69 protein-coding genes, 6 tRNA genes and 1 riboswitch (1 of these 76 cut by a window edge) are annotated in these 91,693 nt (G+C 59.7%); of the genes, 30 read left to right on the forward strand and 45 right to left on the reverse strand.

Annotated features, from left to right (window positions below):
• The 9 genes from DSM100238_RS02295 to DSM100238_RS02335 form a co-directional block, all read right to left on the reverse strand.
• Positions 1–1,048, reverse strand: the 5' portion of a protein-coding gene (locus DSM100238_RS02295; RefSeq protein ID WP_152355119.1) for a sodium/proline symporter. 581 nt of this gene lie to the left of the window's left edge; only the first 1,048 of its 1,629 coding nucleotides appear in the window; its start codon is at positions 1,046–1,048; its stop codon lies off the left edge, out of view.
• 198 nt (positions 1,049–1,246) lie between these two features.
• Positions 1,247–2,794: an IMP dehydrogenase gene (gene guaB, locus DSM100238_RS02300; RefSeq protein ID WP_152355120.1), complete on the reverse strand. Its 1,548-nt coding sequence runs from the start codon at positions 2,792–2,794 to the stop codon at positions 1,247–1,249.
• A 112-nt stretch (positions 2,795–2,906) separates the two neighbouring features.
• Positions 2,907–4,187: an MraY family glycosyltransferase gene (locus tag DSM100238_RS02305; protein WP_240812295.1), complete on the reverse strand. Its 1,281-nt coding sequence runs from the start codon at positions 4,185–4,187 to the stop codon at positions 2,907–2,909.
• Positions 4,184–4,843, reverse strand: a complete 660-nt coding sequence (locus DSM100238_RS02310; protein ID WP_152355121.1) for an L-threonylcarbamoyladenylate synthase — start codon at positions 4,841–4,843, stop codon at positions 4,184–4,186. The genes DSM100238_RS02305 and DSM100238_RS02310 overlap by 4 nt, the downstream gene beginning before the upstream one ends.
• Before the next feature lie 82 nt (positions 4,844–4,925).
• The gene (gene prmC / locus DSM100238_RS02315) at positions 4,926–5,822 is read right to left on the reverse strand and encodes a peptide chain release factor N(5)-glutamine methyltransferase (RefSeq protein ID WP_240812296.1); all 897 of its coding nucleotides are present in this window, start codon (positions 5,820–5,822) and stop codon (positions 4,926–4,928) included.
• Positions 5,823–5,985: 163 nt separating this feature from the next.
• Positions 5,986–7,104 carry a peptide chain release factor 1 gene (gene prfA / locus DSM100238_RS02320; RefSeq protein ID WP_152355122.1) on the reverse strand — a complete coding sequence of 373 codons (1,119 nt, stop codon included), beginning with the start codon at positions 7,102–7,104 and terminating at the stop codon, positions 5,986–5,988.
• Between the two features lie 435 nt (positions 7,105–7,539).
• Positions 7,540–7,752 (reverse strand): 50S ribosomal protein L31, encoded by a 213-nt coding sequence (gene rpmE, locus DSM100238_RS02325; RefSeq protein ID WP_015450823.1) that lies wholly within the window; start codon positions 7,750–7,752, stop codon positions 7,540–7,542.
• A gap of 161 nt (positions 7,753–7,913) precedes the next feature.
• Positions 7,914–7,987, reverse strand: a tRNA-Ile gene (locus tag DSM100238_RS02330).
• Between the two features lie 185 nt (positions 7,988–8,172).
• Positions 8,173–8,856: an ECF transporter S component gene (locus DSM100238_RS02335; protein WP_015450824.1), complete on the reverse strand. Its 684-nt coding sequence runs from the start codon at positions 8,854–8,856 to the stop codon at positions 8,173–8,175.
• A 313-nt stretch (positions 8,857–9,169) separates the two neighbouring features.
• Here DSM100238_RS02335 and DSM100238_RS02340 point away from each other — a divergent pair, with 313 nt between their 5' ends.
• The 3 genes from DSM100238_RS02340 to DSM100238_RS02350 all read left to right on the forward strand — a co-directional run bounded on the left by DSM100238_RS02340 (position 9,170) and on the right by DSM100238_RS02350 (position 11,842).
• On the forward strand, positions 9,170–9,832 hold the full coding sequence (locus tag DSM100238_RS02340; protein ID WP_152355123.1) for a GTP pyrophosphokinase: 663 nt from the start codon (positions 9,170–9,172) through the stop codon (positions 9,830–9,832).
• A 64-nt stretch (positions 9,833–9,896) separates the two neighbouring features.
• Positions 9,897–10,622, forward strand: a complete 726-nt coding sequence (locus tag DSM100238_RS02345; RefSeq protein ID WP_152355124.1) for a response regulator transcription factor — start codon at positions 9,897–9,899, stop codon at positions 10,620–10,622.
• Positions 10,619–11,842, forward strand: coding sequence for a sensor histidine kinase (locus DSM100238_RS02350; protein ID WP_152355125.1), 1,224 nt, complete (start codon positions 10,619–10,621; stop codon positions 11,840–11,842). Before DSM100238_RS02345 ends, DSM100238_RS02350 begins: the two co-directional genes overlap by 4 nt.
• A 161-nt stretch (positions 11,843–12,003) precedes the next feature.
• Here the strand turns inward: DSM100238_RS02350 and DSM100238_RS02355 are convergent, their stop codons facing one another.
• Both DSM100238_RS02355 and DSM100238_RS02360 read right to left on the reverse strand, forming a co-directional pair.
• A complete protein-coding gene (locus tag DSM100238_RS02355; protein WP_152355126.1) occupies positions 12,004–13,047 on the reverse strand; it encodes a bile acid:sodium symporter family protein in 1,044 nt (347 codons plus the stop codon).
• Between the two features lie 179 nt (positions 13,048–13,226).
• A tRNA-Arg gene (locus DSM100238_RS02360) sits at positions 13,227–13,299 on the reverse strand.
• A 192-nt stretch (positions 13,300–13,491) separates the two neighbouring features.
• Between DSM100238_RS02360 and DSM100238_RS02365 the strand changes: the two genes are divergently transcribed.
• On the forward strand, positions 13,492–13,890 hold the full coding sequence (locus DSM100238_RS02365; RefSeq protein ID WP_152355127.1) for a VOC family protein: 399 nt from the start codon (positions 13,492–13,494) through the stop codon (positions 13,888–13,890).
• 467 nt (positions 13,891–14,357) lie between these two features.
• The gene (locus DSM100238_RS02370; protein WP_152355128.1) at positions 14,358–14,894 is read left to right on the forward strand and encodes an NAD(P)H-dependent oxidoreductase; all 537 of its coding nucleotides are present in this window, start codon (positions 14,358–14,360) and stop codon (positions 14,892–14,894) included.
• Between the two features lie 258 nt (positions 14,895–15,152).
• Here DSM100238_RS02370 and DSM100238_RS02375 read toward each other — a convergent pair whose 3' ends face one another.
• Positions 15,153–16,379 carry an aminotransferase class I/II-fold pyridoxal phosphate-dependent enzyme gene (locus tag DSM100238_RS02375; RefSeq protein WP_152355129.1) on the reverse strand — a complete coding sequence of 409 codons (1,227 nt, stop codon included), beginning with the start codon at positions 16,377–16,379 and terminating at the stop codon, positions 15,153–15,155.
• Positions 16,380–16,428: 49 nt separating this feature from the next.
• Complete coding sequence (locus DSM100238_RS02380; protein WP_240812307.1) at positions 16,429–16,905, reverse strand: very short patch repair endonuclease; 477 nt, start codon at positions 16,903–16,905, stop codon at positions 16,429–16,431.
• Between the two features lie 419 nt (positions 16,906–17,324).
• On the opposite strand from DSM100238_RS02380, the gene DSM100238_RS02385 reads away from it, so the two are divergent.
• The 5 genes from DSM100238_RS02385 (at position 17,325) to DSM100238_RS02405 (ending at position 23,681) form a co-directional block, all read left to right on the forward strand.
• The gene (locus DSM100238_RS02385) at positions 17,325–18,215 is read left to right on the forward strand and encodes an NUDIX hydrolase (RefSeq protein WP_152355131.1); all 891 of its coding nucleotides are present in this window, start codon (positions 17,325–17,327) and stop codon (positions 18,213–18,215) included.
• Positions 18,216–18,318: 103 nt separating this feature from the next.
• Positions 18,319–19,578 carry a quinolinate synthase NadA gene (nadA, locus tag DSM100238_RS02390; protein ID WP_152355132.1) on the forward strand — a complete coding sequence of 420 codons (1,260 nt, stop codon included), beginning with the start codon at positions 18,319–18,321 and terminating at the stop codon, positions 19,576–19,578.
• A 148-nt stretch (positions 19,579–19,726) separates the two neighbouring features.
• Positions 19,727–21,553 (forward strand): L-aspartate oxidase, encoded by a 1,827-nt coding sequence (nadB, locus tag DSM100238_RS02395; RefSeq protein WP_152355133.1) that lies wholly within the window; start codon positions 19,727–19,729, stop codon positions 21,551–21,553.
• A 59-nt stretch (positions 21,554–21,612) separates the two neighbouring features.
• The gene (nadC, locus tag DSM100238_RS02400; protein ID WP_152355134.1) at positions 21,613–22,467 is read left to right on the forward strand and encodes a carboxylating nicotinate-nucleotide diphosphorylase; all 855 of its coding nucleotides are present in this window, start codon (positions 21,613–21,615) and stop codon (positions 22,465–22,467) included.
• Complete coding sequence (locus DSM100238_RS02405; RefSeq protein WP_152355135.1) at positions 22,464–23,681, forward strand: cysteine desulfurase family protein; 1,218 nt, start codon at positions 22,464–22,466, stop codon at positions 23,679–23,681. Before nadC ends, DSM100238_RS02405 begins: the two co-directional genes overlap by 4 nt.
• 94 nt (positions 23,682–23,775) lie before the next feature.
• On the opposite strand, the gene DSM100238_RS02410 is transcribed toward DSM100238_RS02405, so the two are convergent.
• Together DSM100238_RS02410 and DSM100238_RS02415 are read right to left on the reverse strand one after the other, a co-directional pair.
• Positions 23,776–25,263 carry a replication-associated recombination protein A gene (locus tag DSM100238_RS02410; RefSeq protein ID WP_240812297.1) on the reverse strand — a complete coding sequence of 496 codons (1,488 nt, stop codon included), beginning with the start codon at positions 25,261–25,263 and terminating at the stop codon, positions 23,776–23,778.
• A 402-nt stretch (positions 25,264–25,665) separates the two neighbouring features.
• Positions 25,666–27,183, reverse strand: a complete 1,518-nt coding sequence (locus DSM100238_RS02415) for a pyridoxal phosphate-dependent aminotransferase (RefSeq protein WP_240812298.1) — start codon at positions 27,181–27,183, stop codon at positions 25,666–25,668.
• A 1,165-nt stretch (positions 27,184–28,348) separates the two neighbouring features.
• Here DSM100238_RS02415 and DSM100238_RS02420 point away from each other — a divergent pair.
• The 3 genes from DSM100238_RS02420 (at position 28,349) to DSM100238_RS02430 (ending at position 33,305) form a co-directional block, all read left to right on the forward strand.
• The gene (locus DSM100238_RS02420; RefSeq protein WP_152355197.1) at positions 28,349–29,446 is read left to right on the forward strand and encodes a Gfo/Idh/MocA family protein; all 1,098 of its coding nucleotides are present in this window, start codon (positions 28,349–28,351) and stop codon (positions 29,444–29,446) included.
• 113 nt (positions 29,447–29,559) lie between these two features.
• Positions 29,560–30,054 carry a (deoxy)nucleoside triphosphate pyrophosphohydrolase gene (locus DSM100238_RS02425; protein WP_152355136.1) on the forward strand — a complete coding sequence of 165 codons (495 nt, stop codon included), beginning with the start codon at positions 29,560–29,562 and terminating at the stop codon, positions 30,052–30,054.
• On the forward strand, positions 30,051–33,305 hold the full coding sequence (locus tag DSM100238_RS02430) for a DEAD/DEAH box helicase (RefSeq protein WP_240812299.1): 3,255 nt from the start codon (positions 30,051–30,053) through the stop codon (positions 33,303–33,305). The genes DSM100238_RS02425 and DSM100238_RS02430 overlap by 4 nt, the downstream gene beginning before the upstream one ends.
• Before the next feature lie 352 nt (positions 33,306–33,657).
• On the opposite strand, the gene DSM100238_RS02435 is transcribed toward DSM100238_RS02430, so the two are convergent.
• Positions 33,658–34,479, reverse strand: coding sequence for a TenA family protein (locus DSM100238_RS02435; RefSeq protein ID WP_152355137.1), 822 nt, complete (start codon positions 34,477–34,479; stop codon positions 33,658–33,660).
• A riboswitch (TPP riboswitch) is annotated at positions 34,473–34,581 on the reverse strand. Its footprint overlaps the gene before it by 7 nt.
• Positions 34,582–34,664: 83 nt before the next feature.
• Entirely contained in the window at positions 34,665–35,990 is a 1,326-nt protein-coding gene (locus DSM100238_RS02440) for an ATP-binding protein (RefSeq protein ID WP_240812300.1), read from the reverse strand.
• A 351-nt stretch (positions 35,991–36,341) separates the two neighbouring features.
• Here DSM100238_RS02440 and DSM100238_RS02445 point away from each other — a divergent pair, with 351 nt between their 5' ends.
• On the forward strand, positions 36,342–36,920 hold the full coding sequence (locus tag DSM100238_RS02445; RefSeq protein WP_152355199.1) for a pyridoxamine 5'-phosphate oxidase family protein: 579 nt from the start codon (positions 36,342–36,344) through the stop codon (positions 36,918–36,920).
• Between the two features lie 268 nt (positions 36,921–37,188).
• On the opposite strand, the gene DSM100238_RS02450 is transcribed toward DSM100238_RS02445, so the two are convergent.
• The 4 genes from DSM100238_RS02450 to DSM100238_RS02465 form a co-directional block, all read right to left on the reverse strand.
• A complete protein-coding gene (locus DSM100238_RS02450; protein ID WP_152355139.1) occupies positions 37,189–38,619 on the reverse strand; it encodes an ATP-binding protein in 1,431 nt (476 codons plus the stop codon).
• Positions 38,620–38,990: 371 nt separating this feature from the next.
• Positions 38,991–42,725: a DEAD/DEAH box helicase gene (locus tag DSM100238_RS02455; RefSeq protein ID WP_152355140.1), complete on the reverse strand. Its 3,735-nt coding sequence runs from the start codon at positions 42,723–42,725 to the stop codon at positions 38,991–38,993.
• Between the two features lie 84 nt (positions 42,726–42,809).
• Entirely contained in the window at positions 42,810–44,780 is a 1,971-nt protein-coding gene (locus DSM100238_RS02460) for a DEAD/DEAH box helicase (RefSeq protein WP_240812309.1), read from the reverse strand.
• A gap of 955 nt (positions 44,781–45,735) precedes the next feature.
• Positions 45,736–46,617, reverse strand: coding sequence for a sulfite exporter TauE/SafE family protein (locus DSM100238_RS02465; RefSeq protein ID WP_152355142.1), 882 nt, complete (start codon positions 46,615–46,617; stop codon positions 45,736–45,738).
• A gap of 859 nt (positions 46,618–47,476) precedes the next feature.
• Here DSM100238_RS02465 and ettA point away from each other — a divergent pair.
• The 3 genes from ettA (at position 47,477) to DSM100238_RS02475 (ending at position 50,540) form a co-directional block, all read left to right on the forward strand.
• The gene (ettA, locus tag DSM100238_RS02470; RefSeq protein ID WP_152355143.1) at positions 47,477–49,153 is read left to right on the forward strand and encodes an energy-dependent translational throttle protein EttA; all 1,677 of its coding nucleotides are present in this window, start codon (positions 47,477–47,479) and stop codon (positions 49,151–49,153) included.
• 300 nt (positions 49,154–49,453) lie between these two features.
• A complete protein-coding gene (locus DSM100238_RS09310; protein ID WP_167510985.1) occupies positions 49,454–49,600 on the forward strand; it encodes a hypothetical protein in 147 nt (48 codons plus the stop codon).
• Entirely contained in the window at positions 49,587–50,540 is a 954-nt protein-coding gene (locus DSM100238_RS02475) for an acyl-CoA thioesterase (RefSeq protein ID WP_152355144.1), read from the forward strand. The genes DSM100238_RS09310 and DSM100238_RS02475 overlap by 14 nt, the downstream gene beginning before the upstream one ends.
• A gap of 513 nt (positions 50,541–51,053) precedes the next feature.
• Here the strand turns inward: DSM100238_RS02475 and DSM100238_RS02480 are convergent.
• The 8 genes from DSM100238_RS02480 to DSM100238_RS02515 all read right to left on the reverse strand — a co-directional run bounded on the left by DSM100238_RS02480 (position 51,054) and on the right by DSM100238_RS02515 (position 60,729).
• Positions 51,054–51,584: a DUF3180 domain-containing protein gene (locus tag DSM100238_RS02480; RefSeq protein WP_152355145.1), complete on the reverse strand. Its 531-nt coding sequence runs from the start codon at positions 51,582–51,584 to the stop codon at positions 51,054–51,056.
• Positions 51,585–51,615: 31 nt separating this feature from the next.
• The gene (locus DSM100238_RS02485; protein WP_152355146.1) at positions 51,616–52,668 is read right to left on the reverse strand and encodes a dihydroneopterin aldolase; all 1,053 of its coding nucleotides are present in this window, start codon (positions 52,666–52,668) and stop codon (positions 51,616–51,618) included.
• Positions 52,669–52,672: 4 nt separating this feature from the next.
• A complete protein-coding gene (gene ftsH, locus DSM100238_RS02490) occupies positions 52,673–54,727 on the reverse strand; it encodes an ATP-dependent zinc metalloprotease FtsH (RefSeq protein WP_152355147.1) in 2,055 nt (684 codons plus the stop codon).
• Positions 54,724–55,287: a hypoxanthine phosphoribosyltransferase gene (gene hpt / locus DSM100238_RS02495; RefSeq protein WP_152355148.1), complete on the reverse strand. Its 564-nt coding sequence runs from the start codon at positions 55,285–55,287 to the stop codon at positions 54,724–54,726. Before hpt ends, ftsH begins: the two co-directional genes overlap by 4 nt.
• Positions 55,274–56,377, reverse strand: coding sequence for a tRNA lysidine(34) synthetase TilS (gene tilS / locus DSM100238_RS02500; RefSeq protein ID WP_152355149.1), 1,104 nt, complete (start codon positions 56,375–56,377; stop codon positions 55,274–55,276). Before tilS ends, hpt begins: the two co-directional genes overlap by 14 nt.
• A gap of 9 nt (positions 56,378–56,386) precedes the next feature.
• On the reverse strand, positions 56,387–57,817 hold the full coding sequence (gene dacB, locus DSM100238_RS02505; RefSeq protein ID WP_167510997.1) for a D-alanyl-D-alanine carboxypeptidase/D-alanyl-D-alanine endopeptidase: 1,431 nt from the start codon (positions 57,815–57,817) through the stop codon (positions 56,387–56,389).
• A 189-nt stretch (positions 57,818–58,006) separates the two neighbouring features.
• On the reverse strand, positions 58,007–59,233 hold the full coding sequence (locus tag DSM100238_RS02510) for a glycosyltransferase family 2 protein (protein ID WP_152355200.1): 1,227 nt from the start codon (positions 59,231–59,233) through the stop codon (positions 58,007–58,009).
• On the reverse strand, positions 59,233–60,729 hold the full coding sequence (locus DSM100238_RS02515; RefSeq protein ID WP_152355151.1) for an AI-2E family transporter: 1,497 nt from the start codon (positions 60,727–60,729) through the stop codon (positions 59,233–59,235). The genes DSM100238_RS02510 and DSM100238_RS02515 overlap by 1 nt, the downstream gene beginning before the upstream one ends.
• A gap of 104 nt (positions 60,730–60,833) precedes the next feature.
• On the opposite strand from DSM100238_RS02515, the gene DSM100238_RS02520 reads away from it, so the two are divergent.
• On the forward strand, positions 60,834–61,826 hold the full coding sequence (locus tag DSM100238_RS02520; protein ID WP_152355152.1) for a glycosyltransferase family 2 protein: 993 nt from the start codon (positions 60,834–60,836) through the stop codon (positions 61,824–61,826).
• Between the two features lie 164 nt (positions 61,827–61,990).
• On the opposite strand, the gene fucO is transcribed toward DSM100238_RS02520, so the two are convergent.
• Entirely contained in the window at positions 61,991–63,142 is a 1,152-nt protein-coding gene (gene fucO, locus DSM100238_RS02525; RefSeq protein WP_152355153.1) for a lactaldehyde reductase, read from the reverse strand.
• A gap of 267 nt (positions 63,143–63,409) precedes the next feature.
• On the opposite strand from fucO, the gene DSM100238_RS02530 reads away from it, so the two are divergent.
• Complete coding sequence (locus tag DSM100238_RS02530) at positions 63,410–63,598, forward strand: hypothetical protein (RefSeq protein ID WP_152355154.1); 189 nt, start codon at positions 63,410–63,412, stop codon at positions 63,596–63,598.
• A gap of 676 nt (positions 63,599–64,274) precedes the next feature.
• Here DSM100238_RS02530 and DSM100238_RS02535 read toward each other — a convergent pair.
• From DSM100238_RS02535 to DSM100238_RS09510, 3 genes are all read right to left on the reverse strand, one after another.
• Positions 64,275–64,347 (reverse strand) — tRNA-Phe (locus tag DSM100238_RS02535).
• A gap of 46 nt (positions 64,348–64,393) precedes the next feature.
• Positions 64,394–64,467 (reverse strand) — tRNA-Asp (locus tag DSM100238_RS02540).
• A gap of 135 nt (positions 64,468–64,602) precedes the next feature.
• On the reverse strand, positions 64,603–65,562 hold the full coding sequence (locus DSM100238_RS09510) for a DUF4190 domain-containing protein (protein WP_240812301.1): 960 nt from the start codon (positions 65,560–65,562) through the stop codon (positions 64,603–64,605).
• A gap of 178 nt (positions 65,563–65,740) precedes the next feature.
• Between DSM100238_RS09510 and DSM100238_RS02550 the strand changes: the two genes are divergently transcribed.
• The 4 genes from DSM100238_RS02550 to DSM100238_RS09680 all read left to right on the forward strand — a co-directional run bounded on the left by DSM100238_RS02550 (position 65,741) and on the right by DSM100238_RS09680 (position 69,165).
• On the forward strand, positions 65,741–67,636 hold the full coding sequence (locus DSM100238_RS02550; protein WP_167510986.1) for a glycoside hydrolase family 13 protein: 1,896 nt from the start codon (positions 65,741–65,743) through the stop codon (positions 67,634–67,636).
• A gap of 37 nt (positions 67,637–67,673) precedes the next feature.
• Positions 67,674–68,549 (forward strand): tRNA (guanosine(46)-N7)-methyltransferase TrmB, encoded by an 876-nt coding sequence (trmB, locus tag DSM100238_RS02555; protein ID WP_205730667.1) that lies wholly within the window; start codon positions 67,674–67,676, stop codon positions 68,547–68,549.
• 188 nt (positions 68,550–68,737) lie between these two features.
• A tRNA-Glu gene (locus DSM100238_RS02560) sits at positions 68,738–68,812 on the forward strand.
• Between the two features lie 203 nt (positions 68,813–69,015).
• Positions 69,016–69,165 (forward strand): IS1/IS1595 family N-terminal zinc-binding domain-containing protein, encoded by a 150-nt coding sequence (locus tag DSM100238_RS09680; RefSeq protein ID WP_420809194.1) that lies wholly within the window; start codon positions 69,016–69,018, stop codon positions 69,163–69,165.
• 669 nt (positions 69,166–69,834) lie between these two features.
• Here the strand turns inward: DSM100238_RS09680 and DSM100238_RS02565 are convergent.
• The 3 genes from DSM100238_RS02565 to DSM100238_RS02575 form a co-directional block, all read right to left on the reverse strand.
• A complete protein-coding gene (locus DSM100238_RS02565) occupies positions 69,835–70,368 on the reverse strand; it encodes a low molecular weight protein-tyrosine-phosphatase (RefSeq protein WP_152355156.1) in 534 nt (177 codons plus the stop codon).
• A 110-nt stretch (positions 70,369–70,478) separates the two neighbouring features.
• Entirely contained in the window at positions 70,479–71,165 is a 687-nt protein-coding gene (locus tag DSM100238_RS02570; protein WP_152355157.1) for a dihydrofolate reductase, read from the reverse strand.
• A gap of 49 nt (positions 71,166–71,214) precedes the next feature.
• Positions 71,215–72,015: a thymidylate synthase gene (locus tag DSM100238_RS02575; RefSeq protein WP_205730672.1), complete on the reverse strand. Its 801-nt coding sequence runs from the start codon at positions 72,013–72,015 to the stop codon at positions 71,215–71,217.
• A gap of 275 nt (positions 72,016–72,290) precedes the next feature.
• On the opposite strand from DSM100238_RS02575, the gene DSM100238_RS02580 reads away from it, so the two are divergent.
• Positions 72,291–72,704, forward strand: coding sequence for an OsmC family protein (locus DSM100238_RS02580; RefSeq protein WP_152355159.1), 414 nt, complete (start codon positions 72,291–72,293; stop codon positions 72,702–72,704).
• Positions 72,705–72,900: 196 nt separating this feature from the next.
• On the opposite strand, the gene DSM100238_RS02585 is transcribed toward DSM100238_RS02580, so the two are convergent.
• From DSM100238_RS02585 to DSM100238_RS02595, 3 genes are all read right to left on the reverse strand, one after another.
• On the reverse strand, positions 72,901–73,941 hold the full coding sequence (locus DSM100238_RS02585) for a universal stress protein (RefSeq protein ID WP_152355160.1): 1,041 nt from the start codon (positions 73,939–73,941) through the stop codon (positions 72,901–72,903).
• A gap of 480 nt (positions 73,942–74,421) precedes the next feature.
• Positions 74,422–75,201: a C40 family peptidase gene (locus DSM100238_RS02590; RefSeq protein WP_152355203.1), complete on the reverse strand. Its 780-nt coding sequence runs from the start codon at positions 75,199–75,201 to the stop codon at positions 74,422–74,424.
• Positions 75,202–75,358: 157 nt separating this feature from the next.
• Complete coding sequence (locus tag DSM100238_RS02595) at positions 75,359–76,300, reverse strand: CHAP domain-containing protein (protein WP_152355161.1); 942 nt, start codon at positions 76,298–76,300, stop codon at positions 75,359–75,361.
• A gap of 341 nt (positions 76,301–76,641) precedes the next feature.
• On the opposite strand from DSM100238_RS02595, the gene serC reads away from it, so the two are divergent.
• On the forward strand, positions 76,642–77,784 hold the full coding sequence (gene serC / locus DSM100238_RS02600; protein WP_152355162.1) for a phosphoserine transaminase: 1,143 nt from the start codon (positions 76,642–76,644) through the stop codon (positions 77,782–77,784).
• 266 nt (positions 77,785–78,050) lie between these two features.
• Here serC and manA read toward each other — a convergent pair whose 3' ends face one another.
• Entirely contained in the window at positions 78,051–79,502 is a 1,452-nt protein-coding gene (gene manA, locus DSM100238_RS02605; RefSeq protein ID WP_240812302.1) for a mannose-6-phosphate isomerase, class I, read from the reverse strand.
• A 74-nt stretch (positions 79,503–79,576) separates the two neighbouring features.
• Here manA and DSM100238_RS02610 point away from each other — a divergent pair, with 74 nt between their 5' ends.
• The gene (locus tag DSM100238_RS02610) at positions 79,577–79,831 is read left to right on the forward strand and encodes a DUF2530 domain-containing protein (RefSeq protein WP_152355164.1); all 255 of its coding nucleotides are present in this window, start codon (positions 79,577–79,579) and stop codon (positions 79,829–79,831) included.
• Between the two features lie 104 nt (positions 79,832–79,935).
• On the opposite strand, the gene DSM100238_RS02615 is transcribed toward DSM100238_RS02610, so the two are convergent.
• Positions 79,936–81,222 (reverse strand): sensor histidine kinase, encoded by a 1,287-nt coding sequence (locus tag DSM100238_RS02615; protein ID WP_240812303.1) that lies wholly within the window; start codon positions 81,220–81,222, stop codon positions 79,936–79,938.
• Positions 81,223–81,469: 247 nt separating this feature from the next.
• Between DSM100238_RS02615 and phoU the strand changes: the two genes are divergently transcribed.
• The gene (gene phoU, locus DSM100238_RS02620) at positions 81,470–82,156 is read left to right on the forward strand and encodes a phosphate signaling complex protein PhoU (protein ID WP_152355165.1); all 687 of its coding nucleotides are present in this window, start codon (positions 81,470–81,472) and stop codon (positions 82,154–82,156) included.
• A gap of 259 nt (positions 82,157–82,415) precedes the next feature.
• On the opposite strand, the gene DSM100238_RS02625 is transcribed toward phoU, so the two are convergent.
• The 3 genes from DSM100238_RS02625 to lysS all read right to left on the reverse strand — a co-directional run bounded on the left by DSM100238_RS02625 (position 82,416) and on the right by lysS (position 86,249).
• Positions 82,416–83,153, reverse strand: a complete 738-nt coding sequence (locus tag DSM100238_RS02625; protein WP_015450890.1) for a phosphoglyceromutase — start codon at positions 83,151–83,153, stop codon at positions 82,416–82,418.
• A 97-nt stretch (positions 83,154–83,250) separates the two neighbouring features.
• The gene (menA, locus tag DSM100238_RS02630) at positions 83,251–84,264 is read right to left on the reverse strand and encodes a 1,4-dihydroxy-2-naphthoate octaprenyltransferase (protein ID WP_152355205.1); all 1,014 of its coding nucleotides are present in this window, start codon (positions 84,262–84,264) and stop codon (positions 83,251–83,253) included.
• Between the two features lie 359 nt (positions 84,265–84,623).
• Positions 84,624–86,249: a lysine--tRNA ligase gene (gene lysS / locus DSM100238_RS02635; RefSeq protein WP_152355206.1), complete on the reverse strand. Its 1,626-nt coding sequence runs from the start codon at positions 86,247–86,249 to the stop codon at positions 84,624–84,626.
• 164 nt (positions 86,250–86,413) lie between these two features.
• Here lysS and DSM100238_RS02640 point away from each other — a divergent pair.
• Positions 86,414–86,487 (forward strand) — tRNA-Pro (locus DSM100238_RS02640).
• A 997-nt stretch (positions 86,488–87,484) separates the two neighbouring features.
• Here DSM100238_RS02640 and DSM100238_RS02645 read toward each other — a convergent pair.
• Positions 87,485–88,633 (reverse strand): glycogen/starch/alpha-glucan phosphorylase, encoded by a 1,149-nt coding sequence (locus tag DSM100238_RS02645; RefSeq protein WP_167510987.1) that lies wholly within the window; start codon positions 88,631–88,633, stop codon positions 87,485–87,487.
• A 190-nt stretch (positions 88,634–88,823) separates the two neighbouring features.
• Here DSM100238_RS02645 and DSM100238_RS09615 point away from each other — a divergent pair, with 190 nt between their 5' ends.
• Both DSM100238_RS09615 and DSM100238_RS02650 read left to right on the forward strand, forming a co-directional pair.
• Positions 88,824–88,952, forward strand: coding sequence for a hypothetical protein (locus DSM100238_RS09615; protein WP_276608008.1), 129 nt, complete (start codon positions 88,824–88,826; stop codon positions 88,950–88,952).
• Positions 88,953–89,787: 835 nt separating this feature from the next.
• Complete coding sequence (locus DSM100238_RS02650) at positions 89,788–91,578, forward strand: DUF2207 family protein (RefSeq protein WP_152355167.1); 1,791 nt, start codon at positions 89,788–89,790, stop codon at positions 91,576–91,578.
• Positions 91,579–91,693: the final 115 nt, after the last annotated feature.

Consider the following 91,693-nt stretch of genomic DNA (forward strand, 5'->3'; position numbering starts at 1 on the left):
ACAGGAAACTCGGCAGCAGCGCCTGTGCGATGACGATGAAGATGTTCTCGGCGGCGGCCTGGGTGCCGAACTGGGTGGGCATCATCGCGCGTCCCGCGAGACCGATGCACACGCCGCATGCCAGTGAAATCACGCACCAGGTGGTGGCGATGATCCTAGATTTGCGGATCTCCTCGGAGCTACGGATCGACAGGAAGCGCACCAGCACCTGCGGCATGCCGAAGTAGCCCAGCCCCCAAGCGAGCATGGAGATGATAGTGATGATGCCGTAATCGGTGGGCGCGCCGAAGACCGCCTTGCCGTCGCGCACGATTTGTTCGCCCATGGAGTTGAGCACCGGGGTGGCCAGATGCGTGCCGTCGAGGAAGCCCGGGATGCCGCGCAGGAAGGTCACGGTGTTATCCACGCCACCGACCGAGACGATCGAGCCGATGAACACGACGGCGAGCGCGAAGAACATGAGCATGCCCTGGATGAAGTCGGTGACAACCACGGACAGGTAGCCGCCGATCAGCGTGTAGGCGAACACGACAGCCGCGCCGACGACCATCGTCAGATGGTAATCCCAGCCGAACAGGGTGGAGAACAGCTTGCCGACCGTCACGAAGCAGCTGCCCACGTACACGCAGAAGAAGATAAGGATAATCAGCGCTGCGATGGTGGAGATGACGTTCTTCTTGTCATGGAAGCGCTTGGAGAAGAAATCCGGCACGGTGATGGCGTCGCCCGCAACTACCGAATATCGCCGCAGACGCCGGGCCACCAGCCGCCAGTTGAGATATGTGCCGATTGCCAAGCCGATCGCCGTCCACATGGCGTCGGCAGCGCCGGTGAAGTAGGCCAGACCGGGCAGACCCATGAGCAGCCAGCCGCTCATGTCGGAGGCTTCGGCGCTCAGGGCCGTCAACCACGGGCCGACACCGCGACCGCCGGCGAAATACTGTTTCGCCGAGGAGTTCGAACGTTTCGAATAGGCGAATCCGATGGACAGCATGGCGATGAAATACAACACCATGGCGAGCAATACCCAGAAGTCTTTGGTGACCATACCCTTCTTCTCTCAATCATGACGACGACGTGTGCAGCCTATCCGTGGGGCGGGCGGACGTCTTTCGCAGGTCTCTTTCGTTCGTCTCTTTCGTCGGTAGTACCAAGAAGGCGGCCGCTCTGATGCACTGGCAACAGGGCGGCCGCCTTGCAATCCGGCAGCAATCCGCGGAATCACGCCCGCGGGGCTGTCAGGACATCAGTTGTTGTGGAAGCCGGAGTAGTTCGGCGCTTCCGCGGTCATAACGATGTCGTGCGGATGGGATTCACGCAAGCCAGCGTCGGTGATGCGGATGAAGCGGCCACGCTCCTGCAGTTCCTTGATGTTGTGCGCGCCGACGTAGAACATCGACTGGTGCAGGCCGCCGATAAGCTGGTAGAGCACGGCGTTGAGCGGTCCGCGGTACGGGACTTCGCCTTCGACGCCTTCCGGCACGACCTTGTCGTTGCTGGTGACATCGGCCTGGAAGTAGCGGTCCTTGGAGTAGGACTTCTTGCCGCGCGGGGCCATTGCGCCCAGCGAGCCCATGCCGCGATACAGCTTGTACTGCTTGCCATGCAGCAGGACCTTCTCGCCCGGAGCTTCCTCGCAGCCTGCGAGCACGCCGCCAAGCATGACGGTGCTTGCACCGGCGACCAGCGCCTTGGCGATATCGCCGGAATAGTGGATGCCACCGTCGGCGATGCACGGGACACCCGCGGCCTTGCACGCCTGGGCGGCCTCATAGACAGCCGTCAGCTGCGGGACGCCGACACCGGCGACCACGCGGGTGGTGCAGATGGAGCCCGGGCCGACACCGACCTTGACCGCGTCCGCGCCGGCGTCAATCATGGCCTGGGCGCCTTCGCGGGTGGCGATGTTGCCGCCGATGATCTGCACGCCGTTGAACGCCTTGTCGGCCTTGAGGCGACGAATCATGTCGAGTGCCAGACGGGCTTCGCCGTTGGCGGTGTCCACCACGAGCGCGTCGACGCCGGCCTCCATCAACGCGGAGGCACGCTGCCAGGCGTCACCGAAGAAGCCGATGCCGGCGGCCACACGAAGACGACCCTGATCGTCCTTCGTAGCGTCCGGGTACTGTTCGGTCTTCACGAAATCCTTGACGGTAATCAGACCGGTCAAATGGCCTTCATTGTCTACCAGCGGCAGCTTCTCGACCTTGTACTTGGCGAGCAGGCGGTGAGCGTCTTCCTTGGAAATGTCGGACGGACCGGTAATCAGATGGTCCTTGGTCATCACGTCCTTGACTTCGAGGCGATCATAATCCTCGGACGGAATGAACCGCATATCGCGGTTGGTGATGATGCCGACGAGCTTGTTGTCCTTGTCGACGACCGGCAGGCCGGAGATGTGGAATTTGCCGCACAGCTTGTCCAGGTCGGCGAGGGAGACTTCGGGGTTCACCGTCAGCGGATCGGTGATCATACCGGATTCGCTGCGCTTGACGATATCGACCTGAGCGGCCTGATCGTCAATCGACAGGTTGCGGTGCAGCACGCCGATGCCACCGTTACGTGCCATGGCGATGGCCATGTCGGATTCGGTGACGGTATCCATGGCCGCGGAAATCGCCGGGGTCTTCATGGTGATTTCGCGAGTGAGGTGGGTGGTGGTGTCAACTTCAGACGGAATCACATCCGTCTCGTTCGGCAGCAGCAGCACATCGTCATACGCGAGGCCGAGCTTGGCGAAAATCGGAGGAACTGGAGTATATGCTTGCGCTTGCGTGTCAAAATTTGAAGCCATAAAACCACTATACGGTCGTGACCTGACTTGCGACACGCGAACGGCACCGCAACGTCAACCCGTGGATGCGCGAGGCGATTGCACTCGTCCGCCTCGCCGCGTGTCAGACCGGTCAGTTCTTTGTCATTCCGGTCGTTGTCGCACGATCGGATTCCTCCGGCGTGGGGAGGTCTGCATCGTCTGCATCCCGTTGCGCAGCATGGCCGTCGGGCTGCTTCTTGGACGCGTCGGCATCCCCCATCGGCGGCGGGCATACGTGTTGTGCGGCATGATGCTTGGAATACGCAGCGTCCTCCTCCAAAATCTCCGGAATCCTCCTGCGCAGGTACGGCAGCATGGTGAGCACCGTCAGCACGGCTGCGGCGATCAGGAAGCCGACCACCACGTATTTCAAGTCGAAGAACAGGATGGTGACCGACCCGAAAGCGATGAGCGCCGCCCAACCCCACAGGATCAGCACCGCCCCTTGGACGGAATGGCCGATGCGCAGCATCCGGTGGTGCAAGTGCATACGATCGGGATGCATCGGCGATTGGCCTTTGCTCAACCGGCGCACGATGGCCAAGCACATGTCCAGCACCGGCAGGAACAGCACAAGAATCGGCAGCAGAATCGGCATGAACACCGGGACATACACGCTCGTATGCAACGAGGCGGGATCCAAATGCCCGGTCATCACAATCGACGCGCACGTAATCAGATAGCCCAGCAGCATGGATCCGGAATCGCCCATGAACAGTTTCGCCGGATGCCAGTTATGCAGCAGGAAGCCGATGCACACCCCGACCAGTGCGACATCAATCAGCGTGGCCATCGATGCGTAGCTTGGCGACGACCGGGCGAGAATATACGAATACAAGCCGAATGCGATGCCGCCGATGGCGACGATCCCGGCGGCGAGACCGTCCAAACCGTCCACGAAATTCACCGCGTTGATGGATGCGACAATCAGGAAGGCGGTGATCGCCATCGACAGTGTCGGCGATGCGGTGACCAACGAGCCGAGCGGCAATGAGATGATCTGCAGACCACCCCACGCCACGAATACGGATATCAGCAGTTGCCCGGCCAGTTTGAGCATCCAGTCAAGATCCCACAGGTCGTCTGCCATGCCGAGCAGGCAGATCATGATCGCGCCGATCATCACCACCCAAGCCTGATGATTCGCCGTGAACAAGCCTGAGATGAACGGGATGCGGCTGGCGAACAGCATGGCGACCACAAACCCGATCAGCATACCCAAACCGCCCATACGCGGGGTCGGAATCGTATGCACGTCACGCGCACGCACCCTGCCGACCGCGCCGATATGAATGGCGACATGCCGGATCAACGGGGTGATCAGCCACGTAGCGCCACCAGCCACCGCGGCGATGAACAGGTAGACCCTCATGCGCCCAATCCCCCGCCGTTGACATGCAGGGCTTCACGAATCGCCGCCTGATGAATGACACCCTCGCGCAGGACGTTGATGCCGTCGCGTTCCGTCGGGTCGGCGGCGACCACCGTACTGGCCACATGGCCTTGGGTCGGCCCGCCATCAAGATACAAATCGACCTGATCGCCGAACGCGGCGACCGCTTCCTCAACGGTTTGGGCGCTTTCATCGCCGGAACGGTTCGCACTGGATGCCGCCACCGGGCCGGTCGAGCGCAGAATGCGCAACGACAACGCGGAATTCGGCACGCGAATCGCCTGGGTCGCATGCCCGTCAGACTCACGGCGAATCGTCTTCAACCGGCAATCCTCCTCGGCCACGGCGATCGGGGAAAACGCACCCGGAAGAAACGCGGCGGCAAGACGATTCAACGGAGCGGGAAGGTACAAGCCCAAATCCTCCACTTCGTCGGCGTCCGCCATAATCACCTGCAACGCTTTGTACCGCGGGCGCTGTTTGAGCTCGTAAATCCGGTCGATAGCCTGCTGGTTGAACGGATCGCAGGCGATACCGTACACGGTGTCCGTAGGGATGACAATAACCCCGCCATCCTTGATAATCCGCGCCGCCCGTGCGATGGACCGGTCATCGACTGTGCATACCTCGCCCATAAAACCTCCGATTATTCCACCACTATTGCACCATCGCGCCCCGACGTGCCGTGTGCAGGCGGACGCAACGCGTGCAGCGCAATCACTTGATTGCGAACAGATACCGCGGCCGCGACGTGTAATCCAGACCGGTGCGCGCCTGCGAGAAACCATTAGACAACGCGTACGCGAGCATCCGATCGGCCTGGGAGATGTCATGCTCAAGCACCAGCACGCCGCCTTCGCGCAGCAATGCGGCGGAGCGGCGGACGATCCGTTCCGGAATCAGCGTGCCGTCAGCGGAACCGCCATACAGCGCGGCCTGAGGGTCGAAATCACGCACCTCAGGTTGGGTCGGCGGTTGGGACATCGGTACATACGGCGGATTGGTGACCACAAGATCGACCGAACCGTCCAGCGCCGCGAGCGTGGTGGTATCCGTAGCATCGCCGGCTTGAAGATGATAGTTGTACCCGGCTGCGGGATCACTGTCAGCGACACGCTTGGCATTGCGTTTCGTCCACTCGAGTGTCTGCGGATACTTCTCCACAGCCCACACTTCGGCGCCACGCACTTCAGTGACGATCGACAAGCCGATTGCGCCGCTGCCCGCGCATAAATCCACGACCTTCGGGGCGTACAGCCCTTCACGCGTCAGCCAATCGATACCGGCCTGCACTACGACCTCGGTCTCCTGACGAGGAATGAACACGCCCGGGCCGACCTTCACATCGAGATACCGGAACGGGACATGACCCACGATATATTGCAACGGCTCGCGCGCGGCACGACGGTCCATCATCGAACGGAACACCGCGAGCGCAGTGTCATCGACGTCGAAGCCGTCCCCCATCAGCAACGCTTTATCGATGTCACGCGGGCGAACGCCACACGCTTCGGCGAACAGCAACCGGGCGTCGTATCTGGCGGTTTCGATACCCGCCTTCCACAGACGATCCGTCGCCTCGGCGAGCAGATCCTTCAGCGTATCGATGCCCATGCGCATGCTTCCTTTCACTCGTTCCACCCGTTGGACTGTGTTCCTTGAGACGTGTTTCGATTCGACTCGCACAGTGCGGTGCTGCATGATGCCGCCACACGGCAAGCGGCGACGCGCGGAATCCACCGGCGTGCGGATCTGCATCCGCATTCCGGTATAGCAATCAGTCGGCGTTCACGCCCTGCTGCTTCTGCTGTTCGAGACGCGCTGCCTCATCTGCCGCGATGTCACTGTCGATCACCGCTTGCAAATCGCCATCGAGCACCTGGTCAAGGTTGTACGCCTTGTAGTTCGTGCGATGGTCGACAATGCGGTTCTCTGGGAAGTTGTAGGTGCGGATGCGTTCGGAACGGTCCAGCGAACGGACCTGGGAATGACGCATATCCGCGGCCTCGGCGGCCTCCTGCTCGTGCTTCATGGCCAGCAAGCGGGATTTGAGGACGCGCAGGGCGGCTTGACGGTTCTGGATCTGCGATTTTTCGTCCTGCATGCTCACGACGATACCCGTCGGGATATGGGTCATACGAACCGCGGAATACGTGGTGTTCACCGATTGCCCGCCCGGGCCGGAGCTCATGAAGATATCGATCTTCAAGTCTTTCGGGTCGATTTCGATCTCGTCGTCATCGTCGTCGGCTTCGGGGAACACGATGACACCGGCGGCGGACGTCTGGATGCGTCCCTGGGATTCGGTGACGGGGATGCGCTGCACGCGATGCACGCCGCCCTCGTATTTCAGGCTCGCCCACACGCCGTCCTCGGGGGCAGGGGTGCCTTTCGCGCGGATGGCAAGCTGGACGTCTTTGACACCGCCGAGTTCCGTAGTGTTTTCGCTTTGAATGGTGGTGGTCCATCCGCGTTTCTCGGCATACCTGAGGTACATGCGCAGCAAATCGCCGGCGAACAGCGCCGCCTCCTCGCCACCGGTGCCGGCTTTGATTTCCATGATCACGTCACGGGCATCATCCGGGTCGCGAGGAATCAGCGCTGTGCGCAGCGCTTCTTCGGCTTTCGGCAGTTCAGCTTCCAGACGCTTGGCTTCAGCGGCGAAATCCTCGTCCTCGGATGCCATTTCCTTGGCCGCCTCAAGATCGTCGAACATCTGACGGTATGTGTTGTACGCGGTGACGATGGTGCCGAGTTCAGCATGACGGCGGCCCAGCTTGCGGATTTTGTCGGGGTCGGACGCGACTTCGGGCTGTGCCATCTGCCGTTCGATATCGTGATACTCCTCCACTGCGGTCTGCGCCGCAGGGAACTGATCCTGTGGATCCTGTGCCATATACCATTCCTCGTTACCATTGCACGTGTTCGCGCGTTTGTATACCCGATGTGCTGCATTCCCGGCAGTCCCCGGCCCGGCTCTGTGCCATAGGCGCCGCGGCGACGACCAGGCGTATGTCAGCGATTGCGCTTCATCTTGCTCAACTTCACCATCATATAGGCACGCTTAGCCAAGGTCCGTATTCGCGCGCGGCTCGGGGACAAGACGAGCGGCGGACGTCAAATCGGGGCGGCATGCGGCCCAACCATCGCACCACAAGCCGATACCACCCCAGGACCGGCCCAAAGCTGCCAATACCTCAGAACAGTGCAACCCAACCGTCGCACCGCGGCCAGATCGCTAGCGGCATGCGGATACCGGGCAAACCATCATCGCCATGAACGCGTCAGAAAAACAACAACGCCAGTCCGAAGACTGGCGTTGATAGAAGCCTTACTTGCTGCGCTTGCCGTAACGCTTCTCGAAGCGAGCCACGCGGCCGCCGGTATCCAGAATCTTCTGCTTGCCGGTGTAGAACGGGTGGCAATTCGAGCACACGTCAACCGTCATATGATCGCCAGGGGCGGTGGAACGGGTGACAAACGTGTTGCCGCACGAGCAGGTGACCTGCACGGCGTGATAATCGGGATGAATACCCTGCTTCATGGTGTGTCTCCTATGGAATTCAGGTGACCCGGGTCGCCAGCCCCTATGGCGGGCGTGAACCGGAACCGTCAGTATTGTACGCGCGGTCGCGGACGACACGCTGGTGAGCCCACAGCGTATGCGACGCCGCGAACCGGCAGATTGATACAAGAGAACAGTAGTGGGGCCTCACGGGCTTGAACCGTGGACCGGCGGATTATGAGTCCGATGCTCTAACCGACTGAGCTAAGGCCCCACGTTGGAGCAAACCAACTTTTCCAATATAGCAAATCCCCTGACCGCACGCGCCCGCATCCGGAGTTCCGAGAAACAGATCCGGACGCCTTACGGGATTGCCAACTCCTGACAACGCAGGAACAGCAAGGATTCAGAAAGATCCGCCAATCGCTGAATCAGCCGGTCGCCCCAACAGCGGACACATCAGTCTGCAAGACCGCGAACCGCGCGACCGGAAGCAAAACGGTCCAGCGCACCCGTACGGGCGATGGCAAGATACAGGAACCAGCTCATGATGCCGGCGAAGACCACGCCGCCCACAACCTCGCTGATCAGATGCGTGATGCCACGCGGGCTCAGCAACGCGACACCCTGATACCTGAAGAACAGCAGATAGAAGCCGTATTCAAGCGCCACACACAATCCAGAAGCGATGCTCAACGGCAGATTGTACTTGCGATACCGCGCCAACGCGAACGGAATCTCCGCGAACACGCCTTGCAGCGCAGCGGAAATGAATACAAAGGTAAACGCGAAATTATTGCCGAACACCATCTCGGCGACCGCACCCACCAGATTCACATAGACGGCAGCGCCAGGTTTGCGGATAATCAGCAATGCAAGAGGGCCGGAAAAATACCAGAATGCATGCAGCACGCTCGCGATGCCCGGCAGCAGCGCGCCCAACACCGGCGAGATTGCCTGATACGCGAAATTGAATCCCCAGAACACCAGCCCGCATGCGACGCCGAGTGCGGCACCGACAGCAATATCGGCAGTGGTCCAGCGCAACGTGACCGGGCGCACGGAAAGCACGGTGCCGTTGCCTTGGGAAGATGGATATGTTGATATGGTCGAATCGACCTGATTGCGAGCAGAGTTGCCCATGGGATTCTCCTGTCCCTCATGGTCGCACACAGTATTGTCTCGGAACTCGGGCGTTCCTTGACCTGTGCGACTCGGGCGGGAACGCCACATGCCATCGTACCAGCGGACGGGTGCATGTCACGCGTGCGAAACCGACGTTTTCCGCACACCGGCTATAGATTGGATTGATAACGCATGATCACCGCCAAGCAGACCGCCGCCCGCGCTGTGCCGAACACATCAGCACATCTCGAGAAAATTCTCAGCATCCTTGTTTAGCGTCAGAAGCACGCATGAGCAGAAACGACAAACCCCGTGCGCCAAGGAGGCGGAAATGGCCAGTGACGCAACCCCTGCCGCAGCACCACAAGCCCACGGCACCAGCATTTACGGACCGTTCTCGCAGCAACTGTCGCAAGTCATGGATCTTATCGTCGAACGGATCGAAACATTCGACGCAGAGCAGCGCAGCACCACCGGCGAAGGAGCCTACGAACACTTCAACCACCGCATCAAAAGCGAAGCGAGCATGCGCGAAAAATGCGAGCGCAAAGGGCTGCCACCCACGCCGCACTCCGCCCTCGTCGATATCCATGATGCCATCGGATGCCGCATTGTCTGCCGTTTCGTCGATGACATGTATGCGCTTGCCGACCATTTGCGCTCCCAGCCCGGTTTCAGCGTCATCGAGGAAAAAGATTACGTGCGCCACCCCAAGCCCAACGGGTATCGCAGCTACCATATGATCCTCGACATCACTACACCGTTCATCGACGCCGCCGGTCGCACACCCGGCCACTATCCGGCAGAAATCCAGCTGCGCACCATCGCCATGGACTCATGGGCCGCCCTCGAACACCAAGTGCGGTACAAGAAAGACATCGGGCACGCGAATGCTGTGATCGTGACGCAGGAACTCAAACGTTGCGCCGACGAGCTTGCATCATGCGACCTGACAATGCAGACAATCCGCAATCTGATGAACGAGGACCGCTGACAGCCGCGCGGCACGGCGAACCCGGCATGACACGACATCCCAAACGATCCCACAAGGAGCCACAATGAAAGTCCTGATCGCCGAAGACGAACAAGAACTGGCTCGCGCCGAGCAGACCATCCTCGCCATCAGCCATATCGAAGCCGACATCGCCCACGACGGGCAGGAAGCGACCGACATGGCCGAACGCGGGGATTATGACGTGATCGTGCTCGACGTGATGATGCCCCGCGTGGATGGTATCGAAGCATTGAAACGCATCCGCTCCGCCGGCGACACCACGCCAATCATCATGCTCACCGCCAAGGCTGAAATCGACGATAGGATCACCGGGCTGGACGCCGGGGCGGACGACTATCTGACTAAACCCTTCGCCATGAAAGAGCTGCTCGCCCGCATCCGCTCACAAGCCCGCAGAAGCACCTCTTACACGCCATCCGTGCTGGATTATGCAGGGTTACGGCTCAATATCGGCAATCAGGAGATCAGCTGCGAAAACACCATGCACCTATCCGGGCGCGAAACCAAACTCTTGGCTTGTCTCATGCTCAATCCCGGCAAACCGATCAGCACCGAACGGCTGCTCTCCAAAGTCTGGGACGACGAACCCGATGCCGATACGACGCTCGTCTACGTGTACGTATCCTATCTGCGCGAAAAGTTGCGTTCCATCGCATCCGGCGTTTCGATCGCCGGTGAACGCGGCGGCAGCTATCAGCTCGTCGAATCCGCGCAAGACCGCAACGACGCCGATAGCACTGGTGCCATGCCGAAAGGCGAACGTCCATGATCGGCAAACTGCGCAGACAGTTCATGTTCAGCGCCACCATCGCCCTTCTGATTGTGCTGATTACCATCATCGGCATCATCAACGGTGCGATGGCGAGCGTGGTCGGCATCGGTTTGAACGAGTCGCTGGCGCGGATCGAAGGACGACAGACCACCGGACATAGCCTGCTGTCCAGCAAAATCCTGCCCGTCGTCTCCCCTGACGCCCGCAACTATTACATCATCACGCTCGACGCCGCATATACGGTCAGCGATTGGGACACCCACAGCGTCACTACGCCGACCAGCGACGATATCCAGGCCCTGGCCGCCTCATTTCGGACGCACAATCCGCAGATGCGCACCGGGCAGACCGTGCATATGCGTGTCGGCTCAGCGCAGTACGCCGCCCGGCTGTCCGCGTCCGGCACCGGATACCGGCTGACCATCCTGGACTACACGGAAGAATTCTCCTGGCAGGTCCGGCTGCTGTGGCTATCCATCGGCATCGGTACGCTCGCCCTGCTGGTGTTTCTCGCGGCGATCTCCCTGCTGTCAAGACGGGCAATCGAACCGACCGTCCGCACAATGGAGAATCAGAAACGTTTCATCACCAACGCCTCGCACGAGCTGAAAACCCCGGTCGCCATCATTTCGGCAGATGTGGAGGTGCTCGAAGCCGTCAACGGTGAAAACGAATGGACCGAAAGCATTCTCAACCAGTCGCGACGGCTGAACGAGCTGATTTCCGCATTGGTCCAGCTGACGAAAGCCAGCGAGGATGAACGCTTCACGCTGAGCGACGTGGACTGCTCCTCGATCGCGAAGGACGCTGCCGACTCATACCAACCAGTGATTGAGCGGCGGGGCAAACACCTGTTGGGTGACATCGAGCCGGATATCCACGCACAAGCCGAGCCGAAAGCCCTGTTGGAAATCGTCAATATCCTGCTGGATAACGCTTCAAAATATTGCGATGACGATGGGGTGGTCACCATCGCGTTGCACCGGCAAGGGCGACGCGTCCAACTGGTTGTCGCCAACGATTACGCCGCAGGCGAGCATGTCGATTACACGAGGTTCTTCGAACGCTTCTACCGGGCTGACGAATCGCATAATTCCAGCAAGGAAGGCTTCGGCATCGGCTTGGCGATGGCGCGCGAACTGACCCGGCGCATGCACGGCGACATCAGCGCATCATGGCAGCAAGGGCGTATCGCGTTCACGGTCACCATGCGGTAGCGCGCACTGAGACGGCCGCTTGCGGGCCGACGACATTGCCGGTCACTCCATCGGCCACGAAACAGCGATTGCGCGTGAACAGGCACCGCCGCCCATACGTTGAAGCCCCGTCCGCACTAGGCGCGGGCGGGGCTTCAATGCGACGGTATCAATCAGAGCAATCAGTCAGTCGCAGAAACAACAGGAGCAGCGGCCGTTGCGACCGGCTGCTTGGTCGGCTTGCCATCGACGGAATCACGCGGAATACCGTACTTGTCATCATGACGACGCCACCAAGCGGAGAGCACCGAACCGGAAATGTTGTGCCACACGCTGAAGAACGTGGACGGAATAGCAGTGACCGGCGTCGCCGCGAACGACGTCAACGCAAGCGTGGCGCCAAGGCCGGAATCCTGCATGCCCACCTCGAAGGTGATGGCCTTCTGCTGCGCATAGCGGAAGCCTTTCGGATACACCTTGTACATGAGTTTCGAGAAACCGAAGCCAAGCGCGTAACCGCACAGATTGTGCAGAATCACAACAGGAATCGCAAGCAGCGTTTCGGAGCTGAACAGCTTGGACGCGTTCGCGGACACGACCACGCCGATGATCAGGAGAATCGCGACTTGCGAGATGATCGGCAGCACAGGCGTGACCTTTTCGATCTTCTCCTTGAAAATCATATGGCACGTGACACCAAGCGCAACCGGCACAAGCACAATGGTCAACGCGCTGAGGAACAGCGACTGCCACGGAATCGCCACATAGCGGGAAGCGAGCAGCTGCATCAGCAGCGGAATCATGAACGGCGCAAGCAGCGTGGACAGCAGGCCGATCGACACGTCAAGCGCGACATCGCCACGCGACAGGAAGCTCATCACATTCGACGACGTACCGGACGGGCAGCAGCCCACCAGAATCACACCCACGGCGATAGCGCCATCAAGATGGAAAATCCAGCACAGCAAGACGGCAATCAACGGCATAATCACGTAGTGGGCGACCGTACCGACGATCACCATCAACGGTTGCTTGATGATCCGTGCGAAATCATCGACCGACAAGGTCAAACCCATGCCGAACAGAACGATCCCCAGCAGGTAACCCGTGTACCCTTTCGCCCACACACTAATCGCAGGCACAAAGTAATTGATTGCAGCCCACACGATGACAATCAAGGTGAACCATTTCGTGAGCCAGGAGGCGGCTTGTTTCACTTTTTCCATATGTTCGTTTACCCCTTTTCGCCTACACATCAGGCGTACTGCGCATATTAGGCGGTTCGAGGGCGGCCGGACACGAATGGTCAAGATGTGAAATGCCGACGCGACACACACGGCGGGCGTATGGCGGCAAACTCGCCACACCATGGCGAGCGGAGGAACCTGTCTGCCGAAAGGGATTGTGCCCGGAACGCGATTCGAACGCGCGACACCCGCTTTAGGAGAGCGGTGCTCTATCCACTGAGCTACCCGGGCAACAGATGATATTGTACACACATCCGCCCACCAACCACACGCCGCACAGTATTGCGCGGATTTTCCAAGGTTTCCATCGCCTTCTGCCGCACGCACGTCCGACGACGCTCGCATCCGTCTCCATCGCACGCACAGGCGGACGGCCCTTCTGACGCGATCCTGGCCCCAGCCAATCCGCCTATAGTGGGAATCATGATTGACCATATGACGCTGCATGTCAACAATGCCAGCCGTTCCATCGAGTTTTACACGAAAGCGCTCGCGCCTTTGGGATATATTCCCAAAGCCCACCACGAGCCGACCATCGGCTTCGGGGTCGACGACGGCACTGCGCACAGCGATTTCTACATCTCCCCTGCGCAGCCCGGCACGACCCCCGCACCTACGCATATCGCGTTCCGGGCAGACAGCGAGCAGACCGTCAAAGCGTTCTATGATGCGGCGCTCGCCGCCGGGGGAAGAGACAACGGCGCTCCCGGACCTCGCGCGTACCACCCGGGGTATTATGCGGCGTTCGTTCTTGACCCGGACGGCAACAATATCGAAGCGGTGGTCGACTGGTCTCATACGCTTGCGGCCGAGCAGGCGTAACGGGCCGTCCACCGGGTTGCGCCAGCCGATGATGCGAGGATTGGCTCACAAACCGGGCACCGGAGCGGCTGCCGCGGCCCATCTGCCACCAGGAACATACCGTTGTGTGAGGATTCACTCACAAACCGGCGTCCGAGAGAGCGCAATCAGCCGGTTCGCCCGCCCACCACACGCACTGTGTGAGGATTCACTCACACAACTGTGTGTCGGCGATGCGCCAGATCGCCGCCGAGCACTGTGGCACACCGTCCGAACGGCATATTCGACACGATGTGGCGTCACCGCAGAGTCCGAGGCATCATCGGAGCATCGTCGAGGTGTCGCCAAACCATAATCGGCGTGCCGACGACTTGGCAGAGTGCGGCGTAAGATACGCAACTACACGACCGGCTCGCGGCCATATGCGCATCGGCGCTGACCCACGCCACGCAGCCGGCACAATCGTCCCATGTGGTAAGGAAGTTGGTATGAAAACCGCGATATTGGTATTCCACCCGAATCTTGAAACATCGCACATCAACAAGGAACTCGTGCAGGCCGTACTCAACGATCCCGCGCACGATGTGACGGTCCGCGACGAATACGCCGAATACGCCGACGGGCGCATCGACATCGCCGCCGAGCAGCGTCTCATCGAGGAAAGCGACAGAATCGTTCTGCAATTCCCGTTCTACTGGTACAGCTCCCCTTCACTGCTCAAGCTGTGGGAGGACAAAGTGCTCGAATACGGCTGGGCGTATGGTTCGAACGGGCATGCGTTCGAAGGCAAGGAAATCATGCTCGCTGTCTCCGCCGGTAGCGGCGAAGCGGATTACCAGCATGACGGATCGCACCATGCGACCATGGACGAACTGCTCAAACCGTTCGAAACGATGGCCGATTACGTGGGGGCACGCTATTTGTCGCCGTTCGTAGTGTATGGTGCCGGAGCAGGTATCGACGACGATACGCTTGCCGCCACCGCGCGACGCTACGCGCAAGTCATCAACGAACCCGCCAAGTAAGTTGCGCCGACGTCGGCGTCGGCGCATCGACGAACGGCCGACGGGCGCCCCAGACGGGCCCCATTCAACAGTCGTGTCCTCGCCATGCCCTTGGCGGCGAGGACACACGGGGATATGACGGGGAGCGGATACCCGTTCGTCGCAGACCTGCACATCGACCGTGAATCGGCGACGCCTCAGCAAGCTCCGCAAGTCAGCCAGTCAGCCGGTCAGTGAATCAGCGTGCTTTCCGGCGCTAGCAGCGGACACCCCGTCTCATCATAACGTGTTGAGGAACCGGCCGACGCGCGCAATCCCCTCGACAATCGCCTCTCGAGAGGCCGCATACGACAACCGCACGTGGGTGTGCGCCGTCGCCGGGCCAAAATCAGCGCCCGGCGTCAAAGCGACATGCGCCTCACGCAACGCGCGCTCGCAGAACGTCCATGCGTCAAGTCCCGTGGACGACACGTTGAAATACGCGTAGAACGCGCCGTTCGGTTCGACTTCGACCGGCAAACCGATGCCGGCGAGCCCATCAAGCGCCAAGCCGCGACGCACCAGCAGCTCCTGCCGACGGCGTTCGCACTCATCAAGCGTCTGCGGTGTGAAACAGGCAAGAGCGGCGTGCTGGGTCGGGGTGTGCGCACACAGGAAGTAATTCGTGGCGAGATTGTCTGCCTCGTGCAATATCGCCTCGGGAAGCACCGCCCACCCCAGACGCCAGCCGGTCATCCCCCAGTATTTCGAGAAACTACTGACCACGATGGCATCCGGGTCCGCAGACAGGACGCTGCGCACATCGCTGCCATCGGGTTCCGCATCCGCCAGATCAAGGTAGGTTTCATCCACAATCCGCCAAGCATGCCGCTTGCGGGCGGTATCACATACCCCTGTGAGCGCGTCGAAGGCGATGCTTGTGCCGGCGGGGTTCGACGGCGAGGTGACCATGACCGCACGGGTGCGCGGGGTCCAATACGCATCGAGCAGGCCGGCGTTGAGATGGAAACGTGTGGCGGCGCTGGTCGGCACGTCGATGATGTTGCCGCCGAATGTGCGTACCAGTTCCCGATTGCATGGGTACGACGGGTCGGCGCATATCACGTCATCGCCGTCGTTGACGGTCAAAGCCAACGCAAGCAGGAGGGCGGCGGAACCGCCTTCGGTGATGACCACACGTGTGGGATCAAGCCGGACGTGGTGGCGTTGCTCATAGAATCGTGCGATCGCCTCGCGCAGTTCGGGGATACCGAGCGCCGCAGTATACGGCAGCGGGCGGCCGTCGCACTGTTCGCGCATGGCATCGCGAACCGCTTGCGGAGCACCGAAATCCGGCTCTCCGAGGCTGAGTTTGACGACATCGATACCTTGGGCGATCATCCGGTCGGCTTCCTCGCCGATGGCCATTGCCCTGAAAGGATTGGATTCCAAGGCGCGCTTGGACAATGCCGGCAGCGTGTGTGCCGGCTGAGCCCCGACGGCTTGCTGTGCTGAGTTTTCCTGCATGGTTCGGTTCTATCGGCGCAATGCGACAAATCGGGGCGCGCCACGGCGCTTATCGGGGTTGCATCGTGTCGTCCGGTTCCGCCGTGGGCTGGTTGTTGCGTGACTTGGCAGGAATCGTATCGTCGATGACACCGGGCTCTGTACCAGGCATTGCTGTGATCTGGTCGTACAGTTTGGCCAGCCGCGCTTCGCGTACCGGTTTCGCCAGTTCGCATTCCCACACCACAATCACGTGCCAGCCGGCGGCGACCAGTTGGGCGTGCTGCCGTTCGTCGCGTTCAGTGTTGCGTAAGAGTTTCGCCGACCAGAATTCGACGTTGGATTTGGGGCGTGAAAAGGCGCTGCAATTGCTGTGGGCATGCCAGAAGCAGCCGTTGATGAACACGATGGTATGCCATTTGGGCAGGACCACATCGGGGTGGCCGGGATAGCGCTTGTCGTTTTTGCGAAAGCGCAATCCGCGGGCAAACAGGTAGCTGCGCACGAGCACTTCGATGGTGGTGTCCTTGCCGCGAATATGCGACATCGTATAGCTTCTGGTACCTCGTTCGTAACGTTCTTGGCGCGATCGGCCGTGGGACGCGGTATGCCGTCGGCTTGTGCGGCGATCGGGGTTGCGCGTGCCGTGTGCCACGGATGCCGCGCGCGTCTGCCGCCCGTCGGTCTGCTGATTGCGATCGGCTGTGTCTGCTGCTGCTTGCATGTCCTTGCCGCCTGTCTGGATATATGTCTCGCGTGGTATCGCCCATTATGCCCTGGGCCATGTTCGATCAGTCTGATTCGCTGCCGCACCCGACTTATGGTCATTATGACTTATTGTCATATCGCGTCATACAGAACGGCGGCACCATGCAAACGCCACACCCCCTTATAGTCATGTTGACCATAAGTCGTATGGTGATGGCAACCAACGAAACCGGCAACCAACCAGGGAAAGGAGCAGCGATGCACATGTCAGCGAACGTCAGCGAGCGCGCCAAAGAACCGCCGAATATCGGCGTATCCGTCGTCATTCTCGCGCTCGGCCCCTCCGATTTGGACGGCCGCACAAACGACCCTTCGACAACCGGCACCGCATCCGCCGTCACCGATTCCCTCTATGCCGCCAGCACCACCGAAACCGGCAATGGCGTTGGCCGCACCACAAGCCGGACTCACAACGGCGATACCGTTCCGACGCTCCGCATCCCGCTGGTACGCCGGGTCCGACAGCCTTTCCTCGGCGATTGGGCGCTGCCCGGCGGCGACCTGCAAAGCGGTCGATCACTTGAATTCGCCGCGGAAAAAGCGTTGCGCTCCACCACCAGCCTGCACCCGCAATACCTCGAGCAGCTGTATACCTTCGGCGACCCGAGCCGCTCACACGGCGGCCTGCCGATGGTTTCCATCGTCTACTGGGCATTGATCGGCGAAACCGAGGCGAAGGATTTCCGCGAAGCCCAAAACGTGCGATGGTTCCCTGTAAATCAGCTGCCGCCGCTGGCATTCGACCACAAGGACATCATCGAATACGCACTCACCCGTGTGCGCAACAAAATCGAATACTCGGATATCGCAACCCGTCTGGTCGGCAGCGAATTCACGCTCAGCCAACTGCGCAACGTGTATGAAGCCATTTACGGCCGCAAACTCGACGCACCGAATTTCCGCCGACGGATGCTGTCGACCGGCATGGTCGAGCCGACCGGCGAAAAACTCGCCCGCGGCGCGCACCGTCCGGCCAGCCTGTACCGGTATGTCGCGCACACGGGAACCGGCAAATCCGGGAGTCCCGGCAAGCCCGGCACCATCGTCATTGCCGGCACCACACCCCAAAGCGCGGCAAGCGGCCAGTGACACCACCGGCAGCGCAGGCAATCCCACGCCAATCCCAATCAACCCGTTTCGTCGCGAGCGGTACAGAGAACAATCCGCCCACGACACCATCGAAAGGAACACCATGACATCCGTAGACGCGATTATCGAACGGCTCGGCGCAACCCGCACATGCGACGCCGGCCTGACCAAAGACCCGTGGGCATTTGACACCACCAAACCCTCGTACGGACCGGGCGCCAGCGCGCTGGATCTGATCCCCCGCAACGCCCCGCGCCAGCAGCCACTCGGCAAAGAGTACACCGAGGCGAGCGATGAGGAGCTTCAAGAGCGCATCATCGACGCGAAACACAAGCTCGGCAGCAAACTGCTGATTCTCGGCCACTTCTACCAGCGCGACGAGATCATCGTCCACGCCGATTACGTGGGCGATTCGTTCCAGCTGTCCAAAAACGCGGCGACTCGTCCGGAAGCCGACAACATCGTCTTCTGCGGCGTGCACTTCATGGCAGAAACCGCGGACATCCTCTCGACCCCACGCCAGAACGTGATCCTGCCGAATATGTCCGCAGGATGCTCGATGGCCGACATGGCCAACATCGACCAGGTGACCGACTGCTGGGAACAGTTGACCGACATCTGCGGCAGCACGCCGGATGCCGACGGCAAACAGCAGATCATCCCGGTCACGTACATGAACTCCTCGGCGGCGCTCAAGGCCTTCTGCGGCCGCAACGGCGGCATCGTGTGCACGAGTTCCAACGCGCGCGCAGTGCTTGAATGGGCGTTCGAACGCGGCAAACGCGTGCTGTTCTTCCCCGACCAGCACTTGGGCCGCAACACCGCACTCACCATGGGCATGAGCCTTGACCAGATGCCGCTGTGGGATCCGTACAAGGCGAACGGCGGAGCCACGCCTGAGCAGTACGCGAACGCGAAAATGATCCTGTGGAAGGGCTTCTGCTCCGTGCACCAGCGCTTCACCGTCGAACAGATCGAACGCGCCCGCAAAGCGTATCCAGGTGTCAAAGTCATTGTTCACCCGGAGTGCTCGATGGATGTGGTCAACGCTGCTGACGGCACCGGTTCAACCGCCTATATCGTCAAGGAAATCGAGAATGCGCCCGCCGGCAGCGCCATCGCCGTGGGCACCGAAATCAACCTCGTCAACCGGCTCGCCGCCCAGCACCCCGACAAAACCGTATTCTGCCTGGACCCGGTCGTCTGCCCGTGCTCCACGATGTACCGCATCCACCCTGCATACCTCGCGTGGGCGTTGGAGAACCTGGTGGATGGCAAGGTCGTCAACAAAATCGTCGTGGATCCGCAGACCGCGAGCGAAGCGAAAATCGCGCTCGACCGCATGCTGCGCGTCCACCCGTGACGCACGGCACCGCACGCTCCGACCGTTTTTCACAGTTCAAGCCATCCGGTAGGGCCCGCGGTATGGCCACACCCGCCATGCCACCCGCCCTACGGGTTTGGCAACGCCATGCCTGAAACGACACGGATTACAGGAATCGTAGGCAAAGATGACCTCAACCACCCAATATCACACCGACACACCGCGAAACCGTCAGGATTCCAGCGCACCCGGCAATCCGACCATCGCCGTCATCGGCGCAGGCATCGCCGGGCTGAGCGCCGCGCTCGCTGTCGCGAACGGCGACCCGGATGCCGGGCTGCCCGGCCAAGACGTGGTGCTCATCACGAAAACCGATCTGGTCGAATCGAACACATACCACGCGCAAGGCGGCATCGCAGCAGCGATCTTCCCCGACGACGACCCGAAACTGCACACCCAGGACACCCTCGCCGCCGGCGCAGGACTGTGCGAGCCGAAAGCCGTGGATATCCTCACCCGAGAAGGCGCCGAACAGGTGCAACGGCTTATTGATGCCGGAGTGCGATTCGACAAGCACAAGGACGGTACGCTGCTGCGCGGATTGGAAGCCGCGCACAGCCGTAGCCGCGTCGTACATGCGGGCGGGGACGCTACCGGCAAAATCGTGGAGCTTGATGTCAGCGCAATCGCACGCAACACACCGAACATTCACATCATCGAACATGCTTTTGTCGTGGATTTGCTGACCGAGCCGATCGCTGCAACCGCCGAAGCGCAGACCGCTGGCGTCACCCGCAAGATTCGCGGCGTCCGTCTGCTTGACACCACCACCGGCGAACAACGCACGCTGCCCGCCGACCGGGTGATTCTCGCAACCGGCGGGGCAGGACGCCTCTACCCGTACACCACAAACCCGCAAGTCGCCACCGGTGACGGATTGGCCGCAGCCTGGCGGGCCGGCGCCCAAGTCGCCGACCTCGAGTTCTACCAGTTCCATCCCACCGCACTCGGCGTGGGCGAGCATTTCCTGATTTCCGAAGCGGTACGCGGCGAGGGGGCGATCCTGCTCAATGAACGCGGCGAACGTTATATGACTGCAATCGACCCGCGTGCCGAACTTGCGCCGCGCGATGTGGTCGCACGCGAGAACTTCCGCCAGATGATGGCCCAGGACGGGCGTCCGGTGCTGTTGGACGCCACGGCGATCGGACGGAAGATGGGCTTGGATCAGGCCGGGCTCGCGGAATTCCTCAAGCACCGCTTCCCCACCATCGATGCCTATACCCGTTCCATGGGCTTTGATTGGAGCCGCGAACCCATTCCCGTCACCCCGGCAGCCCACTACTGGATGGGCGGCATCCGCACTGACCTGTGGGCGCGCACCAGTATCCGCGGATTGTACGCGGCAGGCGAATGCGCCAGAACAGGCGTGCAAGGCGCGAACCGTCTGGCTTCAAACTCGCTGCTCGAAGGATTGGCTTACGGTCGCCGTGCAGCTCTTGCCGCATTGCGAGACAACGACGACACCGTCTGGCATCCTCAACCGCTGCTGGGCAGCGCGGCGAACGCACAAACCCGCGACATCACCGAACCGCAACCGCTGACGATGCCGAACGTCGATACACGAACCGGTACCGGCATCACACCGGCCGATTTGCGTGCGACGATCGAACAGACCATGTGGCGCAGTGTCGGCGTGCTGCGCAATGCCGAAGGTCTGCGCACAGCCCAGACCCGCCTTACCGAACTCGTCGAGCAAGCACAGACACAGGCGCAAGCCGCTCTGACCAGAACCGCCACGGCAGGGACTCCGGCAGCCAACACCGATGCAACCGCATCCGACGACCTGTCGGACGTGGTGACCGAACTGGAAAACCACAATCTCGCCACCATCGGACTGGTCGCCGCCACCGCCGCCTTGGAACGCACCGAATCGCGCGGCGCTCACGCCCGCACCGATTTCCCGGACACCGACAGCGTCCAAGCCTGCTCGCGGCCGTTCATCCGCGGCTGATACGACCGGCGCCCACCCACGAGAACAGTTGCACACGTGTGCAAGAATGGAGAACCGCAATGCTCACCCGTCTGGTTATTGAAGACGCGATCCGTCGCGCGCTGATGGAAGACGCGCCGACCGGGGACATCACCGCCGCAACGACGATTCCCGCCGACGAAACGGCGACCGCCGTGCTGCGTGCCCGCGAAAACGGGGTATTCAGCGGCGCAGACGTGTTCACCGCCGCCTTCCATGAAGTCGATCCCAGCATCCAAGTCACCATGCATATCAAGGATGGCAATCGCTTCACCGCAGGCGATACACTCGCCACCATTCACGGCAACGCCCGCGGCATGCTGACCGCTGAACGTGTCGCCCTGAACTTCACCCAGCGCATGAGCGGTATCGCAACCATGACCCGCGCTTTCGTCGACGCGGTGAATGCGGCGCCCGACTCGCACGCCCATATCGCGGACACGCGCAAAACCGTGCCCGGGCTCAGACCCTTCGACAAGTATGCGGTCGTGTGCGGGGGCGGACGCAACCACCGGTATGGGCTGTCCGACGCGGTGATGATCAAAGACAATCATATTGCCGCCATGCAAGCCGCAGGACTTGATCTTGCCTCCGGAATCAAACACGTGCGCGACCAGGTCGGCCACACCACGCATATCGAAGTGGAAGTCGACCGGCTTGAACAGATTCCGGCGGCGCTCGAAGGCGGGGCGGACACCATCATGTTGGACAACTTCTCGCTTGAAGACACGCGCACCGGCGTCGCCATGATCGCAGGTCGGGCCATCGTGGAGGCTTCCGGCACCATGACCTTGGAACGTGTCCCGGACGTCGCTTCGACCGGCGTGGATGTGATTTCGGTCGGCGCGCTCACCCATTCCGTGCGTGCCATCGACCTTGGATTGGACTGGGCATGAGCGAGCCGGACGACGAGTTGTATCTGGACGCCGCCGCATCCGACGCGGTGCCCAGCAGCGTGATTGAAGCGATGATCCCGTTCCTGACCGAAGGATACGGTAATCCGTCAAGCGTTCATGCGAGCGGCAAAACAGCCGCCCGCGCCCTTGATGCCGCACGTGCATCGTTCGCCGCTGATTTGGGCGCGCACGCGGGCGACGTGATTTTCACCTCGGGCGGCACCGAGGCGGATAACCTTGCCGTCAAAGGCATAGCGCTCGCTCAGATCAGGCGGGAACGGACTGCAAGAACCTCATCAATGCCGTCATCCGTGCCCTTGCCCGCGCACTACCCCGCCCATCGGATTCTCATCTCAGCGGTGGAGCATCCTGCCATCGCGCAGTCGGCACAATGGTTGCATGATTTTTTTGACTTCGACGTGGTCAGCATTCCGGTTGACGCGCAAGCCCATATCGATCTTGATACGCTCGCGCGAGAGGCGGCCCGCGGGGCGACCTTGGCATGCATCATGATGGCGAATAACGAGGTGGGCACCATTGAACCGGTCAGCAGGGCGGTGCGCATCTGCCATGCCGCCGGCGTGCCGGTCCATGTGGATGCCGTGCAGGCAGCCGGCACGATTCCCGTGGATTTCCGGGCACTTGACGCCGATACGCTGGCTGTCTCCGGCCATAAATTCGGCGCACCGAAAGGCTTGGGCGCCTTGCTGGCTCGCAGCCGTGTAGCCATCGAACCGATGCTCAGCGGCGGCGGGCAGGAACACGGTTTGCGCTCCGGAACGCAGAATGTCGCCGGGGCGGTCGCGCTCGCGGTGGCACTGCATCAGGCGTGCACGGGCATGGCAGAGCGCAACAGGAGCCTCGTCTCGTCGCGTGACGCACTGATCAGCGCCGTATGCAATGCGGTGCCGGGCACGAACCTTACCGGCGATCCGGTCAACCGCCTGCCTGGTCATGCCTCGTTCACGTTCCCGAATGTCAACGGCGAGGCGCTGCTTGTTGATCTTGATGCGCGCGGCATTGAAGTGTCTTCAGGCTCGGCATGCGCGATCGGGCGGCATGAAGCCCCCGGCACGCTGCTGGCTATGGGCATGAGCGAGACGGAAGCGAAATCGGCATTGCGTTTTTCGTTCCGCGAGCCGCTGCACAACGCGGATATCCAACGTATCGCGCAGGCATTACGGGCATCCATGACCGCCCTGCATGCGATGTAAACACGCGTGTGGGCTGTGTGTGATGGTGGGCTGCTGATCCGCGGCTGGCTCCCTCACCACCCGCGGATCAGCCAATCACGACTGCAGCGGCTAATCAGTTAATCGCATCCGCCTCCGCGGTGCCGGTCTCCCCTTCGTCGGCGGGGCCGCTCGCATTGCGCATCGCAGCACGATACTGCTCGAGCCAAGGGCCGATCTTCGCTTCCACACCCGAATTCCTCGGCTTATAGTATTCGGCGTCCTCAATGCCCATCGGCAGATACTGCTGGGCCACGAATCCGCCATGTTCCAACGGATTGATATAACCCATACCATTGCCGGCGGCACGATGATCCGCATCCGTGGGGTTGCGCAAGTGCAACGGCACGATGCCGAGTTTGCCGTCCTGAATATCTTTGCGGGCAGCATTCGCCGCATTCAAAATGGCGTCGGACTTCGGCGAGACGGCGATTTGAATAATCGCTTCCATCAGCGGCACGCGGGCGTCCGGCATGCCGACCAGTTCGACCGCTTGGGCGGCAGCCACGGCGGTCTGCAGTACCTGCGGCTGGGCGAGCCCAACGTCTTGGGCCGCGGAAACCACGACACGACGGGCGATGAACATCGGGTCCTCGCCTGCATCGAGCATGCGTGTCGCCCAATACACAGCGGCGTCCGGATTCGAGCCGCGCATGGATTTGACGAGCGCACTGGCCATATCGTAATGGTCGTCGACACTGTAGGAAGGGATGTTGTCGATAACGCTGCGCACATCATCAGACGTGACGACCGCGATCTCCCCCGGCGCCACCTGACTTGCAGCGCGGGAAGCCGCCGCCTCAAGCGTGGTGAGCGCATGACGCGCGTCACCGCCGCTGCTGAGCACAATCAGCTTGCGCGCCTCCGGATCCAGCGTGACCGAACCGGCAAGACCGTCCGGCGAAGCGACCGCCCTGTCCACGATTTGATTGAGGCCGTCGACACTGAGCTGATGCAGATGAACGATAATGCATCGGCTGAGCAATGCCGGGGCAAGCGTGCTGGACGGCGCTTCCGTGGTTGCGGCGACGAAGGTGACCAGCCGCTTTTCCACCGCAGGCAGCAGAATATCCTGCTCTTCACGCGAATACCGGTGAATCTCGTCGATGAACAGTACGGTCTCTTCGCCGCGGCGCTTGAGACGCTCGGCGGCGGACAGTGAATTGCGCAACTCTTCGACACGCGCATTGACGGCGGACAATTCAATGAACCGCTTGTGCGATTCCTCTGCGATCAGATGCGCGATCGTGGTCTTTCCTGTTCCCGGAGGGCCATACAGCAAGGCGGCGCCAGGCACGACTACAGATTGCATGGTTGTCGGGGAAGCCATCAGACGCAAAGGGGCTCCAGGGGCGAGCACCTGATCTTGACCGATGACATCGTCAAGATGTTTGGGACGCATACGATCCGCCAACGGGCGCAACATCACATTGTCACTTGCGGGTGTGCCAGGTACGGCGGCTGTCACGCGACCTGCGGTCGGCATGCCGGGAATCGGCGCGTTCATACCGGTGGTGTCCATGCCAGCAGCATTCATACCTGAGAATTGCAATCCAAGATCCACAGTCTCTCCATAATCATTCGCGCATGTGCTCGCGCTCGAGGGCTCTCTCATCCCTCGCTCATATCCGCGAGCCGAAAGTCATTGTAACGGTAACGCGCGAAAAAGGAGGGGGTGTTTCATCGCCGAGGAAAAACATATAGGACATCGCCTGCAACACTGCGGAACAATCACGGCGCTCTCCAGCGCGCACGCGGTCATACTGCCGTACCGTCTACGGCTGCCGCCGAGTGTCAGCAGCTGGTCACGCCCATCGGCCGTCCATCCCGGTATCGCGCCGATGCCCCATGGCATCCTGACCGCGGCATGGATGCGACCGATGAGCTATGTCATAACGACGACACGGAATCGTCAGCCTTGACCGGATGTGTCAAACGCCACCGACCCGCACGAACCGTCACCGTGTCACCACGCGTCACCACGCGCGTCCCGGATGCGATGCGCCGCCTGAGCCAGCGTCTCCTCAGGCATGAGCAAGCTGAACCGCACGTACCCGGCGCCGGTCGGGCCAAAATCCGAGCCAGGGATAACCGCCACGCCCGCCTTGTCGATCAACCACCGGGCGAATGCCTGATCATCGCCATTGGGGACGGGCATCCACGCAAACAGGCCGCCGTGCGAATCGGTCAGGTGCAGCCCCGCTTCGGCGAGCCCGTCACGCAACGCGAGATACCGGCGATGGTAGCGATTGGCGAGCGCACGGACCGTCGACTGATCGCTATTCAAACCTGCCGCACCGGCATCCTGCACAATCGAAGACACCAACAGGCTGGTTTGCGCGTGCACGGATTTCACTGCCGTCATGAGTTGCGCGTTGCCCGCCACGAATCCGCCGCGCCAGCCGGCGATCATGTACATTTTCGACAGCGAGCACAATTCCAGCGACACGTCAAGCGCACCGGGCGTGCTCAGCAAACTGATCGGCGGCTGGGCATCGTAGCCGATACCGGCGTAGGCGAAATCGTTGACGATCACCACGTGATGTTCTTTGCCGATGCGCACCGCCGTCTCGAACAGTCCCGGGGTCGCCACGGCTCCGGTCGGATTGTTCGGATAGTTAAGAATCAGCAGTTTCGCTTGATCCCAGATTTCCTGTGGAACGGCGTCGAGATCCGGCAGAAAGCCGCGCTCGGGGCTTGTCGCAATCGTGTAGATCCGACCTTGTACGACTGCCGTCGAGCCTTCGTACTGCGGGTAGTACGGGCCGACGAGCACCACCAGATCGCCCGCGTTAACCAAGGTCTGGATGACGACGCTGATGCCCACGGATGCGCCCGCAGTGGCCAGCAGTTGGGTTGCCGGGTCGAGGATCACGCCGAATTCACGCCGGTACCAACCCGCTGCCGCCTTGAGAAACGCCGGTTTTCCGCTGAACGCCGGGTATTTGAAGTCTGCTGGGTCTTGGGCTGCTTCAGCGAGCGCGTCGATCATGAACTGTGGGGGTTTTCCATCGGGATTGCCCTGACTCAAGTCGATGATGTCATGGCCTGCCGCCCGATAATCGGCTACCCGCGCGTTGGCTGCGGCGAACGGATTCGCGGGAATGCCGCGTACTCGATCGGCGATATTCGCTGTGATGTCTTGCGCCGTTGCGGTTGTCGCGGGTGCGAGTGCGGTTGGGATGGTCGTGGCGTGCGCGGCGGACGCGGGCACAGTCACGGCAGGCACAGTGGATGCGGGTGCGGCGAACGCAGGCACGGTTGTGGCAGGAGTGGATGCAGCAGGCACGGTTGCGACCGGAGCGGCGGACGCGGACACGGGTGCGGCGGATGCATCGGATGCGGGCATGACGGGCACAGTCGCTGCGGGGTCGGCTACGGTAGCTGTTGCGGTTGCGGCATCTATTGCAAGTGCGATGTTTGCCGGAGTCGACGTGGTTGTCTGAGCGGACGCGGTCGTCTTTGCCGCTGTTGCTTGTGTCATCGCTTTCATTCCTCTCACGCTGCTGTCGCCGAGAATACCCGGTTCGCCCGGTTTGCCAGGTTTGCCGCCCTGTGATGTACGGTATGCAATCACGATCGCCTGCGGCGGGACTCCCATCACGGGCAAGCCGGATTGTGTGCCCTATGGTATGCAACCATGATTGCGTCGCGGAAACGCCTTGCACGCTATCGCCGTTATCTATGCCTCACTATCAGACACCGCGCTCGAGCAGCAGGCACGGACGGTGGAACCAGCGCCTGACTGCCCGATGCAGCTCGCGCCAACACCGGCAACCCCGTCGTAGTGTGAGCCAACCCTCACACAACCGGGCACAGACAACCCGAACCACCACACCTACACCCAATCCAACCCCCAGATTGTGAGTCAATCCTCACACAACCCAACCTAACCCGACCGCCACCGACACAACACCCACTACTCAACCACCCGCTTTGTGAGCCAACCCTCACACAACCATCATCAGACAAGCCCAAACAGCGGAATCCAGCACACCCCACCACCCACATTGTGAGCCAATCCTCACACAACCAGACACAGACCAACCAAAGTCATCAACACCCACCGCTCAACCACCCACTATGTGAGCCAACCCTCACACAACCAGCATCAGACAAGCCCAAACGACGAAATCCAGCACACCCAACCACCCACATTGTGAGCCAATCCTCACACAACCAGCATCCAAACCACCAAACCAGCCAATCCCAACCACCCAACCACCCACTTTGTGAGTCAATCCTCACACAATGTGACCGCTGCCGGCACGTTGCACTCCATCATGATGGGCCGACTGGGCTGACTGCTGCCGGGAACACCGCACTCTGTATGCCACCTCATACGCAACCCGCCGAATCCCCACTCCCAACCCCCAACCACAACCAGAAACGACACACCACGCATCCCCAGACACACGCAACCCATCACAATCCACCCGCTCCACCCCAATACAACCCGCAAACAGCCAGCTACGCATGCCACCACATACACAACCCACCAAACCCCAATTCCCCGTCCCCGAGCATTCGCAGCAGCCACGCCGTCCCATCGCGCATTCAGGTGTGGCTCGTAATGTTGATGGAACAACCAGACCATCGGAACCATAGGAGCATTGATGACAGACAGCACCACAGCCATCACATCAGGGATGCCATCAACGGCAACGATGCCGTACACAGCGCTCGAGCATCCGGTCAACGTGGCGATTCTCGGCGCAGGGAGAATCGCGCAGAAAATGGCGACCACGCTCAATCTCATGGCACAGGATCCGACATACCGCGCGTATGCCAGGCCTTACGCCATTGCGTCACGCGACAAGACACGCGCAGAGGAATTCGCCGAACAGTACGGCATCCCGGTGGCATACGGGTCATACGCGCAGATGCTGGACGACCCGCACGTCGATCTCGTGTATATCGCGACCCCGCATTCGCTGCACGCCGAGCAAGCGATCGCATGTATGGAAGCCGGCAAGCATGTGCTGGTGGAGAAGGCGTTCACGGTGAATGCCGAGCAGGCTCGACGCGTGATTGACGCGTCCCGACGAACCGGAACACTGTGCGCTGAAGCGATTTGGACACGCTACATGCCGTCACGCGCGTTGATCCGTGGGCTTGTCGAAGACGGCACAATCGGCGATGTGTGTGCGATCAGTGCGAACCTGAGCTATCCGACCACGCACAAGCAGCGGATTGTCGACCCGAAGCTCGCGGGCGGCGCGTTGCTTGATGTCGGCGTATACCCGCTGAATTTCATTGATATGGCTATCGGCCCGGCCGATACGGGTACCGACGGCGACACCACTGCCACAGCCGGGAACGATGCCGCGCATGGTCGGCGAATCGCCCGGCTGGAAACCGCAATGACCCCATACACCACGGGTGTGGACGCGCAAAGTACGACAACCTTGTTCTATGATGACGGCGTGATGGCTGTGAGCACCTGCTCGCTGCTCGCCGTGTCCGACCGCGATGGGGCGATTTGGGGCACTGACGGTTATCTCATGTGCCGCAACGTGAACAATGTCGAGCGCATTGACGTGTACGGCAAGGATCATGCGCTGATTCGCAGCATCCCTGTGCCCAAGCAACTGACCGGCTACGAGTATGAGGTCGCCGCTTGCGCCAGCGCCATCGCCTCCGGATCGATCGAATGCCCGGACATGCCGCACGCCGACACCCTGAGGATGATGCGGCTGCTCGACCAGATCCGCGAACGCTGGGGACTGCGGTATCCGTGTGAGTGAAGTGGGGTGGCTGCGATGACTGCCGCCGACATGCGTGGGGACACGCGCACCGCTTGATCGCTAACCGTTGTATCCTGGGCCCTGACTGTGATCATTATGGGAGGGAGCGCAGCGTGCACACCAGCGAACCTACAACGCGGCAGGCACCCCAGCCAACACCGCAGGAACTTCAGCAACGGCTGATCCGGGTCGTTGGCGCAGCTATCATGCGCAACGACACCGTACTGTGTGCGCAACGTGGCAGCGGCAAATCGCTGGCCGGGTACTGGGAATTCCCCGGAGGCAAAATCGAAGCGCATGAAACCCCACAGCAGGCACTCCACCGCGAAATCGAAGAAGAACTGCAATGCGAGATCATAGTCGGCAGTGAACTGTGCACCACGCGATACCCGTATGATTTCGGCACTGTCGAGCTGACGACATTCCTGTGTCACCTCGTGGGAGGCGAGCCACATCTGACTGAGCATCAGGAAGTCCGCTGGCTTTCTCCCAATCATCTGCACGAGCTTGACTGGGCGCCTGCCGACAGGGAAGCCGTCAAATTGTTGGAGGGCATGCCGTCTACCGTCTGTGTAGTCTCCGATTTCTCGGAGGCCATGCAATCATGACTACCACGCCAATGCCGAATATGTCCGGCAGTCTCTCCACTGAGCCCACAGATTCCAGCATTATCGCCGATATCACACAAGGGCTTATCGCCGGATCGCTGCGTTCAGGATTCATCACCGCAGACACCCGCGCAGACGAACGATATGTTCCCCAGCTGATCGCCAACCAAGGCGGCAGAACCATGGAGGATGCGCTGATCCACGAGCTGGACAACAGCAACGGCTTCTCCATGTCCGTTGCTTTCGTCACACAATCGGTGATCCAGACGCTCAAACAGCATTTTCTGAATTTTCACGATCACAATCATGACCACGCCGGCAGCATCATCACCTCGACCTACAACTATTTCAATTCGCCGCAAGCATTCCGCGAGCTTAACGAACTCCAGCAAACAGCAGGCATCGACGTACGCGTTTGGGAACGTCCCGATACTGGCGGGCGCCCCAACCCCGATCCGTCTCGTAACAATTACCACCCCAAAGGCTATGTGTTCCGCCATACCGTGAACGGCCAAGACGCGTACACCGTGTATATCGGCAGCTCGAACCTGACCGAGAATGCCTTAAGAAACAACCGCGAGTGGAATCTTCGTGTCCCTTCCTTACAGGATGGCCGGTTCGCGCAAGAGCTCAGCCAGGAAATCGAACTGCAGCGAGAACAATCCGTGCCGCTTGACGACGCGTGGATCGAAGCGTACGAGAAGGAATTCGAGCACAACGCCCCGCCGCTTGCGCCCTCACGCAGATTGCCAGGGCAGGATTCAACAGGCAAGTCGGTCGAACCGAACGCGATGCAATGCGAAGCGCTGGCCAGTCTCCGCCATCTGCGAGCGCAGGGCGAAACCCGCGCGATTGTGATTTCCGCGACCGGTACCGGTAAGACCTACTTGTCAGCGTTTGACGTGAAACAATGTCATCCCAAGCGGATGCTGTACCTGGTGCACCGTCAGGAAATCCTCACCAAAGCGATGGAATCATACCAGCGCGTGCTGGGTTGTCCGGATGATGAACTCGGTCTGTATACCGGCACCGACAAAGCCGGCGCTGATCGAAAGTACGTGTTCTCCACCGTGCAGACCATGGCCCAACAGTCTGTGCTTGAAACCTTCCCGACGGATGCATTCGACTATATCCTCATCGATGAGGCGCATCATGCCGCCGCCGAAACGTACAAGCGCATCATCGACCATTTCACACCGAAATTCCTGCTCGGCATGACAGCAACCCCGGAACGCAACGACAGCGGGAACATCTTCGACCTGTTCGGCAACAACATCGCCTATGAAATCCGCCTCCAGCAGGCACTTGCAGAGGATATGCTCTGCCCATTCCACTACTACGGCGTCAGCGAGTTCATCACCGAGACTGCGCAAGGACTGCCCGACACCGGTGTGAGTATGGAACACACGAACGACAAGGATCGAGCGGCACTACGCAAGTGGGTCAACGAATTGACCGCCGATAACCGAGTCAACTACGTCATCGACAAGCTACGTATTTACGGGCAGGCAGGCGAACCGGTCAAAGGGATCGTATTCTGCAGCCGGGTCGAGGAAACCGAGATCCTCGCGGAGAAATTCACCCACATCATCAACGAACAGGCGGAACGCCCATACCGGACCGCATGTCTGACAGGAGCCAGCAAGCCGAAAGAGCGCGAACAGGTGGAACAAGCGTTGCAAGACGGCGAACTTGATTACATTTTCACCGTTGATCTGTTCAATGAAGGCATCGATATTCCTGCTACCAACCAGATCGTGATGCTACGGCAAACACAATCCAGCATCATATTCACTCAGCAGCTCGGCCGAGGCCTACGCAAATATCCGGGAAAATCATCAGTCGTCGTTGTGGATTTCATCGGCAATTACGCCAACAACTATCTCATCCCGATCGCCTTATACGGCAATAGCGGCGACCGCGACCGCGTACGCAAGAACCTAGGCAACCAAGCACCAGGCTTATGCTCGATCAGTTTTGACCCTATCGCCCGAAAGCGCGTGCTTGACGCGATCGATCATGCAGACCTGTCCGACATGAGAAAACTCAGCGAACAATACCGGGAACTGCGCCGCGAACTCAACCGGATCCCAATGCTCATGGACATCACGGCACGCGACACATCACTCGTGTACACCATGGCCAACAAATCGAAGAACTATCTGGCTTTCGTCCGTTCACGCGAACGCAGTCTCAACACCAAGAACGATGATCCAGATACACGATTCCGGCTCGAAGTAACAACCTCAATCGAAGATGGGATGCTGACCATGTTGACCGATACGCAGCTACGCGGCTTGCGGCCACACGAGCTGGTGGCGTTGGCAGCGCTCGCCGGAATCGAGATGCCGTACGCCGTACGGGATATGGTTGGCGACCATGCCGACATACTCCTGCAGGCCGGTAGCGTGGATGCCTTGGATGTCCCAACTTTGCAGCATTTGGTCACCAGTCTGTTCCCTGATTGCAACGGCGATATCACGCAATGCGAATCTGCGTTGCGGGTACTCGACTATTCGTATTTCACCAGCGCGAACCGGGAACGTTTCGGCGGCGTGCCGATGATTGAACTATCCGGGGATGGTGAGGCACGTTTGTCGTCCCAGCTTCGGGCCTCCTTGCAAGAAAACGCGACATTCCGCCGGTTCTTTGCGGACACCGTGCAGGCAGGACTGGCACAATGTGTCGGACGGTATGATGAGACCCGCGCCACCGCAAGCAAACAGGGCATGCCGCTGTCCGCTGTGCTCGATCACGGGTTCATCGTCGACGAAAAGTATTCACTGTTCGACGTGATGCGAATGTGCGGCTGGGCAGACGAGCAAATACCGCAGAACGTGGGCGGTTACCGTTATGACGAGCCCACCGGTACCATGCCGATCTTCATCAAGTACGAATCCAGCCAATATCAGGATCGGTTCGTCGATGATCAGAACATCGAGTGGTTCAGCAAGAACAATCGTTCACTGGAATCACCGGAATTCAAATGGATGCGCACAACCGACGGCAAACCATGGCAGGAGTCGCACTTCGTGCCGGTGTTCATCCGCAGGAAGGTCGAAACCAAGGAAACGACGTACTACTATGTCGGTCGTGCGGCGGCGATCGAGGATTCGCACGAGGAAACCAATCGTGGCGTAGACAAAAACGGCAAAGAGATTCAGCAGCGCGTGGTTGTTTCCAATCTGCGACTGACCCATCCGGTCCCGCCGGATCTGCTGCGGCATCTCACCGACGAGCAAGTTGAGTAACGGCGATGTCTCGGGTTTGAAGCCAAGCTCGAGTTGAAGCTCGTACCCGTATCCGGGTTATCTGTAGTACATGCCAGAAGTCATCTCACTTACGCGGGTTCATCGTTATCTGATATCAGAGTTGGAACTGTTGGAATTCCACAGTCCATACTTACGATTCAGGCAACGATGAACCCTCATAATGAAGATATGTCCCGGCAGGTACTACAGATAGCCGAGATGCACGTTTGCGATACCTCAAATACACAAGATACCGGCCTTGGAACAGCGTTGTCGGATGGTACGCCCAGTTGTCCGCTATCTCGTAAGTCCCGAAACACTCAACATGCGTCTCCGCACGGCAAGCGAAACGTCACTCACCCACCCCATACGCATACGAATCCTCGAAGAACGCGCGCTCAAGCCGTGCGACTTCGGGGAATACGTCGGCTTCCGGGCCGTCGGGGCTCGCGTACTGGTTGACAAGCGCTATAAGATTGCCTACCCAGCGGCGGAACAATTCACCCTCATGTAGCTCCACCCAACCGCGATGCGCCGGCACCTGCTGAACGACACCCGCATCCACCGTGCGCTTGGCCCACGCCAAGTACAGCCATTCCATCGCGCACATCAGGCACAGCAGCTGGGCGAAACTGCCGGTCGCGGCAATCCGGTCGAGATACGCGCAATACTCGCGGTTTGCCGGGCTCTGCGGCACACTCGCCTGCCGCTGCTCATCAACCCCATATTCCTCGAGGAACCGCAGAAAATACGGTTTCTCCTGGTCGGCAAAGAACTCCGCCTGCCGGTTGAGCATGTCACGAATCTCCTGCGTCGGTGCCTGCGCGGTCAACCGTTCCAGCGTCGGCTGTGTGAAGAACGTGAAATCCTGAATCAGATAGCTGATGAGCACACTGTCCGGCAACGTGTCATCCAACAGTTCGTTGACAAACCGCGAATTAATCGCCGCCCGCCAATCCTCGGCCGCCGACATGTAGAACACGTCAGCCACACTGCCGGGCGTCGCACCGAGAAACGCGTAATCACCGCTCGTACTCGCCGGTGCGAGCGGGACATGCTTTGCCGCGGATCCAGACGTTTCACCAGATGCATCGGATGCACCGGTTTGGGCGACGTGTGATGCGATTGCCGCTTCAGAACCATGATTCGAATGAGCAGACGATGATGCCGTCATGGCTGTTCCTTTCCTTCGCCGGTATTGCCCGGACAGGTTCACAGGGTCTGCGCCTTGCGCACTCTCAGCCACGGCCCCGCCGCAGCTCCCCTAGGTTGCCCAGCCACCCTACCTCAGGCACCGGGACATCCGTGCGAAGCAGTCCTCACCGCCGTCGCACACAGCATCATCGCGCGTATAGCGCATCACCTTCCGGATGGCAACGAGTTGAGCCAATCCAGCGCATTCACTATCTCAATCCCGTCAACCGTTTCCAGCCCCATATGATTCAAGGTAATCACCATCCGCCGCGCAGACACGTCCCGCACGGCACGCAGAGGTTCAAGCTCCCGTTTCCGCGTCGAAGCATCAAGTATGCTGGCCGTCACCTGAATCATGATCGGACGCGCCCCAAGCACACCGTATCCGGAACCAGAGCGCGAATCAGCCTGCGCCGACGACAACCCGTCACCTGCCACATCAGATTCCCCTGACACATCATCACGCCATGCGACAAAGTCGATTTCCAATCGGTCGGTCCGTCCGACACGCACATGATACCCGGCAGCGAGCAGCTCATTGCACACCACGTTCTCAAGCACAAAGCCAAAATCGTATGGCTTGCCCCCGAGCAGCACACCACCGATACCCGTATCAGACGGGTAGCATTTCGACAAGCCTTGCAAAATCCTTCCCCCATGCGCGTCAACACGAGGAATCCTGTTCAACAGATAAGCTTCCTCCATTCCCTTGATATACCGTTCAATGGTGACCGCCGTCGTTTTCCTGTGCGCCGAGGCAAGACGCTTCTCAATCTTCGCAATCGACACCGGCGACCCAGCGGTGTCGAAAACATACCGTGCCACATCATCAAACACCGCGGAATTGCGGATTTCCATATGAGACGCCACATCGCGCACGACAACCGTGTTGTAGATACCGGCAAGCACCGTGCGGGCCAGCGCGGGATTATCACCTTGGTCAACCACCGGCGGCAACGCGCCGAATCTGCAGAATCGTTCAAAGCTGGCGTCAGAAGATTCAAGTTCCGCATATTCGAGGAATTCACGGTACGACAGGGGGAATACCCTAATCTCCATGAATCTGCCTGACAATAACGTCGACAGTTCGCTGGACAGCATATGCGCATTTGACCCCGTGATGACAAGATCGATGTCCAAATCGACCCTCATGGCGTTCACCGCTTTTTGCCATTGCCCAATCAGCTGCACCTCATCAAGAAATACATAGCAGTGCCCTTTACCGCGGACAGCACGCTCAACCTCGTGATACAACTGGCGGAAATCGTAGTCGACAAATTCGAATGATTCAAGATTCAAGAATACGATGCGGTCTGCAGGAACACCCTGGGCGAGCAAATCGTCGCGACCGAGCGCCATAAGCGATGACTTGCCGCTGCGGCGCATGCCCGTCACGACTTTGATCAAACCGTTGTCACGCGCCTCGGCCAGCATCCGCTGGTATCTCGGACGAGGCTTCAATGACGATTGGGACATCAACGATTTCACCATCCTTTCAGGCCACGACAGAGACGCTTGATACCGTCCATTGGCAGAGCTTTGGCAGTGGACACATCCGCGACTGCAACTTTCTATAGTATACTATAGAAAGTCGTAAAAATCCGCAACTTTCTATAGTATGATATAGAAAGTTGTTTCTCCGACGTGCCATCACGCCACATTACCCGCCACACCACCGAGGACACCATGACCGATACCGCTTCCGAACTTCCGCAGCACACACCAGTCTCGCTGCCGACACCCGCAACGGCCGTAGTCGCAAAGGTTTCGCTACCGCCATCCGGCTCACTGCGCCGCGCGCCACATGTGCACGCCTCAACGACCCCCGGAGTGCATCGTCCGATGCGCCGAGCCGATCGCGAAGTACGCTCCCCGCAGCAAATCAAGGATATTCTCGACGCGTGCGAGGTCGTGCGTATCGCCTATCAGGATACCGAAGGCTTGACCATCGTGCCGATGAATTTTGGCTATGATTTCAGCCTCGCGCGGTTTGCACACCCCGAAGACGATCTTCCGGTCAACATGTCGGCGGACGGCACGCCATTGCCGCCGGATTTCGGCGAGCTGCGCATCTTCCTGCATTCAGCGCACGAGGGACGCAAAATCGACGCCATCAACGCCGCCGGCAACGAACTCCCGGTCGCTTTTGAACTTGACTGCGACCATCAGGTGCACGAAGGCCGCACACCATGCAACTGGTCAGCGTCCTTCCGCTCGATTGTCGGTACGGGTACAGCATCGGTGATAACGAATCTGGATGAGAAAATCACAGCCATGCAAGCCCTGATGAGCAAGCAAGCCGGCATGGATCACGTGCCGTTCACCGCCCAGCAGATGGCAAGCGTCACAGTCTGGCAGGTTGTATCCACCAACTTCACCGGAAAAATCCACACCGTTCCGCGACCGCACGGCGGCAATTAATCACCCTTACGACGTTTCCCGTTATCGCGTCTCCAACCAACAAATTGGTATATCGCAAACTAGTATATCGTAAGCTAGTATATCGTGTGCTACTAATTTGATCCGTTGGGGCGCAAGGCAGCGTTGCCACGCTGCAAGATGCGTCACCCAGGAACCGGCAGACACCCGCGCATCTCCCAGAAGCCAGCAGCCGGAATCCGGACCACACCCGAATCCACAGATACACACGCACTCAGAGCAGTCCCGCCACACACGGGCACCCGCTCATTCACCTGCACATCTGCTGGAACGACACCAGCATGACATGCGGATCATCACCAGCAACTCGTTCGAGTTCTTCGGTGAATCCGCTCTTCGAAAACAGCGCATAATACTTGTCACTATGCCGCAACAGTTGCGAACGTTGCCGCAGCAATGTCAGCTCTGCAACACCGACCGGCTCATTGCGCCACTTGCATTCTGCATACAGCGCCTTGTCTTTCCCGTCGGAAGCGACAATGTCAATCTCCTCCTGACGTCTGGTCCTCGGGTCAGCGCCCCACCAATGTCCAATTTCAGACAAGATGAACGGCAATGACTCGCCGTTATGCTGCAACAGCCATTGTTTGCACATGGTTTCATACACCGGTCCCATGAACGTCGGCAACTGCTGCATAATCCGCCGCACGGCAATATCCTCACGGCCGGATTGAATCAACACCATACAAGGCGCGACCAAGCCATACCAGAAGCGGAAGAACGAATCTCCCACATGGTACAATGTCTTTCTCGCGGCCTTTTCTCCAAACGGACGTTCTTTGACGACTATCCCCAGCTCCATCAGATTGGTCAGATATCTCACCAGCATTCCGGACGGCATATGTGTGCCGGTCGCGATCTCGTTGAGCTTCGACGCACCGGAGGCAATCGCCTGGATGATGTTGTTGTATTCCGCAGGATTGCGCATCTCCTGCTTGAGGATATTCGTCGTCTCTTCGAACAGATAGCAGTCAGGATCGATGACGTTGTCTCGGATGTTATCCTCTACGTTCTTCTTCGGATCCCATTGACGGCAATACTGCGGGATGCCATTGGTGATGCCGTACACCACCGCGGCTTGTTCCTCCGGCATGCCCAGGAAATAATCAAGCACCTCACGGTAGGTGAACGGTTCGACCTTGATCTGCGCGGTACGCCTCCCATACAACGGGCTCTTATATCCCAACACTTGCTTTTCCATGAAGGACATGCTCGACCCGCAGAGCACGATATCCAGCTTCGAATCGTACTGATGCCGATCGATGGCATGCTGGAGCACCGATGACACCGAGGGGTCGGCGGCGGCAAGATACGGGTATTCGTCAATGACGAATACTATCCGCTTATCGCTTGCGAGTTGGAATATCCTCTCTATTGCCGATGCAAAATCACGATACACAGGGTATGTCGGTACCGCTGCCGTAGCACCCGCATCCGATGACAAACCCTGCATTCCAGACTGCAGCAGAGCAATACTTGCGCTGAGCACTTCGAGATTGCGCTGAGCACTTGATTCGATCGCCGAGAAAAACACACAGGGCTTACCCTGCACGAATCGCCGGATCAACGTCGTCTTTCCGACTCTGCGGCGGCCATATACGATAACGCATTCAAAGCGTCCAGAATCGTATCTGCGCTGAAGCATATCCAGCTCTCGGTGTCTGCCGATGAAGTCATCCATAAGCCACGTCCCTCCAATCTGACCATACGGAGAATCAACCATCGATGCGTGCGACCACGATGCGCACACGAAGGGTTATCCGCAAAGGATTGATTCGCCAATGTTGTATATCGCAAACTAGTATATCGTAAGCTAGTATATCGTGTGCTACTAATTTGATCCGTTGGGGCGCAAGGCGGAGTTGAGGGCAACTGCCGGCCAACCAGTCAAAACATCAGCCTGCCAGTGTCCGCCCAACCGGCGCCCGGCTGACCGGCGCCCGTTCAGACAGTCCCTTGGCAACGTCCCGCCCGGGAAACGCGCACCTGGACAATCCTCGTGGTAACACCCATTCGGCCAGCGCTCGCCCAGGCAGACACCCGCACGGCAACTCACCCAAGCAACGCGAGCAGATCGTCCTTGGTGAGCCGGCCGATGGCACTACCACCGGTCGTCGAGGCATCGTCCACGAATTTCGCCGCAAGATCAGACTTCGTGTGCTGCAAGTTGAGGATGCGCTCCTCAATCGTGTCCTTCGCCACAATCTGATACACATTCACATCCTGCGTCTGCCCGATGCGATGCGCGCGATCGGTCGCCTGATTCTGCGCAGCCGCATTCCACCATGGGTCAGCATGCACCACCACGCAAGCACCGGTCAGATTGAGACCGGTGTTGCCGGCTTTCAGCGAAATCAAGAACACCGGAGTGTCATCCTTGTTGAACTCGTTGACCAGCTCAAGCCGCTTCTTCTTCGGGGTCGCGCCGGTAATCACGTCATAGTCGATGTCGTTCTTGCGCAACCGCTTGCCAATCAGATGCAGATAGCTGGTGAACTGCGAGAAGATCAGCATCTTACGGCCCGCATCACGGCAGGATTCCACGAGTTCCTCAATGGCGTCAAGCTTGGCGGATTTCTTCCCCGCATTCTCGTATACGAGCCGCGGATCACAGCAAATCTGCCGCAAGCGGGTCAACTGGGCGAGCACTTTGATTTTTCCGGCACCGGAATCAAAATCGGCATCCCGGTTGATGGAAGCGCGCAATCGCTGCTCAAGCGCAGCATACAGTTTGCGTTGTTCGCCCTCCAGCTGGACGGTGATGACATTCTCGATCTTGTCAGGCAAGTCGCCGAGCACGTCTTTCTTCAGACGCCGCAAAATAAACGGACCTACGAACACCTGAAGCCTGCGCTGCACAATGGCGTCGCCGCTGAGAATCGGCATTTCGAAACGACCGCGGAAATGCTTGTAACTGCCGAGCATCCCCGGCATGAGGAAGTCGAAGATACTCCACAATTCGGACAGCCGGTTCTCGATCGGCGTGCCGGTCAGCGCGAACCGGTGTTTGGCTTGGATCGCGCGAACCGCCTGCGAGGATTTCGTCGCATGATTCTTCACGTATTGTGCCTCATCCAACGCCATACACGTGAAGGTGATATTCCGATAATCATCGATATCACGCCGCAGCAAATCATATGACGTGACGAGCAGATCATAATTGCGTGCACTGGCGAGAATCGCCTGACGCTCATCTTTGCTTCCCGCCAGTGCGACGACATGGAGTTCTGGAGTGAATTTCTCCGCTTCCGCAACCCAGTTGTAGACCAGGGACGCCGGGCAGACGATCAGATTCGGCCCGTGCTCACGCGATTCATCCAAGCGGCTGAGCAGCATGGCGAGCATCTGCACGGTTTTGCCCAGACCCATCTCATCCGCCAGAATACCTCCGAACCCCTTGTCGCACACCGCGTTGAGCCATCGGAAGCCCTCCACCTGATACGGGCGGAGCACGGATTTCAAGCTGTCAGGCACTTCGTAACGGTTCGGATCGATAATCTTGAGGTTGTCAACATACTGGCTGAACCGCTCGTCCTTATCGTCATCATCGGCCTGCCCGTCAAGATAGAACGCCTGGAATGCGGGCACGTCCACGGCTCCATCGGCGAACTCATCCCGGTCTATGCCCAAATCGTCGGCAACGGTGTCAAGTTCGCTAGTGTCCATACTCGCCAAGTTGACGAATCTGCCGTCACGCAGGCGATGGAACCGTTTGCGCTGATGGTAACTGTTGAGCAGCTGCGACACTTCGCTTGGATCGACTTCATCGGCGATAGGCGAGATTTCCACCAAATCGGCACGCATGGACAATCCGATTTTGACGACCGGAGACGGCATGGATGTCACTCCGTCGAACGCCGGTGTCGAGTAGACGGTTCCCAGTCCGCGCAACACCGGCAATCCTTCTGTCAGCAGGCGGTAGATGCCCTCGTCATCATCTTCGGCCAACCGTGCGACCGGACCGTCCGGGCGCGGGAAATAATGCAGCAGCGCTTCCACCACGAGCCGTTCGGTCGCCGTGTCGCGCACCACGCCGTCATGCGCGCCGTTGCCGTTGAAGATGTGGAATCGGCGATCGCCATACCTGGCTTGGGCATCACACGTGATGCCATCGCGATCGCGGTCGAAATACAACTCGATCTTGCACGGCTGTTGTATGGTGGCCAGCAGTTTCGCCGGAATATCGACGATCAAGCCGCGCAGGGGCTGACGCTGATCCTGGTCCCGGTCCGAGTCATTCGCCGGGCTGCCGGACATGCCAGATGCCCCAAGCTCATTCGGATTGCCGGGCTGAGGCGTCTCAAACGCCGTCTCGCTATTCGAATCATCAGCGGACGTCGCAACAGAATCTGCAGTGTCGCTCGATTCGGCCACCGGCCCATCATCCGACTCCTGCCCGGCCGGCACACCGTCAATCGCACCGACCGTCAACTGCGGAAGCACGGTTCGGCTGAATACATTCAGATCCCGGGGACTCACATACTGTTCGATTTCGCGATCTTCCCCGCACAAAGCGATGGCAAGCTGCTTGCGCCGAGCCAATTGCGACGAACACCGGAAAATCATCGGCAGACCATCCGTGTTGGCTGAGAACCATTCACGGTCCGCCCCGATCGCGGAGCCGACGATGACATACGAGGAGGGGTGCCCGTCAATCACCGCAATCACGCTGGCGGTGTGGGTGATCGCGTATCCGCCATCGGCAGCCGGGGTGATTCGCAGCCCGAAATCAGGGTCGGCATCCACAACGCGCATAGCGCGCGCGTTGGCGAACGCCGAACCGCTCCTGACAAACCCTACGGATTCGCCGGTATCGACGAACAAGCCAAGCAGTTCCGCCAATTCGTCGTCAGCCACCGGATATCCGCCGCCCGAAGCGACACGAGTGGCCGGATAGTACATGCTCGCGTTGAGACTTTCCCTGACCTGCACCGCGCGATCAAGGATGTCAAGCATCTTCCGCGATTGTTCATCGAAGGTGTCGCGAGTGTGGACGAACGCAAGTTTCTGCCCATACTGGACATACTCCTGCTCCCGCACAGCGCTCAGCAATCCGGGAATACCGCTGACGACGTAGCCGAGTCTGAGTGAGGGGACGGTGAGTTTGAGACGGATCGTGCCGCCCGATATCCGCAATGATTTCGAGAACACAAGCTCCAAATGCACGCTGCCAATCGGCAGATGACGGCTGGTTTGCACAGCAGGAAGCACTCCGCCGTTCTTTTCCGCGGCGCTGACCTGTTTGAGCAGGTCGAGCTGTCTGTTTTTCGCGTTATCGGCTTGACGACGCTCTTCGTCGAACATGAACCGTTCCAGCATCGGCGACGTGGTGCGGCGCTGGCGAGCGCTCCGCTGTGATCCGCCTCCTGTGACAGTGAACGAATCTGAATCTTCGTTGTAGGCGATGATCAACGCCAGCACATGCTTGCAGATGCCGCCGAATCTGCTGAACGCAGGGCAGGTACAAGAAGAATCGGTGAAATCTGAACGATTCTCGTCAATATGCGTGCTGACATCATAATCACTCAAGAAGTTTTCGGTACTGTGGACCGTCGCGTGAAGCGTTTCGCCGTCATCGGTATAGGTGCATGTGAAATCACGCATCCGGTTGCTGGAAAGGACGTCAAACGCACGATAATACGCGGCTCCCCCTCGCCGTTTCAGCTTGGATTCAGGAACAACCTCGTCGCGCGCACCATACGAAGAACCGGATTCACCGCCGAAATCGCGAGGCGTGTCGTATCCGCTGCCGCCGCGTCCCCCATAAACCGATGCATGCCAGTCCATGACCACCATCCTTCATCACGCACTCGTTCCATCGTAACGCAAGACGGGCGGGAAACGTATCTGCGTTCCCGCCCGTCTGGTCACTCAGCGATGCTTCCTGCCGCCGGTATGCTTATGCCCGGTTTTATGCTTCCCCGCGGGCTTTGATTTCTTCGAGGCTTTGGATTTCTTCTCATGCTTCGCGCTGACGAATCGAACATCGTCGCGATGCTTCTTGCCTCCATGACGCCAACCGCCGGAACGCTCGCCGAACTCGCGTTCACGGCGTTGCTTGCGATTGCGTGGGCCCTCATCGTACGAAGAAATACGACGACCGGAATGACGTTGCGGCATCTCGTCGTCTCGGAACGAGCGGTCGAAATCACGGTCGACTGACCGGCCTGAATCACGCTTGTCATAATCACGACGCCCGGTGCCGCGATCGAAACGATTCTTGCCGTGCTTGCGTTGCTCAGCGTCCTTATGGCCGTGATGCTTGGCATTGCGGTAATCCTCGGTCGCCGTGAAATCAACGGATCCCGGCTGGTTGAAGCCTTCGAAGGTTTCACGGACGTCGTCGCCCTTGTGCCCGTGCGGGGCATGGCCCTTGCCGCGTGCTCCGCCCTTGTCGTGACGATTCTTACGGTCGCGACGATCCTTATCGTCGCGGTCATGGCGGCCCTTGCGTTTGCCGCCGTCCTTCTTTTTGCCGTTTTTGCCGTGCTTGTCGCCGAAATCGACCTGACCCAAATCCCAGCCTTCAACAACAGGCGCGGTTTCGCCCACCAGTTCAAGCAGTTCGGGGGATTCAGGCGTGACCGCAACCGGTTCCGCATCGATGCCGGCGTTGCGGAACAGACGATGCGAAGACCGGCGCTGATTCGGCAGCACCAGCGTGACCACATCGCCATGCTCGCCGGCACGCGCGGTGCGGCCCGAACGGTGAAGGAAGGACTTCGGATCAGCCGGCGGCTCGGTCTGAATCACCAAGGCGACATCGCTGACGTCAATACCTCGCGCGGCGACATCCGTAGCGACGAGGACGCGAACGAATCCCCGCTCGAAGGCGGCAAGATGATGGTCACGCTGCTTCTGCGACAGGTTGCCCTGCAAATCGACAGCAGGGATGCCGTGCTTGACCAGCTTTTCAGCGAGCTCCTTGGCCTGATACTTGGTGCGGGTGAAGATAATACGCTTGCTGTTGCCGCTGGCGAGCGCACGAATCACTTCAGGTTTGTCGTCCTTGGTGACCTTGAACACGTGCTGGGTGAGCGTGTCGACTTGGGCGTCGGCGGCATCCACGGCATGGACCTTCGGCTCGTGGAGGAACTCATCGACAAGCTTGTCGACACCGTGGTCGAGGGTCGCGGAGAACAGCATGCGTTGACCGTCCGGAGCGACTTGCGCGAGGAGTTTCTCGACGGACGGCAAAAAGCCCATATCCGCCATCTCGTCGGCTTCGTCAAGCACGGCGACACGCACGGATTCAAGGGTCAGCAGCTTCTGATTGAGCAAATCCTCAAGTCGTCCAGGGCAGGCGACGACAATCTGCGCGCCACGGCGAAGCCCGTCTACCTGGCGGCCCTGACGAACGCCGCCGTAGATGGTGACGGTACGCATGCCGTACACTTCAGCGAGCGGGCGGATGACCTCATCAATCTGGTTGACCAGCTCTCTGGTCGGTGCGAGGACGAGTGCGCGCGGATGCGGCAGCATGGCCTTCTTGCGAGCGTCCTTGTCGCCGCTGTCCTTGATGGCGCGGAAATCACGAATGGCGTCATCCGTGTCGCTGGATTGCGCGAGGCGGGCGATCAACGGAATGGAGAACGCGAGGGTTTTGCCCGAACCGGTCTGGCCTCGACCGAGGATATCGCGTCCGGCGAGGGAATCCGGCAGCGTGTCCGCCTGAATGGGGAACGCCGTGGTTTTGCCGTCACGTTCGAGCGCATCGACCAGTTCGCGCGGAACTCCGAGCTCGGCGAAGGTGCGCGGCGGTTCGTCGCGGTGTGCAGCGGAATCGGCCGCCGCGGCCTCTGCTGCAGCGACGTACTTGCTTTCGTGAAGTTCTTCCTCGATGTTCTGGTTCTTGAAGGAGGAATTCTTGCCGTCACGGCGATTGAAACGCTTGCCGCCCTTGTGCTCCCCCTTGCCGTGGTGTTTGAAGGAATTGCCATGCCGCTTGTTGTCGTGCTTGTGGGCATGCTGAGAAGATTTGGAATCAGTCACTATGTTCTTTCGATCGTATGTCGGTCGCAATCGCGACCCAGCCGCACTCCCGCGGCGTTATTCAGACACTTCAGTTTATCGCGAGGTATCGAATTCGACGCGCGGCATTTGGTGACGCAGTTGGTGGCACGGTTGGTGACACAGTGGCGATGGAGTTGCGGCATGGTGACGGTGCGTTTGCGGCACGGTGGCGGTGCAGTTGGCGACACGGTTGGCATGCCGGGCACGGGGGTGAATGAGGCGGCCGCCCCTCGCGTTGGTGCATGGCGGTGCCGGACTGTGGCGCATCCGCCGCAGTCATGGGAGGCCTATACCCGACCGATATCGGCACCCGCTAACCCGCACAGCCCAGTTTGTGAGCCAATCCTCACACAACCAGTCACAACCCGGCCACAACCGCCAATTTCAGTCCCCGCAACCACCCGGTTTGTGAGCCAATCCTCACACAACACGACACAGCCTGACCAAAACCGCCAACACCCAATGCTCAACCTCCCGATTTGTGAGCTAATCCTCACACAACCCAACGCGCACAAGCCGAACCGCCACAACCACGCCCAATCCAACCCCCGGTTTGTGAGTCAATCCTCACACAACATCGCACAACCGCAGATGTCCCTTCGCGTCGGCAGGGTGTGATGCGCAGGACGATCAATCGGCATGGACTGCAGGCATGGCGCGCAGGTCAACGCTGGCAGAATCAGCAAGACCGCCGAATCAGCAAGCCCGTGTCTAGACCAGCACGTTTTGACTGAATTACAGGAGAATTAACCATGCAACTCAACAGCAAGCCCGTGTCAGTAGGTCAGTACGTCTTGATGGCCAGATCGACAGTCAGCGCGATGCCTGCAATGACCGCGGCGATACGCATAATGCGGGCGGGGATTTTCCGGGTGACCGGCGGGGCGATATAGCTGCCGGCGAAACATCCGAGGCACATCACAATCGCCAACGGCCAGTCGACCACGCCGCGCACGATAAACACCACAGAAGCGCTCATATTCGCACCCCACCCGATCAGGGTTTTCAGCGCGTTGACTTGGTGGAACGGGCCGATCCCGGCCGCATCGAGCACGGCGAGAACCAGCGTGCCTGCGCCGGCACCGAAATAGCCGCTGTATATCGCGCAGCATGACACTCCGAGCCAAACCCACCACGGGTCTTCGGATAACGGCTCGGTTTGCGTGCGCACAAGCGGTCGGGAATGTCCGTTGCGCGCAGCGTGTCCGTCAGTACTTGCAACCGTGTCATCCAGACCAAGCCCTGCTGCTTGCGCCCGGGCATCCGCGGCTGCCTGTCGAGCTTCGGCACGGCCACGCGGATTGAGAGCGATCGCAGCGCTGCTCAATGCAATCAACGGCGGGACAACGCATTCGAAGACTTTCGGGTCCAGTTCAAGCAACAGCAGCGCGCCCAGAATGCCGCCGATTACGCCAATCGATACGTATATCGCGGCTCTGAGATGAAGTCCGCGCAACTCTTTGCGCGCGCCAAGCGCTCCGCCGAATCCCGTGCCCAGCACACCCACCGTATTCGACGCGTTGGCGATGACAGGCGGCACTCCCAATGCCAGCAGTGCAGGATAGGAAATCAGCGACGAAGCGCCCACGGCGTAGCCCACAAAGCCGGCTCCCACTCCGGCGAGCGCCACCAGTAACAAGGTGAGTATCGAGTATCCAGCTATCATGACGTGCCTCACCTCCGTAAGTTCCAGCGGTACGCGAATGGCGTGCGTTGCCGCATTCCCCGGTGTCCGCAGCTGACGAGTGCTATTCCTGCGGCTGTTGATCAGATGGCGGATGCCGATCCGACAAGCACGGTAAGACCGGTGCCGATCCGAGGTGTCAATCAGGGCGGATACCGACCCGTCGGATCAATTCGGACGGATGTCAATCAGAACGGATGTCAATCCGACGTCTGTCAATCCATCGGACGCCGATCCATCTCGTCAATCCATCAACCGTCGATTCATCGAGTGCCGATCCTGTATCGTCAAATCTTCCGTCGATTGATACTACGATGACGTCATCAAGGCGTCCATATGTATATCCACATTATGAACGCCAGTGAAGGCCGCCAGGACCATGCCACGCACGGGTGACGCCAGCGATATGTTGCGGGACCGCGCCACGCGCGGCGGTGCCACCACGGATCCCTGCCGCGATGCGACCGAACCGTCGCACACCGGGCAGATATCAGCCAACCACCCCAGCCCCACAGCCATAGCCACCCCACTATGCAACCAATCAGCCACATCACAGACAGATACCCGCCAACCACCCCGCACTGACCGCCACACCAACCCGCCATACGACCAGCCAATCCCACCACAACGCGATACCCCACCACCCACCACAACAACCGACCGCAACCGCCCGCCATGCGACGCATCAATCGCGCGGCTCGCCGATACTGACGACCCCCACCTGCGCAACCCGTCACCGACCCGCCCGCTGTAGACCGCATACGCCATAATGGAAGGGTTATTGCGACCGATTACATTCCATATGCGCCCACCCGGCGCACATCAGGAGAACGGAACAACTTTGGCAGAATTTATCTATCAAATGATCAAGGCGCGCAAGGCTTACGGCGACCGGGTCATCCTCGACGACGTAACCCTGAGCTTCCTGCCCGGCGCGAAAATCGGCGTGGTGGGCCCCAACGGCATGGGCAAGTCCACGTTGCTGCGCATCATGGCCGGACTCGACACGGTCTCGAACGGCGAAGCGACCCTCACCCCGGGGTACACGGTAGGCATCCTCCAGCAGGATCCACCGCTTGACGAAGACAAAACCGTCGGCGAAAACATCAAGATGGCATTCGGCCCGATCGCCCAGAAGGTTGAGCGGTTCAACCAAATCGGCGAAGAAATGGCCAATCCGGATGCTGATTTCGACGCCCTCATGGAGGAAATGGGCAAGCTGCAAACCGAAATCGACGCCGCGAACGGCTGGGATCTGGATTCGCAGCTCGAACAGGCCATGGACGCTCTGCAATGCCCCGACCCCGACACTCCGGTCAGCGTCTGCTCCGGCGGCGAACGTCGTCGCGTCGCCTTGTGCCGTCTGCTGCTCGAAGCCCCCGACCTGCTGCTGCTCGACGAGCCCACCAACCACTTGGACGCCGAATCGATCCTGTGGCTGGAACAGTTCCTGCACCAGTACAAGGGCGCCGTCATCGCCGTCACCCACGATCGCTACTTCATGGACAACGTGGCCGAGTGGATCTGCGAAGTCGATCGCGGCCACCTGTATCCGTACAAGGGCAACTACTCCACATATCTGGAGACGAAAGCCAAGCGTATGGAAATCCAAGGCGCCAAAGACGCCAAGCTCGCCAAGCGTCTGAAGAACGAGCTGGATTGGGTGCGTTCCTCGCCGAAGGCCCGTCAGGCCAAGAACAAGGCGCGTCTGGAACGCTACGACCAGATGGAAGAGGAAGCACGCAACTCCAAGAAACTGGACTTCTCCGAAATCCAGATTCCGCCGGGGCCGCGTCTGGGCTCGCAGGTACTGGAAGCCGAGCATATCCACAAGGCCTTCGGCGACCGCGTGCTCATCGACGACCTGAGCTTCACGCTGCCGCGCAACGGCATCGTCGGCGTCATCGGCCCCAACGGCGTGGGCAAGTCCACCCTGTTCAAGACGATCGTCGGGCTGGAGCCGCTTACGTCGGGTAAGCTCACCATCGGCGATACCGTCAAAATCTCCTATGTCGACCAGAACCGCGCGGGGCTCGACCCGAACAAGAACCTGTGGGAAGCGGTTTCCGGCGGGCTTGACTTCATTGAGGTCGGCGGCGTGGAAGTGCCCACCCGCGCGTATGTGGCGAGCTTCGGCTTCAAAGGTTCCGACCAGCAAAAGCTCGTGAGCATGCTCTCCGGCGGCGAACGCAACCGCCTGAACCTTGCGCTCACCCTGAAGCAGGGCGGCAATCTGCTGCTGCTCGACGAGCCGACCAACGACCTTGATGTCGAAACATTGGAAAGTCTGGAGAACGCGCTGCTCGAATTCCCTGGCTGCGCTGTGGTCATTTCCCATGACCGCTGGTTCCTCGACCGCATCGCCACGCATATCCTCGCATGGGAAGGCACCGACGAGAACCCGGCGCATTGGTATTGGTTCGAAGGCAACTTCCAGGCGTATGAAGAAAACAAGGTCGCGCGTCTCGGCGAGGACGCGGCACGGCCTCATCGTTTGCACCGTAAGCTGACGCGCTAGCAGTTCGGCGGATTCGTCCGCCGCTGCGTCCTGCTGCGCATGCGGCTATACATATGGAACCTCCCTGTCGGCACACCGATGGGGAGGTTCCCTTTTATACGGAACCGCGGTGTACGGAATCACTGTGTACGGAACCGCGGAACAGCATCGCGCCACTCACCGATTCATCATGCCGCTACCGGATGTTCATCTGGCGCCACGCTGCGTTTACACGTATGAGGACAAGTCGAAGCGCATCGGAAATACGCGCCTGCTGTACTGTGTGATAACCATCGGCGCATGTGCAGGATGCGGATTTCGTTGACGAGCGCAGTTTTCGCTGCGAAATCCGAAGATATTCCGTTGAACGGATTAGACTACACCATGCGGCGCACGACGCCGACCGAATACGCGCTCACCGCACTGGCCGGCGGGCAGGCAGAAAAGAGCGACTATGACGCAGAATGAATCGATGACACCGCTGAAGCATCTGGTCAAGGTGTTGCAATTGGGTACCCCGTCTCCGCATCGAAATCATACGTACATCAATGGGGAAAGCTTGTATTTCCCGACTGGACGCGTCTATGGCGGTCAGGTGATTGCGCAGTCCGTCATCGCCGCTGCGAAAACGGTGCCCGAAGGACGTCTGCCCCACTCCATCCACGGGTATTTCATCGCCGCAGGCGACATTCATCAAGACGTGCTGTTCGACGTGGAAACGCTGCGCGACGGGCATTCTTTCTCATCAAGGCGTGTGAATGTCACGCAAGCCCAAGGCCCAATCCTCACCGCCATCGCCAGCTTCCAGCAAACCGGCCAGCGCGGGGTGGAATTCGCAGATCCCATGCCGTCCGATGTGCCCGGACCGGAAGGGCTGACCAGCGCCAAACAGCTGATGGAGCCGTATGCAGACCGATCGCCATTCGCCGATTTCTACGCTAGTAAATCCCCGTTCGATATTCGTCACGTGACGCCGACCATTATGCTGGGCGCCGACCACAAGTCCGCCGATCAGGACAGCGGTCGTCAAATGGTGTGGATGAAGGCCGACGGGACCGTCGACGTGCCGCAGGTGATACACCGCGCGATGCTGGCGCTCGGCTGCGACCAGATCATGATGGAGCCGGTATTGCGCCGGGCTGGGTTGAGTATTTCTACACCGGGGATTTCGTATGCGTCCATCGACCATTCGATGTGGTGGTATCGCGATATCGATATCAATCAATGGCACTTGTATGTGCAGGACACGCCGACAGCGGCGCACGGGCGCGGTTTGGCCGTGGCGAAAGTGTATTCGCGCGACGGCAAGCTCGTCGCTGTGATGGCGCAGGAGGCGATGATTCGCGTCCCCGATGAAACGCTTGACGAGCTGCAATCAAGCAGCGAAACCAGCAACACCCCGGCGTAGCCAGTTTGGGAATACCCACAAACCAGCTACGGAAAAACCAACCCCAGCGTCACCAGTTTGGAGATACCCACAAACTGGTGACGGAAAACCAGGCACCAGCGCAACCAGTTTGGAGATACCCACAAACCGGTGACGGAAAACCGGACACCAGCATAACCAGTTTGGAAAAACACACAAACCAGCCACGGAAAAACCAACCCCAACGTCACCAGTTTGGGAATACCCACAAACCGGTGACGGAAAACCGGACACCAGCATAACCAGTTTGGAAAAACACACAAACCAGCCACGAAAAAACCAACCCCAACGTCACCAGTTTGGGAATACTCACAAACTGGTGACGCAAAACCAGGCACCAGCGTAGTTAGTTTGGGAAACACATCGTTTGGGAGAACCGCCAACCTTCTGCCGACGCTGACAGGGCACTCAGCGTCGGCAGAAACAAACCCACAACCCTCTGCCGACGCTCAGCAGCACCGCAGCATCGGCAAAAAGCAGGGATATATGCGGGGGCTAGCTGCGTTTGGCGACGCCGCCGCGGGCGAGTTGACGCTGCTGGCGTTGGCGTTCCTTCATTTTCGGGTTCTCCGGCCCTTCATCGGGCGGCAGCTGGCAGAACCATTCACTGATGATGCCAATGATCATATCGATCAGACTCACCGCCGCGGCAATGGCACACTCACGAATGGCGCTTGCGTAGTACGCCGCCTCACTGTGCGGCAGCGCGATGATCAGCTGCACACCATACCAGCCCAGCAGAAACGCCGCGGCAAGCCCCAACGCTTTCGACAAAATCAGCGTATTGACAGCGCGATCTGGGTCGAGCCTGCGCGTGCGTTTCTTCGGATCCGTGCGCGCATAGATGCGCACCTGAATCGCCAACGCGAGCACCACCAGTCCCATGACCAGCATGACCACCGATACAGCGATCGGCGCGCCAAGCATATCGAATTGGATGCGTTCGGCCACCGATGTCGCGCCGACACCGATAAGACACCCTGCCAGTATGGCGATCACATACTGCCACCATGGAGTTCTGCGCATGGTCGTCAATCTCCTCTCGTATTGTCGGCGTTCATTGCAGCCCTCCTACAATCCAGCTGTCTGACAGTAATCCCACACGCGTGGCGTCCGGGGCAAGCGCCAGCAGGTAGGACAGCGGGTCGCCGTCAAAACGGGCATCAGGCTCGATATCCATCCACGGAGCGAGAATCGACGCCATGCTCTTCGCTTCCTGCCAGCCAATGTGCTCGTGCCGACCGTCGTTCGCGTCAGACCACATGGTGATTGCGCGCAGTGTGAGCGCATCGCGATGCTTATCACTGATGGATGCCAACAGATGACTGAGTGCAGGCAGGTTCAGGCGCGTATCTACAAGCACCACCGCTGACAATGAATCCGGACCGTCGATGGCGCTCACGTGGTACAACGGCGAGATTCCTGTCACCTGGTTGCCCGGTACGCTGTCCAACGCCACAACCGCCGCACGCATCAGGCGCTCCCCGTCGCCGTTTTCGCCATGCATGGCGATGACGGCATGGGAGGGTTGCCGCATTGGTGTTTGCGCGGATTCGGCTTGATCACCTTGGGCATTGTGCTGACTACCGTCGCGCTGACCATCATCATGCCGACCATCATCGTGATCGCCACGGCCTTGTCTCGGCATTGATCCGCTGGCCTGTGCCGCGGGCGTGGCGCTGTCATGGCTGCTGTCATCCGCCAGACGATGGATGGCCACGGCGATTTCGTCCACATCCGCATCCGACGGCTGTCCACAATGCAAGACGACATCCACACACTGGACCCGATGCGACAGCAGTACCGCTTGCGCGATCCGCCCTGCAATCGTTTCCAACAATGCACAATCGTAAGCGCTGGAAGCCATGACCTGCCGCACCCGATCAGTCAGCTGGGCGTAATCCACGGTCTCGGTGATGTCGTCATCGGCGATGGCTTCGCGCAGATCAAACGCGATAGTGACATCGGCGCGCAAATCACGCCAGCGGGGAACGTCAGGGTACTGCGAAAAACGACCGGTATGCGAAGAACGACCCGCATGCGAAGAAACGGACGGGGATCCGCCCTGCCCTGCGGCGGCGCGAATCCCCGTCAAACGTATCGAATCCATACGGTCACTCGCCCGGCTTCATTCCGACGCCACGCTTGAGCGAATCAGGAATCTCGACCGGAGGCTTGTCGGAATCCGGCCGGCGTTCATCCGACAGCCACACTTCACGCTTCGGAGCTTTCTTCACGTTTGCGAAGATTTCGGCGAGCTCCTTTTCGTTGAGCGTCTCCTTGACCAACAGCTGGCGCACCAGCTCGTCAAGAATGTCACGATTGTCATTGATCGCGTTCCACGCTTCGGTATGCGCGTTCTCAATCAGCTTGTCGACTTCCTCATCAATGATCTGCGCGGTACGCTCCGAATACGGCCGAGGCTTGAGCCCGTCGTAATCGTCCTGCGCGTCCGCGTTGTCCCACTTGATGGCGCCGAGCTTGGAAGAGAAGCCGTATTCGAGCACCATCTTGCGGGCGATCTTCGTGGCCTTCTCGATATCGTTCGAGGCACCGGTGGTCGGGTCGTGGAAGACGATCTCCTCCGCGGTACGGCCGCCCATCGCATACGCCATCTGGTCGAGCAGCTGGTTGCGCGACTCGGAATAGCGGTCAGAGGTCGGCATGACTGCCGTGTACCCCAGTGCGCGGCCTCGCGGCAGAATCGTCACCTTGGTCACCGGGTCGGTGTCGTGCATGCATGCGGCGACCAACGCATGACCGCCCTCATGGTACGCGGTGTTGCGCAACTCGTTGAGCGCCATGCCCTTCGACTGGCGCTTCGGGCCGGCCTGTACACGGTCGATGGCCTCGTCGATGGCACGGTTGTCGATCAGCTGGGCACCAGCGCGGGCGCACAGCAACGCGGCTTCGTTGAGCACATTCGCCAGGTCGGCGCCAGTGAAGCCAGGTGTGCGCACAGCGACCATATGCAGGTCGACATCCGGCACGAACGGTTTGCCCTTGGCATGGACCTTCAAAATCGCCTCGCGGCCTTCCAAATCCGGAGCTTCGACCGCGACCTGACGATCGAATCGTCCGGGGCGCAGCAACGCCGGGTCGAGGACATCCGGACGGTTCGTGGCGGCGATGATAATCAGATTGGTATCGTTGTCGAATCCATCCATCTCAACAAGCAGCTGGTTCAACGTCTGCTCACGCTCGTCATGCCCGCCGCTCATGCCGGATCCACGCTTGCGACCGACGGCATCGATCTCGTCGATGAAGATGATCGCCGGAGCGTTCTTCTTCGCCTCATCGAACAGTTCACGCACACGAGAAGCGCCAAGGCCGACGAACATCTCGACGAAGTCCGAACCCGAAGTCGCGTAGAACGGCACGCCCGCCTCGCCTGCAATGGCACGCGCGAGCAGCGTCTTACCGGTTCCAGGAGGGCCATACAGCAGCACGCCACGCGGAATGCGGGCGCCAAGCGCCTTGTACTTGGACGGGTCTTTGAGGAAGTCCTTGATTTCCTCGACTTCCTGCAACGCGGCATCCTCGCCTTTGACGTCGGCGAAGCGCGTGCTCGGGGTCTGCCCTTCGAGCAGCTTCCCGTTGTTCTTACGGCCGCCCATGCCGAGCATGCCATTGCTCATCCGGCTCATCATGAACCACAGCAGTCCGAGGAAAATCACCAGCGGCAGGATCGACGTGATGAGATAGGACATCGCGCTGGTCTGCTGCATGTTGGATGTCCAGCCATCGCTCGGATCGTCCTTCTGCACAGCCTTGATGATATCCGCGCCTTGGGCGAAGGTGTAGTAGAACTGGACGTTCTTGCCGTAATTATGCGTCTTGCCTTGCGCATCGGTCTTCGTGTAATCGTTCTTCAGCTCGAGCTTGACCAGTTGCCGATTGTCAATCACCTCGGCATACTTGGCTTGCCCGTCCTCGAGCAACTTCAGACCATCCTGCGTGTTGATGGTTTGCGTGCCGCTGGAAGCGAACAGTTGGAATGCGCCGATTGTCAGCAGCACCAGCACGACGACCCACAGCCAGGGGGACTGCCACCACGGGTGATCCCCGTTGTTTCCCTTCGGCGAGTTATCGGAATCGCCACGGCGGAATGGATTGCCGTTGTTTCCGCCCATAGGCGGCCGCTGCTGCGGGCCTTGCGGATAGCTCATGCCTGTTCTCCTTGATATACTTCCGGCTTCAGCACCGCGATCGAATCGAGATTGCGGAAGCGTTCGTCATAATCGAGACCGAACCCGACGACAAATTCGTCAGGAACCTCATACCCCTTGTACTTTACCTGCACGTCGACTTCACGACGAGACGGCTTCTCCAACAGCGCGAAGACCTCCACGGATTGCGCACCTCTGCGCTTGAGTTCCTCGACCAGCCAAGCAAGCGTGCGCCCGGAATCGACGATGTCTTCGACAATCAGCACGTTGCGGCCACGCACATCCGTCGACAGGTCCTGGCGAACCGTGATCGTGCCGCTGCTTGATGTCCCCGACCCATAACTCGACAGGCTCATGAAATCCATCTGCACCGGAATGCTCATCGCCTGGGAGAAGGCGACCATGGTGTTGACCGCGCCCTTGAGCACTGCGACGAGCAGCGGATCTTTGCCGCGGTAGTCTTCACTCACCTGCGCCGCGACTTCATTGATTTTCTTGTGGATATCTGCCTTGCTGATCAACTCGTGGTCGATCTGGTCTTGAACATCAGCGATTTGCATGCCCACTATCTTGGCACACGCGAATGACGTGTCTCTTGCGAAAAGCTTGGTAACCGCTGGGAAGTGACACCGCGCCTTGCCCGTGCCAATCGACAGCGAGACGTTCGATGGCTTCGATGTGCTGTACGGACGCCGCCACGCCCAGATGTGCGCACACCATTGCGATCACTCGCGTTCTGATCGCCGCCGGCAGAACGGCCAACGACTTCACGTCCAGCGAACACCCACGGCTCCCCTGGGTCTCCTCGTCCAGCCTGACGACCGAATCGTACGCAATCTGCGTCTGAACGGCGAGATAATCCCGATCCTTGGCGGCCGCATCGGCGTACCTGGCCAGATGCCCGGCAATATCGCCACCTGCGATGTCATCAAGCAAGGGCATCAAGTCGTGACGAATCCGGGAACGCAACGGGTAGTCGCGCGGCAGCCGCTCCCCCGGAGCGATATGGTCGCCATTGGTCGGGTCGTCCCACCAGCTGATCGCCAAGTCACGGCAGATCGCGGTCGTCTGCTTCCGCGACACGCCAAGGAACGGGCGCAACAGCACCGTTCCGTCATATGCTGTGCGCTCACGCATGCCACCCAGTACATCAACGCCGCCCGAACGTATCAATCCCATGATGATGGTTTCGGCTTGGTCGTCCCTCGTATGGGCGAGCAGGACAGCCTGCGCACCGCATGCACGCGCTTCATCGGCAATCGCCGCGTATCTGGCATCACGAGCCGCAGCCTCCGGCCCGTTATGGTCCAGGTCAACATGCACGATGCGCACCACCACCGGGTCAAGCCCCAGATTCACGCAGCTGGCCGCCGCCTGTGAGGCGATACCGGCAGATCCTTCCTGCATGCGATGGTCGATCACAATCGCCCCGCACCGCAACCCCAACATCCCGCAAACGATATGGGCAACTGCGGCGAGCGCAAGGGAATCGCGCCCACCCGAACATGCGACCAGCACCAGGGGTGCATCGCGCATCGGGGTGTGCTCGCCGTGCCGAGCGAATCGCTCGTCCTGCCGATCGAGCCCCGCCCGCTGCAAGCATCCACGCAGCTGTCCGATGGCTGACTTCAAGGTTGCCGTGTATGTCATATCGTCCCCTTACAACCCCGCCAGCGAGCTCATGAACGTATTGATGGCGATTCGCGCCGAATACAGGTTCGTCGGATTATTGACGATTACGGCGAAGGAGAGCAATCCACCCTGGGTTCTGGACACATTGCCCGCCATGGAGGTGACCTGGTCAAGACTACCGGTTTTCACACGCAGCTGGCCGGCTACCGACTGATCGGTCAGACGAGTCTTCGCCGTGCCTACCAGCCCGGGGATGGACAGTCCCTCCGCCTGCGCCACAGCAGAGCCGATCTTGACATTGCGCTCCTGGACTTCCACCAGCGTGGTGACCGTCAGCCGCGACCCATCAGACAGGCCGGAACAGTCGGCCATCACCAGCCCATCGGTGGAAACGCCAAGCTTGTCAAGTTCTTGCTTGACCGCCGTGGTCGCCCCGGTGGGACTGTTCTCATTGCCGGTCGCATTGGCCAGCAGGCGACCGAATTCCTCGGCGAGCGTATTGTCTGAATGCCGCAGCGTGAACGCCATAATCTCGGCGAGTGTCGCGGACTGGACAGCCGCTATCGGAGAAAAACCTTGGGGCACGGCCTGTGCGGACGGATCACCGGTGACCGTAATGCCTTGTTGCACAAGGCGCTGCGCGAACGTCGACGCCGCATCCGCGGCAGGAGTCATGGAAAGCAGCGGATAGCTGGTGAACAAATCCGGATCGTGCTGTTGGTCGGCAGTCCATTGACGCCCGCCATCGACCGCCATTGAAGAAACCGCCGTGTAATACATATTGCCCGGGTTGTTCTGCGCGATAGTCGCCGGATAGCGCGGATCGGCGAACACCGTATCATCGTATTTCAACGTGACCGATGTGATTCCACGTTGTTTGAGCGCCGCTGCGGTGTTCTTGGCGAGTGTTGCCAAGCCTGCACGCCCGTTGACATGATTCGGGTCGCTTTCGCCTGATCCCAGCAGCATGTCGCCACTGCCTTTGAGATAGAGCGTTGCCGATGTGCCGCTGCCTACAAGGTAGGTTCCTGTAGTGAGCGTCGAGCCCATATCCAGCACCGACGCTGCGGCGAGCGCCGTCAACGTTTTCATGGTCGAAGCCGGTTCGCGCTGGGCTTGAGGCTCATGGCTCGCGACGACGGTGCCTTTCGCGTCCGCGATCACGATGGAGAAATCGCTTCCGACACTGGGGTCCGCGGCGAAGGTGTCAATCAGTTGCTGCGCCGCGGTGGCGTCAATAGCGCGTGTTCTGTTGGCTTTGCCGGTGAGCGTGGATGCCGTGCGGGCCGATAGCGGGTTCGCGTATGAAGGATTGGCGACATCAGACAACATGAGCACTCCTGGCAGGACGTCGGTCATGTCCCCCACGGCGTAGCCGATGACCAGCAGTATGGTCACGGCGGACGATATGGCGATACGCAACAACCGGCTCTTCTGTGTCCGTTGTTGTCTGCGCATCTGCCCCCGTGCTCCCACCACGTGCTCCTTCCGTCGAACGGTCATGTCACCGCGTGCCCCGCGCGTCTCGCAGGTCGGCTGGTGCTGCCCAGCTTAGCGCCCACGCTGAACGTGCCGGGTCATCCGCCGAAGACGCACAGCGTTGACCGACACGACACTCCGGACCCAGCGTTTGCAGCCGGCGCGCAGTCACTTGCCTCGATGCTCAATCGGCTTCCACTCGGCTTTCGAGAACACCGCCTGGAAGGAAATCGGGACATAGCTGAGCATGTAGATCGGGAAGCTGAGCACGTAAGCGAACAGTTCCTTGTTCGTGGCGCCGATCTGTCCGCGCTCGGCGACGCAAGTCAATGCGGCAAGACCCATCATCGCCAGCACGCCGAGCACAATGCCATACGTCCATCCGCCGATTGAGTCCAGCTGGCTTTGCCACGTGACGAATCCGCATGCCGCAAACAGGCAGCCCAGCAGGAACCGTGCGATGCCGAGCACCATGAACGGGCAGAGCACCAGCGTGAAATCGATGCAGGAGAAATCACGTTCCCGCACCGCACGTTTGATGAGCGCCGGCCCATAATACCGGAACACCTGCAGGAAGCCTTTGCTCCAACGCAGACGTTGACGCCAGCTCTGCCCGAAGGTGACCGGCTGCTCATCATACAGAATCGCGGTACCGCAGTACCCGATCCGGTCCCCGTGAAGCACCGAATCCATGCTGAACTCGAGGTCTTCGGTGAGCAGATGGAATTTCCACCCGCGGTTGCGACGCATGATTTCCTGGGAAAACATGAACCCCGTGCCGCCGACATGGCAGCTCGAGCCGAACAGCATACGGGAATTGTTCAGGAATCGAGACTCACGGATGAACCACAACGCGGAACCGGAAGACACCCAGTTGTCAGCAAGATTGACGGAGTTGCGGTAGCTGGTGAGGATTTTGAATCCGGCGTGGAACGCCTTGTTCATTTCTTCGATGTAATGCTTGTCAAGACGGTTGTCCGCGTCGAACACGAAAAACGCGTCATACTGGTCAGTCACGCCCTTGGCGATCATGTCGTCCAGCAGATAGCTCAGCGCGTAGCCTTTACCCACCTGTTCCTTGTTGAAACGTTCGACGACATGGCATCCCATATCGCGCACCAACTGGGCGGTGTGATCCGTGCAGTTGTCCGCGACCAGCCAGATGTCGACGAGCCGGGACGGATAGGTCTGCGAACGGATCGAATGGATGAGGTTGCCGATGACGGCTTCCTCGTTACGGGCGGATATCAGCACCGCATACCGCGTGTCCATAGGCGCGTCCGGGAAGGTGATCTGCTTGGCGAACAACGAAGCGACAACGCAAATCCCCTGGTAGACCAGACCGGCGCCGCCGAGGATCATGAGGAGAATATCAAGGACGGACAGCAGGACCATCAGTGCCACTTCTTTCTAGGATTGTCATCGTTCTGGGCGGGTTGCTGCACTTTGCGCGCTGTTTCATCGCCATCGGCGTCATGCTTGTCGCCGGGTTCACGTCCACAGACATCGGTCTCGTCCGTGCCTTTGAGCGGTTTGGCTTCGCTTGGAATCACGCCCTTGGGAATCGCAACGGTCGGCACATCGTCGTTCGCAACGGCATGGGCGACATGATGGTAAATCTGTTCCTGCAATTCAAGCAAATCGTCGCCATCCGGAATATGCGAGCTGGAACTCTGCGCCACACGGGGCATACGTTGGCTCATCGGCTTGATGATATGCTCGCTGAAGGCTTCCGCCCCCTCTACGACCTTGGATTTCTTCTTCGGCTCCGGATCATTCATCAACGGGGAATCAATCAGGTCGTACCGCTTGGTATACACACGGAAAATCGCTTGCAGACTGGCGGTGATCGGCAGCGCCAGGAACGCGCCGAGAGCGCCGAACAGCGACCCGAAAATCAAGACACACAGGAAGGCGATCGCAGGATTCAAATCCATGGTGCGCTGCGAAATCTTCGGCGAAAGAATCAGGTTTTCAATTTGCTGATAGACGACGATGAACACCACGACAATCACCGCATATGTCGGCCCGCGCGACGCCCATGCGAAAATCACCGGCAGGGCGCCGCCCAGATACGTGCCGATGGTGGGCACGAACTGGGAAGTCAAACCGCAGAACAACGCCAACGGCAGCCAATACGGCACGTGAATCACATCAAGGAAAATCGCCGTGCACGTGGCGTTGATGGCCGCGAGAATCGTGCGGGAGAACAGGAACCCGGAAATCTGGTCCTGCACCACAGTCCATGCAAACAGAAAACGGCGCTGGGTGGAGGGACCAAGCCACTGGCACAGGCTGCGGCGGACGCGAGGGCCCGCCGCCGAAACATAGTATGTGACCATGAGCACCGTAAGCAGGTTGAACAGGAAGCCGAACAGCCCTACCGTCGTGTTATAGGCTTGGCCGGCAACGTCCGTAAGCCATGATGTTTTGAGGTTCTTCATCACCTCATTGCCGAGATTCTCCATCTGCGGCAACTGGAAATCGAATTCCTTCGATACGAAATCGGTGATCTGATCATAATACGCGGGCACGCTTTGCACCATGGAGATGACCTGCTGGACGAACATGTTGCCGAACAGCGCCATCAGCGCCACCACGATGACGGAGACCCCGACCAAGCTGACCGCCGATGCCGCGCCGCGCTTCCAACCATGACGGATCAGCCTGATCACCAACGGTTCAATGGCGAGCGCAATGAACACCGACACCACGACGTCGAGGACGATGGTGTCGATTTTGCCCCACGAGTTCCAGACGAACACAGCGAGGAACACGGCGATCACAGCATAGAAAAGCCCACGGCCCCACCATTCAGGCGGGCGCCGGGGGTCGCCCTTCTGCGGGAAGACCGAGGCGAGATCGATTTGCGGTTCCTCGTGTTGGCTCATGGCTCCCCATTCTACATAGGCGGCACGAAACACCGGCCGTTGCCGCACATGTGACACCCGGCGAGAAGACGGCACTGTAGACGTCCTTGCTTATTCTAGAAAGCATGCTAACCGTATCGATTGTCATTCCCGCGTGGAACGAGGAGGAGCGCATCGCCGACTGTCTGACGAATGCAACCCGTCAGACCGTGATGCCCCATGAGGTGATTGTGGTGGATAACCGCTCCACCGACGCGACTGTCGACATCGTCAAGACATTCATGGAAGAGCACCCCGACGCGCCGGTCCGCCTGCTGCATCAGGATGAGGAACAAGGCCTGATTCCTACGCGCAATTACGGGTTGAACCACGCCACCGGGGACGTATTGGGACGTGTGGACGCCGACTGTATGCTCAAGCCCGATTGGGTTGAAGTGGTCTCCGGCATTTTCACCGAGGATCCCGAAGCGATGGGGGCGACGGGACCGGTCGTCTACTACGATATGCCCGCCAAGCGCGTCGGCTTGCGCGGCGACGACAGTGTCCGCCGGCACATGTACCGGGCGGACGGCGACCAGGTGCTGCTGTTCGGTTCGAATATGGCGTTGCGTGCGAGCGCATGGCGCCAGATCGCGAACGAGGTGTGCCGGGACCGCGAAGACGTCATGCATGAAGATATCGACGTCTCGTTGCATCTGCTTGGCCGCTCGATGAAAACCGTGTACTGCCAGCGCATGATTTGCGGCATTTCCGCTCGGCGTATGGACACGTCGTTCACGTCGTTCCGCAATTATATGAACCGGTTCCGCAACACCTTCGCAGCCCATCCGGACCATTGGCGCAAACGCAAGCCGGAACATACGCTGTACGCGCTCTACCCGTGGATGCACACCCTGTACCCGATGTATCAGCGGTATCTGGACCGCATGGATATCAATCCGGCGGAACGCTTGTGGCTCAAGGAACAGTTCGATGTGGCCAGACGTGACGAATCGGACGATGACGTCGCGAATGCGGCGGATGTTGCGGGGGCGACGGGTGCCGATTCCGGTCAAGCGGGCGATTCCAAGCCGCAGTCCGGCGGCCACAGCGAATTGACCGCGGCAAGGCAGGAATGAACCATCCGTGGTTGGGCGGAGGACTGCTGCCGTGCCGTCTTCTGCGTGACTGAGATGCACCGGCCCCATACACAAACTGGTTACGCTCACGAGCGTCTGAGCGTAACCAGTTTGTGTATGGGGGTGTGTATGGGATGTATGGGATGTGTGTGGGGATATTCCCGTTACATCAGGGACGTGTAGAGGGCGAGGATGTCCTCTTCGGTCGCCTTGCGCGGGTTGCCCGGCGTGCACACGTCATGGAACGCGTCGTGCGCAAGCGGCTTGAGATCGGCCTCGGTCGCACCGACCTGCGAGATCTTCGTCGGATTGCCCAAGTCAACGGTCAGACGATGGACCGCCTGGACCGCCTCCTCGCGCACGGTCTCCAAATCGCCGGTCATCGCGTCCGCAATGCCGAACGCCTGGGCGATATCACGGTACTTTTCGCCGGTGTAGTCTTTGTTGTATTCCATGACCGGGGCAAGCAGGATGCCATTGGCCACGCCATGGGCGACACCCAGCCGGCCGCCGAGCGGATGCGCCATGCCGTGTACCAGACCAAGGCCGACATTGGAATACGCCATGCCGGTGATGTAGCTGGCGTACGCCATCTGCTCGCCCGCTGCGACATCGCCGTCGGCGCTTTTCGCCAGGTTCTGCGCGATCATGCGGATGGTCTGCATCGACAGGCAGTCGGACAGCGCCCACGCGCCCGGCGTGACGAATCCCTCGATCGCATGGGTGAGCGCGTCCAAACCGGTGGCGACTTTCAGCCCGCGCGGCATGGAGTCGGTCAGATCCGGGTCCACGAAGGCCACGACAGGAATGTCATGCGGGTCGACCGCCACGAACTTGCGCTTGTTCGCCGTGTCGGTGATCACATAGTTGATGGTCGTCTCAGAAGCGGTGCCTGCGGTGGTGGGTACGCCGAAAATCGGGACGGACGGGTTCTTGGTATCCGCAACGCCCTCAAGCGAAAGCACATCGGCGAACTCAGGGTTCGCGGTGACGATGCCGATGCCCTTGCACGTGTCCTGCGGCGAGCCGCCACCCAAGCCGATGAGGAAGTCCGCTCCTGCGGAGGCGAATTTCTTCACGCCATCCTGGATGCATTCAACCGGCGGATTCGGCTTCACGTTGTCGAAAATCTCATACGGCAGGCCGGCTTCGTCAAGCACCGCGGTCACCTTAGCGACCGTGCCGGTTTCCAGCAATACCGGATCGGTTACGATGAAGGCCTTCTTGAAGCCGCGCGCCTTGGCGGCAACAGGTATTTCACGAATCGCGCCGCGACCGAAATACGCCGTCTGATTGAAGATCATACGATAGACCATTGTGTGTTCTCCTTCGAACAGTTCCCATCGTGTAGGAACGCCATTGTCGAGATTCATTGTAGTCAATCCCGCCGCGGACACAACACCGAGTGGCGGGCTAATCCGTCGTGCCGTGTCATGAGCGGGACTCGCCATGCTGGATATGGCCATCCCGGCTTCTCAGCAACCCGAATCTCAAACGCGAAAAATCAAGGAATCAGGCACGCAAGCCAAGCGCATAAGCCAGGCACATAAGCCAGGCACATAAGCTAGGCACATAAGGACAGCATGGTGGTCATCATGCTGTTCTGCCTTGGGAAAACAACACGTTCAGCGGAGCGACCAATCACGCTTGGGAAAACAACGCGTTCAGCAGAGAGACCAATCACGCTTGACGGCACGGCACATGCCCGGATGCTGCAGGACAACGGCGACGCCGGGCCGATGCGGGAGATCCTCTGCGAACCGGCCGACTAGCCATAAAGTCCCGTGTTTTCGCGGGAGTTCATCAAGGATTTGCGGTTTCAGCGGTTTTCTCCCGCATGCCGTTTCAGGAGTGATTTTTCGGAACCGCGAATTTCCAACGTTCTTGTTGGGAGAATATCCGCGAGAGCACCGGATTCCCATAAACTCCCGCGCCGGATATGGGAGAACAGGCGCACATCAGGAAATTCCGGCAGTTCTCCCGCGTTATCCCGCACGCCACTGCTCAAACCCCGGTCTCCCCTGCATCTACCGACGCCGACAACCGCCTCAGCATCGGCAAAACCTTCTGCCAACACTCAGCAGCCCATAAGCGTCAGCAGAAGGTTGTGGTCATGTCTCTACCGACACTGAGCGGACCGTAAGCGTCGACAAACGCCCCCACCGACACTGACGACACTCTCAGCGTCGGCAGAAGGTCGTACCGACACTGAGACATCCCTCAGCGTCGGCAGAGGGTTGTGGTTATGTCCCTACCGACACTGAGCGGCCCGTAAGCGTCGGCAGAAGGTTGGGTATGGTGCGTGATGCCGGATTCACTTCGCGGTCGGACACATGTTGGCCGATAACCCCATGTTGGCCGATAACCACGATAACCCGGTTGGGCACTGGGGTCGGCAGGGTCGCGAGAATGAGAAAACCCCGGTTCCATACAGAATCGGGGTTCTTGTGGCTCCGAGCGGGATCGATCCGCTGACCTAGCGATTTTCAGTCGCTCGCTCTACCAACTGAGCTACAGAGCCATGGACGGTTAAAAAAACCCGGATGAACCGGGTTTCTTACCATTCGCGACCTCGGCCGGACTTGAACCGGTGACCTCCGCCGTGACAGGGCGGCGCTCTAACCAACTGAGCTACGAGGCCGTGGCTTACTCGTTGAAGCAGCCGAGTGTTTATATTACTCAGATTGACCATGAGCGCAAATCGGACACACCTTTCGGCGTGTCGTTTTTTACCCGCCCATCAATAGCATCGATAAAACCTTGCAATACTGCGGATTCAGGCTCCGACAGCCTCGATATCCATACCATCGAGCGCCGCAGCTGCGCCACTGAGCCCGCCGTAGTCGTAACCGTCCCAGCCCTCGCCTTGACCGTCACCGCCGAGGAACCAGCCATCCCCGCCGTCCGCGGAAGCACCGTCACCAGTTGCGCCATCGCCGTTCTGACCACCTGCAAGCCCGCCTTCGCCTAATCCGGTCCCCGGCAACGTCTGACACTGTCCGCTGATGCATACCATGGGCCCGTCCGCCTGCCCGTCGCCCATACCGCCGTCGGACACGGACCGGGACAACGACGACACCAGCGCAAGCGCGATCAGCATCACAATAATCACATTGATCGCCCCGACAATAATGCCGGCAATCGCCAGTCCCCGGCTCTTCTCCCCCGATTTTCGGACCATGACCAAAGCAATAATCGACAGCACCAGACCTGCCAGTGGACTGACAAAAGCGAACACAAAACCGACAATCGTGAGCACATTCCATGATTGATTCGGATACATCTGCCGATAGGCTTGCTGCACCGGCCACATATACCCTTGGCCCCCGTTGGAATACCCCTGTTGAGGCTGACCGTATGGGTATGGGTATTGGCCGAATGCCCCTTGGGCTGACTGCTGCTCAGGAACGTGCCACGCCGGCGCTTGCCCCTCCCCCGCAGGCCGACGCCCGTGCGAGCCGGCATCGGACCGACCAGCGGAGGCGTATGCACCCGTATCACCGCCAGCCACGCCAGCCGCATCGGCATCCGGAACATCCGCCTCGGGAGGCACAGTCCCGGGAACGTCCTGCGGCTGGCCGTACAACGGAACCGCAGACGATGCCAGTTCGGAAGAGAAGCCGGAAGATGACAGCCGAAGCGCCGAACGATCCCCGGACTCATCACCGGTCTGAGAAGTGGAATCCCGCTGGAATTCCGACGATTGCTTGATTGTCTGATCCTGATTGTCACCCATAGTTGCATTGTATCGACGCAGGATAACGTCTCATGGTCCGCCACACCGCGCAAACGTCATCATTCCCGTTGTATCATCACCCTAGCTCCTTTGGCGGCACCACATGGCATACGCGACGAAACAAGGCGCACAATGCTACTTGGCGCAAAGACAACGTTTGCAAGAAATGGAGACCGACATGACGACAGCATCACATCGACCAGCACAGGCGTCACAAGCGCAGGAAGACGGCTGCCAACCACCGCTGCCCCACCATGACGGTTCGACACTCTACGTTTCCGACGCATGCCCGAAACTCGGGGACACCGTCCGCGTACGCGTGCGCATCCCGCGATCCGCACCCTATACCGCAGTCGTGCTTCGATCACTCGCCGACGACGAGCTGCACCTTGAACATGCGAAGCCGATTCTGCACACCGACACCGAAACCTGGTACGAGGCGCCGTTGCCCGTCCACAACCCAGTCACCCAATACCGGTTCGCCCTGCTGCGCGACGGCGGATTCGACTGGCTCAACGCGCTCGGCGTATACGACCGCGAAGTCAGCGACATCTTCGACTTCCGCATCACCACATTCGCCCCCTCACCGGCATGGAACCGGGAAGGCGCCACCTATCAGATCTTCCCCGATCGTTTCGCACGTTCAGAACAGTCCTCCACACGTCAGGCTCCCGACTGGGCGCATCCGACCGCATGGTCGACCAAACCACTCGCCTATGGGGCGGAAACAGGACGCCAATGGTATGGCGGCGATCTGGCAGGAGTCGAAGAGCATCTCGAATATATTCAGAACCTCGGTTTCACAACCGTCTATCTCACGCCATGCTTCCCGGCACGTTCCGTCCACCGGTATGATGCTTCGACATTCGACCATATCGATCCGCTGCTCGGCGGCGACGAGGCGCTGCGCTCCCTGGCACGAGCATGCCACAGCCGAGGCATGCGCATCATGGGCGACCTGACGCTCAACCACACCGGTTCCAGCCACGAATGGTTCCAGCGCGCCCTGCACCATCCTGACAGCGAGGAACGCGACTACTACCTTTGGAACCAGTATCCCGATGATTACGTGGCCTGGATGGGCATCAAAGCGCTGCCGAAACTCAATTGGACTTCACCCAAGCTGATCAATCGGATGATTCGCGGGGCATCCAGCAGCGCAGGCAAATGGCTTGGCGGGGATGACGGCCTGGACGGCTGGCGCATCGATGTGGCCAACCAGACCGGACGCTGGGCTGCGATGGATGAGAATCATGTGGTCGCCACGACCATCCGCTCCACCATTGACGAATTGACCGACGGCAATGGAGCGCTTATCGCCGAGTACATGCCAGACGCCACACGCGATCTGGCCGGCGACGGATGGCAGGGCGTGATGAACTATGCCGCCTTCTCCCACCCGCTGTGGATGTGGGTCGCCGATCCGCACAGCCAAGTCAAGCGTTTTGGATTCGACGAGACCTTCCCACGACGCGACGGCATCGCCATGGCCGATACCATGCGCGAACTGCTCGCACAAATCCCATGGAAAGTCGCCGAATCGCAATGGAATCTCATCGACAGCCACGACAGCGCGCGCATCCTCACCCTCACTCAAAGCCCGCAAGTGGCTCATGCGGCGCTCGGCATGATGATGACATACCCTGGCGTGCCGATGGCATTCGCCGGCGACGAGCGGGATGCGACCGGCATCACCGGCGAGGAAAGCCGCACCCCGATGGACTGGGATGCGCCCGAAAACGCCCACAGCGCGACGATTGCCCGCTATCGTGAACTGCTGACGCTGCGCAAGACGTCCAGCGCCCTGACCCACGGCGGTCTGCGGTGGGTCAGCGTGCAACCGGATGCGGTGGCGTATCTGCGCGAGGACGCGAACGATCGTCTGCTGGTTGTCGTCGCACGGCAAGGCGGGCAGCAGGTGCACGTCGCACGCGAATGGTTGGGCAATGCCGATCCGCAATTGGTTGCCGGGCAAGGAACCGTAGCACCGGCGGACCGTGGCGCTTCCTTCGCACTCGCCGACGCGGGCTATGGCGTCTGGCGTCTGGGCGATATTGAAGTGCCGCGCTGGTAGTTTCTGCGTGTCCGACACCGGCCGCTATAAAAGAACTATGCAAGATCACGAGGAACAGCCGGCATTGAGCACGCAGCGCGTACAGAGTCTGCGATCGGACTCGCAGCACGCGGACGAAGCCCAGCCAATCCGGCACGAGCATAAGGTCCTGTCGTTCGTCCGCCGTTCAGGCAGACTTGACGCCCGGTTGCAGCGTGCATGGGACACCTACGCCGACACGTATTTGCTGCCGTTGAACGCCGCTGAAGGATCGCTGGACGTCCGCCAGGACTGGCGGCTCACACCTGAGTGGATTCACGACACGTGGGCCAACGATCACCCGTTGGTCATCGAAATCGGAACCGGGCAGGGCGAGAATATCATCGCCGCCGCCGCGCAGCACCCGGATATCAACTATCTGGCGCTGGAAGTCTACGATCCGGGTGTCGCCCACACCATGCTTCGGGCGGGCAAGCAGCAGCTGCGCAACCTGCGCATCGCCCAGATCAACGCACCGGAACTGTTCGCGAACGCCGACGCGGCGACCGTCAGTGAAGTGTGGACCTTCTTCCCCGACCCTTGGCCGAAGATGAAGCATCACAAGCGTCGGATCGTCCAGCCGGCACTGGCCGAAGCCGTTCACCGGGCGCTGGTAGCCGGCGGCGTATGGCGTATCGCCACCGATATCGAGGATTATGCGTTGCATGTGCATGAGGTCATGGACGGCCGGGATGATTTCGAGAACCTCGGCGAGATCACCGTCAGTCTGCCTACTGGACACGTCGGCAAAGGCAACGCGGATCTCGCGCTGGACATGCCACATGCGGATTTTGTGGAGTCAAGCCGTTTCGAGGGACGTGTGCTGACGAACTTCGAGAAAAAAGGTCTGGACGCCGGCAGGGTCATCCACGATTTCACGTATCGTAGCCGTTGATGTGTTTTGGCGGCGATCGGCCGGTCGATACCATTGCGCCATCCACGATGTTGTCTATCGGCTGTAGATACGCTGCCAGTCCGATGTCAATGCCGCCGATGCATATCCTCAACGGGAAAAACGACACGCCGAAACCGAGGATTTTGCATTCTGGCTGCTTTGTGTTTATCATAGCTAAGTTGTTTGACGCCCCCTTCGTCTAACGGTTAGGACACCAGACTTTCAATCTGACAACGAGAGTTCGACTCTCTCAGGGGGTACCACTTCGAAGCCTGCCAGCAATGGTGGGCTTTTTTCTTTTCGGTGGATTACCCGGGTACTGCGCAACCGTGGCATATAGGAACCAAAATTATTGCTTATAATCCCCGCAGGCGTTGTGGCCGTAAGCGTGTCGGGGTGTCGAACTTGGCTCCTGTGTCTTCATGGAGTGATGAGGACATGATCGAACAGGGCCCCCGAGTGCGGATTGTGCGGGGCGAGGATGAAGAAGAACGGCCACGACCGGCTCGGGCGCCAACGCTGGATGTGCCCGGGGTGCAGGACGGCGGGCTCGGCACGCGACCTGTCCAGGCGCAGGCGTGCCGAGCTGGCGGGGTTCCGGCATATAGGCATATAGGAACCTTCGACGGAGACGCCCCGGAACCCGGCACCTCAATCGAATGGACTGACCTGCACATGCCTGTCTTCAACACCTGAACGAGAAGTCTAAAGCAATAACTTTGGTTCCTATATGCCGCAACCGTCGGCCGTACAAGTCCAAATTCGGCTTTCCGGCGTTTCCCCGAGTAATACGCGAACTGGGCAATCAGAATTCCTGGGGGCGGCCGCGCTGGGGATCGCCCCGCTCCCATGTCTCGAAATCTTGAGCGAGGGCAACTTCCGCGCGTGCACGCCCTAACGGCATGCACGCCCCAACCTTCTACCGACACTCACCAGCCCCTCAGCGTCGGCAGAAACAGAAAGACAACCCACAACCGACACTGAGAGATGCGTCGACGTCGGTAGAAGCAGAAAGACAACCCACTGCCGACACTGAAAGATACGTCAGCGTCGGCAGAAACAGGAGAACAACCTTCTGCCGACGCTCACTAGGCACCCAGCGTCGGCAGAAGCAGGTGAATCGCGGCAGATACTCGCCACACAGTCGCGAGTCACGGCAGTAGTTCGCAGCCGCGACTCACACGGCGACAGTTCGCGTGCTGCAGGTCACTCACTGCGCTAGTTCGCAGCAACGGTTTACACGGCAGCGGTTCGCCTGTCGCAGGTCACCGCCACGGTTCGCGGGTCACTGACCGATATGCTCACTGACCCAATCGACGATATACGGGGCGACCTGCTCAATCTGATCGATGGCGATATTGAAATCCTCAGGACCGCCATACCACGGATCCACCAAATCAATCTGGTCTTCACGCCCGGCAGGCGGCTTCGGCAGGTTGGGATCGAAACTGCGATACATGTGCACGTCCGACCGTTTGGCAGGCGGCAGCAGCCTGACCAGTGCGCGCATATGGGAGGCGGTCATCGGCAGGAACAAGTCACTGTCGTTGATTTCCTGACGCGTAATACGATGCGCGAAATGGTGCGCCGGAATCTCGTATCCACGTTGACGCAGCACCACAACCGCACGAGGGTCAATCGGGTGCCCATACTCCTCATCGCTGACACCGCTGGACATGACCCGCACCCGATCGGCAAGCCCGCGCTCGTTGAACCGTTCGCGCAGAATGATTTCCGCCATCGGCGACCGGCAGATATTGCCGGTGCAGACGGTCATCACCGTATAGCGCGGGTCTTGAGATGATTGCGTAGCGGTCATGCGACAGCCCCTTTCACAAATGACATGACATCGAGATTGACTCAATTGACTTGACGGACAGCTGCGAAATGAACGGCTGCGGACCACAGACAACGGTTCGCAGCCATCCATCATAATGCTTCGTCGTCTTCCGACTCACCGTCGGTTTTGCGATATGTCTCAAAACGATACTCGCGGATACCGTTTTCCGGATGCTTCGGCAGCATCCACGGCGTCACATCGGCGAGCTTCCACAGCCCCGTCGCGGCGAGCTCTTCCATATCCGGCGCATAGGTGTCGGCTTCGACCGTTGCCCGGATACGTGTCACGAACACCTGTTTGGCAAACGGCAACGCTTCCCTGAATATCTGCGCGCCGCCGATGACCCAGATCTCACTGCGGTCGAGCCCATCGTCGGGGATCGCTTCCTGACGCGCCAAATCAAAGGCGTCATCAAGGTTCTCGACAACGGTCGCCCCCGGTGCTTCATACCCGCTGTTGCGCGATACGACGATATTGTCGCGATTCGGCAACGGCCGGAACTTCGGGTCGAGCGACTCCCAAGTCTTACGCCCCATGATGACCGGGTGGGAAACGGTCAGTTCCTTGAACCGTTTCATATCTTCAGCCAAATGCCACGGCATGCCGCCATGGAAACCGATAGCACCTTCGCGTCCCTCATTGTCGCGCGCCTGTGCCCATATCAGATTCACCGTGAAGGTCTTGGGGAAATCATCACCCCAATCCTCGGTGTCTTCCTGCCCGGCCAATCCGGGCTTGCGTTCGTGATAGCCGCTTTGGCTACTGTCATACCCCATTTCATAAACTCCTTGAACTCAATGGACTGGGATAAGTGTAGACGATGCTTCAGACGGCAACAGGAGCCTTGATCGTCGGATGATGTTGATACCCGACCACCTTGAAATCGTCATACGTGTAATCAAACAACGAATCCGCTTTTCGGATCTCCATGCGAGGATACGGGTACGGGGTGCGCGACAACTGTTCAAGCACCTGGTCGATATGATTGTCATACACATGGCAATCACCGCCGGTCCACACAAACTCACCGGGTTCGAGATCGGTCTGCTGCGCGATCATCATGGTGAGCAGCGAATAGGACGCGATATTGAATGGCACCCCGAGGAACATATCGCAGCTGCGTTGATACAGCTGGCACGACAACTTGCCGTCAGCCACGTAGAACTGGAACAGTGCGTGGCACGGCGGCAAGGCCATATGCTCGACTTCCGCAGGATTCCAAGCGCTGACGACCATACGACGCGAATCCGGGTGGTTGCGGATCAAATCAAGTACATTGGAGATCTGATCGATGGTGCGGTTCGGATCCTCAGGTGTCGGCGCCGGCCAGCTGCGCCACTGGGCGCCGTATACAGGGCCGAGATCGCCGTTCTCGTCGGCCCACTCGTCCCAGATATGCACATTGTTTTCTTGCAACCAGCGCACATTCGTGGAGCCTTTCAGGAACCACAACAGCTCGTAGGCAATGCCACGGAAGAACACGGTCTTCGTGGTGAGCAGAGGGAAATACTCGCTCAAATCGAACCGCATCTGCTGGCCAAACAGCGAAATCGTGCCGGTTCCCGTGCGATCGGATTTCAGCGTGCCCTCACGAAGGATCTTGCGGACCAAGTCCTCGTAAGGCATGGGAATGTCCGTCTGCGGACGTTCCGGAATACGGGTGCGGATATCAGCAAGCTGTTCGGCGGTCAAAGGCATGACCCCATGGTAGCAGTGACCCGCCGATTTCAGCTGGAAGCCATCACAAAAACGCCGCTGATTTCGCCCAACGCCCGGCGTGTGGCATCGCAGGCGCCCCGGCATGTCCACAAATCCCGCTGTGAGCGGATACCGGGCAGGTGCTTGGGCTAATCTGTAAGCATCGGCGCGAGAAGCGCGCCAGCAACTCCAGGAGGCACAACATGGGCAAACGGCTTTGGGTCGAGCGGAATAAAGATGGTTCATGGGACGCGTTCAGCGAGGACGGCGCGCACCTCAAATTCGGCAAGGGCAGAGGCCTGTTCACCCCCGGTGACTTGATGAAAGTCGCGCTGGCGGGGTGCGCTGCGCTCTCCAGCAAATTCCCGATCGAGAATACTTTGGGCGAAGGTTCGGGCGCAAGAATCGTCGTTGACGGCACCTATGACCCGGAGACCGATTCCTATCTGTCCTTCGAAGAGCAGGTGAACGTGGACGCGACTTCTGCTGATCTCGATGACGACGAGGTGGCAAAGCTCAAGGAACGTGTCGAACGCCATATCGAGAAAGGCTGCACGGTCGCGCACACCTACCGGCAGGAGACGCCGGTGCGTGTGAACGTCACGGTTCGCAAGTAATTCGCGTACCTCCATGGTGCGTGACACGTATGCTGCGATTCGCGCACCGGACGCTTGAGCACGTGGCTGCTTGAATATTGATGCCGCCATCCGCAGGTTGCGGGTGGCGGCATCATACGTTGGGGTTCCAGGTGCTGGCATCCGACTGGTTGCCCGCCGGCTGTCTACCGGCTGCTGAAAGCCGGATGCCTACACCTTACTCCTTATGCTCCGGGTCGATCTTCGACTCGATGGCGCTGACCTGCTCGGCGCCGGCGGTGGGCACCTGAACGGCTTCGACGCCGGAAATATCGTCGATCGGCTTGGTCGGCACATCCGCGGGCGAGCTCGGAACGGTGTCAAGCTGGGATTCCGCCGCTTCCACATACTTGCGCGGCACCACATATACCGGGCTGACCGCATGCTGGAGCAATCCCTGGCTTGTGGAGCCGAGCAGCAGACCGGTGAATCCGCCGCGGCCGCGCGACCCGACCACCACGACATCATGGTCATAGCTCGCTTTGGTGAGCGTATCGACCGCGTTGCCCGGCACAATCTCCTTGTGGATCTCAAGGTCGGGGTGGGCTTCCTCGATCGGCTTGATACGCACGGCGAGATCGTCCATGTACGAATCCATAACGCCCTTGTCTTCCGCGGCGCCCTTGACATTCGGCACAGCGGAGATCACATCGAGCTGTGCGTTCCAGCTTGCCGCGAAGTCAGCGGCGATCTCAAGGGCTTTCAGGCCCCACTTGGATTCGTCCGAGCCGACAGCGACATGCTTGATCTTATTGTTCAGATGCATCAGGTTGCCATCATCATCGGTGTAGGGCACAACGACAATCGGGCAATATGCATACGCGGGCAGCGATGAGCTGGTCGTGCCCAGCAGCCGCTCGGCAAGACCGCCCTTGCCCCGGTTGCCGATGACGATGAGATTGTAGTTGCGCGACAGTTCAACGAACACAGACGCCGGATCCCCGGTCACAATCAGCGTCGCCGCTTTCACACCCTGTTCATCGGCGATGGCCTTCGCCTTGGACAGAATCTCCTGCGCATCATTGTGCGCGGCGTTGTCATCGCCCATCGCGGTGTATGTGGCGTCGAATGATACGGCGGCATAGCTCGGCAGTGAGTATGCGCACACGATCTGCAGGGTCAGTCCCGCATGCTTCGCATAATTCGCAGCCCACCACGTGGCCTTGTAGCTTGCATGGGATCCATCCACGCCGACGAGGATTGCCTTGTCGTTAATCATGACGACCTCCTTCATTCATTGGCGACGCAGCGGTACGCCACCACTACTTTCACCTTACTCCACCATTGTGAGTCTTCAAGGACAGTGTCGCAAGAAAAAATCCGGAGAATACGTTGTGATATCCGCATTGGCCTGGAATGTGTACCGAGGTGGCAGACGCTCTCGCTGTTCGCAGCTTGCCGATCGTTTGGGATCGGCACGATACACTACGGGTAGTCAGTGCAGAAGCAGGCGTGTTGCCGCCACCATCAGCGATGATGGAATCCGCCTTGAGAAACCCTAAATCTCGACGATTATGCCGAACATCGAGATATTCGGACACCTTGTATCGATATTTCCCGCCGAGCAGGATGAGACAGCTACAGTGCCGCACCGGTGTGGCACACCCATGAATACCATGTGAGGCGCCTGTTCAGACGCCTCACATGCTCATACAACCATGGATCGGTTGGATTCTTCGCCGCCGTGACGGGCTGCGGATTACAACAGACGACGGATCGAGTAAGATCCGCTGAATGCGTATGCGACCGGCGTGTATACGGTTCCAGCGTTCTTGTTCAACGCGTTGACCACCATACCGTTGCCGACATAGATACCGGAATGCACACCGTTCGCGATGATATCGCCCGGCTGTGCTTCAGCGAGGGAAGGCACCGCTGTGCCCACTGTGGCCTGACTGCCGGAATAATGGGGAAGACTGATTCCCATCTGCGCGTACACGTACTGCACGAAGCCGGAGCAATCCCAGCCTGCCGGCGTATTGCCGCCGCTGACGTACGGAACCACGCCCACGAATTGTGCTGCATACGCGACCAGCGCGCTGGCGGATGCACTGTCAGGCGCCTTGACCGTGGTTGCAGTGCTCGAGGTCGATGTATTCAAGCTGCTGCGGCTCTGTGAACGGCTTGCCGCCTGCTGCTGTGCTTGCGCCGCAGCCTGTTGCGCCGCTTGCTGAGCAGCCTGCTGTGCAGCCGCTTCCGCAGCCGCCTTGGCTTCGGCTTCCTTTTCCGCCGTGGACTTGGTCTGCGGCGGGTTCAACGATTCAATACCACCCCAATTTGACGAGGAATCCACGCTGGTCGATGTCGATTCGGCAAGCAGATTCTTCTTGACGGTTGTGGTCTTGGGGAACGAACGTGACGACGTGACCGCTTCGTCGGTCGTCGCTGATTGTGCGGACGCTGAAGGGGCAATCGCCGCCAACGATATACACGCGGCTGCAACTGCGACCATCGCTGTGAGAGATTTACCTAGTTTCATCATCAAAGCAATACCATAGCATGCCTAACTTACAGAAAGCTGAGACGCATGTTGGTTATCCGCCTGACGGCACCAGACACGCCGAACACCGCACAAAGCCGCGGATGACACGGCCGACGACACGGCCCGAGCCAGACAATACCAAGAACGCTTCGCGTCAGTAATGAATGAATTGCAGTTGCGAAGCCTGGTCCGCCGTAAAAGTACGGGACACCGTTTTGCCGTTGAGTGACGCCCCGCATTCCGATGTCACGATCGAACCGTCGGCATTGATCTGCTCGACGATGGCGACATGACCGTACACCGTGCTCGACCCGAACTGCCCGCGCTGGAACACGATGACATCGCCGACATGGCGCGGTGTGGTATCAACCCAATACCCCAGCTTCTTCGCGGACGCAGCCCATTGAGCGCCATCGCCAAGATGCGAACCGACCGGCAGCCCGAGCTGATGACGACGCACATACGCCCACCACGTGCACTGGCTGAACGAATACTGGTTGCCGGAATCACCCGCATCATGGTTGGGGTCGAACCCCGAGGGAAGCAGGCTCTTGTCGGCCTCATACAACACGGCGACCACTGGATTCGACACTGCCGTCTGCGACATCTGCGAGACGTCGAGATCGGAATTCGAGGAGCCCAAGGACCAGTTGCCCGAGCTGGTCGTCCCGTCAGCCGCTCCAAGAGACGTACGCTCCTGCGAACGGGACACCGAACTGCCCGAAGCCGACTTGGCGGTCTGGACGGTGCCGGTAGCCGCTGTGGACGATGCGAGCGAAGTAGAGGCATTCATATTGCTGAAACTGATTGCCGCTGCTGCAGCACCCGCCAACGCGACCATGGAGCCTGAAGCCATGAAACGGGACTTGCGACGGGCGGCACGCGCTGATTCACGGATCGCTCGCCGAGTCAGGGGCGCGACTTCTTCAAGCTTTGCCGCGAGTACAGGGTCAAGGCCGAGCGTCTGCTCACCGCCGTCTTCGCGGACTGCGCGCACGCTATGTGCCGCATGGGAGCCACGATGGGACGGCGCGAATACATCAGCTACACGAAAACCGCGACCTGATTGCGTCGCTTTCCGTGCCGCATGCTTCATACTCGAGTACTCCTTACGCCGTCACCTTGAAAACCAAGATCTGCCACAAGCCGGAACCTCTCCGCTACAGCCCTGATACATATGCTTCGCAGGGCGCGGCCGACTCGGCTCATCTCCTTGCTACTTTACAACCTGTCCTGACCACCCTGCAACACGTCAAACGTTATACTCCGACGGCCGCCACCGAGTGGCAACGGATTTCCAGACACCTGTTCTGCTCGCTCCGGCGTGTCTCCTTATCCCGATCAACACGTCCTGAGTCCATCGACATGCAAGCATCCATGACCACGATATGTACAGCGGACGGCAGTCAATCCACCCGGTTAGCTACCCTAGCAAGCATGAGCAATACAGTGACAATTCCCGAATCCATGCTTCCACGGGACGGTCGGTTCGGCTCCGGCCCGAGCAAAATCCGTCCCGAGCAGGTGCAGGCCCTCGACGCCGGCGCCACCAAGCTGCTCGGCACCTCCCACCGCCAGGCGCCGGTCAAGCAGCTCGTCGGGTCTATTCGCGAGGGGCTTGCTCAGTTCTTCAATATTCCCGATGGCTACGAAGTCGTTCTCGGCAACGGCGGTGCGACCGCATTCTGGGATATGGCGTGTGCTTCGCTCATCACCCGCAAAGCGGCGTTCGGCGTGTACGGCTCGTTCAGCGAGAAATTCGCCATCGAGGCCGACAAGACCCCGTTCCTCGAGAAACCGGAGATGTTCCGCTCGGAACCGGGAACCTACCGACTTCCTGAACTCACCGAATATGTAGACACCTACTGCTGGGCGCACAACGAGACCTCAACCGGTGTCGCCGCCCCGGTCAAGCGAATCGCCGGCAGCGTCGAACAGGGCGCGATCACCTTGGTGGACGCGACCAGCGGCGCAGGCGTGCTGTCAGTCGACATGTCGCAATGCGACGCCTATTACTTCTCGCCGCAGAAAGCATTCGGCTCCGACGGCGGCATGTGGATCGCCATCCTCTCCCCTGCGGCCATCGAACGCGCGTACGCGTTGGAAGAAAGCACGAAGCTGGAAGGCGCCCGGCGCTGGGTCCCCACCTTCCTATCCCTGAAATCCGCAATCGACAACTCCCGCAAGGACCAGACGCTCAACACACCCGCTGTGGCGACACTGATCATGCTTGAGAACCAGATCCGTTGGCTCAACGACAACGGCGGACTGGCGTGGGCACACGCCCGTTGCGCGAAATCCGCTTCCCTGTTGTACCAGTGGGCGGAACGCAGCGAGTACGCGCATCCCTTCGTCGAGGACGAGAGCGCCCGCTCCACAGCGACCGTGACCATCGATCTCGACGACGCCATCAGCGCCAAGCAAGTCATCCAGGCGCTGCGCGACAACGGCATCGTCGACACGGGCGGGTACCGCAAGCTCGGACGCAATCAGCTGCGCATCGGCGTATTCCCGTCAGTGGAACCGTCCGATATCGTAGCGCTCACCAAGTGCGTCGATTACATCGTCGAACATCTGTAATCGGCTGATTCGCTCGATATGCTCAACTGTCTACGTCTGCCGTGGTGCGGGCGTAGACAGTTTTTGTTTTTCGGAGGAATCGGGATTCAACTTCTGCGCGATACGCCCCGATATGGCGAGATTTGAGAACAGCATCCGAACAACGCGAGCGTAAAGGCAGATGCCGAGAGATATTGAGATTCCGCAGCATGCCCTGCACATGCAGCAGTTCTTGGAGCTTGGAAATCAACGTTCTGCGACACGATACCGGCATCGCATCAAGGGTTTCACACCTGTGTCGTCGCCATAAGGAACGATCCGCCGATTTGACCGCCGTAGCGACCGGCTTCGCCGCCGTCCTGACCAGATGGATCATCCTGACCGTCTTGGCGTTCGCCGTCATCGCCGACAGATTCCACCGTGACCCACCCTTCACAGGCGGGCACGAACACCGCATGCCCCGCAGACAACACGCGGGAATCCCGCTCGCTTGAACAACGAACCGACCCTTGGGTGCACAGAACGATACGCGGCTTGTTGCGCCCCTGATCCACACGCCCCAACGTCAGTTGACGCAACAACGCCCCATAGCGACGATGGACCCTGTCCACAACCGGCCATGCTTGGGCGTGCTGGCCGGTGGTTCCGTAAGTCAGCATGAACTCATCGATATGCGGCCGATACACGATGAGATTGCCGTCACGCGTCGCCATATCGCCGAACCGCGCGTCAGCCGGGTCCACCGGGGCACCCGGCTGACAGTTCAGCGTATGCAGCAACCTGGGAATATCCTTGTGCTTCACGGTCATCCCCGCCCTGAGCACATTATCGGAATTATTCATGATTTCAGCCGCCGTGCCATGGATATACGCATGCGGAGCGCCCGCAGGAATGAACACGGACTCCCCTTCTTGCAGGCAGACAGGGTTGAGCATCAGCAATGTCAGCACGCTCGGATCGCCGGGGAACGCCTCAGCGGCAGCAAGCGCATGCCGGAATGCCAGCCGTGACGCAGGATCGCTGACACGCAATGAAGCATACCGCAGCTGCGCTTGCAGATCGTCAGTCGTCGGCGCGGTGATCGCCGTGTAGAACGCGCGGAAAATACGCCGGCGCGAATCAGGCCACACCATAGAGGACACCGGCATCATCGCATCCGCCTGTTCGAACCCTTCAGGGGTCTGCCCGATGCGCATGGTCCGTTCAGTCAACGCCTCAACCATACGCGCCGCAAGCGGATGGCCGACCATGCTGAGATTGCGCAACATGAAACGGACGGTCCCGAAGCCCACAGACGCATGGAACGGCTCCAAGGCCACAACCATCTCGCTTTTCGCTTCGGCATCGTGAAACGAACGTTCCGGCGCATCCATCGCGATGCCTTGGGCGTTTTGCGCGTTGAATCCCGCACGCGCCTCGAAATCCACCGGATGCACCTGCAATGACAACGGGATGCGTGCCGCGATGATTTTGAACAGAAACGGCAGTTCCGGTCCGAACTGCTCGGAGACGCGTGAACCGACCATATCCTCGGGATGTTCACGAATCATCTGCGTCACTGTGGCGGATGAACCGTCCAGGGCTTCCAGCAACGAAGGCGACTGCGGGTGACCGCTGAACCACATTTCCGCCAGCGGTTTACCGTCATGAAGCGTCTGCTCAGGCAGCTCGTCGGCGAACAGGGATTGCAGACGGCTGTAGGATCCCCACGCATAGCGCTTCGGGACCGGATGTATCACATACACGGCTGCGGCAATCCTTTCTTCCGGCGAACAATACCTTATAAGGTTACCCCGCACGTTATGGTAATGGTATGAAGTTGGCTCCGATTTTCGATCCGGCGGCCCGCAGACCGTCGCCCAAGCCTGTGCGTGTCGACCTGAGAAAAGTGTTCCTCATCGGTACTGCTGCGTGGACGGCTGCTCTGATCGTGTGCGCCATGCTGCTCGCGTTGCATGTGCCGGCGCTCAAAGAGCTGGTCGTATGTGTCGCCGGCGTGCTCGTCGGAATCATCCTGCTCGTGTGGGAACATTTTGACCGTTGGGATTATCGCCGTCTCGGGAAATAACCCTGAAGATGACCTGAAAACCGCCCTCCTACCGCCGCCGACCCGACGGCGAGTGCGGGTCTCAGTGGCGTGGCAGGTCACCGGTCCGGTTCCAGGAACCCGGTTCAGGCTGTCACCATGTCTTGCGCAAGCGGCAGCGACATCGTAAACGTGCTTCCCTGCCCCGGAACGCTCCACACCGTCACATTGCCGTGATGAGTCAGCGCCACGTGTTTGACGATGGCAAGTCCCAAACCTATGCCGTGCGCCGTGCGTTCATTCTGTTCACTGCCACGGTAGAAACGCTCGAACACGCGCTCTTGTTCAGACTTCGGTATTCCGCATCCACGATCGATTACGCTGACTGACGCATGACCGCCATCCTGAGAACGCTTCACCGACACCGCAACCGTCGATCCTTGTGGCGAATAGCCGATCGCGTTCTCGATGAGCTTACCCACCGCGGCTTTGATCTGGTCGGATTCACCGTTGATGTCAAGACTGTCATCACCGGACAATTCGAGCTGCACCCCGGCTTCCTGCGCCTGTTCGAGATGGGCCTGCACAACATCACGCAACTGCTTCATGACGTTGATCCGGTTGTGGCTCGACGGTGTGACCTGCTCCTGCGAGCGGATCAGGAGCAACAAGTCGGAAACCATGTGTTCCATGTGTTTGCATGAACGCCGGACTTCAACGGCCTGGCGCCTGACCGACTCACGGTCGAGATCATCGTGTTCCAGCGAGTCCGCGAGATGCTCCAGCGCTTGCGTAGGTTCGATCAGCTGTTCGGAAACGTTCTGGATAAAGGATTCCCTGACTTGGCTGAACCGGATGGCTTCGCTGACATCGTTCAGCAGCACGACGACGAAGCGCGCATTGATTTTTCCGACAGTGACTTTCAGCCAGTTAGGCCGCGACACTCCGTTGACGACCCGGACTTGCTGCAGTCCCGCGTCTTCGCCCGCCTCATGGTCTGGCCCGATGATGTGCTGAGAGACGGTCTGCGTAGTGATGTCCAGCTGTTTGCGCCCGCCCTTATCGCGCACTTCATGGACGGCGGCGAGGATATCCTCATTGCACAACGACTCATCCTCAACCACCCCGAGCGTATACGCGGCGGAACTCGCTCTGATAACGGCGTCATGGTCATCCACGACCGCGGACGCCACAGGAATCATCGCCAAAATCGCCTGTGCGGAATCATCGAGATCTTCCGCTGCCTCCGACTCCTCTCGTTTGTCTGCGCGATGCCCCAACCCGAGAAAACCACCTTGTGGATAAGAGGTAAGCCGCCGTAGCGGATTGTTCCCATGACGCACATCGTTCAGCGTTACGGCGATGACGGCAGCCACACAGGCGGCGGCCGTCACGACGACCACGATATACCACACAGTCCATGAGGAGTCCATGCCGCCATTGTCGCACAGTTTCCTGTGCCGATGCCACTGGATCGGTGGCACCAAGTTGAACCACAGGTGAACGAATACATGAATTCTGTACAAACCATCGTGAACCGTGCCCGCCTCGTGTGGCATTCCGGCCGCATTGCGAATAAACTGTATGGAGTGGCGACTGCGGCAACAGCGTCCGATGAGCAAAAGGAAGCGTGCGCGACCGCTCGCGCAACGAATGGAACAATCCCGGAAAGGCAGAGCAATGCGCGTAATTTTCAATGAGGAGATGAAAGCCGTCGCCGACGATCTCGATCGTATGGCGCAAGACGTCCGTAAGGCGATCAACGGCGCTGGGGATGCGCTGATGAATGCGGATATCGACAAGGCTCAGGCAGTCATCGACGGAGATATCGAAATCGACGCCTTGGAGTCCAGCATCGTCGACCAGTGTGTACGACTGCTGGCCAAGCAGAACCCGGTGGCAACCGATCTGAGGGTTGTCGTCTCCACGCTGCGACTGGCGTCAACCTTCGAACGTATGGGCGATCTGGCACGCCATATCGCTGAGGCCGCCCGTCGCGCGTACCCGCAAAACGCGTTGCCTGATGAGGCTCGCGAGACCTTCGCGCAGATGGTGGAGTTCCTGCGCAACACGGCAGACCGCATTGTGGACATGCTTGCGGACAGGGACACGAAGATCGCCGAGAACATCATCCTTGACGACGACAAGCTCGACCAGCTGCACCATCACACCTTCGAACTCGTGCTGTCGGATCAGTGGCAGGGCACGAAGCAACAGCTCATCGACGTGGTTCTCATCGGCCGCTTCCTCGAGCGTCTCGGCGATCACGCGGTGTCCGCTGCGCGACGCGTGGTGTACATCGTTTCCGGATTCGACCCGAGCAAGGATCCAGGACGCGACGAGGACACACCGGTCGTTGAGCTGTGACCGGTACCGTCGTATGACCACGGTTGCGTCATAGCAGGGCGGCAAGAATCCGTCACGCTTCATAGCAGGTGGTCCTGTGCCCATGGGCGTACAGGACCACCTGCTGTTTTTGTCCCACGGCAGATTCCACACACATGTCAGCTGACGAGTCCCCCTTGTGCCACTCCCCCGAATCACCCCCAAAATGCATGTGCCCGCGCCACCTCATGGGGTAGCGCGGGCACATACGATATGCTTCAGACAGACGCCTGCGGGCGGATTACTTGCCCTGGTTGGCGACAGCAGCTGCACCTGCAGCGGCAGCCTCAGGATCGAGGTACTCGCCGCGCGGCTTGATCGGCTTGAAGTTCTCGTCCAACTCATAGAGCAGCGGGATAGCGGTCGGAATGTTGACCTTGGCGATCTCTTCCTCCGACAGGCCGTCCAGCATCTTCACGATGGCACGCAGGGAGTTGCCGTGAGCGGCGATCAGAACCGTCTTGCCGGCCTTGAGCTCAGGCTCAATCGCAGACTTGAAGTACGGCTCGACGCGCTTGACGACATCAGCCAGGCACTCGGCTTCCGGCACCGGATCACCGGTGTAACGCGGATCGTGGTTCTGCGCATACTCGTCGTTCGGATCGATCTCTGGCGGCGGGGTAGCATAGGAGCGGCGCCACAGCATGAACTTCTCATCGCCGTATTCCTCGCGGATGGCCTTCTTGTTCTTGCCCTGGAGCGCGCCATAGTGACGCTCGTTAAGACGCCAGCTACGCTGCACAGGGATCCACAGGCGGTCAGCCTCGTCAAGCGCGTAATTCGCGGTATTGATGGCACGGCGCAGCAGGGAGGTGAACACGATGTCCGGAAGGACGTTCTTCTCCTTGAGCAGCTGGCCGCCACGCTTGGCTTCCTCAACGCCCTGCTCGGTCAGCGGGACGTCCACCCAGCCGGTGAACTGATTCGTCTTATTCCATGCGCTCTGTCCGTGACGGAGCAGTACTAGTTTATAAGTCATAGTCTCAGTCTAGCGCCTCGGCCTCCCAAATGCCGCCCTTGTGTGCGAAGCGCGGACATGCATCCGCACCCCGCTGCCACCTTGCTCTGCTCACCCGCTACACCAGAAAAGCAGCCGCGGCGAAGACCAACGAGACCGACAGTGAGCCGAGCGTGCACAACGGCAAGGCATGGCGATAATCCGCCCGGCCGATTGCATCGCAAGCAGCTATTTGGACCACGCACATGAACACGCAGACCACGGTGATAACAGGAATCGACACCAGCCACCCGGCGACCTGTGCGATGGCGAGAATCGAGGCGACGACCAACAACCCGTCGGTGAACACCGTGCCCCACGCGCGCCCGAACACCGTCATCCACGTATGTTTGCCATGCACACGGTCGGACTCGATATCGCGCAGATTATTCACGGATAATACGGCGACGGCGACCAGACCGTTCGCGCATCCCGCGCATAGACCGCCAACCGTGATACGCCCCGACAGCGCGAACATCGTGCCGCACGTGGCCACCAGTCCGAAGAATACGAAGACGAATACCTCGCCGAGGCAGTGATATCCATACGGGTGGCTTCCCCCTACATAGCACCAGCCAGCCAACAGCGATGCTACGCCGACTGCGATGAACCACCAGTACCCGGTCAATGCGCATACGGCAAGCCCGCAGACGCAAGCGATCGCCGCATTCACGCCCGCAGCGAACAGCACCCGCCGGGGATTGACACCGGAAGCGACCAACCGGGTCGGCGCACCCTGCTGGAATCCGGCGGCACGCATTCCGCCGTTCTGCACGGCGGCATCGGCGACATCGGCAGCGGCGGCAGCATCGGCAGTGGCGGTACCGGTTGCCCGGTATCCTGCGATATCATCCGCATGCCTCGCATCGCGCCCCGCATCCGTACCACGCAACCCATCAGAATAATCATTCGCGAAATTCGCCGCGATCTGCAAAAACAACGCCACGCCCATGCACAACAGCATCACAGCGAGAAACAGCGGATCATACGGGGCTCCGGAAACGCTCGCGACGGCGGCGCCCGAGATAACTGGAGCAACCGACAACGGCAAGGTCTTCAGTCGCGCTCCGCGAACCCAATCCGCGAACCTCATCTTTCCCATATCTCCTCCCTACTCCACTGCGGTGACGAAATCAAGGTCTTGCACATCGTCAACACGCATCCGACAACGGCATGTCACCAAGAGAGCACGAATAGGGCAGCCATCCGCTTCTTCCCAGACGGTCGCGACACCGAGGCCACGGCGGCAATCCGGAAATCAACACCGTGACTTCGTATGATGCGCGAAACGGATTGGTAAGTGCAACAGACCAGCGTGTGGATGCATACGTGCCGTTACCGAAGCCTTTGCCCGCGGACCACTCCAACACAGCGACGGATAATCTTCGGCGCTGAGCAGTGATGCCGGCCCAGAATCTGGAACCGGCACCACTGCTTGCGCATCCGAATGACTTACTGGAGATTCAGCGGCTTAGTCAACGGGAAGGTGATGGTCTCGCGGATGGTCGCACCGGTCAGTGCGATGAGGAGACGGTCAATACCCATGCCGGTGCCTCCTGCCGGCGGCATACCGACACCGAGCGCCTCAAGGAAGTCCTCGTCGATATCCATGGCTTCGACATCGCCGGCGAGCGCATCCTTGGCTTGGGCGACGAACCGTTCGCGCTGGACCACGGGGTCGTTGAGTTCGGAATAGCCGGTCGCCAGCTCGAAACCGCGCACGTACAGATCCCACTTTTCCACCACGCCCGGCTTTGAACGGTGAGACTTGACCAGCGGGCTGGTTTCCACCGGGAAGTCGCGCACGAAGGTCGGCTCGTAGAGCTTGTCCTCGTAGAAGTGCTCCCAGAGGTGTTCGACCAGCTTGCCGTGGTTCTCCACATCGTCGCGTTCCACGCCCAGCTTGTCGGCGATCTGCCCGAGATGTTCGACCGACGTGCCCGGGTTGTCCGGTCCGCCGTTCGGGATGATTTCCTCGCCGAGTGCCTCGGAGAGCGAATCATACATGCTGATGGTCTTCCACTCGCCGCCGAAATCGTATTCCTCGCCGTTGAGCAGCGTGACTTTCGTGCTGCCGAACGCATCAAGCGCGGACTTGACGATCAGTTCCTTGACCAGCGCGGCGATCGTGTCGTAATTGCCGTACGCCTGGTAGGCTTCGAGCATGGTGAATTCGGGCGCATGCGTGGCGTCCACGCCTTCGTTGCGGAAGTCGCGGTTGATTTCGAACACACGGTCGATACCGCCCACGAGGCACCGCTTGAGGAACAATTCCGGGGCGATGCGCAGATACAGGTCGATATCAAAGGCGTTCATATGCGTGGTGAACGGTCGCGCCGCAGCGCCGCCATGCACGGTCTGCAGCATCGGCGTTTCGACCTCGAGGAAGTCATGGCCTTCGAAGGTGTGACGCAGCGAAGAAACCACAGCGGAACGCTTGCGCACCATATCGCGGATGCGCTCGTCCGCGATCATGCCGATATACGGCTTGCGGGTGCGCGTGTCGTCGCTCAACTCCTTGTGCAGGGCTGGCAGCGGTTGCAAGGCTTTCGCCGCGATACGCCATTCGCTGGCGAAGACGGACAGCTCACCCGTCTTCGACGCGATAACACGACCCTTGAGGAACAGGTGGTCGCCTAGATCGACCATCTGTTTGAACTGCTTCAAGGAATCCGCACCGATCTCCTTCTTGGAGATCATGCCCTGGATGGCGGTGCCGTCGCCCTGAGCGAGCTTGACGAAGCACAGGCCGCCGCCGTTGCGCAGGAAGAGCACACGCCCGGCGACACCGACCACGTCTTGCGTCTCGTCACCGGCGTTGAGCTTGCCGTCATACTTGGCGCGCACCTGGCCGATGGTGGCGGTCACATCGACATGGACCGGGTACGGCTGGACGCCCTCTTTGAGCATGAGCGCGCGCTTGGCGACACGCATCTGCACCTGCTCGGGGTGCGCGAGCGGGCCGAATTCCTTGTTGCTCGGGTCGATCGCTTCATCGAGGCTTTTGCCCTCATCGATATTGGAGCGGATCTTCTTGTCCTGCTCCAGCAGAAGTTCTGCATGTTCGACGGTCGTCATGACCGGCGCGTCTTCAGGTTGCTGGGTATGCTGTTCCGCAGTATCTTCAGCGGATTGTTCAGGATTCGTCATGCACCCCAGTGTATCGAAGTGCCAATACACGACACGACACACCGATTTGGCATTGTTCTGCAATTGCTGTATGATAGCGGACGTTGCCAAAACGGGCTGTAGCGCAGCTTGGTAGCGCGCTTCGTTCGGGACGAAGAGGCCGCGGGTTCAAATCCCGCCAGCCCGACTTGCAATACCGGATTACTCACTGAGTAATCCGGTTTTCTTTTTCCAACGCGAAACCGATTCACCGGACAGGATCGTCTTGGGGGGTTATAGGCCAAAATGTGTGTCCGGCATCGAAGCGAATCCTGGGGTTATAGGCCAGTATGTGTGTCTGCTGGTGGGGTGTGCGGGAGTCTTGATTGTTGCTCTGGTCGTGTGCACGCCCTGTATGCCGTGGCATGCGAAGCTGAACGGATATCGACGGAAAACGGCAGTGGAGGCCCCGTGTTTTGCGGTTCGCGCATGCCCGGGCATACGCAAACCTGCAGTATGGCTCCCGGACAGTGCGGGAAGCCTTCTGTCTGGCGCACGACGTATGTCATGACATGCGCGACCCGGCACATTCGAATCGCCTGTACGCCTTGCGCAGCAACGGGTCCGCGCCGGTTTCGGACACACATTTTGGCCGGGCTCGAAAGTGGCGGCATGAGGATTCGAAACCGCGACACGCCCGGCAGGACAACCCCTCACACCCGATTCCGGACACACATTTTGGCCAATAACCCTTCACCGGACAGGATCGTCTTGGGAGAACTCAACGGATTGGGCGGCTGGCGTCTGTTCTCCCGCATGGGATGCGGGAGGTTATGGGCATCCGGCGTCCTCATGGATAATCTCCCAACGGGAACGTTGAAAATCCACGGTTCTTAAATATCACTCCTGAAGCCGGATCCGGGAGGTTACCGCCGAATCCCTGGTTCCGCGATAAACTCCCGCGAAAACCCGGGGATTTGTCCGTCGACGGGCGGTTTGTGCGATTTCTCCCATGTCAGCGGCGGCAGTCCGCCCGAACACCGACCTGCGCAGCACCGAATCCCGGCGCATGGGAATACCAGTGCGCTCCCGCTTTCATCCGGCAGCGCGCATTTCCCGCCCGACGTGAGGGATGCCGGGGGTATGCGGCATTGGCCAACGGCTTCCGCTGCTTGAGTCAGCGCGTCTCAAGCAGCGGTCAGATGTCAGCTGCACGTGCCGTCATGGATTTTCTGCGCGATGCCCATCTCTGCATCCCCAACCGCATACTCTTCAAGCCCAAGCTGGTGTTGCTCGTTCCACTGCCGGTCAACCCCCATGAACAAGTACGCGTAGGCGTTCGTCACCGCCTCATACCGCTCGCCCGCGATTGTCGGTCGAGATGTGCCGCACATGATGGAAATCGAGCGATGAGACAGCTCGTGCTTAGTTGCGTCAAGCATCCACGGATCGCCTTTGCCTCCCAGTTCGCCCCAACCCCAGTACTTATATCCAGTATTGAACATGATTCTGTTTCGAAACGACAGACTTCCCTCATTGCAGAAGAACGCCACCGTATGTTCACCGTTGCTGCTCCCGCACAATGTCAGCGGCTCGAAACTGTAGGTGACGCCCATCTGCTTGGTGACGGTATCGATTGCCGCCCAGATTTCCTGCTCGCTGGCAGTATGGCTGATCTGCACGCTTGCGACCTTGCTTTCATCGGCATGCAGGCCTGTGATCACCTCGTTGATTTTTGCGAATACCGCGTCGTTCGCGGATTTCAATTTCGCCGCCTGCTGCACGGCATACGTGGGGTCGTCCGACCATGAGGACGAGTCCAGCAGAGCTTCGAGCTCATCGGTATCCACCGGCCATTTGCCGTTGATTCGATACGTGATGGTCGCTGATCGTTGCTCGTAGAACTCGACGATGTCGGCGTTCCACGCGATGAGTGCGTCAATCGTGTGATTGCTCATGGCGTCGAGGTCCGTCGACGACAGGCTGGAGACATCGCCGGCACACGTGGATTGATCTTGTTTCAGTGTCGTCAACTTGGCTGGCACCTCCGTGCTGTCGGCCCCGGTCCAACCATCGAGACTGTCCACAGCTGAAGACACATTGGCGCACACCTGCTGCGCAGGCAAATCCCATGAGTCGGTGTGTGGCGAATGCGACGCGTCTGAGGAAGGACTTGCCGACGGGCTGATCACCGCCTCACGATAGCCGGTCATCCCCTCATGTATGCCTTGCATCGCCATACCACTTGCAAGCAGCAACGCCATGACCAGAATGATCGAGATGACCACCCCCACGTTCGCGCGCTTACGGTATGCAGTGCGCGTGTAAGTGCCAGAGAACGGCGCATTGCTCACGTGCGAAGGGAAAGGACCGTAACCGGCGCCCCGCGCAGGTGGAGCGAACTGGCCGGAGCGGAACGGCGCCACGCCATTGCCGGCGGAGTGCCCCCATGGCGAGGTTTGCATCTGTACTGCAGGCCGCATTGGCGCCGGGGGCGTCATCCGAGGCGCAGATGCTTTGGAAACAGCGGGAGTCGTTCGCGCCATGGGAGGCGTAGGAGCTACCCGTACGGGAGGAACTGCGGAAGGTGCAGGAACCGCAGAAGTCGACGGCGCTGCAGGAGAAGTGCGTGCGGCAGGAGCCGCAGGCGCGGTTCGTGCCATCGGCGGCTGACGCGATGCAATCGACGCCCGTGGCGGCATGCTCTGATTCATGTTCGTCGCATGAGGCAGGGCAGTCGAAGCATACTGCCGGTAGCTCGGAATATTCCCAGACGCGACGGCGGGATTGACCGGCATTGAAGCACCGGATTCGGCGGAAGGACTGTTGGAAGACGCCGTCTGTTGCTGATGTCGTTGCGGCACCGTATCAGCAGGCGCCGCGGATTGCGCCCGAGCCGAGGCATCAGCAGCGCGACGAGGCATCGGAGGCATCGAGGGCTGCATGGGGACGGCAGCGGGTCTGGGTGCAGGCGGATCGGCAGGCATCGGCACGGGGACGGTGCCGGCGGAATCAGGACGCTTGCTCCCAGTCTGTCGATACCCGGCAGGCGTGACACTGCTCGGCGCCTGACGACCGGTCATATCCGGTTGCGTTCCACGAACTTGATTACCATGGGGCGGCACACCGTAAGGCTGCGATGCATCATATCGCCCGGAACCGGATGACTGGAACTGACGGTCGTCCATACAAAGTCCATTCTTTATATTTTTACAGCGCTTTTGCTCAGAATCAGTATAGTGTGCGTTCAAGTTCCGCGCCGAGCAACCCATGCACATCGAACAATGCCGACACCGGTGCCGGCATCACGAATCGACGCTCAATACGCCACCACGCCACATAGGACAGATAAATTGCAGGCGAATGCAAGAAGCATTGTTATCTGAACAGGCTTCATTGCGATGCGGATTCGCCGTTGGTTCCTCGGCACGCGATAGGATGGATATACAGGAATGCAAACGTTGGCATCCGGTGACAACACAGCTTGCGATGAAGGAGTGCATGCGCCATGGAGAACAACAATCCCAGCAGCCCTCAGGCATTCATGCCGATACCGGCAGCTGACGATTCCGCCGATGGGATCAGCTTTGCCGCGGCAGGCACCTATCAGTCCGCCATGCCGGCACCGCAACCGACAGCATCGCAACAGCCCGTCGTCCCGGAGCCCATCGTCTCAGAGTCCGCCGTCCCGGAGCCCGTCGCGCGACAATCGTTCCAACGGCACCCTATACCACCGCAACGCCCCGCACAACCACCGCTGTCCCATCAAGCCACGCCACAGGCCCGACCAAACCCCAGTTACCCGTATCTGCCGCCGCGCAACGGCCGCGCCGCAGCCCGCTACTGGGAGAAGATGCCGGATGATAACTACACCAACCCCAATTACCACAAGCGGTTTGACTGGTTGTGTTTCGGGCGGATCCTGCTGGCCATCGTGCTCGCTCTGGCCGGCGCGTATATTCTGTACCTCGCGTACTACTTCGGCATGCTCATGCTGTTCCGCGGGCGGAGCTTCCAAGAAATCTACTCAGCGGACGGCCCATCCGACGTCTCTGTCAACGGTATAGATTACGTGCTCTTCTTCATCGGCATCATCAATATCCTTATCGCCGTCCCGATATGCCGGGCGGTCGGCATGCGCGGACGTCATCCGTCGAAAGTGCTGTATTGGCGCGACCGGCCGGAAATCGAACCCATGGTCGCCGCATGGGCGTTCGGCAAACGAACCTTCATCGGTTCGGGTATCGCCTCACTAATTGACAAGGGCGCCATCGGCGTTGACCAGCAAGGCCATGTGTATCAGCAGGGCGCTTCCACACGACCGTTGACGCCGGCGGAGCACCAACTGTTGGACTTTCTCGCTATCGCATTTCGCGACTTTTATCGCGAGCATCCCGATGCCGTGGGAATCCCCGGCGACCCCGGAACACGGGTCAATCCAAGTGTCGCCGAATTGACCGACCATCTTTCCGCCGACGGCTACCGGGCGCTGTCCCGTGTCGAATCAGAGATCAGCAGGCAATCCTCGGGCATCATGCGGTCGTTGGGAGCGCCGCGAGCGTTCATGTTGATCGGCTGCGCGTTCATTTCCGGCGTATTCAGCATGTTCACCACACGTGGTGACGGCTCGTCGGGCGCAATGTTCCTCAACGCGGGTGATTGCGCTTCCCTGACACAGGTCCTCATCCGCTATGAGGGTTTCACTTGGCTGAATATTCTGGTGCCGATCGCGAATCTCATGACACTCGTGTATGTGGCTGTCATTGTGGCTGTCCTTGTCATCAACACGCGAAATTTGCAGGATATCCGAAATACCGGTTCTGATGGAAAACGCCGGCTTGACCTGCTCCGTATCTTCCTGGTGGTGTATTGCATCATCGCCCTGCCGCTGTCCCCTATCCGTCCGGTGGGTATGGCGCTGACCTGGTATCTGCTCATCGACGCGGACATCCCCACCAAACGCATCGACCTGCCGATGATGCGCCTGTATCATCATGTGCTCGGGCTAGGCAAGTATCTCAAGGATTACAGCGATCTGAGCGAACGCGGCACCACGCGGGACGCCCAACTGTACGGGTGGAACCTCGCGTACGCGGTCGCACTCGGCCTGGCGAAGGGCGAGCTGGCGTCAGTCGATCGCATGCTGTGGAAACGCGCCGACACCACCGCACACGCAGCCGGCCGGCACGCGGCTCCGGACAGCAAGGGACGGGGCTTCATCGGCACGACCGTACAGTCGGCCGGAATCCCGCTCAACTACACTGGACTGAACACAAATGCACTGGACCCCGTTTTCTAGTTTGGAGTGCAACACTGCCTCGTGTTGTGGGTTGTGGTTGATTGTACGGGGTACCCGGGGACGGGTGCGCCCTGGGCGGCGAGTCGTTCCATCTGCTCGTCCCACGCCTCCGCCG

It is taken from the genome of Bifidobacterium apri (assembly GCF_009299485.1).
Classification (GTDB): Bacteria; Actinomycetota; Actinomycetes; order Actinomycetales; family Bifidobacteriaceae; genus Bifidobacterium; species Bifidobacterium apri.

Coding starts and splice junctions, on each gene's coding strand:
- guaB (WP_152355120.1), bottom strand. CDS start 2,794: ATGGCTTCAAATTTTGACACGCAAGCGCAAGCATATACTCCAGTTCCT.
- DSM100238_RS02305 (WP_240812295.1), bottom strand. CDS start 4,187: ATGAGGGTCTACCTGTTCATCGCCGCGGTGGCTGGTGGCGCTACGTGG.
- DSM100238_RS02310 (WP_152355121.1), bottom strand. CDS start 4,843: ATGGGCGAGGTATGCACAGTCGATGACCGGTCCATCGCACGGGCGGCG.
- prmC (WP_240812296.1), bottom strand. CDS start 5,822: ATGGGCATCGATACGCTGAAGGATCTGCTCGCCGAGGCGACGGATCGT.
- prfA (WP_152355122.1), bottom strand. CDS start 7,104: ATGGCACAGGATCCACAGGATCAGTTCCCTGCGGCGCAGACCGCAGTG.
- rpmE (WP_015450823.1), bottom strand. CDS start 7,752: ATGAAGCAGGGTATTCATCCCGATTATCACGCCGTGCAGGTCACCTGC.
- DSM100238_RS02335 (WP_015450824.1), bottom strand. CDS start 8,856: ATGGGCAACTCTGCTCGCAATCAGGTCGATTCGACCATATCAACATAT.
- DSM100238_RS02340 (WP_152355123.1), top strand. CDS start 9,170: ATGGCCAGTGACGCAACCCCTGCCGCAGCACCACAAGCCCACGGCACC.
- DSM100238_RS02345 (WP_152355124.1), top strand. CDS start 9,897: ATGAAAGTCCTGATCGCCGAAGACGAACAAGAACTGGCTCGCGCCGAG.
- DSM100238_RS02350 (WP_152355125.1), top strand. CDS start 10,619: ATGATCGGCAAACTGCGCAGACAGTTCATGTTCAGCGCCACCATCGCC.
- DSM100238_RS02355 (WP_152355126.1), bottom strand. CDS start 13,047: ATGGAAAAAGTGAAACAAGCCGCCTCCTGGCTCACGAAATGGTTCACC.
- DSM100238_RS02365 (WP_152355127.1), top strand. CDS start 13,492: ATGATTGACCATATGACGCTGCATGTCAACAATGCCAGCCGTTCCATC.
- DSM100238_RS02370 (WP_152355128.1), top strand. CDS start 14,358: ATGAAAACCGCGATATTGGTATTCCACCCGAATCTTGAAACATCGCAC.
- DSM100238_RS02375 (WP_152355129.1), bottom strand. CDS start 16,379: ATGCAGGAAAACTCAGCACAGCAAGCCGTCGGGGCTCAGCCGGCACAC.
- DSM100238_RS02380 (WP_240812307.1), bottom strand. CDS start 16,905: ATGTCGCATATTCGCGGCAAGGACACCACCATCGAAGTGCTCGTGCGC.
- DSM100238_RS02385 (WP_152355131.1), top strand. CDS start 17,325: ATGCACATGTCAGCGAACGTCAGCGAGCGCGCCAAAGAACCGCCGAAT.
- nadA (WP_152355132.1), top strand. CDS start 18,319: ATGACATCCGTAGACGCGATTATCGAACGGCTCGGCGCAACCCGCACA.
- nadB (WP_152355133.1), top strand. CDS start 19,727: ATGACCTCAACCACCCAATATCACACCGACACACCGCGAAACCGTCAG.
- nadC (WP_152355134.1), top strand. CDS start 21,613: ATGCTCACCCGTCTGGTTATTGAAGACGCGATCCGTCGCGCGCTGATG.
- DSM100238_RS02405 (WP_152355135.1), top strand. CDS start 22,464: ATGAGCGAGCCGGACGACGAGTTGTATCTGGACGCCGCCGCATCCGAC.
- DSM100238_RS02415 (WP_240812298.1), bottom strand. CDS start 27,183: ATGACACAAGCAACAGCGGCAAAGACGACCGCGTCCGCTCAGACAACC.
- DSM100238_RS02420 (WP_152355197.1), top strand. CDS start 28,349: ATGCCATCAACGGCAACGATGCCGTACACAGCGCTCGAGCATCCGGTC.
- DSM100238_RS02430 (WP_240812299.1), top strand. CDS start 30,051: ATGACTACCACGCCAATGCCGAATATGTCCGGCAGTCTCTCCACTGAG.
- DSM100238_RS02435 (WP_152355137.1), bottom strand. CDS start 34,479: ATGACGGCATCATCGTCTGCTCATTCGAATCATGGTTCTGAAGCGGCA.
- DSM100238_RS02440 (WP_240812300.1), bottom strand. CDS start 35,990: ATGGTGAAATCGTTGATGTCCCAATCGTCATTGAAGCCTCGTCCGAGA.
- DSM100238_RS02445 (WP_152355199.1), top strand. CDS start 36,342: ATGCGCCGAGCCGATCGCGAAGTACGCTCCCCGCAGCAAATCAAGGAT.
- DSM100238_RS02450 (WP_152355139.1), bottom strand. CDS start 38,619: ATGGATGACTTCATCGGCAGACACCGAGAGCTGGATATGCTTCAGCGC.
- DSM100238_RS02455 (WP_152355140.1), bottom strand. CDS start 42,725: ATGGACTGGCATGCATCGGTTTATGGGGGACGCGGCGGCAGCGGATAC.
- DSM100238_RS02465 (WP_152355142.1), bottom strand. CDS start 46,617: ATGATAGCTGGATACTCGATACTCACCTTGTTACTGGTGGCGCTCGCC.
- DSM100238_RS02475 (WP_152355144.1), top strand. CDS start 49,587: ATGACGCAGAATGAATCGATGACACCGCTGAAGCATCTGGTCAAGGTG.
- DSM100238_RS02480 (WP_152355145.1), bottom strand. CDS start 51,584: ATGCGCAGAACTCCATGGTGGCAGTATGTGATCGCCATACTGGCAGGG.
- DSM100238_RS02485 (WP_152355146.1), bottom strand. CDS start 52,668: ATGGATTCGATACGTTTGACGGGGATTCGCGCCGCCGCAGGGCAGGGC.
- ftsH (WP_152355147.1), bottom strand. CDS start 54,727: ATGAGCTATCCGCAAGGCCCGCAGCAGCGGCCGCCTATGGGCGGAAAC.
- hpt (WP_152355148.1), bottom strand. CDS start 55,287: ATGCAAATCGCTGATGTTCAAGACCAGATCGACCACGAGTTGATCAGC.
- tilS (WP_152355149.1), bottom strand. CDS start 56,377: ATGACATACACGGCAACCTTGAAGTCAGCCATCGGACAGCTGCGTGGA.
- dacB (WP_167510997.1), bottom strand. CDS start 57,817: ATGCGCAGACAACAACGGACACAGAAGAGCCGGTTGTTGCGTATCGCC.
- DSM100238_RS02510 (WP_152355200.1), bottom strand. CDS start 59,233: ATGGTCCTGCTGTCCGTCCTTGATATTCTCCTCATGATCCTCGGCGGC.
- DSM100238_RS02515 (WP_152355151.1), bottom strand. CDS start 60,729: ATGAGCCAACACGAGGAACCGCAAATCGATCTCGCCTCGGTCTTCCCG.
- DSM100238_RS02520 (WP_152355152.1), top strand. CDS start 60,834: ATGCTAACCGTATCGATTGTCATTCCCGCGTGGAACGAGGAGGAGCGC.
- fucO (WP_152355153.1), bottom strand. CDS start 63,142: ATGGTCTATCGTATGATCTTCAATCAGACGGCGTATTTCGGTCGCGGC.
- DSM100238_RS02530 (WP_152355154.1), top strand. CDS start 63,410: ATGGTGGTCATCATGCTGTTCTGCCTTGGGAAAACAACACGTTCAGCG.
- DSM100238_RS09510 (WP_240812301.1), bottom strand. CDS start 65,562: ATGGGTGACAATCAGGATCAGACAATCAAGCAATCGTCGGAATTCCAG.
- DSM100238_RS02550 (WP_167510986.1), top strand. CDS start 65,741: ATGACGACAGCATCACATCGACCAGCACAGGCGTCACAAGCGCAGGAA.
- trmB (WP_205730667.1), top strand. CDS start 67,674: ATGCAAGATCACGAGGAACAGCCGGCATTGAGCACGCAGCGCGTACAG.
- DSM100238_RS02565 (WP_152355156.1), bottom strand. CDS start 70,368: ATGACCGCTACGCAATCATCTCAAGACCCGCGCTATACGGTGATGACC.
- DSM100238_RS02570 (WP_152355157.1), bottom strand. CDS start 71,165: ATGGGGTATGACAGTAGCCAAAGCGGCTATCACGAACGCAAGCCCGGA.
- DSM100238_RS02575 (WP_205730672.1), bottom strand. CDS start 72,015: ATGCCTTACGAGGACTTGGTCCGCAAGATCCTTCGTGAGGGCACGCTG.
- DSM100238_RS02580 (WP_152355159.1), top strand. CDS start 72,291: ATGGGCAAACGGCTTTGGGTCGAGCGGAATAAAGATGGTTCATGGGAC.
- DSM100238_RS02585 (WP_152355160.1), bottom strand. CDS start 73,941: ATGATTAACGACAAGGCAATCCTCGTCGGCGTGGATGGATCCCATGCA.
- DSM100238_RS02590 (WP_152355203.1), bottom strand. CDS start 75,201: ATGAAACTAGGTAAATCTCTCACAGCGATGGTCGCAGTTGCAGCCGCG.
- DSM100238_RS02595 (WP_152355161.1), bottom strand. CDS start 76,300: ATGAAGCATGCGGCACGGAAAGCGACGCAATCAGGTCGCGGTTTTCGT.
- serC (WP_152355162.1), top strand. CDS start 76,642: ATGAGCAATACAGTGACAATTCCCGAATCCATGCTTCCACGGGACGGT.
- DSM100238_RS02610 (WP_152355164.1), top strand. CDS start 79,577: ATGAAGTTGGCTCCGATTTTCGATCCGGCGGCCCGCAGACCGTCGCCC.
- DSM100238_RS02615 (WP_240812303.1), bottom strand. CDS start 81,222: ATGGACTCCTCATGGACTGTGTGGTATATCGTGGTCGTCGTGACGGCC.
- phoU (WP_152355165.1), top strand. CDS start 81,470: ATGCGCGTAATTTTCAATGAGGAGATGAAAGCCGTCGCCGACGATCTC.
- DSM100238_RS02625 (WP_015450890.1), bottom strand. CDS start 83,153: ATGACTTATAAACTAGTACTGCTCCGTCACGGACAGAGCGCATGGAAT.
- menA (WP_152355205.1), bottom strand. CDS start 84,264: ATGAGGTTCGCGGATTGGGTTCGCGGAGCGCGACTGAAGACCTTGCCG.
- lysS (WP_152355206.1), bottom strand. CDS start 86,249: ATGACGACCGTCGAACATGCAGAACTTCTGCTGGAGCAGGACAAGAAG.
- DSM100238_RS09615 (WP_276608008.1), top strand. CDS start 88,824: ATGGGAGGCGTAGGAGCTACCCGTACGGGAGGAACTGCGGAAGGTGCA.
- DSM100238_RS02650 (WP_152355167.1), top strand. CDS start 89,788: ATGGAGAACAACAATCCCAGCAGCCCTCAGGCATTCATGCCGATACCG.